We start from the raw sequence: 112,026 nt of genomic DNA on the forward strand, positions 1-112,026 counted from the left end.
CATGAATGCGCAGGAAGCCGCCATGCGCGCCAAGAGCGACGATCTGCAATCAAGCATGTCGGTGGTCGTTGCCGCCGCTGCCGCCGGCGATTTTAGCCGCCGCATCGACAAGGACTACGGCGACGAGAACCTCAACCAGTTTGCGGGCAACATCAATCATCTGCTGTCGAGCGTCGACGGTGGCGTCGGCGAAACCCGCCGCGTTATCGCAAGTCTGTCGGAAGGCGATCTGACCCAGACGATGCGGGGCAATTTCCAGGGCGCCTTCGCCGAGCTGCAGCACAACGTCAACAGCACGTTCGCGACGCTCCAGACGACCATGCGAGAGGTTCGCGAAACGGCCGAAGGGTTCCACGGCAACACCAACGAGCTGCGTTCGGCCAGTGACGATCTCTCCAAGCGCACCGAACAGCAAGCAGCCGCTCTCGAGGAGACCTCTGCGGCGCTCGACGAGATCACTGCCGTCGTCAACAACTCGACGGAACGGGCCCAGGAAGCCAGCGTCATGGTCTCCGAAGCCAAGGACGATGCCGGCAAGTCGGGTGTCGTCGTCCGCAATGCCGTCGACGCCATGGGCCGCATCGAGCAGGCTTCCCGCGAGATCAGCCAGATCATCAATGTGATCGACGAGATCGCGTTCCAGACCAACCTGCTGGCGCTGAATGCAGGTGTCGAGGCAGCACGCGCAGGCGAAGCCGGCAAGGGCTTTGCAGTCGTTGCACAGGAAGTCCGGGAGCTCGCACAGCGTTCCGCAACCGCCGCCAAGGATATCAAGGGCCTGATCACCAAATCCGGCGACGAAGTGCAGGTCGGCGTCAAGCTGGTCCAGGCCACCGGCGAAGCGCTGTCGCAGATCGAACGGCGCGTCAACGCGATCAACGACCACATCCATTCGATCGCAACAGCCGCCAAGGAACAGGCGACTGGCCTCAAGGAAGTCAACACCGCCGTCAACCAGATGGACCAGGTGACTCAGCAGAACGCCGCAATGGTGGAAGAAACCTCCGCCGCGACGCACAAGCTCTCTGGCGAAGCCGATGGCCTCGTGCGCCTTATCTCACGCTTCAAGGTGTCGAACGCGCCGGTAGCGCCTGTCGCCGTCGCTCGCCATCAGGAACATCGCGCCGTCGCCTCTCCGGCCCGCCGCGCCATGGGCACCGTCGCGCGCGCCTTCAACGGCAACGCCGCCGTTGCCGACCAAAGCTGGGAAGAGTTCTGATCCCTCCGATCCGACACGGAAACGCCGCCTCCGGGCGGCGTTTTCCGTTGCGGCGACGTGCCTCTGCTCGCGGAGATTTGAAAGCGCACTCTTATGGGCTAGTATAGAGACTTGGCATGGCGCCTGGCGCCGAGCGGACAAGAGACGATGCGAGCCCGAGATCAAGCCGACAATCTTCCTGAAAACCCCATGTCGACCTCGGAGGCCGGCGCACCCACACGCAGCGGCTCAGGCAAATTCAGCGGGCTTTCCGGCAAGCTTCTCTGGCTGACGGTCGTTTGCATCATGCTTGCTGAAGTGCTGATATTCTTTCCGTCGGTCGCCAGCATGCGCCTTCGCTGGCTGGACGAGAGATTGAACGCCGCCGCCGCCGCCGCGATCGTCATCGATGGTCTGCAGCCGGTCGAATTGCCGCGCGCTCTGCAGAAGGAAACGCTCGAGGCGACCGGGACCAAGGCCATCGTACTGCGCAAGGACGGCACCTCGCGGTTGCTGGCAACCGCGGATATGCCGACCTCCGTCGACGAGCAATACGACTTAACGGATGTGCCGGCGCTGACCGCAATCCGCGACGCCCTGGATACGCTGATTTTCGGTGGCAACCGGATGATCCGTGTTTACGGTCCCGTGCAGGATACCAACACCGGCGTCGAAGTGGTGATGAAGGACAAGTATCTGCGCAATGCGATGCTCGTCTATTCGCGCAATGTGTTTCTGCTGTCGATCCTGATTTCGCTTTTCACCGCCACGCTCGTTTTCTTTGCGATCAACCGCATTTTGATCCGCCCGATCCGCAAGCTGACGGGCAGCATGCAGCAATTTTCCGCCGACCCGGAAAACCCGGGTCACGTTTTCGTCGGTGACGGCGGGCGCGACGAGCTCGCCGTTGCCGGCAGGCATCTGACCGCCATGCAGACGGAACTGCAGAAAACGCTGAAGCAGCAGAAAAATCTTGCCGCCCTTGGTCTTGCCGTCTCCAAGATCAATCACGACATGCGAAACATTCTTGCCTCGGCGCAGTTGATGTCGGACCGGCTCGCAGATGTCGACGACCCCTTGGTCAAGCGCTTGGCGCCCAAGCTGCTGCGGACCATAGACCGCGCCGTGGGCTATACAACCGAGGTGCTGTCCTACGGCCAGGCCAGCGAATCGGCGCCGCGTCGGCGCAGGCTGCAACTTTCCGTCCTGGTCGAGGATGTTAAGGACATGCTGGCGATCGACGTGCAAAGCGGTGTCGAATTCGTCGAGCAGATCGGGCCTGAAATCGAGGTCGATGCCGACAACGAACAGCTCTTCCGCGTCATCCACAACCTCTGCCGCAACGCGGTGCAGGCTTTGACGGCGGCGACAGGGCCAGGCGATCCCGAAGTCGCCAGGCGCATCACCATATCCGCCCAGCGGGTGGGCAGTGTCGTCAGTATAACGGTCGACGATACCGGCCCCGGCATGCCTGAAAAGGCGAGGCAGAACCTCTTTGCCGCTTTCCGCGGCTCGGCACGTTCGGGCGGCACGGGGCTTGGGCTGGCGATTGCGCGTGAGCTCGTTCTTGCCCACGGCGGAACGATCGCGCTTGTGGAAAAGCCCACTGTCGGAACACAGTTTCGCATCGAAATTCCGGATCGTCCGGTTTCGCTGGAGGACTACCGCAGCCGCACCCACCTTGAAAAGTGATGTAATTTCCGCATCCCGGCGGCTCCGGCATCAATCTCGCGATTTTTTCAGAAACCCTATTGCATTCCCCCAAAGGACCCTTTAGAGAACCGCCAACCAAGCGGTACAGCCGTTTCCGGTTACGCACCCGTAGCTCAGCTGGATAGAGCACCAGACTACGAATCTGGGGGTCAGGAGTTCGAATCTCTTCGGGTGCGCCATTTTTTCTTGAAAACTTTTTGGTTGATGCGACCTCTGGGCTGAAAGCTGGTTGACGACGTCGTCATGCAAAGCCAGCATGAGCGTCGTGTCAGCATTTATTGGTGACCGGGGTTAGGTCGGGGTCGGCCGGTGCCGCCGGCACCACGGTTTGCATCCCTCCCGTTGTGCACTAAGCGCTCCAGTCTACCGGTTCGATTGGCCTGCTGCGTCTGCACTAGCCTGGCGCAATGTTGCGCGGTGATGGTGGCGCCTCGCTGTCCGCTGGGCAGGCAACGTCGTGGCGCAAGGCCGGAGGGAATGCATGCTGAGTAAGATGGTTCGGGCGCTTGCACTTGGCGCGGGGCTCGCCGCGCTTGCCGGCTGCGTCGATCATGCCAACGCGCCAATCCTCGTCCCCGTTGCACTGACCGATCCGCCGCTAAATGCGCCGGGTTTCGCCCACAATATCTGCACGAGAGACGGGAATTTCATGTACCGCGAAGCGATCAAACAGTACGAGTTGCGCGCGCAGATGGCCCGCTATCCAGTTGACGCTGCCAACGAGGAGGCGCAGGCCAGAGCGGCGGCCCACCGCCAATACCTGACCTGCATGTCCAGCCAAGGCTACCGCGCCATCTACGACCAGTAGGACCTTGCAGCCGAGCATCATCACGCGCAATCGCCTCTGATCACGAGTGTTGGAGGTCGCGTGTGATCGTGGAACTTTGCAAGCTGAAACAGCATTTTCCTTCTGTAAGTCCGGAAGGAGGGTTTATCATGCAAATGCTCCGTTTTGCTTCGACCGCCTTGCCAGCTGGTGCTCTGGCAGCTCTATCGTGCATCGTCCCAGCGCAGGCTGCGCCCGTGCAGTCCGTCCCGCTTTCGACCCCCGCGAACATTGAATTGGTGCAGTACAAGCCTCATCCCGCTTATTGGCATGGGTATCAGGGTTCTCGGACCGAACGCCCTGGAATGCGTCGTCACTCTGACGGCTATTGGTACCCGCTCGCAGCCTTTGGGGTCGATACCGGGACCACCGGCTCGATCGGCGCGCGCCCGGCAGCGGCCGTGCCGATGCATAGGCAGAGCTACTGCCAAAGCACGTTCGGCGGCACCAACGGCGATGGTAGCATGCCGTGCGACAATGGCTTCTGATCGCGGTCGCCATTCGAGAAGAAAGGCGGCTTTTTTGGTCGCCTTTCTTGCACCGGCGCCTTCAACTGTCGGTGATGCTGCCGCAATCCCGTGGGCATATCGTTTTTGCGACCCATTTAAAATGCGTGACAACAGATCGCCTTCGAAATGGATGGCGATGGTCACGATGATGCCCCCTTTGCGCAGACGGATGCAGCAGCTGTGATCGCTGTTTTCGCGATGCCATCGTCGAGATTGCATCCCTAAGGGTCGGTTTCCTCAACGACTACCGCGGGATCGCGCGCGCAGCGTGCGGTCTATCGCTGCTATGGCGATGGTTTTTGGTATCCTCCGGGGGCCTTCGGAGCGCCGTTGGCCGTTTCGCGCAGCTATCAGCGCGAGCCCTTCTGCAATAACAGTTTTGCACCGCCGAGCGATTTCCGCCCGCCGCGCTGCCCCGTTATTGACGTGGATGGTGCTGTTCCTCAAGCAGGCAGGGGCCGCTATTTCGTCGGCGGCAATATTGGCGGCTTCGTCAAATCGCGACGCGGAATGGCCGATCCTGAGCATCTCGACTTAGTGCGGGCGCATTTTGCCTGATTCCTTGATCGGGTGGTCAAAATTGCTGCAAAATGAGGCTTTTTCGGAAAATCTCGAAGTTGAGCCATGCGTTTATCGCATTGCTGCATTGCGGTAATTTCCCTATTCCTGATCGAAACAATTGGCTATTAATGACTTCGAAGGCAGCGCACTCCTCCTCCCAGCGCTCCTTCATCGGACTGGCAACACTCCTCCTCCCAGTTGTCAGTCAGGATCAAGAGCCCGGTGCACCTCCTCCCGCACCGGGCTTTTTTCATTCTCCCCTCAATGCTCGGTTGCCGATGCGCCCGACGCCGGTCTCGCCGTTGTCGAGGCACATCAGCCCCTGTACCAGGTCTGAGATTTCGTGCAGAGCCGATCGCAGGCAACCCGTCCTTCGTCACGCAGTCGCAATGGGCACTGCGCAGACGGTTGACAGTGCGGCGAGTATCGCTGTGAGTAGGCCGATTGCGATTTTCGACCCGCGCCCGGCGGAATTGCGACGCACAGTTGACGCGTCTCGGCCGGTCGGTCGAAAACAACGCGGGCTCGGTCTGCGATTGTGTCGGGGCAGGGGCTGCCCGCCCGGTAAAATTTCGGTAGGCAACAGCCGCCAATCTGATATATCAGAGTTCGAGGCGGTGGACTGGCGCAACCGCGATGGGCTATGACATGGTGGAAGAGAAGAAGCAGACGGTCGCAGTGGTCGGTGCAGGCGTGGTTGGGGCGGCGATCGCCTTTGAACTTCAGCGCCGAGGCCTGCAGGTGACCCTGATCGACAAGGGGGAACCGGGACGGGGCACCTCCTACGGCAACATGGCAAGTATCGCGCTCGACTTTGCCGCAGGCTCAGGCCCCACGACGTGGCGCAAGATTCCGGCCTGGTTGCTCGATCCCGAGGGGCCGGTCTGGCTGCGTCCCTCCTATGCAGTCAAGATGCTGCCATGGTTCCTGCGCTTTATTGCTGCCGGGAGACCGTCCAGGCTGCGTCAGATCGAGGACGCGGGCATGAGCCTCTCCCGCAACGCGCTCGCCGATTTTCGCACAATGCTGTCGGCGATCGGCGCTCCGGAGCTGATGACGGAAGAAGGTTGCCTCGCCATCTATGAGACCGAGGCCGAATTCGCGAGCGACCGCGGCCACATCGACATGATGCGGCGACACGGCTTCGACTTCGACGTGTTGAGTGGCGGCGACATTCGCGCGCTGGAACCGGCGCTTTCGCCGTCGATCTCCAAGGCTGTGCTGCTGCCCGACAACAAGTCGATCCGCAACCCCTACGACCTCGTTGTCAAGCTCGCCGATTGCGCACGCGCGCATGGAGCGAGCTTTGTATCCGGTGCCGTCCGCAACATCGAACGGAGCGGCGATGGCACTGCGGTCGTGCTCCTTCAAAGCGGGCAACGGATTGCCGCCAATCGCGTGATTCTCGCGGCCGGCGTACACACCCGCGTCCTAGCCGAAAAGCTTGGTGAGCCCATTCCGATGGAGACCGAGCGTGGCTACCACACGCAGATCATGAAGCCCGGCGTTTCCATGCGCTACGCGGTGATCTGGCCGCATCGCGCCTTCATGATTACACCCACTGCCGGCGGGATCAGGGTCGGCGGCAACGTCGAGCTCGCCGGCCTTGATGCAGCGCCGGATTTCCGGCGTCCGCGCTTACTTGTTCGCCATGCGCAGCGCGCGATACCGGGTTTGCAGGTCGAGGAGACGACGGAGTGGATGGGACATCGCCCGGCGCTTCCGGATACGATCCCGATCATCTCGCCGTCGTCGAAGATGCAAGGCGTCTGGTATGCGACCGGCCACGGACATCTCGGCCTCACCTATTCTGCGACGACAGCGCAGCTGATCGCCGATATGGTCATGGGAAAGAGACCCGCCGTCGATATGAAGCCCTTTCGCATCAACCGATACTAGCGCAATTCCAGCAAAAGTGCGCAGCGGTTTTGCGTTCGGAATTGCGTAAAAACAAAGGGATAGAGCGTTTTCGCAAATTCGAGGAAAAGCGGAATGCTCTAGGAAACCTCGCACCTGTCCTGTTTCGGAAGCGCGGAGTTCTTGCATTACGCGTCATCTATGCCTGGAGTTAGCCGATGAGATGGAAACGCACGATCCAGCTTCTGGACGTTCATGCCGAAGGTGAAATCGGAAGGGTCGCAATCGGCGGCGTTCCGAAGATCCCCGGCGATACGGTGGCCGCACAGCTGCACTGGTTGAACACCGATCCGAAAGGCCAGGAGCTGCGTCGCTTCCTTTGCCTGGAGCCGCGCGGCGCGCCGATCGGCTCCGTCAATCTTCTGCTTCCGCCGAAACACCCGGACGCAGATGCAGCCTTCATCATCCTGCAACCGGATCAGGCGCATGCGAGCTCGGGGTCGAATTCGATCTGCGTGACCACAGCCCTGCTGGAGGCGGGCATCGTAGAGATGCAAGAGCCGGAAACCATCGTCACGCTGGAAACCGCGGCCGGCCTCGTCAAGGCGACGGCAACCTGCCGCGACGGGCGCTGCGAGAAGGTGAAGCTGACCATGGTCCCGTCCTTCGTGCACGAACTGGACGTGGAAATCGACACGCCAAAATGGGGAAAGATCAAGGCTGACCTCTGCTACGGCGGTATCTTCTACGCCCTGGTCGACGTCGGCCAGATCAACCTGACGATCGAGAAGGCGAATGCCGCCGCACTCGTTCAGGCCGGTATGATCCTGAAGGAACAGATCAATCTCAGCACCAAGGTCGTGCATCCCGAGATTCCAGCGATTTCGGGTGTGGCCTATGTGATGTTCCGCGACGTCGAGGCGGACGGCACCGTGCGAACCTGCACGACCATGTGGCCCGGCCGGGCCGATCGCTCACCCTGCGGCACGGGCAATTCCGCCAATCTCGCGGCACAGCATGCTCGCGGCAAGGCGAAGGTCGGCGACGTTTTCAAGTCGCGGTCGATCATCGATTCCGAATTCGAGGTCGGGCTGCTGGCGGAGACGACGGTTGCGGGACGACCTGCTGTCATTCCGACGATCGCCGGTCGCGGCTTCACCTTCGGTCTCTCGCAGGTAGCACTCGATCCCTTCGACCCGCATCCCGGCGGCTTCGCTCTGACCGACGTCTGGGGTCCGTCCGCGGGTGAGATCTGAGGCTCAGTAGACGAACGGGTCCACCTCTCCCTTGGAGTGGGCAGGGTCTCCCGTCCGCGGATAGATCACGCCCTTGCGCAGGATGATGTTGGCGTAGAGCCGCGGTTCGCTGGTCTGGACGATGGCGTGGGCGGCGCGCACGCGGCCGTAGAAGTCCTGGCCAACGAGCGGTACCACCTTCCGATGCGGCTCGTGCCGAGCGCAGCAATCGATCATTTCCTCATGCACCGGGTCGAGCTTGTCGCGGTCTGCCTTCACCGTTGAGCGGAAGATCGCGTCCTGCACGAAATCGTCGATCGGGAATACGCTGAGAACAGCGTCGAGAACGGCGATGATTCCATGGCCGTCGAGCCTGGTCAGCCGCCGCGCATGCTCGACGCCGGGATAGTTGCCGTCGACGATGGCAATTTCGTCGCCATGGCCCATGCCGCGCAATGTCGCAAGCAATTCCGGGCTGAGCAGCGGGTTAAGTCCCTTCAGCATTCTCGACCTCCTTGAAGAGTACGTTCTGATCGGTGAGATAGCGCGCGAAGATCGGCAGGCTTGCGCCGCCGATGGCGCGCGCCTGCGAGCCGACCGCTCCTTCGATGATGTCGGGCATGACCACGCCTTGAAGATCGAGCTTGTCGGCTTGCGTAATCGTCGCCTTGACCAGCCGTTCGCGCACCCAGGCGGGAAAGCCTCCGTCGATGACTGCTGCGCTGAAGTCAATGATGGATGCGGCGGCAACGATTGCCTGGGCGAGTGCCTTTGCCGTGTCCTGTATCCATTCCTCGAGCGGCTCGCCGAAGTCGATCCAGTCATCGGCGGAATACCAGAGCGGCTGCGGATCGATCCCGCGTTCGCGCAGCATGTTTTCAAGCACGAAGATGGAAGCGACCTCCAGAAGCTGGAGGGTCTCGCCGTTCTTGCCGCGGACGGGAAGAGGGCCGATCGCGCCCGCCGTGCCAGTACGTCCGGAAAAGATAGCAGAGTTGAGTACGATGCCGCCGCCGATGAAGGAGCCGATGAAGAAGTAGACGAAGTCGGGATATGAGGGGCCGATGCCGAAGACCAGCTCAGCGCCGCAAGCGCTGGTCGCATCGTTCTGCAGAAACACGGGGTAGGAGACGCGCGCGGCGACCTCGGTCTGCAGGTCGACATCGCGCCAGACGTCCATCGCGCCCTTCGGCGATCCGACCTCCTCCTCCCAATTCCAGAGTTCGAAGGGTGCGGCGATCCCGATCCCGGCTATGCGGCTGCGCTGTTCGGCATCAAGCCTGCCTTCCAGTTCCTGGATCCCGGACGTGATGAAATCCATAAACTCCTCAGGCAGCGGATAAGCATAGATTTGTCGCTTCTGCATCCGGATGCGGCCGACGAAATCCATCAGAACGAGATCGGCGCTGCGCCGGCCCATTTTCACGCCGAAGGAGTAGACCGCATCGGGATTGAGCCGCATCGGGATGGACGGCTGGCCGACGCGTCCGCGCACTGGCTCTCCGCGGGATAGCAGTCCTTCCTTCTCGAGTGCACGCATGATGACCGAGACCGTCTGTGCCGAAAGGCCGCTACGGCGCGCGATATCGGCCTTCGACTGGGAGTCGTAGAGACGCACCAGCGACAACACCAACCGTTCGTTGTAGGCGCGCACCCTGATCTGGTTTGCGCCGCCCGCAGGACTGAGAATAGGCAGCTGGGCCGGCGCTTGAACCGGACCTCCTATGGACGACATTGGCCACTCCTCCCGTTTATCGGCCTATGCCCTATTTTCTATGAGCATGCCACAGCGAATTAATAATTCAATTGGATTTATTTATTGACAAGAGAAATTCTTTTGCTCTTAATTAGGACTGTCAACGGCAGGAAACGGCTCGGAGAGGCCATCGGCGAATCCGAATGCTGACCTCCGTGTCAGTCAATTCCGGCTTGTCATGGGGCAGGCCGGCTACACTCTGGGAGGAGTAAATGAAGAAATCCGTACTTTCTGCAGCGCTCGGCGCGCTGGCGCTCGGTGTCGCCTTCTCGGCTCCGGCAATGGCCGCGGACGTATCCGCCTGCCTCATCACCAAGACCGATACGAACCCCTTCTTCGTCAAGATGAAGGAAGGTGCGACGGCCAAGGCGAAGGAACTCGGCGTCACGCTGAAGTCGTATGCCGGCAAGATCGACGGCGATAGCGAAAGTCAGGTTGCGGCCATCGAAAGCTGCATCGCCGACGGTGCGAAGGGTATCCTGATCACGGCATCCGATACCAAGGGCATCGTGCCGACGGTCAAGAAGGCGCGCGACGCCGGCGTGCTCGTCATCGCGCTCGACACGCCGCTTGATCCGGCCGATGCCGCCGATGCGACGTTTGCCACGGACAATCTGCTCGCCGGCAAGCTGATCGGTCAGTGGGCCAAGGAAACGATGGGCGACAAGGCAAAGGATGCCAAGATCGGCTTTCTTGATCTGACGCCGTCCCAGCCGACAGTCGACGTTTTGCGCGACCAGGGCTTCATGATCGGCTTTGGCATCGACCCCAAGGACCCGAACAAGATCGGTGACGAGGACGATGCGCGCATCGTCGGCCATGACGTGACGAACGGCAACGAGGAAGGCGGCCGCAAGGCCATGGAGAATCTTCTCCAGAAGGATCCGAGCATCAATGTCATCCACACGATCAACGAGCCGGCTGCCGTTGGTGCCTATCAGGCGCTGAAGGCCGTTGGCATGGAAAAGAACGTGCTGATCGTTTCTGTTGACGGCGGTTGCCCGGGCGTTAAGTCGGTGACCGAAGGTGTCATCGGCGCGACCTCGCAGCAATACCCGCTGATGATGGCCGCTCTCGGCGTCGAGGCGATCAAGAAGTTCGCCGACAGCGGTGAGAAGCCCAAGCCCACCGAAGGCAAGTCCTTCTTCGATACCGGGGTCTCGCTCGTCACCGACAAGCCGGTTTCCGGCGTCGAGTCGATCGACACCAAGGTAGGTACCGACAAGTGCTGGGGCTAAGCCTCGCGATTTAACCAGAAGACCGGCCGGGGCTTGATCCCCGGCCGTTTTCGACGGACGATGAGCCGTTACCTGACGAACCGGCGTGCGAAGACCGGAATGAGATCGGCAGTGGCTTCCGCGCGCGGTTCGGCGCGAAAGCGGAGGAGGAAAAAGTGACCGGAGCACAGGAATTCGAACGGGTCCTTGATGGCAGCGACAAGAGCGTTGCGTCATTCGAGCACCAGAAAGTCTCACTTTTGAAGCGGGCGCAGCATTTCCTGCATTCGACACCGGCGGCCGTGCCGCTGATCGTGCTGGTGCTGGCTATCATCATTTTCGGGCTCGCGATCGGGGGACGGTTCTTTTCGTCCTACACGCTGACGCTCATCCTGCAGCAGATCGCCATCGTAGGCATTCTCGGCGCAGCACAGACGCTCGTCATCCTAACCGCCGGCATCGACCTCTCGATCGGCGTGATCATGGTCATCTCCGCTGTCATCATGGGCAATGTCGCGGTCACCTACGGAATACCGACTCCGCTCGCAGTGCTTGTCGGTTTGGTCGTCGGCGGCCTCTGCGGTCTTCTCAACGGCTTTCTCGTCGCCTACATGCGGCTGCCGCCGTTCATTGTGACGCTCGGCACCTGGAATATCGTCATGGCGACGAACTTCATCTACTCGGCAAACGAGACGATCCGCGACACCGACGTCGATGCGCAGGCGCCGCTGCTGCATTTGTTCGCGTTCAGCTTCAAGGTCGGAAGCGCCGTCCTGACACTCGGCGTCATCGCCATGGTGTTGCTGGTGTTGGTGCTGTGGTACATCCTCAATCACACGGCCTGGGGCAGGCACGTCTATGCGGTCGGCGACGACCCGGAAGCCGCAAAGCTCTCGGGCATCCAGACCAAGAAGGTGCTGCTGACCGTCTATGCGATCTCTGGCGTCATCGCCGCCTTTGCCGCCTGGGTGTCGATCGGCCGCAACGGCTCGATTTCACCCTCCTCCGCAGTGACCGACTACAACCTTCAGGCCATCACTGCGACTGTGATCGGCGGTATCTCGCTCTTCGGCGGCCGCGGTTCCATCCTCGGCACGCTATTCGGCGCGATGATCGTCGGCGTCGTATCGATGGGCCTCAATATGCTGGGGGCGGATCCGCAGTGGAAGGTCCTGCTGACCGGCGTGCTCATCATCGCCGCAGTCGCAATCGACCAGTGGATCAGAAAGGTGTCGGTGTAACAATGGCAAGCGAACCCATTCTCTTTGCGCGCGGTCTGGTCAAGCGCTACGGACGCGTCACGGCGCTGGATAACGCGGACTTCGACCTGTATCCCGGCGAAATCCTGGCTGTCATTGGCGACAATGGTGCCGGCAAGTCATCGCTGATCAAGGCAATATCGGGCGCGGTCACGCCGGATGAAGGCGAGATCAGGCTTGAGGGCAAGCAGGTCAACTTCCGCTCCCCGATGGAAGCGCGCGACGCGGGCATCGAGACCGTTTACCAGAATCTCGCACTGTCTCCGGCACTCTCGATCGCAGACAACATGTTCCTCGGTCGCGAGATCAGGAAGCCCGGCATGCTAGGCAGCGTGTTCCGGATGTTGGATCGGCCGGAAATGGAAAATCGAGCCAGAACGAAGCTGTCCGAACTCGGTCTGATGACCATCCAGAACATCAACCAGGCGGTCGAAACCCTTTCCGGCGGCCAACGTCAGGGTGTGGCGGTCGCTCGCGCTGCCGCGTTCGGCTCCAAGGTCATCATCCTCGATGAACCGACAGCCGCTCTCGGTGTGAAGGAAAGCCGCAAGGTTCTGGAACTGATCCTCGACGTGCGCTCGCGCGGCATTCCGATCGTGCTGATTTCGCACAACATGCCGCACGTCTTCGAAGTGGCGGATCGCATCCACATCCATCGGCTCGGACGCCGCCTGACGGTCATCGATCCGAAGGAATATACGATGTCGGATGCCGTCGCATTCATGACTGGCGCGAAGGCAGCGCCCACGGAGACGGTTGCTGCATGAGCGAGAGTATAAGGGAAATCGCCGGCGCGATTGTCACCCGCGCCGGCGATGCGAAGCGCTTCCTGGTGGCGATTGCCGGTCCGCCCGGTTCCGGCAAGTCTACCATGGCCGACAATCTCGCCGACGCTTTGAGGGCGAGCGGCCAGACCGCCGAAGTGCTGCCGATGGACGGCTTTCACATGGACAACGCCATCCTGATCGAGCGCGGCATGCTGGCGCGCAAGGGCATTCCGGAAAGCTTCGACGTGCGCGGCTTTCTGGATATCATCCGTGCCGTGCAGCTTGCGGACCAGGAAGTGCTGGTCCCGGTTTTCGACCGTGCGCGCGAAATCGCCATCGCGTCGGCCCGGGCGGTTTCGCCGGATCACCGCTTCATCATCGTCGAGGGAAACTATCTGCTCTTCAATCTTGGTAAGTGGGCCGAACTGGACGGTGTGTTCGACTACTCGATCATGCTCGCGCCGCCGATCGAGGTGCTAGAAGAGCGCCTGTGGGCGCGCTGGCGGGGCTACAAGCTGACCGAAGAGGCCGCGAGCGCCAAAGTTTACGGCAACGATCTTCCGAACGGGCGATTGATCCTCAGCAACCGCCGCCCAGCCGATGTGACGCTGAACATCGCTTAGCGATTGTTTTTGCCGCGCGGTTGGTGGTATCGACACCCGGAATACATCGCCCCGGAGGCCCGTCATGCAATCGATCACCATCCGCCGCCCAGATGACTGGCACCTGCACCTGCGTGACGGCGCTATGCTGGAGGGGGTCATCGGCGACACCAGCCGTGATTTCGCCCGCGCCATCATCATGCCGAACCTTGTCCCGCCTGTCGTTACCACGGCGGATGCGGAGGCCTATCGGTCGCGCATCACGGCTACGCTGCCGACAGGCGATCGGTTCCAGCCCCTGATGACGCTCTACCTGACCGAGCACACCGATCCCGACGATGTCGAGGCAGGAAAGAAAAGCGGGTTGATCACCGCGGTCAAGCTCTATCCGGCCGGCGCTACCACCAATTCGCATGGCGGCGTTCGCGATATCGAAAAGGCAATGCCGGTGCTGGAGCGTATGGCGAAAATCGGTCTTCCGCTCTGCGTTCATGGCGAGGTCACGACGCCCGAGGTCGATATCTTCGACCGGGAAGCGGTCTTCATCGAGACGGTTCTCGATCCGATGCGCAAGCGCCTGCCGGAGTTGAAGGTGACGATGGAGCATGTAACCACCAGCGACGGCATCGACTACATCAAGTCGGCCAAAGCCAACCTCGCCGGTTCGATCACCACGCATCACCTGATCATCAACCGCAACGTCATTCTCGTCGGCGGCATCCGTCCCCACTATTATTGCCTGCCGGTTGCCAAGCGCGAGAACCACCGGCTGGCCCTGCGTGCCGCAGCTACCAGTGGCGATCCCCGTTTCTTCCTCGGGACGGATTCTGCCCCGCATGTCGATCCGCTGAAGGAATGCGCCTGCGGCTGCGCCGGCATCTACACGTCGATCAACACAATGAGCTGCCTGGCCCATGTCTTCGAGCAGGATGGCGCGCTCGACAAGCTTGAAGCCTTCGTCTCCCTGAATGGGCCGGCCTGGTACGACCTTCCTGTCAACGAAGAGACAGTAACGCTAGTCAAACGAACAGATCCCGTGTCGTTTCCGGCCAGGATTGAAACAGGAGCGGGTTCCGTAACTGTTTTCGATCCAATGTTTCCGCTGCATTGGGATGTTGACCGCTAAATAATATCCTTGGATTTACAATTTATATTGTCGTGTCAACTTGACGCGGCACGGCACCATCGTCGTTACAGTTTATTTTGCTTCGAAGAAGTCATTTTTAACAAAACCGGTAAGACATTCCTCATACCCCGGCAGCTAGGCTGTGAGCCGATTGAGGGCTGCGGCAGAAGCCGCTGGGTATTGAAGCATGACGCTTGATTATAATTCCCTTTTGATCGCACTTGCGGTTTCGGCAGGTTGCCTTGCAGCAACCCTGTTCGGCAGCTGGTTCGGGCGTCGCACCGAGACCTTCCTGCTTAGCTGCGCTTTCGCACTGCTGCTGATAGTGGGCGGCATCATCGTTTATGGTTTGTACGTCGAGACGCCGGCTAGATGGCTCGGTGTTGTGGCCTATGTTCTTTTCCATTCGGGCTTTGCCATGGGGTGGGGCGCGGGATACCAGTTTCGCACCGGTCGCTTCCCGGTCCGGGTGACGGTAGTCTGCGCCATATCAGCCGTATTGCTCTCCGTTCCGCCGATGATCGCCGGCTACGATGGCGCTGCCTTCATCGCTGAAAATGGGCTGATTGCCGCCGTCCTTTTTGCTATTGCCTATCAATATTGGCTGGCGCGAGACGAGGCGCCTGCGCCGCTTACTGCAATTGTCTTTCTCTACTCCCTCACGGCCGTGTCCTTCGTGCTCTGCGCGGCAGTTCTGCTCGCCGGCGGCAAGCTTGTTCTAGGCGCAGCGCCGAGGAACTGGGCCGAGGACCTCAGCATCGCCATATGCATCGCCAGCATGACCGGTATCGGAGCCCTTACACTAGCGCTGCATCAGTGGCGTATCGCTGCCCGGCATCGGCTGGATGCGATAACCGACCCGCTCACCGGTCTTCTCAATCGCCGCGCCCTGTTCGACCGCTATGGCGCTGGCACGATGGACACAACAACCGCGATTGTGGTTTTCGACATCGACCATTTTAAAACGGTCAACGACACTTATGGGCACGGCGTCGGCGACCATGTGCTGAAAGTCTTTGCCGCGATTCTGGAGGCGAGCTGCAGAACCGGCGACACAGCCGCGCGGCTCGGCGGCGAGGAGTTTGCGCTGGTGCTGAGGGAAGTGATGCCGGGACGAGCGGAAGGGGTGGCGGAACGCATACGAAGAGCCTTGGAGGACTATGAGACACGCCTCGACGGGATCGTCGTACGATGCACAGTCAGTGCTGGCGTCGCGGTGGGACGACCGATCCCGACGCATTTCGACGCGATGTTGAGTGCTGCTGACAAGGCCCTCTACGCGGCCAAACGTACCGGCCGCAATCGTGTCGAGCTGTCCGGCCATCTCCACGCCGTCCAGGCCGAGACGGTGCGAACGGGCTCTTGATCGAACGCCTTGACTCCCATAAGGTCGGCATCGGCCGGATGCGGCCAGCCGCCCCGCGGCGCGAAAGCGCGATGGTGAATGCATCCAGATACATCCTTCACATCCCTTGCCGTTTGGCGATTGATGGCGAACGGGTCAGCAGACGCGGGCACTGATCGTCCCGTTTGCCGCCAACGGAAGGAATGTACCATGCGCGATTTTCGCGACGCCAAACTCATGGCGAAAACGCTGCGGCAGGCTCTCGCCGGGCGCGACATTGACCTCACCCACAGCGAAACCCTTGAGATCGTCGCCCGCCAGTTCGGCTTCGATCACTGGAATATCCTCTCGGCGAAGCTCGACGAGGAAGAGCCGGTGCCGCCATCAATCGCCATTCAGCCTCCGATCCCGATCTTCCGGATCTTCGACGTAGACAAGGCCAAGGAGTTCTATTGCGGCTTTCTCGGCTTCGCGCTCGACTGGGAGCATCGCTTCGGGGATCATTTTCCCCTCTATTGCCAGGTCTCTCGCAGCGGCATGTTGTTGCATCTGAGCGAGCATTCGGGTGACGCGAGCCCAGGTGCCAGAGCCTTTGTGCCTGTGACGGGGATACGCGTCTTTCAGGCCGAGCTTGCCGCAAAGCAGTACCGCTACATGAAGCCCGGCATCCGGGAAGCGCCCTGGGGGCTCGAGATGGAGGTCATCGATCCGTTCAACAACCGCGTGACCTTCTGCCAACGGCCGTGAACGCATGGGGTGGGACCGTTTGTCACCCGTCTTTTCGTCAGAGGATCGTCAGCGCACGCACAAAGGCGACGGAAGCGAGAAGCGAGGCGATCGTGCGAACATGATTCCACCAAGTCCAATCCTTCAGATAGGTCGCCCAGATTGCGGCCGCTTCGGGGCCGTTGCCGCTGACTCTCGCAAGTGCATCGTTCATCGGTACGTTGAAGATGATCGTCGAAGCGAATGACCCGAACAGGTAGAGTGCGGCGCCTGTGAGCATCCGGACGCTGGTGCCTTCGCGCCAGTCCAGGAAGGCAAGTCCGGCGATCACGAGACACAGGATCGCCGTCGGAACGAAGAGCAGCATGAAGGGCGACCGCACGATCGTCACGTTGATCGAGTTCATTGCCGCAATGCCCTGTTCGGGAGGGATGCGCGAAAACGCCGTCATCACAAAGGTCGAAAAAGCGAAGAAGATTCCGGCAACGAGGCCGCTGCCGATTGCGGCCGCTATGAGTGCGATAATGAGAACGAAGGTCATGGTCGCGCCCTCCAGACGCCCGCGGCTGCGGCTTCGCCAGCGTAAAGGCCGAAGTCCCTGGCTGGGCGGCCAAGAACCTCCGCAACGCCGTTCATGACATGCGAGTTGCGGCCATCGAGCACCTGGCTGAAGAGCTCGTCGAGCACGTCGATTGTTTCCTGCGGCAGACCAGCTGCGGCTAGACCGATCTTGAAATCGGCGATCAAAATCTGCCGGTAGGCAATTGTCCTGTCGGATGCTTTGGCGATCTCGTCGACAGCCTCCCCGAATGTGATTGAGCGAGGGCCGGTCAGCTCGTAGGTTTTTCCGACATGACGTTGATCGGTCAAGGCCGCAACAGCGGCGTCGGCAATATCGTCGGCATCGATGAACGGTTCCTTCACCTCGCCTACCGGGAGGGCAAGCTCCCCGGCCGCGATCGATTCCGCAAAGGCGCCTTCGCTGAAGTTCTGGCAGAACCAGGAGGCGCGCAGGATCGTGTAACCGATACCGGATGCCATCAGGGACTCTTCGCTGCGTTGCGCTCCTTCCTCGCCGCGACCGGACAGCAGCACGATGTGCCGCAGCCCACTGTCGAGTGCTGTGCCGGCAAGGGCGTCGATAGCCTCCGCCGCCCATCCGACTGCAATGTCTGGCTGAAACGTGACATAGGCGCTGGTACCCCCGGCGAGCGCACCGCGCCATGTTGACCGGTCCTGCCAGTCGAATGGAAGGCTGCTGGAGCGCGACACGAAGCGATGCCGGATGCCGCGCGCCTCCAGCCGCACTGCGACGCGGTTGCCGGTCTTTCCGGCGCCGCCGACAAGGATGATTTCGGGATTCTGCATCTGAGTACTCTCCCTGTGTCAAAATAAGAGAAAATCTCTCATTTGCAAAATGAGATAAACCCTCTTATTCTTGCCGTCAACTTAAAAAGGAGCGGCAAATGCCGGGGCGGGTCGCAGATCGTCGAAAAAAACAAGCGGATGCGACCGGTCAGCCGCGGCGGATCCCGAAGCAGCAACGCGGCCGCGACCGCTTCGAGAAGATTCTCTCGGTCGCAACGGAGCTCATTGAGAAGAATGGCAGTGACGCGCTGAAGATGAGCGAGATCGTCGAGAGAGCCGAATTGTCATTCGGTGCGCTCTATCAGTATTTCCCGGACAAGAGCTCGATCATCCGCACGCTGGCAGAGCGGTTCAACGAGCAGGGCAGGCGCTGCGTTGAGGCAGAGCTGGCCAACGTGGCGAGCGCCGAGATGTTGCGGCAGGCGCTCGGCAGCATCGTCGATCAGTATTATCACTTCTTCCGCAGTGAGCCTGTCATGCGTGACATCTGGCATGCAACACAGGCCGACAGGCTGCTGCAGCAGGTGGATGCCGAGGACATGGAATTCCACTCCCAAAGGCTGTTCGAGGTGCTGGTTAGGCTCTGGCCGCAGCCTATGCCGCAGGAGTTGCTGGCGATCGCCCGGCTGACAATGCAGCTGCTTGCCGCTGCCGTGCGATATTCAATTTCGCTCGGCGAGGAAGACGGACAGGCAGCAATCGCACTCTACAAGAAAATGCTGCCCGTCGACATCGGTCACCTCATGGCTGCGCCGTGATGCGCGCGCCCTAGCGTCCGAGTGGAGGGCATTGCGGCCTCTGTTCTTGGCGGAATAAAGCCTCCGGTCGGCGGCCGTGAGCATCGACTTCAAAGTTTCACTGGCGGCATCGCCGCTGAAGACACCGAAGCTGGCCGTCACGCGACCGGCAGGCAAAGGGCCGATGGTCTTTGCCTCCAGCTGTTTGCGCAGCCGATCGGCAATGGCAACGGCGCCGTCAACGTCGGTGCGCGGCAGAATTCTTTGCCGCCTATTCTTGCTGCGATGTCGTAGGGGCGAAGATTGTGTTGGATCGCTGCTCCGGCCGTCATCAGAACATGGTCGCCGACATCGTGGCCGAACTCGTCGTTGATCGATTTGAAGTGGTCGAGATCGAACACCACGACCGAGATTGGCATACGCTCGCGCGCCGCGCGGGCGATCTCCAGGGAACCGATATCTTTCAACCAGCGGCGATTGCCGAGACCGGTCAAACATCTGTCGTCGCTTGTCGCCGGAGTTGGGACAGCGTGGCATCGAGTTCGGTGATCAGCACGGAAATCCCGTTGGTCACCACGCCGACCTCGTCCTTGCGTGTGCTGCGAAGGGGTTTGACCGCTCCAGTGGAGCGATAGGCTTCGACCACGTCTGCGACCGCATGCAGCGGCTTGATCAGCGCCCATACAGCGGCAAGGCAGAATGCCGTTCCGGAAATTGTCGCGGTGAGCACCGTCAGCAGCACCGGCATGGCCTCGCTTCTGAAGCCGGTGACGAGATATAGGACCAAGGCCAGAAGTGGAACGTGCGTCGAGACAAAGCAGATCGAGAAGATCCTGAAGGTAAGCGAGGTGTTGAACTTCCGAAAAACCTTGGCGGTGTCTGGCCCATAGCGGCCTCCTTCGTGGTTTCTTTAGCGCCGCGAAAATGGTCGGGGACCCGTCACGCCAATCTAAAGTCAATCATTCGAATTTGAACGGTTTTCTCGATAGGAACCCGCAAGAGCGCCCACAATCATTGAGGGGCAATGTATTCCGCCGTTCGCGCGGAAGGCGATCGCGGCAAGCAACCTATCCCCGCAAGAAGGCAAAGTAGGACAGGTAACCGATTGCCCCGAGCGCGGCGGAGATGGCAGACGCTTGCGCAAGTGCAAGTCCGTATCCTCCACTGCCTGCGGTGAGCCCCAGCGCCACCTTGGTCACCATGTTGACGGCGACGGCGAGCAGAATGGCGCCGGCAGCGGTCGTCAAGTCTATCGTGGTGCCGGCAAGCTGTGCTGTCGACAATGTAATCGCGTCTACATCCACCAGGCCGGAGATCGCCGCCACCGCGAAAAGTGCCGAGGCTCCCAGGTAGGTGATCGCGGCTTTCGATAGCAGGCTGATGAGCCCGAGCAGAAGTGCGAAGGAAAGGACCGTCTGTATTTCGAAGGGGTTCTTCAACGCGATCTCTGGCACATCCGTTGAGGGCCCGGGCACATCTGTTGATGACCGGGGACGAGATACCCAGAGAAAGCCTAAAACGAGACATCCGGCAATGGCCGGCACAAGGCCCGCGGTCAGCGGGATGAGCAGACCCGGCGCCAATGCGCTGCCAATGACGATCACGCGCGCGAAAGACAGGGCGCCGGCAATGGCCGCTCCGGCTGCCAGGTGGCGTGACCCCTGCGGTGCCTCTCTGGAGTATCGCGCAAAGGAAAGCGTCAGCGCGGTCGATGAGACGAGACCGCCTGCGGCACCAGCGAGCAATACGCCGCGGTTCGTGCCCATCAGCCTGATGGCAACGTAGCCGGCAAAAGAGAGTGCCGCGATCGTGATGGTCAACAGCCAGAGCGAAAAGGGATTGATTGCTCCCCAAGGGTCGAGCGTATTGTCCGGCAACAGCGGCAGCACGACCACCGTCATGGCGAGCAGCATAAGGGCCGAGCGCAATTCCGGCCAGGTCAGCCACTGGACGAATCCGTGCAGGCTGTGTCGCGCAGCCAGAACCACCGTCATTGCCACGGCGCCCGCAGCAGCCGTGATAACATCGCCGACGGCGGCAAGGACGCCGAGCGCAAAGACCAAGAGTGCCGCGACGATCGACGTCACGCCGTAGTCTTTGTCTTCCTCCGCTTCGCGCCACTTGCCGGCGATGTAGACGGCGCCGACGAGCGCGGCGATCGTCGCCGGCAAGAACGGGCCCGTCACGGGCTGCAGCGTCCCGACGACTCCGCCGAGAAAGCCGGTCAGGCCGAAAGTCCTGATGCCGGCCGTGCGGCCGCCATCCCGGATATCGCGTTCCTGCCACCCCCGCTCGACGCCGACGAGCAGGCCTATTGCGAGCGCCACACCGAGGCGATGGAAGACGTTTATATGATCCATTCCGTCACGATATCCCCGCCGTGCTGCCACGCAAGTCCAACGGTTTGAAAAAGCTTAAAGATTTTCTCGCTGAACACTGGCGAGCCGCCGATCGGCGAATATTCCTCGGGCCGAAGCCGGAGCGGCGGCGCGTTGCTGCTATGTTTTTGCCCGCATTCTCGCTTCATCCCTCTCGCCGTTCTGGAATCTTTCTGCACTTGCTGCTATTGGCCCATAAATTTGACCAATGGAGAGAGCGATGATCCAGACGACATTCACCGGCCGTGCAGTCATGGCAGAACTGGTGGCGAAGATGCTCTGGGAGATCAAGGCAGTGCATTTCAATGCCGCGCAGCCCTACAAGTTTGCCTCCGGCATGGCGAGCCCGGTCTATATCGATTGCCGTAGGCTTCTCTCCTTCCCGCGCATCCGTTCCACTGTCATGGATTTCGCGGCAAGCGTCGTGCTCAGCGATGCGGGCTTCGAACAGTTCGATTGCATCGCCGGCGGCGAAACGGCCGGCATTCCCTTCGCAGCTCTTCTTTCCGATCGCCTCAGCCTGCCGATGATTTATGTCCGCAAGCAGCCGAAGGGCCACGGCCGTAATGCGCAGATCGAGGGCAACATGCCGGAGGGTTCGCGCGTTCTCGTCATCGAGGACCTGACGACGGCGGGCGGCAGCATGTTCAAGTTCATCGATGCGATCCGCGCCGCCGGCGGTGTCGTCGACCACGGTATCGCGCTCTTCTACTACGGTATATTCGATGAAGGCGCGCTTCGGTTTGCCGATGGTAAGGTAAAGCTGCACTACATCGCCACGTGGCGCGACGTGCTCGCTGTTGCCAAGGCGCAGAAGCTGTTCGACGAGAATACGCTGAACGAGGTCGAGTCTTTCCTCGATGCGCCGCTCGCCTGGTCGGGTCGCAACGGCGGCATTACATCGCTGTGACAGCGAATGCGTGACGAGGCGCTTTGCTTTTGCCACGAAATTATTTAATCGATTAGAATATCGAAATCGGTGAATGCACTGGGAGGTCGGAATGATTTTATGCTGTGGCGAAGCGCTGATTGACATGCTGCCGCGGGAGACCACTCTCGGCGAGAAGGGCTTCGCCCCCTATGCCGGCGGCGCGATCTTCAATACGGCGATTGCGCTCGGCAGACTGGGCATTTCCACGTCCTTCTTTACGGGTCTCGCCGACGATATGATGGGCGAAATCCTGCGCGAGACGCTGAAGGCGAGCAACGTCGACTTCAGCCTTTGTGCCATCGCGCCGCGCCCCTCCACGGTTGCCTTCGTCAAGCTCGTGAATGGCCAGGCGACCTATGCTTTCTACGACGAGGGCACGGCGGGCCGCATGATCACCACGGATGACCTGCCCGCGCTGCAGGACGACTGCGAAGCCCTGCATTTCGGCGCGATCAGCCTCATCCCCAGCCCATGCGGCGAAACCTACGAAGCGCTGCTCGACCGCGAAGCCGGCAAGCGCGTCATCTCGCTCGATCCGAATATCCGCCCCGGCTTCATCAGAAACAAGGAAGCCCACATGGCGCGCATCAAGCGCATGGCGGCCAAGTCCGACATCCTGAAGTTTTCTGACGAGGATCTGGAATGGTTCGGCCTCCAAGGCAGCCATGAAGACCTGGCGGCCTACTGGCTCAAGCATGGCGCCAAGCTCGTCGTGATCACCAAGGGTGCCGAAGGGGCCACGGGCTATACCGCCCGCCACCAGGTGTCGGTGCCGAGCCAGCGCGTGACCGTGGTCGACACAGTGGGGGCGGGTGACACATTCGATGCCGGCGTATTGGCCTCGCTGAAGCGCCAGGACTTGCTGACCAAGGCAAAGGTCGCGGCCCTTGACGCGGCCGCCATACGCGATGCCCTGGAACTGGGCGCCAGGGCGGCCGCCGTCACCGTCTCACGCGCCGGCGCCAACCCGCCCTTCGCCCATGAGATCGGCTTCTGATAGCCGCTCGCGGTGGCGGCCGGGGCGGCAATGAGTCGCCTCGTCCTCGCGGAATTCAAGGATATCGCCGGGCTGGCAGCCCAAGCGCCCGGCAGATATTCTCCAGCGTATCGAAACGCACGCCTTACCTTGCCGGATTTCAGCAGGGAGATGTTCTGCCCGGTGATCCCGACGCGCTCGGTCAGGTCTGATGTGACCGAGCACCAACAACAACCCCGCCGACGCCCAGCATCCTTGGTCCGACTGGGTTCGCATAGGTCACCAGGAGAACGCCCGCAGTTCGCGACACGATGCCCGAGACCACGCCGGCCATAGCGAACATGCTGCCCTGCGCGGAAGCTTGCCGCATTGTCGTGAAAAGCGATCACCCATCTGATGCCGGCCGAACAGGCCCACACAGCGTGCAGGTCGCTGACTGCGAGCGCCGCATTCGCCAGCCCGATGACGATGAGGCTCATGATCGCGATACGGGGCAACGTCATCGGTTTCGGATCGCTGAACAGCGCCTCGCCGACGTCGTGCTTGAATCCGTCGAAGTCGAACGCCAGTCTTCAGGCGCAATAGACCAACACGCCTTCCGATGACCGAGATCGCCAAGTTGGTTGCTGGTCTACCGGCGAACCTGGCATCGGGCGGAAAGATGGTGATCCTGGGGCCGTGTCGTCAGCCGACGTCGAGCCTTTCAGCCGAAGATAAGGGCCGAGAAGGCAGCCGGCATCCACGGCAAGGGCGGGCCTGGGCGTCGTTTTTACTGACGGCCGCGGGCGCGGCGTCTATCCTGCGGGCAATTCCCCTCGGCCGTTGGACGTCTGGCTCCAGACTGCGCCTGCGGATGACTTCATCCCGCTCATTCGAGGCGACGACCTGCAGGCGATGCTGTCGAGCGCCGGCGCGCCGACAGTGGCAAGTTGCGAATAAGATGCAATGGGCTGGGGGCCGGTCGTTGCTAATGTTTAGCCGATCCGGTCCAGAAATCCGAGCACTTCGCGATTGAAGGACTCGGGCCGCTGCAGCGGCGCGAAATGGCTGACGCCGGCCAGCGCAATGAACTCCGCGCCGGGAATGCTGCGAACGAGATGGTCGGCGTGCTCCGGCTTGATGAACTCGTCGCCGTCGCCCAATACGATGGCGACCGGCACGCTCAGCCGGCCGAGGTCCTGTGCGGAATAGTTGGGTTCCGTCGCCATCATCCGGCTGACATCGACCACGAAGGCTTCGAACTGATCCGGCGTTTCCGATAGGGCCGCGTAGTCCTTGCTGTGACGGCTGAAGCAGCGATCGATAACAGGCGTCGCGACGAATGGCTTGGTCCCGCTCGGGTCCATGCTGCATGCGAAGAAGAAGACGCCGGAGACTCGGTGCGGCTCCTGATCTGCGAGGATGAGGGCGGTGCAGGCGCCGTCGCTCCAGCCGACGAGGGCAGCCTCGTCGATTTCAAGCCGATCCATGACCGCGATAGCATCCGATGCCATCAACTCGTATGTGTAGGGCCGCTGGTCGCGGGTGCTGCGGCCGTGCCCGCGGCTGTCGATGACGACTACCTGGCGGCCCGATGCAACAATTGCCGGGACCTGGTATCCCCAGTTGCCGCTGTTGCCGAGGCCACCATGCAGAAGGATCACCGCCGGGCCGGATCCTGAGGTGGCGTACCATATCCGCGCGCCGTCGTTGTCCACGAAACCTTCGCTCCGCGCCGCAGGCAAAGGCATGGCGCCCTGCGCCTCGAAATTCACAAGTTCGTCGTCCGTTGTGTTCATCCGAGCTCTCCGGGGGCGATTTATAGAATGACGATCGGCCACGTCGATGTTCGACATCAACCATATAAAAATGCCGTTCTGTCGCAACCCTCGGCTCGAAGACTTGAATCGTCTCGGCAGTACCTACCCCAAAATTTCCAAGGGCAAAATCATTAGTGTTGACTATTTGATGAGTATCCGCTAATTGGTTATGCATGATAGAAGCTACCGAGATTTCCTCCGTCATGCGTGCGCTCGCCGATCCGACTCGCCGCGCTGTCTATGAGAGGATCGTCAGTGCGCGCGAGATTACCGTTGTCGAGCTCACCCGCGGAAGCGGCGTGACCCAAGGTGCCATTTCACAGCATCTCAAGTCGCTGAGGAAGGCCCGTCTCGTCGCCGAGCGCCCCGAGGGACGAAATGTCTATTACCGTGCGGAGCCCGATGGACTTGCGCCGCTGGTTGACTGGATGAGCCACTACGGCCTCTTCTGGCAGGAACGCTTCGACAGTCTGCGAACCCTATTGAAAGAGATCGATCCATGACCAAGGCAATGCTGCAATTCAACATTCAGGACATTGTCGTCGACGAGGTGTTTCCGCATGCAGTGGAGACGATCTGGAAGACCTTGACCTCCGGCGACATGATAGCACGCTTCATGATGAAGCCGACGGGATTCGAGCCCGTGGTGGGCAATCGCTTCACCTTTCAGACGAACCCGGCCGGGGAATGGGATGGGATCATTCATTGCGAAGTGACCGATGTCGCGCCGAACGAACATTTTGCCTACACCTGGAAGGGCGGGCACCCGGCAAACCTAGGATACGGCTCGCTGCTCGATACGATCGTTACGTGGTCGCTCAGCGTAGTGGAAGGCGGAACGCGCATCCGGCTCGTCCATTCCGGGTTCATCACGCCGAAGAACGATACGGCCTTCACGAACATGAGCGAAGGTTGGAAAAAGGTTGTTTCCCGCATGCGTCCCGTCGTGGATGAGCAGGGCTGAACCCTAAGATCCCAGAATATCATCGTTGTTTTCCAAAGGAGGATCACATGAGTGAACCCTATACAGGCGGCTGTGCATGCGGTGCGATCCGTTACAGGATAGCAGGCGATCCGGTGGTGATGCTTGACTGCCAATGCCGCCAATGTCAGCGCGAGAGCGGCACCGGGCACGCATCGCATCTGACCTTCCAGTGTGACAACGTTGTTGTCGAGGGGCAAGCAACGCATTGGCAAGCAATCGGTGACGGCGGAATTGCCAAGGACCGAGCCTTTTGCCCCACCTGCGGCTCGCCTGTATACATGACGTTTCCTGCCTTCCCTGATTACTTCGTCGTTCGTGCCGGCAGCTTAGACGACCCGACGCGCTACAAGCCACAGTTGATCAGCTGGGCCGCCGCCGCGCAGCCATGGGACCACGTCGATCCACAATTGCCAAAATTCGAAAAGATGCCGCCGAGTTGATCACGCGGTCGATCTGGCGCGACGAACTTAGACCGCTTGCTTTTCTGGTGAATGGCGCGGTGCGAGATGATTGTGTTTAGAGCCAGCGATGGGAACGCCGAGAGATTTGCGGAGATCGAAAAGCGTCTCAACAAGCTCGACATTGAAATTGCGTCGCCAAATCTCAAAGAGATTAAACCCGCGGAGCTTTCTGTCCTCTATCGTCAGTTGAATCTCGAACGAGAAACGCTCCGTCAGCCACGTAGCTAGTGGCTGTCGATATCACCCCCGGCGCCGAGCTGGCACCGATAGAGAATAAAAAGACTCTCGTAACGCGTGTCGCGGGTGTGGCGAGCGCTTCTGTTTTACGGATCGAGTTCAGCCCATTGTCAGGTTCGCCCAATAGGGCACGGCGGGCTGTCAATGTCAGAAAGGCTTTCCAAATGACGAGATTTCCAGGCATCGCAGTCGCTGCGCTTGCATTTGCCTCGCTTGCTGCGCCTTCCTTCGCCGCGACGACAATTAGAGTTATGGCGGAAGGGGAAGGCGGCGGACCAATGACGCTCTCACTTGATCATTCGACCGTGAAGGCGGGAGCAACGACGTTTACGGTGCACAACGAGGCGATGACCGAAGAGCACGAGATGGTGCTGGTGAAGTTGAAGTCGCCGGATCAGTCGATCCCGCTGATCAAAGCGAAGCACCGTGTAGACGAGAGCAAGCTGAAAAGTCTTGGCGAAGTCTCCGAGCTGAAGCCTGATACCGACGGCCAGTTGACGGTCAAGCTCACGCCCGGATCCTACCTTTTGCTTTGCAACATAAAGGGGCACTACGAAGCGGGCATGCATGCGGCACTGACGGTAACGCAATAGTAGCCGGCACTCGAAGCGCATCACGACGCTCCTTGCCGACTGATGCGCTTTCTGTCCTTCGCTCTGCTTCCATTGCGAGCCCATCCCCGCACGGTGTGGTGGCCGCAGGTGAATAATGAAATTCCGCGAGATCTAGAGCGGTACGCGAGGAGCGTGAATGACGAAAGATACTCCTACTGTGTTCTCGATCCCGCAACGTCTATTGCACTGGCTGACCGCAGGACTGGTCTTCTTCAACTTACTGCTGCCGGATGGCATAAACGATTGGAAGCGCAGTATCCGGCGTGCCGGCTCAGCCACAGCCGATCAGGTTTCCAGCGCAAACCTCCACGCATATGTTGGCGTCGCAATCCTGTTTCTGGTTGCGCTGCGTCTTTTGCTTCGTGTCACATCAGGTGTTCCGGCCTCGCCGACCGAGGTGCCGCCTATCTTCAGGATAGCGGCGAAACTAGCCCATGCGGCACTGTATTTCCTGCTTCTTGTTATGCCGATCACCGGCATGGCCGCTTATTATCTTGGCTACAACGTAGCAGGGGATATCCATGCCGACGTCCTGAAAGTTATCCTCTGGATCGTTATCGTCGGCCACATTCTTGGTGCACTGTTTCACCAATTCTATTGGAAAACCGACGTGCTTCGGCGCATGACCATCGGCTGACAATGTCCTGATTTGGTTACATAGACCATTCGCAAACGATCTCGTCGTGCATAAGAGAACGCTCCTGCAACGCCTGTCACAGGAGCGTCCTTGACCCCCGTTGTCTTTACTTGGCGAGCTTCGCCAGTGCCGCGACGAGGCCCTGCGTCGATGAATCATGGCCTGCAGCACTCTCCTTGCCTTCGATGACAGGCAGCAGGCCTGTCGCCAGTTCCTTGCCGAGCTCGACGCCCCACTGGTCGAAGGAATTAATACGGAAGAGCACACCTTCGACGAAGACGCGGTGTTCGTAGAGCGCGATGAGGCGGCCGAGCGCATAAGGCGTCAGCTTGTCGTAGACGAAGGTGATCGATGGGCGGTTTCCGGTGAAGACGCGATGCGGGGCGATGAAATCGGCTTGTCTGTCGTCCATCCCCTTGTCGGTCAGCTGCTTCTTGGCTTCCGCGAAAGTGCGGCCTTTCATCAGCGCTTCCGACTGGGCGATGACGTTGGCCATCAGCAGCTGGTGCTGGTGACGCAGCTCCGGTTCGAAGGCGTTCGCCGCAATCATGAACTCGGCTGGGATGACGCTCGTGCCCTGGTGGATCAGCTGGTAAAAGGCATGCTGACCGTTGGTGCCGGGTTCGCCCCAGACGACCGGGCCGGAATTGCCTTCGACCGGCGTGCCATCGATGGTCACGCCCTTGCCGTTCGATTCCATGTCGAGCTGCTGCAGATAGGCCGGGAAACGCGAGAGACGCTGGTCGTAAGGCAGGATCGCCCGGGTGGCGTAACCCAGCACGTTGCGGTGGTAGAAGCCGATCAGGCCGAGCAGCATCGGCAGGTTTTCCGTAACCGGCGCCTGACGGAAGTGATTGTCGGCAGCATGCGCGCCGTCAAGGAACTTGCCGAAATTCTCCGGCCCGACAGCGATCATCAGCGGCAGGCCGATCGCCGACCAGATCGAGTAGCGTCCGCCGACCCAATCCCAGAAGCCGAAGACCCGCTCGCTGTCGATGCCGAAGGTCGCGACCTTGTCGAGCGCGGTCGAAACCGCGGCGAAATGATGCTGCACGGCCGCTTCACCGAGTGCATTGGCGACGAATTTGCGTGCCGTCTGCGCGTTGGTCATCGTCTCGATGGTCGTGAAGGTCTTCGACGCGACGATGAAGAGTGTCGTTTCCGGCTTCACCAGCTTCAGGATATCCGCAATATGCGCGCTGTCGATATTGGAGACGAAATGCGCGCGCGGGCCGTCGTGGAAGGGCGCCAGCGCCAAGGTCGCCATGACCGGACCGAGGTCCGAGCCACCGATGCCGATATTGATGACGTCGGTGATCGCCTTGCCGGTCGCTCCCTTCAGCGTGCCGGACCGGATGCCGTCGGCGAACTTGCCCATTGCGGCCAGTACGCCGTTGACATCGGGCATCACATCCGTGCCGTCGACTAGCACGGGTGTGTTGGAACGGTTGCGCAGCGCCGTGTGCAGGACGGCGCGGTCCTCCGTGAAGTTGATCGCCTTGCCGGAGAACATCTCGTCGCGCTTGGCCTCGACGCTGCCGGTTTCGGCAAGCTTCACCAGGAGAGCAAGAACCTCGTCATTCACGGCCGTCTTGGAATAGTCCATCAGCAGATCGTCGAGCGACGCGGTAAAGCGGGAGAAGCGCTGCGGATCGGCCGCAAAGGCGGCGCGGATGTCGGTTGCCTCGGTGGCGGCCGCAGTGCTCTTCAGTTGTTCGACGATGGCATTCATGGGAGGCTCCTTTGCAGGGCGAGAGGGTCGCGGAAACTATTCGCTTTGTAGGGTGCAAATCAAGTTCGGCTACCTGCTGAAACGCAAAAAAGCCATCCGCGGCGGCGGATGGCTTTTTTGCTGAGAGCATCGAAATCTAGCTGCGCAGATCCTTTCGCAGGATCTTGCCGACCGGCGATTTGGGCAGTTCGGGACGGAATTCGATGAAGCGCGGGCGCTTGTAGTTGGTCAGGTTCGCAGCGCAATGGGCTTTTACGTCAGTCTCCGTCAGCGCGGGATCCTTCCTGACGACGAAAAGCTTCACGGCCTCGCCGGAGTGCCCGTCGGATACCCCGATCGCCGCGGATTCCAGGATGCCCGGGTGCATGGCAGCCACCTCCTCGATTTCGTTCGGGTAGACGTTGAAGCCGGAAACTAGGATCATATCCTTCTTGCGGTCGACGATCTTGGTGTAGCCGCGCGCATCCATGAAGCCCATGTCGCCCGTGCGGAAATAGCCGTCCGGCGTCATGGCGCGGGCTGTTTCCTCCGGCTTGTTCCAATAGCCAGCCATCACCTGCGGCCCGTGAATGCAGATTTCGCCGATTTCGCCGAGCGGCAATGATTTACCGTCCTCGTCTCGGATGTCGAGGTCGGTGGAAGGGATCGGCAGGCCGATTGAGCCGGTGAACTCGGGCGAATCGAACCGGTTGGCCGTCGCAACTGGCGATGTCTCGGACAGCCCGTAACCCTCGGTAATGTGAGACCCCGTCACTTTCAGCCAGCGCTCGGCGACCGGCCGCTGCACGGCCATGCCGCCGCCGAGCGAGATGACCAGCGCCGTAAAATCGACCTTGGCAAACTCTGCATTGTTCATCAGGGCGTTGAAGAGCGTGTTGAGGCCGGGGAAGACGTGCACGTTGGACTTGGCGAATTCCCTGACCAGGGCCGGAATATCGCGCGGATTGGCGACAAGAATGTTGTGTGCCCCAAGCGACATGCCCATCAGCGAATTCACCGTCAACGCGAAGATGTGGTAGAGGGGCAGGGCGCAGAGGAAGTTCAGCACGTCGGGCCGCGGCCTGCTCTCGAAGGCCGATTTCAGCCAGAGTTCTAGCTGAAGCTTGTTCGACAGCAGGTTCCGGTGGGTGAGGGCCGCGCCCTTGGCAACCCCTGTCGTACCGCCGGTATACTGCAGAAAGGCGATGTCGTTGCCGGTGAGAGCGGCCGGCTTGAACGCCTTAGCGGCCCCTTCGCCCAGCACCTGCCTGAAGGTCTTGTGCTCGGGGATGGACCACGAGGGAACGAGCTTTCTCACCTTGCGAACCAGCAGGTTTACGATGAGGCCCTTGGCCCCCAGCATCTCGCCGAGCGAAGTGACCACGACATGGCGCACGTCCGTCTTAACGAGCACCTGCTCGACCGTGCGCGCGAAATTTTCGAGCACGAAGATCGCCTTCGCGCCTGAGTCCCGCAGCTGGTGCTCCAGCTCGCGCGGCGTGTAGAGCGGGTTGACGTTCACGACGACCAGGCCGGCGCGCAGGATGCCGTAAACGGTAACGGGGTTCTGCAGCACGTTCGGCATCATCACGGCGACGCGGTCGCCCTTCTTCAAGCCTGCACTCTGCAGCCACGCCGCGATCCTGCGCGTTTGGCTTTCCAGTTCCCGATATGTCAATCGCTTTCCCATGCTGGAGAATGCGACGCGGTCGGCATATCGCGCGCAGGATTTGTCGAGCAGTTCCGCCAATGATGCGTATTCGAGAGGCGGAAGCTCCGCCGGGACGATCTCGGGATAGGTGGCAAGCCAAGGCTTTCCCGGCTTGGCGCCGCCTGGATGGGCGGGAATGCTGTTCATCGTGTCTCTCCCCTCGCTGCCGACCGGTGCCACCGGCAAGCCGATTGGACGATCCTCCATCTTCCAATGCGGCAGCTTATGTCATTGCCTGAATGGTTCAAGCCGAGATTAGAATTACACTAACCTTGACGTAAACGTCAATATTATTGGTGAGGATTGCGGCACCGGAAATTTGGAACCTTGAGTGTCGCGCGACGTTTTGAAACTGTAGAGCACGCACGAGGAAGCCGAGCAAACGGAGGTGCACAATGCTGCTTCAGGACGCCGACAAGAACCGCAGAAACCCCAATGTAAAGGACACGCCGACGTTGATCGCCAGCGATCGCGTCGAAGGTACGCGTGTTTATGGTGCCGATGGCAAGCACATCGGTTCGATCGAACGGCTTATCCTCGGCAAGCAAGATGGCCGCGTCGCATACGCCGTCTTGAGCTTCGGTGGTTTCATGGGCATCGGCCACGATCACTACCCGCTGCCGTGGGAAAAGTTGAGCTTTGATACCCAGCTGGACGGCTATCGCATCGACCTGACGAAGGAGCAGATCGAAGGTGCGCCGAGCTACGCGGATGATGACGACAACTGGTACAATGACAATGGCCGCCGGTTATACGATTACTACGGCATCCCGCCCTATTGGATGTAACGTCGTCCGCAGCCACATTGAACGACCACACTCCTGCGCCACGCCGATTGTAAGTTTCTTGGCGCGCGACGCGGGAGTGCGACTTGGATTGGCCGTCGACGACGAGGCCTTTGCAGGTTCAGTGTCCACCGAGGAGATCGTTGGCCGACCGGAGCACCTTTCCAAAAGCGATGTCCATCTCGGAAATGGTCTTCGATGTCTTGACCTTGAAGATGTGGCTTTCGCCCGGCAGCAGCGTCACCAGCATCGAATCCACTACGGCATCCGGCTCGATACGATCGGCCATCAGGCAGAGATCCTTCAGGAAGCTCTCGGCGGTAACGGTGACCTCGCAGCCATCGGCTGTGGGAGTAACCTTGATGGCTGCCCTTGGCTTCGGCAGCCTCAGGTCGATATCCTCGACAAAGTAGTGAAACGCGCGCCTGTCGAGCATCTGCACGACGACGACTTCGTCATGCGCAGCAGCGGGCGTCGCGATATCGTCGGGAAGCGGAAACGCCTTTGCCTCGAAGCGATCGCAGAGATGCCGCCAGAAATCGAATTCGGCGAGAAGCGTGCCGTCGAGCTTCATCCGTTTTCCGCTGATCTTTGCTCGCCAGAACAGCGTTCGCTCATTCACCGCGACCGCAGCCAATCCTCCCGCGCGCGGCTGGATTGTCAGAAGCCGCGGATCGAAGGCTTGCTGCATGGCATACCACAGCGGCTTGCGCCGCCCGGCGGAATCGAGTGCCGCCCATGATGTGACCGGCCAGCAGTCGTTGAACTGCCAGACGATCGCGCCCTTGCAGACGGCGCGATGCGAGCGCATGTGCTCGACCGCAAAGCGGATCGCACGCGCCTGATTGAGCTGCGTGGCAAAGTGCCAGTCGTCCATCGTCTGCGGTACCGGCAGATGGCCGGCGAGCCCGCGGACCAGCTTGTCGTTGCCCTGCGTTGCCTTTTGATGATGGAACACGCCATTCGAAACAGGCGTCAGCGGCGCATCGTGCACGCTCTCTTCCAGTGTTGCCCAATTGGGCGGTGCCTGCCAGCCGAATTCCGAGCAGAAGCGGGGGATGTAGCTGCGGTAGACCTCATAGCCGACGTCGTTCCACACATCCCATATGTGCTTGCACCCATGGGCATCGGCGTTCGGCTCGATATCCATGCTGCCGGAATAGGGGCTGCCGGGATAATAGGGCCTGTCCGGATCGAGCTCGGCGCAGAGCTTCGGGAGGATGTCGAGGTAGTAGCCGAGCCCCCAGCTCTCGCCATGCTTGATAACGGGCCGCCAGCCCCATTCGTCAAAGCCCCAGATGTTCTCGTTGTTGCCGTTCCAGACTATCAGCGATGGATGGGGCATCAATCGCACTACATTGTCGCGCACCTCAGCCGCGACCTCGCCGCGAAGCGGCTCTTCCTCGGGATAGGAGGCGCAGGCAAAGAGAAAGTCCTGCCATACGAGCATGCCGGCGCGGTCGCAGGCCTCGTAGAATTCATCGCGCTCGAAGATGCCGCCGCCCCAGACGCGCAGCATGTTCACGTTCGCCGCTTTCGCCTCTTCGATGCGGGACGCGTAGCGTTCCGGCGTCACGCGCGACGGGAAGCAATCATCCGGAATCCAGTTGGCCCCGCAGATGAACAGCGGCACCTCATTGACGACGAAAGTGAAGGCCGAGCCGTGTTCATCCGCTGACGTGTCCAACCGGACGGACCGGAAGCCGATCTCTTTCGAATAGGAATCGAGTAAGTCATCGCTTGCGCCGTCGGTTAGTTCGACATGTAGCGGATAGAGCGGTTGTGCGCCGAGATGATGCGGCCACCAGATCTGTGGCGAAGGCACCCGCATATCGAAGCTGATCTCGTCGGCGTCCGGCGGTATGGTGAGGACAATCTCTTCGCCAGCAATGGCTGCGGTGAGCGTACAGGGTGCAGGCTCGCCGTGTCGCGCCAATGTCGCCCGGATCGTCACCAGCCCATCGCCGCCCGCCAGGATCGCAGAAACCCGCATCTCCGCCAACCTTGCCTGGCCCCAGCTTTCCAGCCGCACGGGTTTCCAGACGCCTGAGGTCACCAGCGTCGGCCCCCAGTCCCAGCCGAAGTTGCAGGACATCTTGCGCATCAGATTGCCTGGCCCCGGATAATTGTTCGGCCGGTAGCCATATTGCTTCTCCATCTCCGCTCCATAGGCATAGGCGGAGCGGAACGAAATGCTGAGTTCGTTCTCGCCCGCCTTCAGCTGCTTCGAAACGTCGAAGCGGTAGGTACGGTGCATGTTGAAGGTCCGGCCGATCTCTTCGCCGTTGAGCGAGATTGTCGCGATCGTATCAAGCCCGTCAAAGACCAGCTCGTGGACCCTGCCGCTATCGGGCGCTGCATCGAACCTGCAGCGATAGGTCCAGTCTTCGCGACCGATCCAGTCGTTGGTGATCTCGTTGACATCGACGTACGGATCGGGGATCAGCCTGTTCGCCAGAAGGTCGAGGTGGACGCAGCCGGGGACGGCGGCGGGAATGCTCGTGGGGAGATCCGGTCTTCCTGCAACGTTGCAGGAAAGGGTCCAGCCGGGGTTCAGTTCGGTCTTCTCAATCATTGTATGCTCTTAGAGGTAACGGCCGTGGCGCTGCATAATTTCGATCTTGTAGCCGTCCGGATCGGCGATGAAAAAGAACAGCGCCAGGAGTTTGCCATCGCGATTTAGTTCGACCAGCTTCCCCGGGTTGAGACCCGCTTCTGTCAGGCTCTTGTGCTCGACAGCGACCTCGTCCACTGAAACGGCCAAATGGCCATAGCCGTCGCCGAGGTTGTAGGGCTCGACGCGACCCTTGTTGACCGTCAGCTCCAGCTCGAAGCCGGTTTCGCGGTTGCTGAGATAAATCAGCGTAAAGGTATCGAAATCAATGCGATCGGCGACCTTGAGGCCGAAAACCTTGTCGTAGAACTCGACGGAGCGCGCCTCGTCGAGAACGCGGATCATGGAGTGAATCATCTTGGCCAAGGCTGCCTCCCGTTGCCGATATCAGGGCAACCTTGGTAGCCGCAGGGTCACGCCGGGCGCAAGCCCATTCTTTGTGTAATCGTGCGTTCGACCAGACCCATTGCGTCGTAGATCAGCACCGCCATCAGGCCGACAATCAGGCCGCCCTGCAGGATGAAGGCTGTGTTGTCGGAAATCAGGCCGGCGATGATGACCTCCCCGAGCCCCTTTGCCGCAACCGTCGACCCGATCGTCGCCGTGCCGATGTTGATCACGGTCGCGACCTTCACGCCCTCAATGATTAGCGGCAGTGCCAGCGGCAGCTCGACCCTAAACAGCCGCTGCGTGGGGTTCATTCCCATTCCATCCGCCGCATCGAGCACCGTATGCGATACCTGATTGAGACCGGCGACCGTGTTCTCGAAGATCGGCAACAGGCCGTAGAGGAACAGCGCTATAAGCGTCGGCCCGGCGCCGAAGCCGATGGCGGGCACCGCAAGCGCAAGCACCGCGACCGGCGGAAAAGTCTGGCCGGCATTGGCGATGGCACGCGACAGCGGCAGGAAGTCGGCGCCGCTTTTCCGCGTTACGAAGATTCCCCCGAGGATCGCAAGCGCCGCACTCGCCACGATCGAGACGAGCACCAGCTCGAAATGTCCGGCGGCGAGCGAGGGCAGGCTATTTTGCGCATAGACGGCGGGTGCATTGTTGTTCGTCAGCGGCACCAGCAGGAACGACAGCCATTCCGTCCTGAACAACAGGATCAGCAGCAGCGCCAGCGCCGCGACGCGGAAGAGATTGGCGGTGACCAGCTTCATCCCTTTCGGCCCAATTCAAGCAGTCGCGACATGGAGATAGAGCCGACCGGGGCCATCCTGGTGCCTTCCTGGACGGCCGCTTCGTCAATGCCTTGCCAGATCATCTCCGCCAGCGCATCGCGCAGGCTGAGCGATTGCTCCAGGCTGTGGGACAGGCCGGCTTTGGGGGGCGCCATGCTGGCTTTCAACGGTAGCAGCGACATGCGCTTCAGCGCGCGGTCGGATGTGCCAGTCAGCTGTTGCACGAAGGGGTCGGCGGGCTCGGTCAGGATTTCCTCCGGTGTCGAATATTGCAGCAGCCTACCGCTTCTCATCACCGCAATCCGGTCGCCGAGGTGGAAAGCTTCGTCCATGTCGTGCGTGACGAGAATGACTGTCGTGCCGAACTGCTTCTGGATCGCCAGCAGATCGTCCTGCGCCTTGCCGCGAATGACAGGGTCGAGCGCGCCGAACGGCTCGTCCATGATCAGCACCTCAGGCTCGGCTGCAAGTGCGCGCGCCACACCGACGCGCTGCTGCTCGCCGCCGGAGAGTTGATGCGGATATTTCCCGGTGAAGATCGCCGGATCGAGGTTGAAAAGCCCGAGCAGTTCCTGGACGCGATTGTCGACCCGCGACCTGTCCCAGCCAAGAAGCTGCGGCACCGTCGCAATGTTCTGCCCCACCGTTCGATGCGGGAACAGGCCGTTGCCCTGAATGACATAGCCGATGTTGCGGCGTAGCTCGGTGGCCGGCACGTCAGCGACATTCCGGCCATCGACGAAGATCTCCCCTTCGGTGATCGGCACCAGGCGGTTGATCATGCGGATAAGGGTCGACTTTCCAGATCCGGATGTGCCGACGATGACAGTGATCGCCCCTTTCTCGACTGACATCGAGACGTTGTCGACCACGGGCGTTGTGCCGTAGCGCTTGGTGGCGTTTCTGATTTCGATCATGGTCATGCTGCGGGTCCCCGAATGCTGTCGGCGACCGCATCGAGGATGACGGCCGAGGAGAAGGCGAAGAAAACGGTCGGTACTGCGCCGAGCAGAACGAGGTCCATGGCCGTCTGGCCAAGCCCCTGGAAAATAAAGACCCCGAAGCCGCCGCCGCCGATCAGCGCGGCCACTGTAACAAGCCCGATCGCCTGCACGAGCACGATGCGGATGCCGGTGAGAATGACGGGTAGGGCAAGCGGCAGGTCGATGCCCGCGAGGACCTGCCGGGGGGTAAGACCCATGCCGGCTGCCGCGTCCCGCACTGCGGGATCGACGCCTTCCAGCCCGACGACGGTGTTGGCAACGATCGGCAGCAACGAATAGAGCACCAGCGCGATCAGCGCCGGCGCGGCGCCGATGCCGCGAATGCCGAGCGCAGCGGCCAGCGGAACATGGACCGCCAGGTAGCCGAGCGGCAGCATCAGGATGCCGAAGAGCGCCAGGCTCGGGATTGTCTGGATGAGGCTCAATCCCTGGAGCAGGGCCGTCCGGAGCTTCGGCACCCAGAAACAGACGATGCCAAGCGGCAGGCCGATTACGGAGGCGATCGCGAGCGACCCGAACGCCAGTTGCAGATGGACGAGCGCCTGCGCCCAGAACTGATCGGCGCGCGTGGAAAACTCCTTCATGATCGAAAGGCTGTCAAGCAGGCCTGACCAAAGGAAGGTGCCGAGCAAGACCGCATAGAGCGCGAGCGTGGCAATGCGCATCCATGGTGCAAGCCGAATCTTCACCAGCGCATCTGAGATGACGAGGCCGATCACGGCAAATAGCACCCAGAACCCGCCGCCCGGCGTCATGCGCGCGACAATGCTGTTCTCAGGCGTAAACGCGGATGCGACAAGACCGATTGCTGCGATCAGTGCCGCAAGACAGAGCGTTGCGATCGTCAGCCTGATATGCACGTTTTGCAGGAACAAGACCGCCAAAGCGGTCGATATCAGGAGCAGGGCGAGAGCAATCGCGGAAGGCTGGTTCAGAATCTGCGTCAGCAGCATCGGCTTGCCTGCCGCGATACGGTTTGCCTTGACATAAATGAAGGGCAGAAGCGTTGTAGCGGCGACGCCGGCAACAACAAGCACCACCCCAAGCCGGTCCAACTTCCGGACCGCCGATGTTTCTTTCATCGATCCATCCCAGTATGGAAAGAAAGGTTGCTCCGCCTCGGAAAGGCGGAGCGCCCGTTGGCTACTTCAGGAAGCCCTTTTCCTTGAGGTAGGCTTCGGCTACGGATTTGGCCGGCTCGCCATCGACCTGGATTTTTCCGTTCAGCTTGCGCAGTTCGTCTGCCGTCAGGCTTTTGAAAATGGGGGCGAGCACCTCCTCGATTTTCGGATTGGCTTTCAGCACCTCCTCGCGAATGATGGGCGTCGGGGCATAGACCTGCTGTACGTTCTTGTCGTCTTCGAGAACGGTGAGCTCGGCGGCCTGGATCGCTCCGTCGGTGCCATAGACCATGGCGGTGTTGGCGCCGTTCGTCTGGTCGGCCGCCGCCTTGATGGTCGCAGACGTATCGCCGCCCGACAGCACGATTTCCTGGTCCGGCTTCAGGGTGAAGCCATAGGTCGTCTGGAAGGCGGGAAGCGCGCCGGCAGAGTTAACGAATTCTGACGAAGCAACGAGCTTGGCGGCGCCGCCGCCGGAAACCCACTTGCCGAAATCGGACATGGTCTTGAGCTTGTTCGGCGCGGCGACATCGTTGCGAACGGCGATCGCCCAGGTGTTGTTGGCCGGCGATGGCGTCAGCCAGACAATCTTGTTGGCATCATAGTCAAGCTTCTTCGCCAGGTCGTAGCCTTGCTGAAGGTTCTTCCAGGCGGCATCCTCGGACTGGTTGAAGAAGAAGCCGGCATTGCCGGTATATTCCGGATAGATATCGATTTCCCCGGCCGTGATCGCCTTGCGAACGACCGGCGTCGCGCCAAGCGCGATACGGTCCTGTGTCTTGATGCCGTTCGCGTTGAGCGCCAGCGCAATGACGTTGCCGAGCAGCGTGCCTTCGGTATCGATCTTCGACGAAACAACCACGTCTGCGGCCTGAGCTACGCCCGCCACAAATGCTGAGAGCGTGACGGCGAGTGCAAGTTTTTTAAGCATGGATAATCCCCTTAATCGTTGAAACGCACGGAAACCTGTAGTGGGGGTTGCCGCGGATAAGATCGCTGGCGAAAAAAGCCATAGCCGCCATCAGCCGGCAAGGTATTGCTTACCAGAAATAGCGTGCCCGACAGAAAAATCGATGCGAGCGCTAAAATAGTCCGCGTGGTGCGGCAGACGCTACCGATCCCATAGCAAGTCGGCGTCGCTATCTGTCGCACAAAGCAACTGAATTTGCCTCGAACCAAGGTCATCATCAAGTCATCTCCTGCCGCCTCACGGATGCCGGGGTTCTGGCGCAATAATTCGCACAACAGGACGCTCACATCGGCTGCCGTTGTACTGGTCGGAATACAGATGTTCAGGCAAACGGAATTGCCAAAATGGGCCGAGTTGACCATTGCCTTGGGTGCCGGGACCGCATCTGCCAAATTGCGGCGAGCGAGGTATTCGTCTCTCCTCCACTTGTCGAGCCATCCTGCAACATAGCCGACGACAAACTGGCGAGAGCCGCCGCAGTCGGAAAAAAGCAGATGGCCAGTGCAGAACGCCATTGGTATTTTTGCCGAAGCCGTTGCCAGCAAGGTGGCATAAAATGCCTGGCATCACGTCATCAGTCTCCTCTGGGAGGACGCCGTGGAGAGTTGCCATCGAATGTGTTGGAAATTGGTTTAACGTGTCAATCCCATCGTCACAATCATAAATAGTGGAAAACGGGAAGCGCGGTGGCCCGCCCGCCCACAATTTCTGGACCTACTTAGGCTCGGCCTGCCGAAAGCGGCAACCTCCGAAGGAAATCACCCACGCTTGCCCTTCTGATTGACTCTTGTCAGAGGAGCCGCTTACGTTGCATTCCTCCGACTGGCGAGAGTGATTGGCAGCGCGCAGCCACGCGAAAACAGGGTGGAGGGCTTTATTGTGTGGGAGTATGCCACAGGTCTATCTGGAGTTCTTCTGGTCGCACCACGGCTTCTCGTTGCCGTCTTCCTGGGTTGCCTGGTTGGCATCGAACGTCAATGGCGGCAGCGGCACACGGGCCTGACGACGCATGCCCTGGTCTCCCTGGGTGCAGCCATCTACACGTCGCTTCCAGCGCTCCTGCACGATATTCCGGATGTCAGAATGGGAGGGCAGGTGGTAACTGGCATCGGCTTTCTCGGTGCTGGCCTCATCATGCGGGACGGGACGAATGTCCGGGGCCTCAGCACCGCCGCAACAGTGTGGGCAACCGGCGCAATCGGCGTTCTTGCCGGTTATGCGATGTTGCTCGAAGCGGTGGAGGCAACGGTTCTGATCATCGCAATCAATGTCGGCCTTCCCCGCCTTGGGATCTACATCAGCGCGCTCGCGCCCGGGCACGAGACCGTCGAGCGTTTTTACGTCATCGGGCTGAAATGCGCGGCACGCGATGAAGCGACGGTGCGCACACAGCTTCTTCAGGCCTTGAGCGCCAGCAAGCTTCGCCTTCATTCCATGGAGAGCCACGCCGTCAACGACACCAGCTTGGCGGAGGTGGAGGCTATCGTTTTCAGCACACGCGAGGAGGACGAACTGATCGAGCAGGTTATCGGCAAACTCAGCCTCGCTCCCCACATCTTCTCCAGCAGCTGGACGTCGACGGCCCCGCCGGAGTGAGCATCCCTCGATCGACGCCTGCCAAAATTGGTTCCGCGGATTAAAGAGGCGAGGGTGGAACGCCGGTCGCCGCGGGCATAGCATTGGCGTAAGACGCAGCAGACAGGCAAGGAGATTCGGGTGTGACGATCGTGTTGGAAGTGTGCGTAGACAGTCGGCGGGGGCTCGCGGCCGCAGTCGAGGGCGGGGCGGACCGAATCGAACTCTGCTCGGCGTTGGAAGTTGGCGGTCTCACCCCTGTCGCGGGTCTCATGAAGGCTGCGGCAGTGGCACCCATCCGGGTCTACGCGATGATCCGTCCGCATGCGGGACCATTTGTTTTCGACGCCGCGGACGAAGCGGCGATGATGGCTGATATCGACGCGGCGCGAGCTTTCGGCCTTGCAGGCGTCGTCATCGGCGCCAACCGCGCGGACGGGACGCTTGACCTGCCGTTGTTGCATCGGCTGAAGGGCCACGCCGCCGGTATGGGCTCGACCCTCCACCGCGCCTTCGATCTGGTTCCAGATCCGGATGTAGCGCTGCAGCAGGCAATCGAACTCGGCTGCGAACGCATCCTGACGTCGGGCTGCGTTCCGAAGGCGATCGACGGGCTCGAGACGCTGGCGCGCCTGTCGAAGGCGGCGGCGGGGCGAATTTCCATCATGCCGGGCAGCGGTGTGCGCCCGAGCAACGTCTCGGAAATCCTGCGCGCGACAGGCGCGGGCGAGGTTCACGGCTCGTGCAGCTCTCCGGTCGCAAGTGTGGATCCGCGCGCGGTTGCCTTCGGTTTTGAGGCCGCGTCCGCCAATAGAACGGATGCATCAGTTGTCCGCCTGATGCGGCAGACGATCGACGCAGCCTAGAGTAATTCCGCACGAGTGTGTGGCGCTTTGCGTGCGGAATGCGCAAACGAAATGCCCTAGTTTGCGACCCTGATGACGGCCTTGATCAGCCCGCTTTTCTCGTGCGTCCAGCGTGCGAGATCACGAGGCGCATCGGCGAGTCTGGTGCGATGGGTGATCAGCTTGTCGACCGGCACGAGGCCGTTGGCGATCGAGGCCGCGACATGCTCGAAATCGACGCGCGTCGCATTGCGGCTACCGATCAGCATCATTTCGCGCTTGTGGAACTCAGGGTCGGAGAAGCGGATGTCGTCCTTGACGACGCTGACAAGAACCAGTGCGCCGCCATGGGCAACGAAGCTGAAAGCTTTTTCCATCGAGGTGCCGTAGCCCGTAGCATCAAAAACGACGTTGAAGCCGTCGCCTTGCGTCGTCGCCTTGACCGCCTCGGTGGTGTCGTTGTTTGCAACGATGCCGGATACGAAGCCGAAGCGTTGCGCGGCCATGTCGAGGCGTTCTGCGCTGGTGTCGAGCAGGGTGACCTCGTGCCCGGCGATACGCGAAAAAATCGCGGCCCCCAGGCCGATCGGGCCGGCGCCGATGACGAGCGCGCGCGAACCTGCCGGCGCCAGCGAGCGGCGCACGGCATGCGCCCCGATTGCCAGGAACTCGACGGTTGCGGCAGCCTCAAGGGTCAGTCCGTTCGCCGCATAGAGATTTCCGGCAGGAGCGGTGATTTCCTCGCAAAAGGCACCGTCGGTATGGACGCCGAGCACCTTGATGTTGGTGCAGCAGTTCGGCTTATCCTGCCTGCAGGCAACGCAGGTTCCGCAGGAAAGATACGGATTGACGACAACGGGCGTGCCCACTGCCAGAGCAACGCCATCCCCAGCTTCGACGACGGTCGCGGATATCTCATGGCCCATGACGCGCGGATATTCGAGAAACGGATGCTTGCCTTCGAAGATGTGGTAGTCCGTGCCGCAAATGCCGACATGGCTGACGGCAAGCCTTACCCAGCCGGGCGCCGGCGTACCTGGGGAGGGGCGCTCGACGACTTCGAGGACGCCTGGTTGTTGGCAAAGCACGGCTTTCATGAGAGGTCTCGCAATCTTTAAAGGGATAAAGTCGGTCTTGCGGACCGGCTTTATATGTCGTCCCGCCTAGGAGCTGCGGCGGCGGCGCAACTGGTCGAAATAAACGATCACGATAATCAGCAGGCCGGTGATGATGCGCTGCCAGAACGAGTTGACGTTGAGGAGGTTCGCGCCGTTGTTGATAGTTGCAAGGATGAAGGCGCCGATCAGCGGGCCGTGAACCGAGCCGACTGCGCCGAAGAGGCTGGTACCGCCAATGACCGACGATGCGATCGCCTGCAACTCCCATCCGTCCGCCTGTGTCGCGTTGCCGATCGCGATACGCGAAGCAAGCAGCACTCCGACAAAGGCTGCGAACGTCGCGGACAGGATATAGGCCATGTAGATGATGGCGCTGACCCTGACGCCGGAGAGGCGCGCTGCTTCGCTGTTGGAACCGACAGCAAAGAGATAGCGGCCCCAGCGGCTCAGATGCAGCAGGACGTAGGAGGGTATGGCCACAAGAATCACCATCCAGAACAAGCTGGGAACCCCGAGGAAATCGGCGCGCGAGAAGTTGGAGAAGGCCTCATTGGTGATGTTGATCGACGAGCCGTTCGTGATGAGAAGGCCGAAACCGCGCAACGCCGTCAGTGTCGCGAGCGTGATGATGAACGGTGGCAGCCCCATATGCACGATGCCGAAGCCGTGGAAGGCGCCGATCGCCACGCCGAAGGCCAGCGTCACCAAAATTGCCGCCCACACCGGGAAACCCGCCTGCAGCAGAAGGGCGACGATGACACCGGCGAAACCGACGATGGCGCCGACCGAAAGATCGATGCCGGCCGTGATGATGACGAACGTCTCGCCAAGGGCCAGGATCGCCGTCATCGAGCCCTGGCGCAGCAGGTTGCTGATGTTGAGCGGCGTCCAGAAGCTGGTGGTAGCTAGCCCGAGGGCCACCCAGAGCCCAACCAGCAGGCCGATCAGAGTCAGCCCGAAGAGAATGTTCACTTTCCTGCGTTGCGGCGGCGCGGGGATTTCGGTGGGGGTTACGGTCATTGTCTCTCTCCCTCTTATTCCTAACTCAGACGCCGATCGCTTCGCTGAGGACTTGTTCATGTGACGCCGCATGGAATCCGTGGCTCGCCACGAGCTTGCCGGTCCGGAAGACGTGCAGTTCATCTGCCAGCTCGTAGACTTCGGGTAGGTAGGAAGAAATCAGGATGATGCCGGCTCCCTGCTTCAGAAGCCTCGCAAACAGTCGGTAGATTTCCGCCTTGGTGCCAACGTCGACGCCGACGGTCGGCTCGTCGAAGATGAAGAGCCGCGCGCCATGGCTCAGCCATTTGCCGATGACGACCTTCTGCTGGTTGCCGCCGGACATGGCCGATACCAGCACGCGCCGGCTCGGTGTTTTGATCGACAGGTCGCGGATCTGCTGATCCGCATTTTTCGCCTCGTCGGCCAGGCTGATGACCGGCCCCTTGCTGAGGCGCTGGAATACCGGCAGATTGATATTGAGGCCGATCGGCAAGTTGAGGCAAAGCCCCTGGTCGCGGCGGCTCTCGGGCGCAAGCGCAATGCCGAGTTCCATCGCCGTGCGTTCGTTCTTGATGTTGACCTTCTTGCCCATCCAGTGGATTTCGCCCGATGTGGTCTTCTCGCGCCCATAGAGACCCAAGGCGAATTCGCTGCGGCCAGCGCCGATCAGCCCATAGAGGCCTACGATCTGGCCGGCCTTGACGGAAAGCGACACATCCTCAAACCCAGGGCCGGAGAGCCCGCGGACCTCGACGATGTTTTCGCCGATCTCGATGCTTTCCTTGTGGTAGATCTGTTCGATCGAGCGGTTGATCATCAACGCGATCAATTCGTTATCGTTCGTCTCGCTGATCAGGCGGGTGCCGACGTGGGTTCCGTCGCGCAGCACCGAAACGCGGTCGGCAAGCTCGAAAACCTCTTCCATACGATGGCTTATGTAGACGATAGTGACGCCTTCACTCTGCAGGCGGCGGATCAGGCGGAACAGCTGCGCCGATTCCTGGCGCGTCAGATAGGCCGTCGGTTCGTCGAAAATCAGAAACTGGGTGCCGCGCATCGCGGCGCGCGCGGTGGCGACAAGCTGCTGCTGTCCAATCGTGAGTTCGCTGAGGAGCACGGCGGCCGGCAGGCCGAAACCGAGATCGTCGAGGACGGCCTGAGCCATCTTCACCATCTGCTTTTTGCGCATCAGGCCGAACGTGTTGACCTCATCGCCGAGAAACAGGTTGGCGGCAACCGTCAGATGCGGGCACAGCACGACTTCCTGGTGGACCGCGTTAATACCGCGCGCGATCGCCTCGTTCGGCGTCGCCAGCGCAACCGGATGGCCGCACCACACAACCTCGCCGGCGGTTCTGTTGATGACGCCGGTCAGCAGCTTGATGAGCGTCGACTTGCCGGCGCCGTTCTCACCGACGATCGCATGGATCTCTCCGGCCAGAAACGTGATCGTCGCCGGCTTCAGCGCCTGCACGTAGCCGTAGTTCTTCTGCAATCCCTTGAGTTCGAGGATGGGCGTCCCGGCCGGCACGCGGTCTGCCTCTTTCAGCGTGGCGCTGTCATCGTGGCGATGACTGATTTCTTCCAGGCTCATGGACGTCTCCTCCTCGCGAATTCCTGTCTCTCCACCAGGCATCCCCGCTCGCAGGCAGACGATGTCACTGGTGAAGAAGGGCCGCGCGTGATTTCTTACGCGCGGCCCGATCGAAGATTACTTGATCTTCGGGTTCAGAAGTGCGTCGATCTTAGGCTCGCTCATGTTGGCCTTCGTGACGAGGTTGGCCCCGGTATCGACATTGGCTTCGACCTTCTCGCCCTTGGATACGGCAAGTGCGGTCTTCACGCCGTCGTAACCCATGCGGTAGGGATCCTGCACCACGAGGCCGGCAAGTGCGCCGTCCTTGAGGAAGCCGACGGTCTTGTCGTCGCTGTCGAAGCCGATGACCTTGACCTTGTCGCCGAGCTTGTTTTCAGCGATCGCCTGCCCGACGCCCTGTGCCATGATCAGGTTGGACGCGAAGACGCCAACGATGTTCGGGTTGGCAGTGATCAGGTCGGTCATGATGTTCAGGCCGGTTGTTGCCTGGCCGTCAGCATATTTGTCGGCGACGACTTTCAGGCCCGGATACTTGGTCTTGACCTGGTCGAGGAAGCCTTCGCGGCGCTGCTCGAGCGAACCGGCGCCTGGCGTATTCGTGATGATCACGACGTCGCCTTCGTCCTTGCCGGTCATTGCCTTGATCGCGGCAGCGAGGCCGTCAGCAGCAATGCGGCCACCCTGCGTGTTGTCGGTCGTCAGGAACGACTTGAACGCCTTGGAGTCGGCGCCGGAATCGATGCCAATGATCGGAACGGACTTGGCGGCTTCATCGATCGGCTTGCCAAGTGCCTTGAACTCGGTCGGCGAGATAACGATTGCGGCCGGCTTGCCGGCTACGGCGTTTTCAAGAATGCTGATCTGGCCGTTGACATCGGTTTCAGCCTGCGCGCCGAGTTCCGGCACGTTGACGCCGAGATCCTTAGCGGCGGCGCGAGCGCCGGCGAGAACGATCTGCCAGTAGAAGGATGTGGTGTCCTTGACGATGATCGGGATCGTGACGTCGGCCGCAAAGGACGGCATCGGCATCGCCGTTGCTATCACGGCAGCGCCCGCAAGAGCGGCAAAGGCTCGGCGGGACAGGATAGAATTTATGCGCATGTAGGTTCTCCTCTCAGGTGCGTTCTCCTCCTGAAAATCTCTCGCGAACGCGAACGAGAGATTTTTATCGATAAAAAACATTTGCAATTCGGAAGCTAGCTGAGGCTCATTCCAATTGCAAGCCCAAGCGTTAAAGCCCTTTGATCCAGCCGTTCCTGTGCAAATTCGTCCGCTCACGCCAATGGCGGCGCGGTCAATTGTTGGGGCTCGGCAAAGCAATCCCGCAAGCCGAACTCAGACCTTCTTTTCTCCTCGGATTCCTCCTGGATCCGGAGACAAAAGCAGTTATACCTATCGCAATGAAACATTGGTTCCGTTAAAATGTCAATACGGAATGTTTGTTCTATTTGGTCGCTGTGCTAGCCGGTGAACACCTCGTGTGGGTGCACCACGCCCTTCTTCAAGATCAGATTGCCGTAGAGCCGAAACTCCGTGGTCGCTACAATGTAGGCCGCCTTTCGTGATCGCTCGTAAAAGGCGAAACGCTCCAAGGAAGCAATCGTAAAGTCGCCGGCGCGCGTCGATACGATGGCCTGGAACTCCGAGCATACGTCCGGCACCGCCCGCGGATCGCCGACGACCTCCATGCGCCATGCTGTCTCCGGCACGAATGTGTCGAGCGGCATGTGGGTGAGGATCGCTTCGGCCATATCGGTCGCGCTCACGCCATCGGCACGGATCGTCTCGGGCCCCAATGTGCTTGAAGGGAAGTTGGCGTCTGCAATAACGATTTCGTCTCCGTGACCCATGCGAGCGATGGCGCGAAGCAGGTCGGGATTGAGAACGGGGTGGATTCCTTTGAGCATTCTCTGTTCCTTCAGACGCGCACGGCTTCTTCGCCAAGCGGCGGTGCCACAAGCGTGCAGTTGTCGAATTCGGGGTAGATTGCCTGCGGCACCAATGGCGTGAACAGCTCCATGTTGCGCTTCAGGCTCGATGCTTTCGCGGTGCCGATCAGAACGGAAGCGACCATCGGCTCGCGCAGCGGAAATTGCAGGGCGGGTGCAGCCAGCGGTACGCCGTATTTCTCGGCAATCGTCTCCATGCAGCCAACCCGTGCAAGCACGTCGTCGGTCGCAGGCATATAGTCGAAGTTCGATCCCGGTACTGCGCCGGTCGCGAGAATGCCGGAGTTGAAGACGCCGCCGACAACAAGGGACGTGCCCCTCTGCCGGCAGAGGGGCAGCAGTTGGGCAACCGCGGTCCGGTCGAGCAGGGTGTAGCGGCCGGCCATCAAAATGCAGTCGATATCGGCGTGTCGCATGACGTCGAGACAAACAGGCACTTCGTTGACGCCTAGCCCGAAGGCCTTGATCGCGCCCGACGATTTGAGCTCTTCCAGCGCCTTGATACCGCCATCGAGAAACTGCCTTAGATAGACCGCGTTTTTCGCTGCGCCATGTGTGTAACCGCCGATGTCATGCACAAAAAGAATGTCGATGCGGTTCAGTCCAAGGCGCGCATAGCTGAACTCGACCGAGCGCATGATTCCGTCATAGGAGTAGTCGTAATCCGCGTCGAAGCAGAGCGGGTCGACATAGCTGTAGTCGGGTACCGTGCCCGTTGGCACCGGCCGCAACAGCCGTCCGACCTTGGTAGACAGCACCCATTCCGCCTCTGGCTTGTCGCGCAGAAAATCACCGACGCGCCGTTCGGCAAGGCCGAGCCCGTACCAGGGAGCGACGTCGAAATAACGGATGCCGCTGTCCCATGTGGCATCAAGCGTTTCCATCGCCTGCTCACGTGGGCAGGCACGGTATAGGCCGCCAAGCGCCGCTGCGCCGAAGCTCACTTCGGTCACAGCCAACTCTGTCTTGCCGATCCTCCTCGTCTTCATCATTCCTCCTCTGAAGACTTGATATTGCTATGATCTAGAGCGTTGCGCCGAGATGCCACGGCACGAACTCGTTATCACCGTAGCCGAACTCCTCGCTCTTGGTCTTTTTGCCCGAGGCGGTATCGATGATAAGATCGAAGATCTCGCGGCCCTTGCCGCTGATCGTCGCATCTCCGGTGGCGATCGTGCCGCAGTCGATGTCCATGTCCTCTTCCATCGAGGCATAGAGCGCCGAATTGCTGGAGAGCTTAATCGATGGTGCCGGGCGACAGCCGAAGCAGCTGCCGCGGCCGGTGGTGAACGCGATCATGTTGGCGCCGCCGGCGACCTGCCCGGTGGCAGAAACCGGATCGTAGCCGGGCGTGTCCATGAAAACGAGACCGGGAGCGGTGACCCGCTCGGCATAGCCGTAGACGGCGTTAAGCGGCGAGCGTCCGCCCTTGGCAACCGCGCCGAGCGACTTTTCCAAAATGGTGGTCAACCCGCCGCGCTTGTTGCCGGGCGATGGGTTGTTGTCGAGCGAAGCGCCGTGCATCGCCACGTATTTTTCCCACCAAGCGATCTTGTCGTCGAGCTTCCTGGCCACGTCGTCGCTGACGGCGCGGCTGCGCAGCAGGTGCTCAGCGCCATAGATTTCGGAGGTTTCCGAGAGGATTGAGGTGCCGCCGGCTGCAGCAAGCAGGTCGGCCGCGATACCGAGTGCCGGATTGGCGGTGATGCCCGAAAAGCCATCCGAGCCGCCGCATTGCAGGCCGATGATGATTTCGCCAATCGAGATCGGCACGCGCCGCTCGCGGCCGACATCGTCGGCGATCTCGCGAAGCATGCCCATGGCGCGCTCGACGGCACGGCGCGATCCACCTGCGTCCTGGATGTTGAAATGGCGCTTGGAATTGCCCGCCCCGCTCTGGCCGTAGAGCGTCAGTTGGTTGACCTCGCAGCCGAGTCCTATCATCAGCACGCCGCCGAAATTGACATGCCTGGTGTAGCCGGCAAGCGTACGGTGCAGCACGGCCATGCCGTCGCCGGTCGAACTCATGCCGCAGCCCTGGTCGTGGACGATCGGCACAAAGCCGTCGATGCCTTCGTAAAGCGGCAGGAGCGTGCGGTTTGCCGTCTCTGCAATCGCGCGACAGACCGTGGTGGAACAGTTCACGCTGGCAATGATGCCGATATAGTTGCGCGTCGCCGCACGCCCGTCGGCGCGGCGGTAGCCCAGGAAGGTGCGCGCCCTGTCAGCGGCGCTTGCTTCTTCGGGGGCCGCGTTCGCGGTCGCCGCAAGGCGGTCGTTTTCGAAATGCAGGTTGTGGCTGTGCACGTGGTCGCCGGCCTTGACGTCCGCTGTCGTGCGCCCGATCGCCTGGCCGTATTTGACGACAGGCTGCCCCAATGCGATATCGGTGAGGGCGATCTTGTGGCCGGGTTCGATCTTATCGCGGGTCTGGATGCCTGCGACATCGGAGCCGGGCGCGATCGCTGCCGTTGCAACCGCAACATTGTCGCCGGCCGACAGGATGATCCAGGGGTCATTCGTCAATAGTCTTCTCCCTAAGGAAACACACGCTACATCTGCGAATGCGCATTGATTTTGTTTTTTATCTACAATAAACATTTCCAAGTCAACGGGATTATTGATCCTGTGGACGAGGGAGGCAAACAGCCGCACGCGATCCAGACTAATATAAGGATTGCTGAAAGGTAAGCTTCTGCCATGCTCCGAAGCCCGCAACTTGCGGACCGCGGCCCATGCAGCAGGGCGAGAGGGCAGGGTGCGTATGGCAAGACAGAACACGGTCTTCAAGGAGGCCTACAATCGCTATGCCTCGGTGTTACGGGCTGATGAGGCATTGCCTTCGGAACCGGAAATCGCCGCCCAGCTCGGCATCAGTCGCAGCACTGCGCGGGCGATCCTGACTCGCCTCAGCGATGAAGGGATCATTCGCTGGAACAAGCGGCAGAAGGTCGTGCTGCGCAAGCCGATAGAGGAGGATTTCTTCCCTCCAGAGGAAACAGATTCGCTCCACAACATTATCGAACGCACCTTCATGCTGCGCATCCTGTCTGACGATGCGGCGCCCGGTATGCAGATAAACGAGCTGGAACTTGCCCGCGAAATCGGAACGGGCACCACGAGCGTACGTGAATTTCTCATTCGCTTCTCTCGCTTTGGTCTGATCGAAAAGCGGCCCAACAGCCATTGGATCCTGAAAGGGTTCACCCGCGAATTCGCGCTGGAGCTGGCCGATGTGCGCGAGATGTTCGAGCTTCACTCGGCGACGCAATTCGGCAAACTGCCGCCCGGTAACGACGCCTGGCGCGCGCTTGCCGAGATCAAGGCAGAGCACCTGGTGATGCTGCAGGATCTCGACAGGCGCTACAAGCAATTCTCCGCCCTCGACGAGCGCTTCCACCTGCTCATCCACGGAGCGGCCAAGAACCGGTTCATCGCCGATTTCTACGATGCGATCGCCATCGTCTTTCATTATCACTATCAGTGGAACAAGGCATTTGCCCGCCAGCGCAACGAGCGCGCCATTCACGAGCATCTCGATTACATCGCCGCTCTCGAATCCCGCGATCCGGCGGCGATCGAGTTCTCCTGCCGCCTGCACCTGCGTTCGGCGCGCCAGACCCTGCTGCAGTCGCTGCCGCAGAGTGCGGCGGAAACAGCCGACGCTGGCAACCTATAGAAAGATCACCTCCGCCCGCGAGCGGCCGAGTACTATTCGGTCGCCTGCGGCTTCGGCGCGCTCTTGATGCTCTTCGCCTTCTCCCGGAGCCACTGGAAGACCACGTAGAGCACCGGGATTAGGAAGATGCCGACCAGAGCTGCCCCGAGCATGCCGCCGAAGACAGCGGTTCCGACGCCGCGGCGGCTCAGCATGCCTGCACCTTCTGCTATGACAAGCGGCACGAGGCCGGCGATGAAGGCGAAGCTCGTCATCATCACGGCACGGAACCGTTCCTTGGCACCCTCCACCGCGGCCTCGGAGATGCCGAGTCCATGCTTGCGCCGCTCCATCGCGAACTCGACGATTAGAATACCGTTCTTCGCTGCAAGGGCGATCAGCACGACAAGACCGATCTGCGCGTAGAGATTGTTGTCGAGCCCGGCGATCTTCAGCGCCAGCATCGCACCGGCGATGCCGGCGGTGACCGACAGCAACACCGCGACGGGGATGGTCCAGCTCTCGTAGAGCCCCACGAGGAACAGATAAGCGAAGAGGACGGCAAGGCCGAGGATGACCGTCGTCTTGCCGCTTGCCTCGATCTCCTGCAGCGCGGTTCCGGTCCATTCGTAGCTGTAGCCGGGCGGCAGCGTTTTCGCCGACACTTCCTCCATCGCGGCGATCGCCTCGCCGGAACTGCGACCGGGCGCCGGACCGCCGTTGATCGTGGCGCTGGAGTAGTTGTTGAACCGGACGATCTGCTGCGGTCCGAGGATCAGGCGCACCTGCGCAAAGGCTTTGAGCGGAACCATCTGGCCGCTGCTGTTGCGCACGTTGATGTTGTAGATGTCGTCGATCCGCGCGCGGGCGGAAGCCTCACCCTGGACCGTCACCTGCCACGTTCGACCGAACAGGTTGAAGTCGTTGACATACGTGCTGCCGAGTACCGCCTGGAGCGCACTGAACACATCAGCGACCTGGATGCCGAGTGTCTGGACCTTCTCACGGGCGATATCGAGATAGAGCTGAGGCGTATTGGCACTGAAGGTGGTATAGACCCGGCTCAGAGCCGGATTCTGGTTGGCCGCGAAGATAAGGCCTCGCGCCGCTTGGGCAATTTCCGTAGCGCTTCCGCCGCTCAGGCTGAGAAGCTGGAACTCGAAACCGCTGCCGGTCCCAAGCCCGATGATCGGCGGCAGGTTGTAGACGATGACATTGGCGTCACGGACCGACTGAAGCTCGTCGCTCAGCTTGTTGATCAGGCCGTTGGCGGAGAGCTCGGCCGTCGTTCGGTCGGCAAAGGGCTTCAGCGTCATCACGAGCAAGGCCGCGTTCGACTTCACCTGCCCGTCGAGCAGGCTGTAGCCCACAACCGACATGACGCCCTGAACGCCCTCGGTATTGCCGATGATCGCCTCGACGCGCTTGGCGGTCGCATCCGTACGGTTGAGCGAGGCGCCTTCCGGCAGAATGATTTCGCCGAAGATGGCCCCCTGGTCCTCGGATGGCAGGAAGCCTGTTGGCGTTGTCTTGAACAGCCAGCCGGTCGCCGCGACGAGCGCTGCCAGAAGGACAAGTCCGAGAACAGCAAAGCGCACCAGCCGCCTGACGATCGACGCGTAGCCGTCGCGTGCATGGTCGATGCCCTTCAAAACATAGTGGATAGGCCCCCACCTCGGACCGTGATGAGGCTTGAGCAACACGGCGCATAGCGCAGGCGACAGGCTGAGCGCGTTGACGGCGGAAATCACCATCGACACAGATACCGCGACGGCAAATTGGCGGAAGAGTTCCCCTGATATGCCGGGGATGAAGGCCACCGGCACGAACACCGACAGGAGCACCAGCGTGATCGCGACGATCGGTGCAGTGATCTCCCCCATGGCGCGGCGCGCCGCTTCCGCCGGCGTGGCCGTCGGATCCTTCTCGAGATGTGCCTCGACGGCTTCCACCACGACGATGGCATCGTCGACGACGATCCCGATGGCGAGCACCAGTGCCAGCAGCGAGACCGTATTGGCCGAAAACCCCAACGCCATCATCACCGCGAACGTGCCGATCAACGACACCGGCACGGCGATCAGCGGAATGAGCGTCGCGCGCACGCTACCGAGGAAAAGGAATACGACGATGACGACGAGGACGAAGGCTTCCAGCAGGGTTTTGACGACCTCGTGGATACTCTCCTCCACGAACTTCGTCGTGTCGTAGGTGGTCTCGTAGTTCACTCCCTCCGGGAAGGCCGGCGATAGTTTCTGCATGAGCTGGTTGATGGCTTCGGCAGTTGCGATGGCATTGCCGCCCGGCGATTGATAGATGCCGAGCACCGCAGCCGGGGTGCCATCCTGCCGGCCGATCTGTTCGGCACCCTTCGGCGCCAGTTCGACACGGGCGACGTCGCGAATTCGCACGAAGGAGCCATCAGGCTCAGCCCTCAGCACGACGTTTCCGAACTCCTCGACGGTGGTGAGCCGTCCTTTGGTCTGGATTGTGAGCTGGAACTGTTGGTCCGGTAATGCCGGCTGCGACCCGATACGGCCGATGGCCGCCTGGATGTTCTGGCCCTTCAGTGCGTTGACGACGTCGCCAGGAGTCATCGAAAAACTGGTGAGGCGCTCCGGGGTGATCCATACGCGCATGCTGTAGTCCCAGGGCGTTAGCAGTGTCACGTCGCCGACCCCCTTTATCCGTTTCAGGCCGTCGATGATGTTGATCGTCGCGTAGTTCGACAGAAACAGCTGGTCGTGCTCTCCCTTGGTGGATGTCAGCGCGATCAGCTGCATCAGGGCCGAGGACTTCTTCTTGACGCTGATCCCTTGCGAGCGCGCCTCCTGCGGCAATTGCGCCTCGGCAAGGTTGACGCGGTTCTGCACGTTGACCGTGTTGATATCGGGATTGGTCCCGACGGTGAAGCTGACCGTCAGCGTATAGCTGCCGTCATTGCCGCTGGTGGACTTCATGTAGATCATGTTGTCGACACCGACGACGCGGGATTCGATCGGCTGGGCGATCGATTGTTGGACTACCTCCGCGCTGGCGCCCGGATAGCTCACCGACACCGAAACCTGCGGCGGTACGATATCGGGAAACTGCGCGATCGGAATGAGCTTGAGCGCGACGAGGCCGGCAATGGTGATGACGAGCGAGATGACGACCGCAAGCCGGGGCCGATCGATGAAAATCCCCGACAGCATGGCTTACGACCCCGATTTGACTTCGACCGGTGCGACGACCTGTCCCGGACGAACCTTCTGTATCCCTTCGGTGACAACCAGTTCGCCTGCCGCTAGGCCCTTGGTCACGGTAGCGTCAGCCCCCTCCATCCGTCCCGGCTCGATGTAACGCACCTCGATCTTGTTTTCCTTGGTCACGACAAGAGCAAAAGGACCAGCCTGGTCGATCTGGATCGCCGACTGAGGCACGACCAACGCTGCTTCAGAAGTGCTGTCCTGAACGATGACGTTTACGAGCTGGCCGTCGATCAGTATGCGCTGCGCATTGGGAAAAGTCGCCCGGATGGGGACGGAGTCCGTGCCCTGATTGACGGTCACGTCGACAAAATCGATCTTGCCGGGCTCGGGATACCGTGTTCCATCCGCAAGCTCCACGAGCACGACGGCTGCGTTCACCTTGTCGCCGAGTTTTCCAGTGTTGCCCAATTTTTCGCGGACGGCGAGAATTTCGCGCTGAGACACCGAGAAGGTCACATAAATGGGATCCTGGCTGACGACCGTTGCTAGCGCGTTGCTCGAAGGCCCGATGAAATTTCCAACAGAGTACTGAGAGCGACCGACGCGTCCAGCTATCGGCGTACGGATATCTGTATAGCCGAGGTTGAGTTTGGCCTGTGTCAGCGCCGCATTGAGCTGGTCGAGCTGTCCCGTCGCTTGCTGCTGCTTTGCGCGTGCGAGATCCAGCTGCGATTGCGGCGCGGCGCTCTTGGCAACCAGATCGGTCTGTCGCTTGACCTCTATGTCGGCCAGTGACAGGAGGGCCCGTGCGGCCTCCAGATTTCCCTGGGCCTGGGCGACGGCTGCCTCGTATTGACCCTTCTCCATAACGAAGAGAAGTTCGCCGGCCGTCACGTCCTGTCCTTCGACGAACAGTTTCTTCTCCAGGAAACCGTCGACGCGTGCGCGTAACTCCACCTTGTCTATCGCTTCGACACGCCCCGTGAAGGAAATCGAGGGCCGAATGTCCTTCTCGACCACTGCCGTGACAGTCACGCTGGGAGGCGCTACCGCAGGCTTGCCTGCATCCTGGCCTGCCGCGTCGAAAGTGGATGCAATCGTGGCGATCGCCATTCCTGCCAAAGCCAGGCGCGGACCGGTGCGGTTTCTCATTACCCCTCCAAATCAAGACTTTAGCAAAGGCTGCTTTAGCTTCTTCCTCCGTACGGCAACTGTCAATCTGCAGGAGCCCGGTTTTCTACATATGCGGGAGCGTGGCGGCGAGCGGCACCGTAGCCGCGAAACGTCGAGCGGCGATCGTGCCGCCATGGTATGCTAGACTTGCGTATCAAGATCGAGCGAGAGGGAATGATGAAGCTCATCGTCGGATTTTTCATGACCAAACCAGGCAAGCGCGAGGAGTACATTGCCGCCGCGCGAAATCATCTGGAAAAGAGCCGGCTCGATCCGGACTGCCTGTACATCGAGCTGGTACCCATGCCGGAGCATTCTGATAAGATCCTACTGGCGGAAGCATTCACGAGCGAAGAAGCTCACCGCCGGCATGAAGACACCGACCACATGCGCAAACTCTGGGCTGTCGGCCCCGCTCTTCTGTCGCATGTTGTCATAGACAACGTCATCTCCGCCCAGGTGCAGCACATCGACGAACGTTTTGATTGAAGAGGGGCGAGCACTCGATGCAGCTGGAAAATGGTCGGGAATCGGTCTGATGCGTCACTCCGCTGGCGCGATCTTGGAAATCTCTTCGCCGGCAAAAACGATGACGTATCCGCCAACCAAGGCGGCGTCATTCGCCCACCGGCGGAGCTGCGACAGATAGGGTTCTTGCCTCCACGCGTCAGGATGGGTCGGGTCGACCAGGATGGTGATCTGCTGTCCCTGCGCGTAGATCATCATATGCGAGTGCGATGGATGCCATTCCTCGGACAGGCCGTCGCTGATCATCCAGAGGCAGAGAAAATCCCTGCAGAGCTGTGGCCGATTCTGATAGATCGCGCAGCCACGCCCCTCGATGCAGTTGCTGCACTGCACGTTCGCCGGCTTCGAAAACGCATCGATCTCGGGAAGCCGGCAACAGAGGGTGCAGCTTCCGCAAGATCGGCCGGCAACAATGGCATAACGTGAGTCCATGGGCCGCTTGTATCATCTGAATCGCGGAAAACGCGAGAGGGTGGTGCCCTGCGGCAGCGTCAGAAAACAAATAATGAGGGTAGATCGTTCGATTACTGCAGCAACCTGCCTGCAGTGTCTGGGCGGCTCCCGGCGCGTCGTCATGTGCAAAGGTCCCGCCTTCGAGGGTCGCAATCCGTCTCGTCACTGGCCTGTTGAATTTCTAACGGCTCCGATCCCGCCGGCTTCTCCATGCGTCGTCTTTGCAGACGCGTTACCGGCGAGCGGCCCAGTTGAGGCCGCGGCGCAGAATGAGCGGCATATGGGGGTGGTCGAATTCCGCAGCAATGTGGCCGAGCGCTGAATAGAAGACGCGGCCGGCGCCGAAATGACGCTTGAAGACGACTGGCATGGTGACGTTTTGTGCCGCCGGGTCATGTTCGCCAGTGAAGGTCGTGGTAGCGAGGATTTCGACCGAAGGGTCGTAATGGAGATAATATTGCTCCGAGCGATAGTCGAAATCCGCAATGCCCTCCATGACCGGGTCGTCCTGACGGGTGATCGCGACGCGGAAGTCGATGACATTGCCGGGATGCGCGACCCATGTCACGCCCGAGACATAGCGGAAGGGAGCGCTTTCCTTGAACGAGGTGGCAAGCGCGCCATGGTGGCCGCCCAGGCCGAGGCCGCCGCGTACGGCCTCGACAAGCGCATCCGCCTGGGCCTTTTCAAGGGTTTCGCCGGTGATGACAGGCACAAGCAGATCTGCTTCTGCAAGCATCGGGGAACCGAGGATACCGAGATCGTTGGTGATCTCCGTCCGGAAGCCATCTTCCACCAGAAGGTCGCCGACGATGCCTGCACATTGCTCCGGCTCATGGCCCTGCCATCCGCCCCAAACGATGATCGCCTTACGCATGGTGCTCCCCTATGCCGGATCGCCTGTATTGTCGGCAGAGCCCGCAACACGCGGGCTCCTTGTCGGTCAGTGCCATGCTCGACGACCCTCAGCTCCGGATCGTGGCCTTCCCTTCCTTGACCAGCCGGGCTGCTGCATCAGCGGGTGTCGTCTGCTCGAATGCCAGCTCGTCGGCAATCGGGCGGAACACACGCTGGTCGAACTCGGTCGATCCCAATGGCGCAGGGGCGGGATAGTCGCCAACCTGATCCTTCAGAAGGTTGACGTATCTGACCGTAGCCTGCTCCGTCGAGTTGAGGTTCGGCAATATGGCCTCGCGCACCGCCGGCGACATCGGAACGCCGCGCTCGACGCCAAGGATCTTGCCGGCCTCCGGATCATTGACGAAGAAGTCGATGAACTTTCCGGCGGCTTCGCCGTTCTTCGTCGTCGCGCCAACGCTCCAGATGAGTGCTGGGCGATAATAATGCCCCGAGGGACCGCCCTTCTTCTCGCGCGGCAACATGGTGATGGCCAGCTTGCTCTTCGAGATCAGCTGGTAGCCGACGAGCTGGTTGGAATAGGCCATGCCCATCGCCGACTTGCCGAGCGCCAGCGCGTTGGTGTCGATCGTGTTCTGGTCCAGCGTCTGGACATCGGCCCCCACTGTCCCACCCTTCTTGCGCAGCTCCTCCCAGAAGCTGTACCACTCGTTGGCATCCTCGACGTCGAAACCGAGCGTGCCGTTGTCGTAGAGGCTCTTTCCACGCTGGCGCAGCCAGGCATCGAACACATAGGTGTAGCGGGCGCCGTAAGGGCCACCCCAATAGTTGTCCTTGCCGCCAGCCTTTGTCAGTTCCACGGCCAGCTTGGCATATTCGTCCCAGGTCAGATCAGGCGTGGGGAGCGGAATGCCGGCCTTCTCGAAGGCCGTCTGATCGAAGAACAGCGCGAAGGAATTGAGGCCGAGCCCGATGCCGTAGAGCTTTCCGTCAACGGTCGTCAGCTTCAGCACGTCCTTGCCGAAAGCATCGACCTTAAGCGTCGAGGGCACGAATTCGTCGAGCGGCAGGCACGCGCCGCGCTTGGAATAGTCAGAGATCGTTCCCGGCTCGAGCTGGAAGACATCGGCGATCGAGCGGCCCGCCATCTGTGTCGCGAGTTTCGTCCAGTAGCCGTCCCCGCTGAGTGATTCGCCGATGATCGTCACGCCTGGTGTCTTGCTTTGATAAAGCTTTGCGACATCCAACGTGCGCTTTGCGCGGTCGTTCGAGCCCCACCACATGGCACGGAGTTGTGCGTCTTCGGCGAAGGCAGGCATGGTGCTTGCCGCGCCGAATGCGAGGCCGGTTGCAACGCCGGCCGAACCCATCAGAAATGAACGTCGATTGATCTGCATGATGATCCTCCTTTTGCATGCCCTTGGCGTCCTCCAACGTCTTTCGGGCACTTTCAGGTGCCAGACTACGCAAATGATTCATTTTTGCAATAGAATATCTTTCTCTTGCAAATTTGCGTAATTTGCATAACAGTTGCTCTATGAGAGAAATCAAACCGAAGCGGCCGCGCCAGGCCGATATTGCAGCCACCGCGGGCGTCTCCGTAGCGACCGTGTCTCGCGTTCTGGCCAATGAGCCGGGCATTAGCGTGATCGTTCGTGAGCACATTCTGCGCGTTGCTGCTGAACATGGCTATCAGGCGAAAACCACGTCAGAACCGGCACTCGGCGGCCTTGCACTCATCGCCAGCGACGGCATGACAGGAGGGCTTAGCGTCTTTTACGAATCGATCGTCGAGGGCTTGCGTGCGGGTGCCCTGGATGGCGCAATGCCCTTCGAGGTCAGGCTTGTTCGAGAGGATCGCGCAACGCCAGACGTCATTCGCGACTATATGTCGACCGCCAAGGCGGAAGGACTGTTCCTCGTCGGCATCGATCCGAGCCCTGCTTTGCGGCGATGGATCGAGGCAGAAAGAATCCCCGTGGTCCTTGTCAACGGCACCGACCCTCAGCTTCGCCTCGATGGCGTTTCGCCGGCGAATTTCTTCGGTGCCCTTCAGGCCGTCGATCGGCTACTTGCGGCGGGGCATCGCAAGATCCTGCATTTTACCGGCTCACATCGCCATACCATTCGCGAGCGCGTCAGGGGCTTTGACGCGGCGGTCGCAGCCGTGGAGGGTGCCGACAGCCGGATCGTTCCCATGAGTTTTCAAGGGAGTGCCAGCCGAGAAGCGCATGAGCTGGCAGCCGCCATACTCGCCGAGGACGCGGGTTTCACCGCTGCCTTCTGCATGAACGACTTCATTGCGGTCGGCGTGCTCGAGGCCGTGACCGAGGCGGGGCTCGGTGTGCCAGAGGACTTCGCGATCGTCGGCTTCGACGATTTGCCCTGTGCCCTGATGACGGATCCGCCGCTTTCCACCATGCGGGTCGATCGCGCCGCGCTTGGCCGCGAGGCAATTGGCCTGATGCTCGCCCGTTTCCGGGACCGGGCGGCACCTGCACGCCACGTATGCCATGCGGTCGTCCCCGTCGCCGGGGGCACCGTGCCAATGCCGAAAACCGATGAGTGATACAGATGACCTATGATCCGGCCAGCGCCAATCCGCTAGCAGGCAATCCGCTTGAAACGCGCGAAGACATGAGTCGCGCCCTCCTCGACCTCTTCAATCCGCTGCTTCCCTACTTTTCCGAAGGCAATGCCCGCGTTCGGCTGGACGGCGCGGGTGCCCATTTCGATCGGGCGGCCGCCGACCTCGAAGGTTTTGCCCGTCCGCTCTGGGGGCTGGCGCCCCTGGGTGCCGGAGGGGGCGACTTTGCCCACTGGCAGCGTTTTGCCGAGGGCCTCGCCAACGGAACTGATCCCGATCACCCGGAATATTGGGGCACGGTCAACGGCCGCGACCAGCGCATGGTCGAGCTGGCGGCGCTCGGTTTTGCGCTCGCGCTCGTTCCGGACAAGATCTGGGCGCCGCTTGGCGACAGGGCGCGCGGAAACGTAATCAACTATCTCAAGCACGCGCGGCAGTTCGACTATGCCGACAACAACTGGAAATTCTTCCGCATCTTCGTCGATATCGCCCTCGATCGCGTCGGTGCCGAATTCGACCGCAGCCTGACAAGACAGTATCTCGAAGAGCTTGAGGGATTCTATGTCGGCGATGGCTGGTATCGCGACGGCAACGTGCGCCGAGTCGACCACTACATTCCCTTCGCCATGCATTTCTATGGGCTGATCTACTCCAAACTCGTCGATGACGACTACGCCAGGCGCTATCGCGAGCGCGCCGTTCTGTTTGCCAAGGATTTCCGCAACTGGTTCGCGGCGGATGGTGCCACGATCCCTTTCGGCAGAAGCCTGACCTACCGGTTTGCCTGTGCCGGTTTCTGGTCGGCGCTCGCTTTTGCCGACCTGGAAGCGCTCCCTTGGGGAGAGGTGAAGCATCTTTGCCTCCATCATCTGCGCTGGTGGAGGGATAAGCCGATGACCAATCGGGAGGGCATCCTGTCGATTGGCTTCGGATATCCAAACCTGCTGATGTCGGAGAGCTACAACTCGGCGGGTTCGCCCTATTGGGCGTTCAAGGCCTTCCTGCCGCTGGCCATTCCGGATGATCACCCCTTCTGGACCGTGAAGGAAAACGCTCCGGCCCTGCGGGACGGCGTCGCATCGCAGCGCCATCCAGGCATGGTTCTGATGCGAGCCGGCGGCGACGTCGTGGCGCTCTCGTCGGGGCAGGAGAATCTTCAGATGCGGTTTGGCACGGAGAAATACGCCAAATTCGCATATTCGGCGCGATACGGCTTCAGCGTCGAAGCCGATGAGCGCAGTTTCGCCGGCGGGGTCTTTGATTCCGCACTCGCCTTCAGCGATGACGGATTGCATTACCGCGTGCGCGAGACGAACACCGAGGCGAAACTCGCGGGCGATATCCTTTATTCCAGGTGGTCGCCTTTCAAGGATGTATCCGTCGAGACGTGGCTGGTTCCAGCCGCGCCGTGGCACATCCGCGTCCACCGAATCAATTCGCCGCGTGTCCTGCAGACCGCCGAAGGGGGCTTCGCGATCGCCAAACGCGATTTCGACCTCGATACGTTCGCCGCCGAGGAGGGGGGCGCTCACGCGATCGGAGAAGCAGATTTCTCCGGCATTGCCGATCTTGGCTCCAGCGTGAAGCGCATGGGGCTGGCCCAGAAAGCGTTGCCGAACACTAACATAATCGTCGCAAAGACGCTGGTGCCGCAACTACGCGGCGAGATCCCCGCGGGTGAAACAATCCTGCTGACGGCTGTGCTGGCAATCGACGATCCGGCGGCCGTTTCCGGCGCATGGACGAAGTGCCCGGCAGCACCAGCTATCTCCGCGCTTGAAGCCAAGGTGGCCAAAGAGGGCGTCACCGTCAGCGCTATAGAAGCGCCGGGACAGATGCCATGAACCGTCCGGGCATAGTGCTTGCCATGAAGCCGGGCCGGACCGAGCACGTCCTGCCGGATCGTCTGCTTGATCGTCTGGACGCCTTGGGCCGTTTGCTGGACCGTGAGCCTTTGCAGACCTTTGAAGACGAGCGCGCCAGGCGGCTCCTGCCCGAGACGGAGATCCTGATCACCGGCTGGGGTGCTCCTTATGTCGGTCGCGACGTGCTTTCGGCCGCCGGAGGTCTGAAGATCGTCGCCCATGCTGCGGGAACGGTGAAAGGCATCATCGGAGACGAGGTGTTCGAGGCCGGCATTGCCGTCAGTCATGCGGCCGAAGCCAATTCCGTGCCGGTTGCCGAGTTTGCGCTCGCTGCCATTCTCTTTGCCGGCAAACAGGTCTTCCGGTTCCGCGAGTTCTACACTTCAGATCGCAATCGGGACCGAACCTATTCGATGCAGCGGCTCGCAATCGGCAATTACGGCCGGACCGTCGGCATCGTCGGTGCTTCCCGCATAGGCCGCCGCGTCATCGAGCTGCTGAAGCCGTTCGATTTTAAGGTCCTGCTCTTCGACCCCACCCTGAGCACAACGGAATGCGCGGCGATCGGCGTGGAGAAAGCGGATCTTGATACGCTCATGCGCAACGCGGACATCGTATCGCTGCACGCGCCGTCTTTGCCCTCGACACGCCATATGATCGATGCCCAGAAACTGGCACTGATGAAGGACGGAGCAACGCTCATCAATACTGCGCGGGGCGCCATCATCGACGAGGTGGCGCTCCTGTTGACGCTTTCCACCGGCCGGATCGACGCGATCATCGACGTGACGGATCCGGAGATACCCGACCCGCCATCTGCTTTTTACGATCTGCCGAACGTCTTTCTGACCCCGCACATCGCAGGCGCAGTCGGCCTCGAACGCACGCGGCTGGGTGAAATGGCAATAGATGAGATCGAGCGCTTGCTGAAGGGCCAGCCGCTCAAATACGGCCTCAAGCTCGCCGACTTGGAAAAAATGGCTTGATTTGGCGTTGCCGGCAATGACCGCCTTGGTCTGGCCCACGGTATCGGGGCCCCAATGTCTACAACTAGAAGGGTCCGCGTCGCCCCCGGCACTGTGTGCGCAATGCACTGGCATGCGATTGTTTCCGCGTGATAGATTGCTGTTTGCGGCGCAAACGCCTGGCAAGGAGAAGCATAGATGAGCAGATTTCGGGTATTTGTAGCAGCAGGAGCGCTGATCAGTCTTTCGGCACTCACGTCCGCGTGCGCGACCCCCCCGAATTCAATGGGCTCGGCATCAGGCTATCAGCCGGGCGATTCGATGAACCTGGCATGTGCGGATGGATTCCGACCCAACGACGGCCGTTCGTGCAGTTATTGAGTACCGCGGCAAGCGGCGTCTGATGAATACCTTTTCGTGAAGACCTTGCCCTTACATAGCTTCGGCTTTCGCGCGGGGCTCTGACCCTGCGAGGGGAACATGGTTCCGCTTGCAGGACTCGAACCTGCGACCCCATCCTTGCGAAGGGTGTGCTCCAGTCAACGACATCAATAAGTTAAGTTTTTTGCGTGTACATAAACAGTGAAATTTAGTGCTTTGGCGATTATCCAATCTACGGCGAAGACTGTACGCCGCGATCCGAACCCACACCGTGCCCTGAGACTGCTTCCTATCACCTGACTTTCCATCCAGCCGGCATGGGCATAGGCTCCGGTGAGTTTCCCTGAGTCTCCCGGAGTTCGAGTTCCATGCGTGACCTGCACATGCCCGGCCGTTCCGTCGTCATGGGCCGGCACGGCGCCGCCGCCACCTCGCACTTTCTTTCCACGCTCACGGCCATCGAGATCCTTCGCCGCGGCGGCAACGCCGCTGACGCTGCTATCGCCGCCTGCGCCGTGCAATGCGTGGTCGAGCCGGGCTCGACCGGTATTGGCGGCGACAATTTCGTTCTCTTCGCCCCCGCTGGTACCGACACTGCGAAGGGCGGCAAGGTCTATGGCCTGAACGGCTCGGGCCGCGCGCCCAAGGGCCTCACCGTCGAGCATCTGCTGACGCAGGGACTGAAAGAAATCGGGCTGACTTCGGTGCATGCCGTCACCATCCCCGGCGCGATCGATTCTTGGTGCAAGCTGAACCAGCGTTTCGGCTCCATGCCGCTGGCTGAGCTGCTGCAGCCCGCCATTCGCCACGCCGAGGAAGGCTTTGCAGTGACCGAGCGTGTCGCCACCGATTGGAGCCGCAACGAAGACAAGCTGAAGGCGGACGCCAATTCCGCGCGCATGTGGTTGAAAGACGGCGGCCGCGCCCCGAAGGCCGGTGAGGTTTTCCACCAACCCGAGCATGCGAAAGTCTTCCACGCGATCGCTGCTGAAGGTCGCGACGGCTTTTATACAGGCTGGGTTGCCGACGACATGGTGGCCCACTTGCGTAGCTTGGGGGGCATGCACGCGCTGGAGGATTTCGCCACGCAAGAGGCATTCTGGGTCGAGCCGATTTCGACGACCTATCGCGGTATCGAGCTGCTGGAGGTCCCGCCGAACGGCGTCGGCATCACGACATTGCTGATGCTCAACATCCTGAGCGGCTTTGACTTGAGCATATACGATCCGGTCGGCGTCGAACGTTTCCATATCGAAGCCGAGGCGACCAAGCTCGCCTTCCAGGCGCGCGACATGTATGTGGCCGACCCCGCCTTTGCCGATGTGCCGGTGCATAAGCTGCTCTCGGCCGCCTTCGCCGACGAGTTGCGCGCCCGCATAGATCTGAAGAAAGCCATGCCGGCGCTAGGCCCGGCCGGCGACACCACCTGTCGCGAAACGGTTTATATCAGTGTGGTCGACCAGCAGGGCAATGCCTGCTCCTTCATCAACTCGCTGTTCTGGCCCTTTGGCACCGGCCTGAGCAGCCCGAAGACCGGGGTGCTGTTGCAGAACCGTGGTGCCGGCTTCCGCGTCGATCCCGCGCATCCCAATTGTGTGGCACCATGGAAGCGCCCGCTGCATACCATCATCCCGGCGATGGCCATGAAGAACGGCAATCCCTGGCTCTGCTTCGGCGTGATGGGTGGCGGCTTCCAACCGGTCGGCCAAAGCCATGTACTGACCAATATCCTCGACTTTGGCATGAATGTGCAGGAAGCCATCGACTGTGCCCGCGGCTTCCACCAGATGGGCAGCTTCGAGGCAGAGCGTAGCATCCGCGAGGATGTGCTGAACGGCCTCGCGACTTTAGGCCACGAGATCAAGATAGCCGAGATGCCCCATGGCGGTGGCCAGGCGATCATGATCGACGCGACCAACGGCGTACTGCAGGCCGGCTCGGACCCGCGCAAGGACGGCTGCGCGCTTGCTTACTGAAGCACCGGGGCACGATCGCGATAGCCAGGGCGGTTCTGAGTGTAGCTCTGGTTTGCCTAGGCACATCGAGTCGTCAGGGATTTGAGGCTGCTCACCGTCGTATGAGCGTTGTCAGGTTCAAACGTGCGATCCAATGTTAGGGCAAACCAAGCGGATGTTGAGGGGTAGGAGTCATCAAAACTGCTATCCACTTGGTTAGCACATCGACAAACCATGGGACGAATAAACAAAAGCGCTTGGTGCATAGCATCCGTGCAAAGCGCCAGACCGACGCGTCTGTTGGTGACGGCAAGCGTGGGTGAACGAGCTGTGGAGTCAGCGGCCGCTGAACGGCGTGCCGAAACAGCCCGGGCGGTGGCGCTTGGCGATGGCACGGCGGGAGTGCCGCTCTACTGCTGGGTGCAACTCGAGGACGGAAAGGCGCTAGTCTCCTTCGACGACGCCGAAACGCTCGCCGCCGCATCACGGGCGCGCAGGGGGTCTACAGCGTTTCGCCGGCGCAAACCCGTCTTTCGCGCCTGATCGTTGATGGCCAGGACCCTCGCCTTGGTCTCCGATCAGCTCGGGGTCAGCGTCAACACGTTGCCCACCCAATACAGCGCATCCTCGTTAAGACTGGCATTCGCGCCGCCCTGGTCCGCGTGCTCCTGAGCGCCGAGACCAGGGGCCGGGTCATCGGAACCAATGCGTTAGCTGTGCTGGCGGCGACCACAGCTGCTGTGGCATCTGGCAGCAAATAATTGGAATGCCCAAGCATATTTTCAGAGTTCACTGAGGTAACGCCACGCTCCAGCAGCATTTCATCAACAAAGGACTAAGCGCAGCGTAAACCTGAAATACAGCCAGACAGAATTCGAGATGATCTGTTACAAAAAAAACGGTGGCGCTTGTAGCTGACAGCAGAACTATTCATACGACCGTCTCGTTTCTAAATTTACTGATGCCGCGTTTATGTGACAACACCCATAGTATGCTTCGGGTTGGGTAGAAAGACTGCGTTGCATAGGCCAGAAATGTAGATAGGTTGCATTCTATTCAGCTGACGACCGCCATAATTGTCAGCAACTTGGCAAAATCTGTCCCTGTTGTGCTGGACCAAAAGAATGGAAATTCAGCAATGCGTCATCTGGCTCCCCTTAAAGATATTGTCACCATTGCGCGCGCGGGTTCCATCCGTAAGGCATCCGAGATCCTGTGCATAAGTTCGACCGCCTTGAACCGAAGGCTTTTAGCGATGGAAGAGGATTTTGGCGTCCTGATTTTCGAACGCCTGCCAAGGGGCCTTCGGCTCTCCTCATCGGGTGAGCTCATTCTTCAGCACATGCAAAACCAGCTTTCAGAGCATGAGCATCTGTGTTCTCAGATCGTTGATCTTTCTGGCCTGCGGCGCGGGCATGTTTCTATTGCTTGTAGCCAAGCGCTTCTTCCCCACTTCCTGCCGCAACAGATATCGAGCTACAGGAAGGCCCATCCCGACGTGACTTTCAGCGTTCACCTTCGCGACAGGGAGGCGGCGGAGATCGCCCTGCAAGGCCATTCCGCCGATCTTGCTATTGTCCTGGAGCCAGTGAATCTAAGCGTGTTCCACAATGTTCTATCTGTGCACCAGCCCATTTGGTGTCTGATGCGTGAGACCCATCCCCTGGCAAAGAACGAGATGATCCGCCTAAGTGACTGCTCGCAATATCCGGTTGCGTTACCAGAATCCAATTATGGTGTCCGGTACCTAATCGACCGAGCACTCATGCGAGGTTCTTTCGCCATTAACATGGTCATCGAAGCCGACAGCTTCGAGTTTCTTCGGGGTCTAGCGTTATACGAAGACCTGCTCACGTTTCACATTCCGATCAGCCTGCCGGTGCGACCAAGTGAAGGCCTTGTCTATCGACCCTTGGACCCACGTGATGTGGAAGCCGGGCGACTATCCGTAGGTTACCTGCGCGGGCGCAATCCTCCGGTAGCCGTGGTTAGATTTATGGAACAAATTTGTGGCGATCTAACCGATCGATTTGGCCTCTGACTTTATCTTGGTGGAGGCAAGCAGCGAATATAATTGACAGGCTCAGTTGGGCTGGTGGTTGTCCCTGTTAGTCGTTTGCGGATGATCGTCGCCGGCGGCGCCACAAATCCAGTTGCTTCAGTCTTTCTGGTTTTTCCTACTTGAGCTATGACGACCGAACTCATCGATTGCGAAATGTTCTCGCAATAGCGTGTAGTCTCCGTGTCAACTATTTGATTCGCAAAGGATTGGACAACACCGAAAATAAATATCGTGCTGAATGCAAGCGGGATTGCAACTAATGATTTCCGGGGTGGCAAGGCTATAACAAGCATAATATTCCCCTGTGGTATTTTTTTACTTAAGAGTGCTGCTTTCTGTGCAGTTGGCATCATAAAAGCCGGCATGCTCAGATCTTGAGGTGAGGCGTTGAAATTGTCGCCTGATATGTTTGCATCAGCGCGGTGCGGAAAACGCACTGCAACGTAAGTGCGTAGGCAACCCCACGTAGCGTGGTGTCTCGATTTCGCTCATTTTCTGCGTGAATCATGCGGGAGTCCTATGAGTGACGATGTGAATCATGTCCGGACGTTCGAAGTTCTGACGGCGGAGCCGGTTCGGAAGCGGCGAAAGCCGAAGTTTCGGTCCAATGCGGAAAAGGCCCGGACCCGTGAAGAGTCGCTGGTCCTTGGCGCGGATGTATGTGCAGTCGCCCGAGCATATGGCGTGGACCCCTCCCAGCTTTTTGGCTGGCGTCGAGCAGCTCTTACGTCAGGTGCTGTGCGGCGACTTGGAAAAGCTCGCTCGTATTGACCGGCCAATCGTTGCGATCGATCGCCAAGGAAACCCCACGCTGTCGCGCGCCAAGGCCGGCGAGTACCGGCTACCGACCGCCGAGATATTCCAACGCGTCGAACGGGTTTGGAAAGCTGCCGGCGACCCTGTCGTGAAATAGCGTCGCCGTTGACGAAATGATCCATCCATAAGAAGATTCGTATACTTCGGGGAACGGAGCTGAACGTCTGTGGACGGACGCGAACGAAGTTGGCATTACGTCCCGTCGGTCGTCATGTAGTACAAAGACGGGGAACGGAAGGGCACCGTTTCCCGCTCGGAAAGCGCCCCCGGCTTAGCTGAATTGGAAGCCAGGCTTGAGGCAATGAGCAGAAGGCGGCGTTTGTGGCCGAGATCAAGGTCCTCGATCCCGAGGCAGTCCGCGAGCAGCTTCCACGGCTCTAGAGGAAGATCGATCAACTCCTGGACGCGCGTCACCGACCTTTTTAGGGGCCGTGATCCATCATGGTGTTGTCGAACTGCTTCGGGACTGGGGAGAAGCCAATCTTCGCGGGAGAGCTGTCCAAGCAGTCGCAGTGCGCGAGGGGTTCCAGAACGAGATTGAACTACGAGCCGACACATAGCGGCGGATGCCTGGAATTGCCGGCAGAGAAGTTTCGAGGTCAACATTGCCCACTGGAAGCCGAGGCGAAGGCCGCGCATGAATGGCTTGTCGAATACTGGCGTTCAAGGCTGGGGAGAGGCGAGATCGCCGCAGAATAGTCCTGCGGTGGTCTGAAGCACCAGCCACTGCACCCAGGGCGAGAGAGGTCGGAGAGTCGCGTGTTGCGAACACGACGGCCCGATTGGGAGTTGTGGCGCGGGGTTTCACAAACGGGACATCATCAACCTGCCTTGATGATGTCAGGAGCGTCCTCGGATCAACAAAAAGACTCCGGCGAGGCTATACGCTGGGGTCTTTTGTTTAACTTCGACAAGTTTCGAGATCGATGCTTTTTGAAGCCGGAATCGATTCCGTCTTCCTTATTTAGAACGTTCCTATATGTTCGCGGCCGATGTCGGTCGTGGTGATTGGATGGAAGGTCTCGTTCCGTGTCCGGCATCGGGGGTAGCCAATCCGCCAGAGTAGTGCCGAAAGAATTTGACGACCGCTTGCACTTGGACATTTTTTCCAGCGCTGAGTTTTCGAGTTATCATGGGTGGTCGCGCAGATCACCCATAGAACAATTCAGCCTGCACACGAAAAGGGATATCAATGAGAAACTTCGTGACACTTATCGCGGCGATGTCAGTATCGCTTTCGTCTGCGATGACAGCCTACGCGCAAGCGCCCGTTCCCAAGGCAAGTGATGTGCTTGTCAAATATGGGGAGGTTGAGGACTGGACCGTCTATACAAATCAAACCCGCGGAGATTGCCTGATCGTGCGGGATTTTGGTCTCGGTTCGGTGCAAATGGGCGTTACCGCAAATCAGGACGTGGGGTATCTTGGCGTATTCTCGAAGCTTGATATCGGCCTTCAGAACGGGACCAGTTCGGAAGTCTTCGTCTCCATGGGAGGCCATCTCTATGGTGGTGTTGCCACCAGCACCCACGGTGAACTCAAGGGCGGATATTCGGGAGGCTACATTTTGACAGACAGCCCGGAGTTCAAGCGCGACGTAGCGAAGAAATATGAAATGATCGTGTTTCCTGAAACCAAGGGAACCTTTGTCGTCGATCTGAAGGGAACCTACAAGGCAATGGCACTGGGCCGCAAGTGCCTCAAGCATTGACAGCCTGCGCCTAGAGGCCACTTCGATGTTTACGAACAGTTCGCGTGAGGTCTGTGATCTTGAGGTCGCCCGTGACTGGTCTCGCGCATCGTGTGCATTCGGGTGGAGTTTTCTTTTGGTGGCCTAATTTGTGAATGGCGGTGACCTCGGTCACTACCGTCCCTTTTCTTGGACGCTGGTGGATCCACCGCATTCGCGGTGGTCCGTCAAATAAACGAAGGCCAGCTAAGCAGGCGGCGACGGACTGCAGAAACCGTCGCCGCCTTGAGTCGAAGTAGCCGGTGCGCTCAAAGCCGCCCGATCCCTCGATGACGCGCCCTATGACTGTTGGGGCGAGGTCGATAGATCAGGCGGCGGGCTCGCCGACTATCCTTGGATCATGAACAATGAAACGGCGGTACGATGCCATTTCTGCTTTGTTGATAGAGTGAGGCATGGGCAATGCCGTCCTGCAACCGGTCACGACCGAACGATTGGATTATTGGAGAAATAGCGCGGGGCGCTAAGCAAAGACTGTAGAAAATTGGTGCCGCTTGCAGGACTCGAACCTGCGACCCCATCATTACGAATGATGTGCTCTACCACCTGAGCTAAAGCGGCCAATCTGGGACGAACGATGCGGCCCGCGATTTGCATGGCGCTGATACAGGCATTGCCTGAAGATTTCAAGCGCCCTGTCGCGTCTTTGCTAAAAAAGAGCGGCGCTGTGGAAAATCGCGAGGGCCCGCTCAGATGGCCAGCCGCGCGCGCGCCTCATAGTACTCCTTTTCTAGGCGGTCGACGAGCGTGCCGACGGGTTCGACGGCCTTTATGGCGCCGATACCCTGGCCGCTGCCCCATATGTCCTTCCAGGCCTTGGCGCCGCCGACGGCCTGCTCAAAATCCATTTTCGAAGGGTCGGCGGCCGGCAGGTTGTCTGGGTCGAGGCCGACCGCTTGGACCGAGGGCTTCAGGTAGTTGCCATGCACCCCGGTGAAATAATTGGAATAGACGATGTCGTTTGCTGCGCCCTCGACGATTGCCTGCTTGTAGGCGTCCGATGCGCGTGCCTCCTCGGTCGCGATGAAGGGCGAGCCGATATAGGCCATGTCGGCGCCCATGGCCTGGGCTGCGAGGATGGCTCCGCCATTGGCAATCGCGCCGGCAAGCAGCAGCGGTCCGTCGAACCATTCGCGGATTTCCTGCACCAGGGCAAAAGGAGAGAGTGTTCCGGCATGGCCGCCGGCGCCGGCGGCAACGGCGATCAGCCCATCCGCGCCCTTGCGGATGGCGGAATTGGCATGGCGGTTGTTGATGACGTCGTGCAAGACGATGCCGCCATAGGAATGCACCGCCGCGTTCACCTCCGGAACGGCGCCCAGCGACGAGATCACCACCGGCACCTCGTATTTGACGCAAAGCCGCAGATCGTGCTCGAGCCGCTTATTGGACATGTGGACGATCTGGTTGACGGCGAAGGGGGCGGCCGGCCGCTCCGGATGCGCCGCATTGTGGGCGGCCAGATCCTCGGTCATCTTCGCGAGCCATTCATCCAGCTGGCTCTCCGGCCGCGCGTTTAGCGCCGGAAAAGCCCCGACGATGCCGGCTTGGCATTGCGCAAGTGTCAGGGCTGGATGGGAAATGATGAAAAGTGGCGAGGCGACCACCGGCAGTCTGAGGTTTTGCGTCAGGATGGGGGGCAGGGCCATGGGACACCGTGAGGATTGACGTTTACGAAAACGTCAATCTGATAGCAGAGACTTTTGCTGAGGAAAAGGCTGCTCTATCGGTTCGGCAAATATCGGTTATTGTTGTCGATAATGAACGCGAAGCGAGGTGGGGCGCCGTTATCCCCTGCCGACACAGAGTTGAAAGTTGCGCAAGGCTTGCGGTTTCCTGCGCCACCAGATACCGCATTTGCAAATTGTTAAGCATGATGCCCAGTTCTCAAAATGAAGAATGGGGTCTCAGAACGAAGGACCGGACGTGAGCGGATTAGAAACTGCTATCAGAACGGCGCTCAGCAATGCCGATCGCGACAATCCCGAAGTCCGAGCCAAGATCTATCAGTCGGCGCGCCAGGCGCTGGAAACCGGCTTGCGCAAGCAGGACATCATCGACGCGGAAGCCGTCAAGCATCATCGCCACAGGCTGGAGATGACGATCCATATGATCGAGGCTGAGGAAAGGGAACGCCTGCATCCCCGCCAGGGACCGCCGGAAGTTTCGGTGCCGCCCGTGGTCGAAATTCCGCCGCCGGCCGCGCACCGCGTTCGCGAGGATGCGGACAGCCCGACGATCGGCGGCGAGACGCGCGCCCCTGCCGGCCCCGATCCACGCTTCGACGATGAATCCAGCCTTGCCGCCGTGCATGCGGGCAGCGCCGACCATCTGGGCGCACCGGAATCCAGCGGAACCGTCGGGGCTGACAAGAGACCGGCCAATATGGATTTCCGGCCTGAACGGGCCGCCGCTCGGCGCAGGCCGCGGAAGTTCTTCTCTCGGCTTCTCGTCTGGTGCGTGCTGCTTGCCTTCATCGGCATGGGCGCATGGTGGGCGCATACCTCCGGGCTGCTGATGACGGCTGCCGAGCGAGACACAAGCGTTGCCAATCCGCCGGCGAGCACGGCTCCGGAAGATTTCGACGGCGCCGACGAGAATGGCCAGACGGCAGCTTCGGGCAACGGCCAGACGCCGGTGACGATCGACCCTCAAAATTCGTTCTCGGCTGCCTGGATCGAGGTGTTCGCGCCCTCCGACGCGAACAAGATCATGAAAGGTGCGCAATCGAGAACGGAAAATGTCGCCGAGAGTGACGGCCCGGCCGTCCGCCTGATTTCGCAAACCGGCGACCGCGACGGCAATGTGGGCATCAGCATTCCCGCCGACGTGCTGCAGCAGCTTGCCGGAAAGTCTTCCACCATCGCGATCACGCTGCAATCGACCTCGGACGAGCCGACGCAGATTGCCGTCGAGTGCGATTTCCAGTCGCTCGGCGATTGTGCGCGCCATCGATTCACGGTGACGCGCGAGAAATCGGACGTGCTCCTGCAGGTGCGTTTCGACCAAACGCTGTCGCCGAGCTCCTCAGGCACCCTGTTGATCAACAGCGATCTGGATGGCAAGGCGAGAGGCGTCAACCTCTACGCCGTGCGTATTCTGCCGGGGCAATAGGCTATTTCAGGTAACCCGGTCCCGAGCCGATGATCTTGTCGTCCAGCTTGCCGATGGCGTCCTTGTCCTTGCCGTCGTAGTCTATTGTCTTCAGCAGGTGACGGATCAGGTTCAGCCGGGCGCGGCGCTTGTCGTTGGCATGGATGACCGTCCAGGGTGCGAACTCCGTATGCGTCTCTTTCAGCATGCGGTCGCGCTTTTCGCTGTAGTCGCCCCATTTCGTCAGCGCCGCGATGTCCATCGATGACAGCTTCCAGACTTTCAGCGGGTCGTGCCGCCGGTCGTGGAAGCGCTTCAGCTGCATTTCCCGTCCGATATCGAGATAGAACTTGAAGAAGAAGATGCCTTCGTGTGCGATCACCTTCTCGACCTGCGGGGCCTGCGCCAGAAAATCCTCGTATTGCTTCGGAGTACAGAAGCCCATGACAGGCTCGACACCCGCCCGGTTGTACCAGGAACGGTCGAATAGAACAAATTCGCCCGCTGTTGGAAACTGGGCGACGTAGCGCTGGAAATACCATTGTCCGGCCTCACGGTCGGTCGGTTTGGTGAGGGCGACGACGCGCGCGAGACGAGGGTTCATGTGGGCGGAGGAAGCGGAAATCGCGCCGCCCTTGCCAGCAGCATCGCGCCCTTCGAAGAGCGCCATCACCCGCTTGCCGGTAGCCTGCAGCCAGAATTGCACCTTGACCAACTCCACCTGCAGTTTCTCAAGGTCCTCGATGTATTCCTCTTCTTTCAGCTTCTTGTTGTAGGGAAAGCCTCCGGATTGCAGCGCGTCCTCGTCGACCCAATCAGGCAGGACGGGATCGTCGACATCGAAGACACGCCTCTTGCCGCGGATATCCAGTTCAACTGCTCTGCTTTCGACATCGTCGGCCATGGGTACCCTCCTCGGATCCTGTCGCGAGCAGGCGACCACATTTTCTTTTGAAAATCAAACGTCTTGCCGTTGGGCTGAAATCCTGTGCTTATCTCCGCGATTTATTCGATCGCTGCAGCAGCCGAAAACTTCTGTCATGAATAGGGGCTATCAGGCAAAGTTTGAAGCCAGAGAAGTACGAATCGACGTCGCGAGGGGCACTTGGAAGAGGAAACGCCATGGACACGCAGCCTGATGGCACGCATCCGTCAGGAGAGCTTCGTTCTCTTCGCAGCACTGGCGATTGCGCTGATCGCGATCAGCGCGGGGATGAACGCGTGGGGCGCATTTGGGCTGCTGCTGGTTATGGCTGTGGCCGTTCTCTGGTATTCCACGCCGGCCTCTGGAACGCCGCCGGTACCACCGGCCGTTGAGACCCAGGCGCCTGTCAGCCGAAGTCTCCTGCCTGAGGTTTCCGCCACGCTGTCGGCCCTCGACGTCCCGGTCATGGTGCTTTCGGGCGACGCGTCGGTACTGTTTCAGAACCGTGCGGCCGAAAAGGCGTTCGGCGAGGTCGTGCTCGGCGCGCATATCTCAGCTCGGCTACGCTCGCCGGGTATTCTCGACATGGTCGGCGAAACCATCGCGACCAACGCGCCGAACCAGATCGAACATTCGGAGCGCTTGCCGTCGGAGCGCGTCTATATCGTCCGTAGCTCCCCGGTTGAGCTCAGGCACGACGACAGTGCGGGCGAGCATCTGTTCGTACTATCTTTCCGCGACATTTCCGAAGTCCGTCGGATCGACCGCATGCGCTCGGATTTCGTCGCCAATGCCAGCCACGAGCTGCGCACGCCGCTAGCCTCCCTGCGCGGTTTCATCGAGACCATCCAGGGACCGGCAAAGAACGATCTGAAGGCGCAGGACCGTTTCCTCGGGATCATGTTCGACCAGACGACGCGCATGAGCCGGCTGGTTGACGATCTGCTGTCGCTGTCACGGCTGGAATTGAAGTCGCACATTGCGCCGGACGAGAAGGTGGATCTCGTCCCGTTGCTGGGTCATGTCAGGGATTCGCTGCTGCCGTTGGCCAGGGATGTCGGCGTCGAAATCGGGCTGCATGTTCCGGAGGGAAAAGCGGAGGTACTTGGCGACCGGGACGAGCTCGTTCAGGTCTTTGAAAATCTGATGGAAAACGCCTGCAAGTACGGTCAGGAAGGAAAGGCCGTCGATGTTTTCCTGAAGGCAGGTCAAGGGGAGCCCGTGGAGGTCACGGTTGTTGACCAGGGTCCAGGCATTCCGGCCGAGCATGTGCCTCGCCTGACGGAACGTTTCTATCGCGTGAATATCGAAGACAGCCGCTCGAAGAAAGGCACCGGCCTTGGCCTTGCCATCGTCAAGCACATCCTGACGCGCCACCGCGCACGGCTGATCGTTAAGTCCGAAGTGGGCAAGGGAACGAGCTTTACCGTGCGGTTCTGACATAAAAGCGTAATACGGCGGTCGCCGGTTGAAAATTTATATAATAAATTCAATCATATGATCCGTCACAAATGTTTCATCAAACTGACATAAAACCTCTAGGCATCGGGGGCTAAAGAGAGCGTGCCGCTGAAGAAGACGGCACCGCAAGGGGCCGCCCAAGGCCACACTCAGACCGCTATATGCCCGGGAGATTTGATATGAACGCTTTTAAACTTACGGTCGCCGCACTTGCTGCTTCCGCCGCTTTCGCAGGCGCGGCATTTGCTCGCGACCAGGTCCAGGTCAGTGGGTCTTCCACGGTTCTGCCTTACGCCAAGATCGTTGCTGAAACGTTCGGCGAAACCTTCAAGGACTTCAAGACGCCGGTCGTCGAATCCGGCGGCACCGGTGCCGGCCTCAAGGAATTCTGCAAGGGCGTCGGCCCTGACACCATCGACGTCGCAAACGCGTCGCGCCCGATCAATGCCAAGGAACTGGACGCCTGCAAGGCAGCCGGCGTGACGGACATCCAGGAAGTGAAGATCGGCTATGATGGCATCGTCTTCGCAACCGACTCTTCCAACCCCGACGTCGCCTACGTTCCGGCTGACATCTACAAGGCTCTGGCCGCTCAAGTCGTCGTCGACGGCAAGCTCGTCGCCAACCCTTACAAGAAGTGGTCCGAAGTCAATCCGAAGCTTCCCGCTGTTGACATCGCTGCCTATATCCCGGGCGAAAAGCACGGCACCCGCGAAGTCTTCGAAGTGAACGTTCTCGCAGCAGGCTGCAAGGCTTCGGGCGCGCTCGACGTCATCAAGGCTTCGATCACCGAGGCGGCCGCTCAGAACAAGGCTTGCGTTGCAGTCCGCAAGGACGGCGCTGCTGTGGACATCGACGGCGACTATCCGGAAACGCTGGCACGCATCGCTGCCAACAAGACGGGTGTCGGCGTATTCGGCCTGTCCTTTTACGAAAACAATGCCGACAAGCTGAAGGTTGCAACCGTCAACGGCATCGTTCCGTCGACCGAAACGATCTCGGACGGCACATACCCGGTTTCCCGCCCGCTGTTCTTCTACGTGAAGAAGGCACACCTCGGCGTCATCCCCGGTCTGAAGGAATACGTCAACTTCTTCGTTTCCGAGCAGATGATCGGCCCTGACAGCCCGCTCGTCGAATACGGTCTCGTTGCCGCTCCCGATGCAGAGCGCGAAGCGATCCGCAAGTCGGTCGAAGACGGCAAGACCATGTAATGAACTTTGCCGGCGCGACCCCAAAGTCGCGCCGGCATTGTCTTTGTCTGCGCCATTGAAGCAGCAAAGTTCGAATTCTCCATGATCGGAAGCCAGATCGGCCTGCCTGCCGTGAACGCTTTTTTGGGGCCAAGGGCCTGGGGACCTTAACGAATGAGTACATCCGTCATACTCTTGTGCCTCGTGGTGCTCGGCGCCGTTGCCTTCCTGGCAGCACGCAGCCGCGCGACTGCGCTTGCCGGGGGCAAGTCCTCGGCGCTGCATTCTCGGCCGGGCTACTACGGTGCCCATGCCGCCATTTGGGCGATCCTGCCGGGCCTGATCGTGCTCTGTGCCTGGTTGGCCATCAGCCCCTCCATTATCGAATCGTCCGTCCGTGGCGGGTTCCCGGATGACGTCAAGGCGCAGTCCGCCGCCCAGCAGAACCTAAGCTTCGGCATGGTCAGCGCGATTGCGCGCGGCCTGCCTCTGCTCACCCAGGAAGATATTGGGGCCGGTGTAAGCGATCCGGCCGGTCTTCAGGCGAAGCTGGCTGCAAACGGTGTTCCGCTCGCGGGCGAACCCAAGCCCTATATGATCGAAGCCGCCCAGAAGCTGAATGTCGAGAGCGGTGCAAGCCGTGCCGTCATCACGGCGGTTGTTCTCGTCCTGGCCGTTGCCGGCGGTTTCTATGCGCTTCGCAAGGTCGCGCCCCGCTTTCGGGCCCGCAATAGCGTGGAGCGCGTCATGCTCTGGGGTCTCGTGCTGGCATCCTCGATCGCAATCCTGACAACCATCGGCATCGTTCTGTCGATGCTGTCGGAGGCGGCGCACTTCTTCGCCGCGGTTCCAGCCGCCGACTTCTTCTTCGGCACCGTCTGGGATCCGCGCTTTGCCGGCGCAGGTAGCTCCTCTTTCGGTCAATTCGGCCTGATTCCTCTGCTTCTCGGCACGCTCTACATCGGCTTCGTGGCCATGTTGGTCGCCGTTCCGGTCGGCCTGTTCGCGGCGATCTACATGGCGGAGTATGCCGCCCCGAAGGTTCGCTCGGTTGCCAAGCCGCTTCTTGAGGTGCTGGCCGGGATCCCGACCATCGTTTACGGCTTCTTCGCGCTGATCACCGTCGGTCCCTTCCTGCGTGATCTGTCGTCCCAGGTGAATGGTCTTCTGACCGGCGATTATACCAACTTCATTCAGGCGCAGAGCGTTCTGACTGCAGGCATCGTCATGGGCATCATGCTGATCCCGTACGTCTCCTCTCTCTCGGACGACATTATAACAGCCGTGCCCGGCGCGCTCCGCGACGGTTCGCTTGGCCTGGGCGCCACGCGTTCCGAGACAATCAAGAAGGTCGTCCTGCCGGCGGCGCTCCCCGGCATCGTCGGCGCGCTGCTGATGACCGCATCGCGCGCCATCGGCGAGACAATGATCGTCGTGCTCGCTGCCGGTGTCGCAGCGCGTATCCAGATCAACCCGTTCGAGCCGATGACAACGGTGACGGTCAAGATCGTCAACCAGCTGACAGGCGACCTCGAGTTCACTTCACCGCAGACGCTTGTGGCTTTCGCGCTCGGCATCACGCTGTTCTTCATCACGCTTTGCCTCAACATCTACGCGCTCTACATCGTGCGCAAATACCGGGAGCAGTACGAATGACGAATATTGTTTCTCCGGTTCAGGGCGTGGTCGTTTCCAAGGCCCCGGCCCGCCGCGATATTGGCATCAAGCGCCGCTACGCCGCGGAACGCCGGTTCCAGGCCTATGGCATCGCTGCCATTTCCTTCGGCCTGATTTTCCTTGCGATCCTTCTGACCACCATCGTCGGCAAAGGCTACACCGCCTTCCAGCAGACGGCGATCACGCTGCCGATCGAGTTCAGCGAGAAGACGCTCGATCCGAACAACAAGCGCGCCACCGATCCGTCGGTGCTGGTTGCCGCCAACTACCCGGTTCTGATCCGCGACGCGATGATCAAGATGCTGGGTGTCAACGCCGCCAGCCGTCCCGAAGTGCGCGACGCAACGGCAATGATATCCAAGGGCGCTCCGGTCGTGCTGCGCGACATGGTCGTCGCCGACCCGTCGCTCATCGGCAAGACTGTCGACGTCACCCTGCTCGCCGACGCCAACATCGACTCTGCCAACAAGGGCCAGATCGATCTCAAGGTCGACGAGAAGAACCGCAAGGTAAACGACCGGCAGGTTGGCTGGATGAACCAGCTCGCATCCAGCGGCGCCCTGCACAAGGAATTCAACACGGGTCTCTTCGTCAATGGCAACTCCAGCCGTCCTGAGGCCGCCGGCCTCGGCGTCGCGCTCATCGGCTCGCTCTACCTGATGCTGATCGTTCTCGTCCTCGCGCTGCCGATCGGCGTTGCCGCTTCGATCTACCTCGAAGAGTTCGCGCCGAAGAACAAACTCACGGACCTGATCGAGGTCAACATCAACAACCTCGCCGCCGTTCCATCGATAGTCTACGGTCTCCTCGGTCTTGCGGTCTTCATCAACTTCGCAGGCCTGCCGCGTTCGGCATCGCTGGTCGGCGGTCTGGTGTTGACCCTGATGACGCTGCCGACGATCATCATCGCAACCCGCGCAGCGCTTCGGGCCGTACCGCCGTCCATCCGGGCCGCAGCCCTCGGACTCGGTGCCTCGAAGATGCAGATGGTGTTCCACCACGTCCTGCCGCTTGCCATGCCCGGTATCCTGACCGGCACCATCATCGGTCTGGCGCACGCGCTCGGCGAAACCGCGCCGCTGCTCCTCATTGGGATGGTCGCCTTTGTGGCCAATGCTCCGACCACCCCGCTCGACCCTTCCACGGCTCTGCCGGTGCAGGTCTACATGTGGGCCAACGAAGCCGAGCGCGCCTTCACCGAGCGCACTTCAGGCGCCATCATCGTCCTGCTCCTGTTCCTGATCGTCATGAACTTTGGAGCCATCCTCTTGCGTCGTCGCTTTGAGCGCCGCTGGTAAACGGAGTAAACATCATGAACATGTTGACGGAAGCAGCAGTTGAGAAGGCGCTTGATCAGAAGATGAATACCATTCCGTATAAGATGATCGGCCAGGACGTCTCGGTTTACTACGGCGACAAGCGCGCGCTTTTCGACGTCAAGCTGAACATCCGCGAAAACACCGTGACGGCTCTCATCGGCCCGTCCGGCTGCGGCAAGTCCACCTTCCTGCGCAGCCTGAACCGCATGAACGACACGATCGACAATTGCCGCGTCACCGGCAAGATCACACTCGACGGCGACGATATCTACGATCCGGATATCGACGTCGTCGAACTGCGCGCCCGCGTCGGCATGGTGTTCCAGAAGCCAAACCCGTTCCCGAAGACGATCTACGAAAATGTCGCCTACGGCCCGCGCATTCACGGTCTCGCCAAGGCCAAGTCCGACATGGACCAGATCGTCGAACAGAGCCTCCAGCGCGCCGGCCTCTGGAACGAGGTGAAGGACCGCGTGCATGAATCGGGAACCGGCCTGTCCGGTGGCCAGCAGCAGCGTCTGTGCATCGCCCGCGCTATCGCAGTCAGCCCGGAGGTCATTCTGATGGACGAGCCCTGCTCGGCGCTGGACCCGATCGCAACCGCAAAGGTCGAGGAACTCATCCACGAACTGCGCGAGAGCTACACGATCGTCATCGTCACGCACTCGATGCAGCAGGCGGCCCGCGTTTCGCAGCGCACCGCCATGTTCCACCTCGGCAACCTCGTTGAGGAAAACGATACCGACAAGATGTTCACCAACCCGGACGACCCGCGCACCCAGGATTATATCATGGGCCGCTTCGGTTGATCGCCGGCGTCGGAAACCCTCAGGACATTCAAGGATAAGCCCTATGGCATCGACACATATCTACTCCGCCTATGACGACGACCTGAAATTCCTGTCCCGCCGTATTTCGGAAATGGGCGGCCTCGCCGAGCAGATGGTGTCGGACGCCGTCCGCGCGCTGGTCAACGGCGATACGTCGCTTGCACAGAAAGTCATCTCCGACGACGTGATCCTCGATCACGCGGAGCGTGAGATCGGGGACAAGGCGATCATCACTATCGCCCGTCGCCAGCCGATGGCTGCCGACCTTCGCGAGATCATGGGCTCGATCCGTATCGCGGCCGACCTGGAGCGCGTTGGCGATCTTGGAAAGAACACGGCCAAGCGCGTCATTGCCGTTCAGAGCAGCGGCGTTCCGCGCAAGCTTGCCCGTGGCCTCGAACACCTCTCCGAACTGGCGCTCGTCCAGCTCAAGGAAGTGCTCGACGTCTACACCAGCCGCGCCGCCGACAAGGCGAAATCGATCCGCGAGCGCGACGAGGAAATCGACGCGATGTACACCTCGCTCTTCCGCGAGATGCTGACCTACATGATGGAAGATCCGCGCAACATCACCAGCTGCACGCATCTCCTTTTCTGCGCCAAGAACATCGAGCGCATCGGCGACCACGCCACCAACATTGCCGAAACCATCTACTACATGGCGACCGGCGCCCAGCCGGAAGGCGAACGTCCGAAGGACGACACCGCCAACACCGTTGGTGCTGTCACGGAATAACCGTTCCGGAACCGCATCCCCAGGAGACCGAAACGAATGATCCCAAGAGTTGCAGTTGTTGAAGACGAAGAGGCGCTCAGCGTGCTTCTTCGCTATAACCTCGAGGCCGAAGGCTTCGAGGTCGATACCATTCTGCGCGGAGATGAGGCCGAGATCAGGCTTCAGGAGCGAACGCCCGATCTTCTGATCCTCGATTGGATGCTGCCCGGCGTTTCTGGCATCGAGCTTTGCCGGCGGCTGCGTCAGCGGCCGGAAACCGAACGTCTGCCGATTATCATGCTGACGGCCCGCGGCGAGGAGAATGAGCGCGTTCGCGGCCTCTCGACCGGCGCCGACGATTACGTCGTCAAGCCGTTCTCGACACCGGAGCTCGTTGCTCGCGTCAAGGCGATGCTGCGCCGCGCAAAGCCCGAGGTTCTGTCGTCTCTGCTGAAATGCGGCGATATCGAACTCGACCGCGAAACGCACCGTGTCCATCGTAAGAGCCGCGAAGTCCGCCTGGGCCCGACCGAGTTCCGCCTTCTGGAATTCCTGATGGCTTCGCCTGGTCGCGTTTTCTCGCGTTCGCAGCTTCTGGACGGCGTCTGGGGCCATGACATCTACGTGGACGAACGCACCGTCGATGTCCACGTCGGCCGCCTGCGCAAGGCGTTGAACTTCTCCAATATGCAGGATGTCATCCGCACCGTTCGCGGTGCCGGGTACTCCATGGAAGTCTGAGCTGTTTCAGTGCCACAACAAACGAAAAACGGGCCCGCGAAGGCCCGTTTCTGTTTGTTTATCCGGCTTCCGGATCAGGCGACGCGGTTGGCTGCCCTGCGGCGCTCGTTGACCGGTTGGTAGGCCATGCGCTGGTGGTAGGTGCAGTAGGGCGAGGAGTCCGGGGACTCGCAGCCGCAGAAGTGGAAATCGTCCTTCAGTGGATCGCCGACCGGCCACTTGCAGGTGCGCTCGGTCAGTTCCGTCAGGCCGAGGCGCCGCGAGATCGGCAGGACGACATTTGAAGAAGGACGGTAGCTCACCTCCTCGATCGCATCGATTTCGATGTCTTCCTTCAGCAACGTCGCGCCCTGCTGGCGAGTGACGGTGCGGGTGGCGATCCGGGATGCGTAGTTCGGAGCGCGCGGCGCCGATGTGGCGCGCTTGGGTGTTCTCGCGGTTGCCGCAGTGCCGCCAGCCTTGGCGCGGCCCGGCAGGCACAGCCGATGGACCTTGCCGATTACAGCATTGCGGCTGACTCCGCCAAGCTGTGCTGCGATCTGGCTGGCGCTAAGGCCTTCGGCCCAAAGCTTTTTCAGTTTTTCAACGCGCTCGTCTGTCCAGTTCATGCCCCTGTCTCCGCCTTAATTGCGTTGGTGTAGGCAGAATCCTTCACCGCTGCCTCGGACGCATCCGAAGCAACAAACGCTTGCTCGATGTTGGTGACTAGTTCCGCCGCATGCAGTCTAGTAATTGAGTTTTAACCTAGTGTGAGGCCGACTCCGTGACAAGAGTCGGTTGAATCCCGAAGAATCGAATCTCAAGTTTTCCCCAACTTGCTGGGCGTGAGAGTCATTTCTGCAACATTAGCTGTTGATAGGTCAGGGTGACCCGAATGGCAGCTTGACGCATGCAGTAAAAGCTCAGTTTTGTTGACATCGCAGTGCGAAAAGTAAATAGTGCTGCTCGCCGCCGAAAGGCGGCATTTTTAATTTTTCGGACCCGCTTCTTAGCCGGAGTCCGGTTGCTCGTTTGCCAATGACAGGAGATCGCGCCATGGCTGAAGCCGCGCCGCTTTATGATACCTACTCTCGTGCCCCGTTGCGGTTCGAGCGAGGAGAGGGCGTGTGGCTGATTACCGAAACTGGCGAACGATATCTCGATTTCGGTGCGGGCGTCGCCGTGACCTCCGTCGGCCATGGCCACCCGCATGTCGTCGGCGCTCTGAAGGAACAGGCCGACAAGGTCTGGCACCTCTCCAATATCTATGAGATCGCCGGCCAGGAAACGCTGGCCAAGCGTTTGACCAGTGCAACCTTCGCGGAAAAGGTGTTCTTCACAAACTCTGGCGCCGAAGCGCTCGAATGCGCGATCAAGACCGCGCGCCGCTACCAATATTCGAAGGGTCATCCCGAGCGGTTCCATATCATCACCTTCGAAGGCGCGTTCCACGGCCGCACGCTGGCGACGATCGCCGCCGGCGGACAGGAAAAGTATCTCGAAGGCTTCGGTCCCAAGGCGCCTGGCTTCGATCAGGTTCCGTTCGGCGATGTCGAAGCCGTTCGTGCGGCCATCACCAACGAAACGGCGGCTATCCTTATCGAGCCCGTTCAGGGCGAGGGCGGTGTCCGTCCGGCGACCAACGAGTTCATGAGGGCGTTGCGCCAGCTCTGCGACGAGAACGGCCTGCTGCTCGTCCTCGACGAGGTCCAGACCGGCGTCGGCCGCACCGGCAAGCTGTTTGCCCACGAGTGGTCCGGCATTGCGCCTGACATCATGGCGGTTGCCAAGGGTATCGGCGGCGGCTTCCCTCTCGGCGCCTGCCTTGCCACGGCCGAGGCAGCCTCGGGCATGAAGGCCGGCACTCACGGTTCGACTTATGGCGGCAACCCGCTCGCCATGGCTGTCGGAAATGCCGTGCTCGACGTCGTTCTCGAAGACGGCTTCCTCCAGCACGTGAATGACGTTTCCCTCGTTTTCCGCCAGGGTCTGGCGTCGCTCAAGGACCGCTTTCCCGATGTGATCGAGGATGTGCGCGGCGAAGGCCTTCTGCTCGGCGTCAAGGCAGCCGTGCCATCGACGGAGTTGCTGCAGGCGATTCGTGCCGCTCATCTTCTGGCGATCCCGGCGGGCGACAATGTCATCCGCCTGCTCCCGCCTCTCGTCGTCACCGCGGACGAAGCCCGCGAAGGGCTCGTCCGACTTGAGCGCGCCGCCGAGAGCGTGCGCGCTTCCAAGATCAAGAAGACGGCTTGAACGGATTAAGGTGCCCAGCCGGACGGCGGGCTTGATAGGTAAAGACACATGGCTTCCCCCAAACACTTCCTCGATCTCTCTGCAGTCACGGCATCCGACCTCAGAGTCATCATGAACGACGCCATTTCACGCAAGCAGGCATTCAAGGCCGGTCAGGGCGACAAGCCGCTCGCCGGCAAGATGCTGGCGATGATCTTCGAAAAGCCCTCGACCCGCACGCGTGTTTCCTTCGATGTCGGCATGCGTCAGCTCGGCGGCGAGACGCTGTTCCTGTCGGGCACGGAAATGCAGCTCGGACGCGCCGAGACGATCGGCGACACGGCCAAGGTCCTGTCGCGCTATGTCGATGCGATCATGATCCGCACCACCGAGCATTCGCGGCTGCTGGAGCTTGCCGAGCACGCAACCGTTCCTGTGATCAATGCGCTGACGGACGACACCCATCCGTGCCAGATCATGGCCGATATCATGACCTTCGAGGAGCATCGTGGCCCTATCAAGGGCAAGACGGTTGCCTGGACGGGCGATGGTAACAACGTGCTGCATTCGCTGATCGAAGGGGCTGCCCGTTTCGGTTATCGCATGAACATGGCGGTGCCTCTTGGTTCCGAGCCAAAGGATCACTATCTGAACTGGGCCCGCAATGAGGGCGCCGAAATCATGCTTGGTCATGATGCCGATCGTGCGGTCGCCGGCGTCGATTGCGTGGTGACCGATACCTGGGTCTCCATGAATCAGGAGCATCGGGCCCGGGGTCACAACGTCTTCCAGCCTTATCAGGTCAATTCGGCTTTGATGGCACAGGCCGGCAAGGATGCATTGTTCATGCATTGCCTGCCTGCCCATCGTGGTGAGGAAGTAACGGACGAGGTGATCGACGGCCCGCAATCCGTGGTCTTCGATGAAGCGGAAAACCGTCTTCATGCGCAGAAGTCGATTCTTGCTTGGTGCCTGGGCGCGATCTGAACCATAATGGACGCCACATTTGGCCGGAAGGGCCTGTGGCCGCGCGAGCGGATGGACCACCTGTCTGCCGCTCTGACGACTAGGAGAAGACCATGGCAGAAGCAGCAGCCGCCCTCGGCGAGTTCGATTTCGCCGGCGACGATCATGTCGTTCCCTTTCAGGTCGAAGGTCTCGACGTGCGTGGGCGCGCCGTGCAGCTCGGCCCGATGCTCGATGCAATCCTCGAGCGCCACAGCTATCCCGCCCCGGTCGCCCGGCTGCTGGCCGAGGTCATAGCGCTCACGGTTCTGCTCGGGACGTCGCTGAAATTCGAAGGCAAATTCACCGTTCAGACCAAGGGCGATGGCCCCGTCGACCTGCTCGTCGCCGATTTCGCGACGCCGGAGAATGTGCGTGCCTACGCACGCTTCGATCAGGCCTTGCTGGACAAGGCTGTCGCCGCCGGTGAGACCGAGCCGGAACAGCTGCTCGGCAAGGGCATGCTCGCCTTCACCATCGATCAGGGCAAGTACAGCCAGCCGTATCAGGGCATCGTTGCGCTCGACGGCGCGACCCTCGAAGACATCGCCGGCACCTACTTCCGCCAGTCGGAACAGATCCCGACGCGCGTCCGCCTGGCCGCGGCCGAGCTGTTTGACCGGGACGAAACGGGCAAGCCGCGCCACCGCTGGCGGGCAGGGGGCCTGATCGCTCAGTTCCTGCCTGAGGCGCCGGAGCGCATGCGCCAGCCCGATCTTCACGGTGGAGATGGCGATACGAGTGCGAACCATCACACCGATGACGACGCTTGGGCCGAGGCGCGTTCGCTCGTCGAGACGATCGATGCAGACGAGTTGACTGATCCGTTGGTCGGCACCGAGCGCCTGCTCTTCCGGCTGTTTCATGAACGTGGCGTGCGCGTCTACGAGCCTCGCGCGGTCTTTGATCGCTGTTCCTGTTCGCGGGAGAAGATCAAGGGCGTCCTCAGGGGCTTTTCGGCCGAGGAAATTGACGCAAGCCAGGAGGAGGGACAGGTGGCCGTCACCTGCGAATTCTGCTCCACGACCTATCGTTTCGAGGTCGAAGAACTGACCCAGGCGGCAGAATGATCAGTTAAGCACTCTGAGCAGTCCGGGCGAGTCCAGGGAGAAGGCGGGTATCTCGACATCGAAGAACTCGCCTTCGGCGGTCTCCATCTGGTAGTGGCCGAACATCAGGCCTGATGGCGTATCGAGAGGGCAGCCGGAAGAGTATTCGTAGGTATCGCCCGGTTCCAGCCGCGGCTGCTCGCCGACCACCCCGGCACCCGTCACCTCGTCCACCACGCCATTCTGGTCGGTAATGTTCCAGTAACGGTTCACAAGACGGACGGTGAGATCGGAATTGTTGCTGATGACGATCCGGTAGCCCCAGACATAGCGATCATCCTCCGGGTCGGATTGCTCCTCCAGGTAAAAGGGCTCGACGATAACTTCAATGTCTCGTGTCAGGGCGCGGTACATGCCTACACCTTAGTCAAAATACGTTACTGGTATCTTATAAGAGGCTCGGCACGTCAATAAACCCGGTGGCCATCGTCCGTTAAATGCCCGTAATGGCGACCTTTTCGCGTGTTAAGGGTAATTCCTTGCCAGTCTGGCGCGAGTGGCGGTGGTGCTGCCGCTTATTGAGGCTGGTCGGATCAAATGCGATCCGATCAGCCTCAGCGCTTTTTTACGCCTGGACCCTGGTAAGTGCCTGGGCAAAATCCTCGATCAGATCGTCGGTGTCCTCGATGCCGGCGGAGAGACGAACGGTGCCCGGCGAAATGCCGAGTTCGGCGCGCGCTTCGTCCGTTAGGTTCTTGTGCGTCGTCGTCGCCGGATGCGTGATCAGGCTCTTGGCGTCGCCGAGATTGTTGGAGATCCTGACGATCTCAAGCGCATTCTGCAGCGCAAAGGCTGCTTCCTTGCCGCCCTTCAGCTCGATGGCAACAAGCGTCGAGCCCCCCTTCATCTGCTTGGCGACAATATCGGCCTGCGGATGGTCCTTGCGGCCAGGATAGATGACCTTGGCGACCTGCTTCTGGTCGGCAAGGAAATCCGCGATCCTGGCGGCATTCTCTGTCTGCTGCTTGACGCGCAGCGGCAACGTCTCGAGGCCCTTCAGCAGAGTCCATGCCGTAAACGGCGACATTGCCGGGCCGGTATGGCGGTAATAGTCCTGCAGATGCTCCGTCACCCATTCCCTGTCGGAAAGGATCACGCCGCCGAGGCTGCGTCCCTGACCGTCGATGTGCTTCGTGGCGGAGTAGACAACGATATGGGCACCCAGTTCCAGCGGCTTCTGGAAGATCGGCGTCGCAAACACGTTATCGACGACAACAGTGGCGCCGATCTGGTTGGCGAGCTTGGCGACGCCCGCGATATCGACCACTTCGAGCGTCGGGTTGGTCGGGCTTTCCAGGAAGAACACCTTGGTATTGGGGCGGATCGCCTTTTCCCAGTTTTCCAGGGAACGTCCGTCGACCAGCGTGAATTCGATGCCGTACCTCGGCGCCAGCGTCTCCACCACCCAGCGGCAGGAGCCGAACAGGGCGCGGGCGGCGACGATATGGTCGCCGGCCCTCACCTGGCAAAGAATAGCCGCAGCGACGGCGGCCATCCCCGAGGCCGTGGCGCGGGCTTCCTCGGCGCCTTCCATCGCGCACATGCGCTTTTCGAACATGTCGTTGGTGGGGCTTCCATAGCGGGCATAGATGTAGCCCTCGGTCTCGCCCTTGAAGCGCGCTTCGGCGGCTTCCGCAGTATCGTAGACGAAACCTTGGGTTAGGTAGATTGCCTCGGAGGTTTCGCCGTATTGCGAGCGGATCGTTCCGCCGTGGACGAGTTGGGTTGCCGGGCGCCAGGTCTTGCTCATGCCATCACCACTTTCAAACACAAAAAAACCGGCCGCGAATGCAGACCGGTTTAACCCCGGTCTATTTAGCCACTTGTTTAACGTGGCTGCAAGCCGACCGGCCAAATCACCACGGGATAAAGCTGCAATACTGCCGTTCCGTGCTTGCGTCAATTCCTCGAGTTTGGTTTTCTCTGCGGCAAAATATGGATGTGGCAAGATGGCTCGCGAAACAGGAATTTTGGCAGACCGCGCGATATCAGCGCTGTTTGATACGGGGCGTCTCATCGCCGAGCGCGAGATGGATCAGGATCAGATCCAGCCGGCGAGCCTGGATCTGCGGCTTGGCGCCAAGGCGTTTCGCGTTCGTGCGAGCTTCATGCCGGGACCGTCGCACCTCGTTTCCGACAAACTGGACCGCCTGAGCCTTCACGTCGTCGATCTCAGTGAAGGTGCGGTGCTGGAGACAGGCTGCGTCTACATCGTGCCGCTGATGGAGAAACTGGATCTGCCCGCCGACATGTCGGCCTCCGCAAACCCCAAGAGTTCGACCGGCCGCCTCGATATCTTCACCCGCGTCATCACCGACTACGCGCAGGAGTTCGACAAGATTCCCGCCGGCTATTCGGGGCCGCTCTATCTCGAGATCAGCCCGCGCACCTTCCCGATCGTCGTTCGTCGTGGTTCGCGCCTGTCGCAGATCCGCTTCCGCGTCGGCCATGCTCTGCTGGGCGAACCTGAATTGCTGGCGCTGCACGATGCCGAAACGCTTGTCGCGAGCAAAGTGCCGAACGTGTCGGGTGGGGCCATTGCGCTATCGATAGACCTCGCAGGCGACAAGGACGGCCTGATCGGCTACCGCGGCAAGCATCACACGGCCGTCGTCGATGTCGACAAAAAGGCGCAGCACGATATCTACGATTTCTGGGAGCCGCTTTTCAGCCGCGGGCGCAACGAACTCATCCTCGATCCGGATGAGTTCTATATCCTCGTCTCGCGCGAAGCTGTGCACGTACCCCCCCACTACGCTGCCGAAATGACGCCTTTCGATCCGCTGGTCGGCGAGTTCCGCGTTCACTACGCCGGCTTCTTCGACCCCGGCTTCGGCCACGCGCCGGCCGGCGGCCGCGGCAGCCGCGCCGTTCTCGAAGTGCGCAGCCACGAAGTGCCCTTCATCCTCGAGGATGGCCAGATCGTCGGCCGTCTCGTCTACGAACACATGCAGGAGCATCCATCGAGCCTATACGGCTCCGGCCTGGGATCGAACTATCAGGCACAGGGCTTGAAGCTCTCGAAACACTTCCGCTTATGACAGCGAGCCGCGCCGCTTGACATCGGGCCCCTTCTGTTGGAAATCTCGCTCTGACGCGGGTGTAGCTCAATGGTAGAGCAGCAGCTTCCCAAGCTGAATACGAGGGTTCGATTCCCTTCACCCGCTCCAGAAATCTTTTCAATAACTTATATAGAGTTTCGAACTGGGGAACAAACCGTGGTTTTACGGCGCCTGTTCGTACTTCGTGCTTTTTGAGTATATCTTTTCCTGCTTGCAAGCTTTGTTGACTCTTATTTTTCAATTTTGACCGGCAGCAATGACCTACGCGATCAGCTTGGATCCTGTTCGACTTTACTGCACGCTGCCCGTCGCGCCCATCAGGCGCGAGTTCGCGCGTGTCGGTGCGAGCGCACCGCGGGTGTGCGTCCGCTACACCGATGCCGGCAATTCGCCGCGAGATGTGCTGATCGAGCGATACGGGCCGCGGTTTACCCTGGTCCTCGAGGGAACTGCGCCGCAGACGGTGGCGTTTGCCCGATGATCTATGCGATGTGCCTGGATGGGCCGGCGCAACTGCCCACCAAGGCACTCAAGGTCTACCTGCTGCGAGGAAGGCGACATGAGTTGCCCGGTCCCGGCCGCGAACTGACATCCGCAGCCGATCTTCGCGCAAGAATGATGCATGGCGGCGAATCTCGAACGCACCCCGCTCGCCGTTTACTTCATTTCGCCTGCTTGACGATCCGCTAACAGATATGGTTAATTTTTAACTATTCTTCGGTACATGGAACTGAGGCGGCATGTCGACCGTTATCAGGCTCACGAGGAGGAATAGCGCAATGCTCCTGAAAATTTTCACTGCGAAACGCGACATCGGCGACGCCAGAGATACCGGTACCTATGCGGATGGCTATCACATGCCTGAAATGGAGATCGCTGCGTACAAACGCGATGACAGCCGGTCCTCCTACGAGCGTGACTATGGTCGTGGCCGGAAAGTCGAGGAAGTTCCTCTGGGGTTTGCCTAAGCGACGTTTTTTCAAGCAAATCGGATTGGCATATGTCGATATGAAAATGGGCGGCCTTGAGCCGCCCATTTCGTTGTTGTGAATGGCCTTCCGCCGAATCAGAACTCGGTCCAGTCTGCCTCCTGGTTTGCATTGGAAGACGCGTTGCTTCCTCCGCTGAAAGCACTTGCAAGCTGTTGTCCAAGTGCCCGTGCGGGCGAAGTGGTGGCGCGCGATACGCCAGGGGTCGCAATCCGGACCGGGGCCTTGCGCGTGACGACAGGCTTCCCGACGGATCGGGACGAGACTGCCTGCACGGAGCCGGTCTGCATCGGTGCTGAGGTGGACGCCATGCCGCCGGTCCCGGTCAGCTTGAATTGACCAAGCAGATTGTTGAGGGCGGCGGCCTCTGTCGCGAGCTTGTGGCTTGCGGCAGTGCTTTCCTCGACCATGGCCGCATTCTTCTGCGTTCCCTGATCCATCGTGTTGACGGCTGTATTGATCTCCTGCAGGCCCGTCGATTGTTCGCGCGCGGCCTCCGCGATCGCATGGACGTGCTGGTTGATCTTCTGAACTTCCTGGACGATCGCGTCGAGCTGGTTTCCGGTTTCGCCAACCAGCGAAACACCGGCTTCCACATGCCCTCCAGAGGTGGTGATCAGCGACTTGATCTCCTTGGCTGCGTTGGCCGAGCGCTGCGCGAGCTCGCGCACTTCCTGAGCGACGACGGCAAAACCCTTGCCGGCCTCGCCGGCGCGCGCGGCCTCGACTCCGGCATTGAGAGCCAGAAGATTGGTCTGGAAGGCGATGTCGTCGATCACTCCGATGATGTTGCCGATCTCGACGGAAGACTGTTCGATCTGATGCATCGCACTCACGGCCTTGCGCACCACCTCGCCTGATTTCTCGGCGCCGGCACGGGTCCTTGCGACCAGCGATCGTGCTTCCTCCGCACGCTTGGCGGCGTCCTTGACCGTTGTCGTGATCTGTTCCAGGGCGGCAGCCGTCTCCTCGACGGAGGCTGCCTGCTGCTCGGTGCGCTTCGATAGTTCGTCGGCGCAAGAGCGGATCTCGCTTGCGCCGGCGGTAATGGCTTGAGCGTTGGAACCAACCGCCTGCATCGTCTCATTGAGCTTGAAGACGGAGTTGTTGAAGTCCTGACGCAAGGCGTCGAGCTCACCGACAAATGGCGTATTGATCTGCGAGACAAGATCGCCCGCTGCCAGCCTGCGGAGGCCGTCACCGAGTGCGCTGACGGTGCGCGAAACGTCGGCGGCTTCCGTAGCGCGCTGCGCTTCGCGCTCCCGGCGTTCGCTGTCGCTAAGATTGCGGTTTTTCTCCGCATCGCTTTCCAGCCGAACACGGTCGATGGCGTTGTCGCGGAAGACTGCGACAGTTCCGGCCATCTGGCCTATTTCGTCGCGGCGGTCCAGACCGTCGATCGCACTTGCCGTCTCGCCTTGGGCGAGGTGCATCATGCGCTCGCGCAGTCGTGCCAGCGGTGAGGTAATGCCTGCCTGCGCTATCCAGATGCTGAGACCGATCGACCCGAGCACGGCAATGCTGATCAGCGCGATAGAGAGATTGATCCTTGCATTGACCTTGGCCGAAAGAGCATCGCCGCCATCGTTGAGCAGGTCCATCAACGTGTCGTTGTTGGCGATCATCTTCGCTGTGACGACGGAGAGCTTGGTGTTCAGGTCTTCGACCGCGTTGTGCACGCCGGCAGCGTCCTTGGCCTTGGCAAGGTCCAAGACTTTCCTGGTCAGCGCGTCCATTTCATCGATACCGGCGATGATCTCCGATATGGCGGCCTTCCGGCTCGGAACAAGTTCGGCCGCCTTTTCCAGTCGCTCTCGCGCTTGCGGCATCTTGCTCGGCTGAGACAGGGCTGCTTCGAAGGCAGGCGTATCGGGCGTCAGCTCGGCGATCACCGTTGCTTGCAGAACTGCGGCGGTGGCGGAGGCGCTCGCTCGGGACGACAACATCGCCGCGAGCGCTTCACGGTCGATGAAGTCGTTATAAGCACCATCGGCGCCGTGGAATTCATTAACGATGTAGAGGAGGCTACTAATGGCGATCACCCCGAGGAGTGCCACGACGGATATGATCTTGGTCCGGATTCTTAGGTGTTTCAACATGGCTGTTTCCATCTGCGGCCCGGCATGTTGCCTGCCGGCCGCACTTGCTTTTCGAGAGACGGGAATGACGCGGTCTAAGGCATTGGTAAGATGCCTTGACAGGCTCGACACGCGCATCATGCATTCGGCGAAGGGGACCGACGTCGTCGAGGCCAAATAGAATCGATATTGCTTAATGCCGACCTAATGCATACCCGGTACGGCCTCGGTACCTGCCATTTGTCCTCGGGAAAAATTTGCGCACCGGTATCTGAGCCGGTAAACCCGCATGCCGAGATCCGCGTCCTCGGTCACATTGTAAGGGATCCCAGCCGCTGCAGGCTTTGAACTCGGCGACACGGAGTGGTTGGACGTGCCACCCAGCGCTATGGCAGCCGGTGTTTCGCCAGCATCGGCAGCAGCATGCGCAACAGCGCGGCATATTGCAAAGGCAGCGCTGATCCACGATTCCATGGTGCTTGAATGCAGACCACGTGCGCGCTCGAGACGAATTTTGCCTGGGCCGCGCGTAGCTGATCCGGATGAGGTCGATCCCGTGTCGTAGATGACGACGAATTCGCCGCCGTGCAGCGTTTCAGTGCGCGCGTCGATGAGCTGAGTGTCGAGCTTCCTGTCGTCGTTTGCGAGTGCGGCGTCGATGGCGTGAAGGAAGGGAAGCCGAAGGACTCGCGCCAGGCTGCAATAGTACCTCTCGGGATCGACCCAACCGTTCGCAATGAGTTCGCGCTCGATAGTCGTGCCGTTGCGGCGGGCAGCAAGGGCGGCCTGCGAGATGGTCGGCTTGTCCATGCCGAGCGCGACCAGAGCGGTGACCTTCGCCTGCTAAGAATCACCGGCGGTCCGCGCGGTCGCAGCCGCCGCACGTGGCGACAGGGAATACTCGGCAGATTGTTCGCGTGGCGCCTGGTAGCTGTCTTCTGATCCCGCGCGGCGCATATTCCCCGATACGCATGACTCTGATACACCGTCGTTCTAATGGCAGCGCATGCTAACCCCGAGGGCAGATATACCGATGCAATTTAAACGCGCATCCTTCAATCGCAAGGGGTTTAGCCGCTTTTGGCCGTTTCTTGCATTGTTTCTATTGCCGTTCCCGCTGCTGGCGCAGCAGTCCGCGCCGTCCTTGCCGCTGCTGTTCGACGCCAGGGAGCGGCTGGCCAAGCCGGACCTATCGACACTGGTGCGTCTTCGCTTCCTGACATCCGTCGATTTTCCGCCATTCAATTTTATGGATCAGAACGGAAAGCTCTCGGGCTTCAACGTCGATCTTGCCCGCGAAATCTGCGCCGAGCTGGAGATAGCCGACAAGTGCCAGATCCAAGCGCTGCCGTTCGTTGATCTCAAGGATGCGCTTGCCGCCTCACAGGGAGACGCGGTGATTGCCGGCGTCGCCGTGGGTGAGGAGTTACGCAGGCAGTTTGCCTTTTCACGTCCCTATCTGATGCTGCCCGCACGCTTCGCCCGCAATCTCAAGACGCCGCTTAAGGGAGACGGTGCTGCAGGGCTTGCGGACCGCCCGGTGGGAGTGGTCAAGGCGACGGCGCATGAGGCGATGCTTGCTGCCTATTTTCCGCATATGAAGGCCGTGCCGTTCGACAGCAAGGAGGCGCTGCTCGCGGCGCTCAGGGACGGCAAGGTCGATGCGGCCTTTGCGGACGCGCTGCAACTTTCTTTCTGGGTGTCATCTCAGGCTTCGGCGAAATGCTGTGCGCTTCTGGACGGTCCCTATATGTCCGAGCACTTCCTGGGCGAGGGCATGACGATCATGTTGCGTCAGAAGGACGACGTTCTTAGGTCCGCCTTCGATCACGCGCTCGCCGCGCTGTCGCGCAACGGTCGCCTGCAGGAGATCTACCTGCGCTATTTCCCCTATGGTCTCTACTAGATACAGTTGTCCGAACAGCCGGGGCAGGTGCGCTAGCCCTTTCGGAAACGGGCGATCGCGCTGCGCTCGATCGCAGCACAGGTCAGCTTGTCGAGGCTGAGCCGGTCACGCAGCAGGCTGAGGAGACGCAGTTCCTCTGCCTTCACCGAAAGGTCGGCGGAAGCAACCTCGACCGCGAGCGCGTAAGCCGTATCGTAGAGGCGCGGGGGCAAGGTGTCCTTCACGGTCTCCAAGACGACATCCAGCCCCTCGGGGCCGGAAAGGAGCGCAGCGCAATCGCGCGCAACGGAGATCAGCTTGTCTTCGTCGAAATCGCGGAAGACGGGCAGAAAGCTGATCAATTGGCCGATGCGCTCCAGTTCGCGGTCATTCATGGTGCTGTCGACCGCGGATGCGATGACCATCACGTAAATCAGTGCGTCGTGGGCGGAAAGCGGCTTGTTCATGTCTCGACGGTTCCTCTCAGATGAGCCCAGAGTTTAGGAATTGACCGAGCGTATTACAAGGGATCGGGAGGGCCGGTCTGCAGCGGGTCCTCCTCAATCGTGATCGCTGCGCCCTTGCGGGGGTCGCCGCCGTTCAGCCCCTTCTTTTCCTGCCTTGCCTTTGCGCCGGCGTCAGCTAGAGCCGACCCGTCCGCTGCCTCGGCCCAACCGTTTTCGACCAGCCATCGCGACACGTCCTGTGTGCCGATCTTGCAGGAAGCGGAAACGGTGCCTTGCCAATCGGCGCTGTCGAGCTCGCAGTTGACGGTCCGCAGCCTCAGGAAAAGCCGAAAGTTGGTCTTGGCCAGCATGCCGCACGGCCATTCCGCACCATCCGCGTCGGTGCAGATCTTGTCGGCCGGCGTCGGGCTGATACCGGCAAGCCGCAGACGTTTGTCGCCGAACGCAAGAATGCCGGCGCTCTCGGCGACAGGGCGGGGAAGATCGATACCCTTCTCGCCCTCTGCTTTCGGCTTCTCGGGCTCCGGCGCTGCGACGCGCTCGAGGGGCTTGCCATCCACCACCGCAGGATAGAACTGGCTGACGTCATCCACCGTCCGCGCATTCATGCTTGCCTCCGGATCCGCCGCGGGCCGTGCGGCCGTGGCGATCTTCGCGCTGCCAGTCTCCGGCGTCGATTCGGCAGACTCGGTTGCGTTCATCGCGCCGCCAAGTCGTTGCCCGCCGGCAGCAATGAGGCCGACAACGATCGTGATCCCTGCAAAAGCCGTCACAAGTGCCGCAGGACGCATGGAAGATTTTCCTATTGGCTTGCCCAGATGATACGGGCGATCCAGTCGACGTCGGAAAGCTCCAGGGTTCGGTTCGGGTGTTCCGGGTTCAGCGACATTAGCTCGATGGTGCGCGGGCTCTGGCGTAAAAGCACCTTGGCCATGACCTCGCCTTCGCAAGTTTTGACGACGACGCGGTCGTTGCGGCGGACCTGAGCGCCGGGCTCGACGATGAGAACGTCGCCATCGCGGTAGAGTGGCATCATGCTTTCGCCCTGCACTTCGAGTGCATAGACGCCGGCCTTCTGGGAAGGCGCCGCCGGAAATTCCACGACGTCCCAGCCTTGTCCGGCCGGGAACCCGCCGTCGTCGAAGAAGCCGCCTGCGCCTGCCTGTGCAAAATCCAGCAACGGTATGGAACTGCCCTGCGGCGGAAAGGCGCCCTCGGGGAGGGTGGAGAAGCTGCTTGCAGGACGCATGAAGGCCATGAACTCTTCCATGGTGGACGTGGTTGCGTCCAGCACCTTGGCGATTGATTCCGTCGAGGGCCAGCGAAGCCGCCCGTCGGCCGACAGCCGCTTGGATTTGTTGAACGAAGTGGGGTCAAGGCCCGCTCGTCGGGCAAGACCTGATGGCGTCAGCGCATGACGCTCGGCAAGCCGGTCGATTGCTCCCCAGATCTGCTCGTGTGAAAGCATGTTTCCCGATTCCGTCCGCCCGCGTGCGCGGGCCTCTTCAATCGGCTAAAATTTTAACGGCAGGCGACGCAGGAGTAAAGAGAGGAGAGGAATAAAATCCTTTTCATCAGGTTCACGCAACCAGTGCCATGTTGATCTTGCCGAGCTGGATCACTGCCTGCGTACGGCTGTCGACATCGAGCTTCAGCAGGATGGCGGAAACATGTGCCTTGATGGTCGCCTCCGATACGCTGAGTTCATAGGCGATCTGTTTGTTGAGCAGCCCCTCGGCGAGCATCGTTAGAACCCGGCTCTGCTGCGGGGTCAGGGTATGCAGTCGATGGATAAGCCTGGCGACGTCGGGATCCTGCTCCTGGCCGTCGCGATAATTCTCAGGCGTGGCAATATCGCCGGCGAGCACGGTTTGGATGCCACGGCGGATGTCGTCGATGCCGGAGGACTTCGAGATGAAGCCGGAGGCGCCAAGCTCCAAGGCGCGGCGGATTGTCGTCGTGTCATCGCTGGCGGAAACGATGACGATCGGCAGGCCGATGAACTCGGACCGCAAGGCCATCAGTCCGGAAAAGCCGCTGACCCCAGGCATGGCGAGATCAAGCAGCATCAAGTCCGCCTCCGGGTGGTCGCCTGCGGCCTTCCGCGCGGCGGCGAAGTCGCCCGCCTCGACGATTTCCTGGTGGCCGTCCATGCCGACGACGGCTTGGCACAGCGCGTCGCGAAACAGCGGATGATCGTCGGCAATAATGATTGTCTGTTCATGCATCGAAAACCCCCTCCCAAGAGCTCGATCACCTCCTCACGCACCGCGAACTTCCGCAAGGCATGCCTCCGTCTCGCAGAGAGTATAACAAATCATGTCTTTTGAGGAAGGGCGTTACGCTGGTCTTCGCTCTGGAATTCCTTGACTATCCCCATGAAGCTCCGCATCCAGCGCTCCATGATGCCGATCGAGCGGTCGATTTCGGCGTCTGACGGCAGCGCCTTGTTGACGATGCTCTTGTTCTCAAGCGCCGTCACCCTGGCCGATAGCCGGTCGAGTTCGTCTTCATAGGCGGCGCGTTCGTCCGCGGCCATCCGGCAGACGAGCGAGCCCTCTTTCTCCTCGCAAAGCGACATGGCGCCGGTCTGTCGGTCGAGCCGCACGAAATGATCGCCGCTGCGCTCGAGCTGGAAGCGGGAGGCATCCTGTTCCGCGGCATGCGCGGCAAGCGGCAGGAAAATGGCGAGAACGCCGATTGCGATCGTCTTCATTGGTTCCTCCGGAAATAGCGATGGCCAGCGTATTTTTCGCGTCAGGGCGTGGACATCGTCCTCTCTTTGCGGCAAAGCCCGGGAAAGACCCGAATTCATGAGGCCATCATGACCCTGACACCCACGCTTTACAAGATCGTGACGGAAACGCTCTGGCAGGATGCCAGACAGGCTGGCCTGTTTCGAGGCGCTCCCATCGATCTGAAGGACGGCTTCGTTCACTTCTCGACGGCGGCCCAGGTCAGGCAGACCGCCTCTCTTCACTTTACGGGCCAGGCAGGACTGCTTCTGGTTGCGGTCGATGCTGCAAAGCTTGGCGACAAGCTCGTCTTCGAACCCTCTCGTGGCGGCGATCTCTTCCCGCACCTTTACGCGGACCTGCCGTTGTCAGCCGTGCTTTGGGAAAAGCCGCTGCCGTTGGATGGCGCAGGCCAACATATCTTTCCGGAACTTCAGCCATGATCGATCTTTTCAAGAGTGCCGCCCGCAAGGGCCTCTTCCTCTTCGATCCCGAGACAGCTCACGGCATGTCGATCGCGGCGCTGAAGTCCGGCCTCGTGCCTGCCTGCGGCGTCCAATCCGATCCGCGCCTGCGTCAGAGCGTTGCCGGTCTCGACTTCGTCAATCCGCTTGGCATGGCTGCCGGTTACGACAAGAATGCCGAGGTGCCGCAGGCGCTGTTGAAGATCGGTTTCGGCTTTACCGAAATCGGCACGGTGACGCCGAAGCCGCAATCGGGAAATCCCCGGCCGCGCATCTTTCGCCTAGTCGAGGACGAAGGCGTCATCAATCGCCTCGGCTTCAATAACGAGGGCCATGACGCGGCTTTTGCGCGCCTCTCCGGTGGTCGCGTCAGCGGCATCGTCGGCGTCAACATCGGCGCCAACAAGGACAGCGAAGACCGCATCGACGACTATGTGAAGGGTATTCGCCGCTTCTATTCCGTGGCGCGTTATTTCACGGCCAACATCTCGTCGCCGAACACGCCTGGCCTGCGCGATCTGCAGGCACGCGAAAGTCTGTCGGCTCTTCTGTCAGCTGTTCTAGCAGCCCGCGACGAGGAAGCCGCAAGGTCGGGCAGGAAAATCCCGGTCTTCCTGAAGATCGCCCCCGATCTTACGGAGGAGGGGATGGACGATATCGCCGCCGAGGCGCTTTCACATGCTCTGGACGGCTTGATTGTCTCCAACACCACGCTTTCCCGTGAGGGTCTGAAGGACCAGCGACAGGCAAGGGAAGCGGGCGGTCTCTCCGGCAGGCCGCTCTTCGAAAAGTCGACGGCAGTACTGGCGAGAATCCGCAAACGCGTCGGCCCGGCATTGCCGATCATCGGCGTCGGCGGGGTATCCTCGGCGGAAACGGCGCTGGAGAAGATCAAGGCGGGGGCTGACCTCGTCCAGCTCTATTCCTGCATGGTCTATGAAGGTCCGGGCCTGCCGGGCGAGATCGTCCGGGGCCTGTCGAAGTTGCTTGACCGCGAGAAGGTCGCTTCCATTCGCGACTTGCGCGACAGCCGGGCGGATTACTGGGCAGCGCGGAACGTCTGATCGGCGCGCGGCTTCACCAGCACCGCCAGGAAGAAGCCGCGGAAGAGCAGAAAGCCGTTCATCGCCAGCCATAGGCCGTGATTGCCGAAAAACGGCACACAGACGACAAGCGCCGCGAGGTAACCGGCAAACGACATGAGCATGCGGTTGCGCATGTCGGTCGACCAGGTCGCGCCGATGAAGACGCCGACCATCAGGAAGGCGAGCGCGCCGGTCAGACCGGTGATGGCCGCCCAAGGGAGGTAGGTCTCCGCCGCCTGCCGCACCTCGGGCGATGTGGTCAACACTGAAATCAGCCAGGGGCCGGCCAGCAGGAAGAATACCGAGATGACGCCGGCGAGCCCGAACGACCAGAGTATCGTCAATTTCAGTCCTCGGTCGAAGGCCGGCCGGTAGCGTGCGCCGATCGCCCGCCCCGTAATCTGCTCGGCGGCATTGGCGAGCCCGTCGAGGTAATAACCCGAAAGCAGGAAGAAGTTCATCAGCACGGCATTGGCTGCCAGGGTAACCGCGCCGAAGCTGGTGCCGATCCGTGTCATCAGCGTGAAGGCGCCCAGCAGCACGAAGGTGCGGATCAGGATATCGCGGTTGAGCGCGAAGAGTTCGGCCAGCTGGTGGCGGGACAGGATCTCCGCACGCTTCGGCCGGTGGGCCCGGTCGAAGCCGTGCAGGACGATGACCAACCCCACCAATGCGCCGGCGGTCTCGCCCACCATCGTGCCCCACGCGACGCCGGCGACGCCCCGGTCTAACCAGAGACCGAGGAAGATCGCAAGCACGATGTTGATGCCATTGATGATCGTTTGCAGCAGCAGGCCGATTGTGCCCTGACCGCGGCCGAGCACGAAGCCGAGGATGGCGTAGTTGGCAAGCGCTGCCGGCCCGGCGAGCATGCGGATCGAGAAATAGGTGGTGGTCGCCTCGGCAACGGCCGCTTCCGGCCCCATCAGCTTGAGACCCGCCGCCAATAGCAGCGGCGAAAGACAGAGAAGTGCCAGGCCGCAACCAAGCGCCGATATCAGCGCCCGCCAAAAGACGCTCTGCTGGGCGCGATGGTCGTGTCGTCCATAGGCCTGTGCGGTCAGCCCTGTCGTCGAGGCGCGCAGGAAATTGAAGCTGCCGAGGATGAGATCGAAGAGCATGGCGCCGATCGCCAGCCCCGCCAGCGCATCGGGCTCGCCCATATGCCCGACGACGCCAGTGCCCACGAGACCAAGCAACGGCGTCGTTATGAATCCCAGCGTCATGGGAATGGCGATCGAGAGCACCAGGCGGTGCGTTACATCGAATGCAAGTCTGTTTTCGCTGCCCCGGACGTCCATCTCTGCCTCGGAAAAAGAGAGGCAGAATCGCCTCAGTTGGAAAGCACCATTGCCCAGTACGGCACGTTTTTGGAGTCAGGATTATGCGCCACGGCGACGCCGAGGCCGGTATAACGGCCCAGCATGTTCTCGAGGTGGTGGGGCGAGTTGATCCAGGCCGTCACCACTGCTGGAACCGACTGCTGGCCGGCAGCAATGTTCTCGGCAGCCGGCAGCTGTACGCCGCTCGCCTTGACGCGTGGGCCGAAGCCGTCGGCAATCCCCATCACATGCTTCATCTTGCCGGCGGACGCCATGCGCTTGGCCTGGAATAGGGCTGCAGTCGTTGCCGCCGGATCGACGGAAAGCGGTGGCAGACCGTTCTTGGCGCGAAGCTGGTTGACGAGCGGCAGGGCCGCTGCAGTCTGGTCGTCGCCGTTGGAGGGGATAGAGGACTGCTTGGGCGCGGTCGCGCAGCTGGCGACGCCCGCCGCCAGAGCAAGACCGGAGAGCCGCAGAATGCCGCGGCGGGAAAAGTCGAATGAGGTCATGTTACCGCCGATAGCTGAAGAGACGGATGAGGAGGAAGATCGGAATGACGACGGTAGCGCCGAGTAAAAGATAGTCGCCGACGCGGCCGAGCGCGGAGAAGCCGCGATGCCAGACTTCCAGAACGAAATTGCGGACGCCAAAGACGAAGTCGAGCGGCGCCCAGCCGAAGATGGCCATGATGAACCCGACGATCAGCGACACGACCAAAAGCTTGATCAATGTACGGCCGAGCGAGTCGCCCAGAAACTTGTTCACCTGTTCGGACATGCGCCATCTCCTGTTTATCCCTGAAATACGGGCGCGAATCATTGCTCGCAAGCCTTTTTCAGAGCTGGCGCCTCTGCCTCTGAAATAGGACTTGAGTTTTTTTGTGGCCGTCGCCAAATGCAGGCCGTCCCAAGAGGTCCCCATCATGCAGCCCAACCAGCTCACATCAGGCGATGTTATCGCCGACCGCCGCGCCGATTATGCTAAAATGCTAGACGAAGGCGGCGAGAGCAACGCGGCGGCCGAGCTGATGGAGCAGGCGCTGGAACTTGCGCCCGCATGGGCCGCCGGCTGGTACCGCATGGCCACCTATCGGGAGAAGGCCGGCAACACGGCAGGGGCCATCGAGGCCTACCGACGGACGCTCGATCTCGGGCCGGACGACATTTTTGGCGCCGAGCTAAAGCTCGCGCTTCTCGGCGATATCGCGACCCCCGACCAGCCGCCGAGCAGCTATGTCGAGCGCCTCTTCGACGACTATGCCGATCGTTTCGAAACGTCGCTGGTCGAAAAGCTCGATTATAGCGTGCCCCGGAAACTGGCGAGCCTTGTTGCGTCGACGGGCCGCCGCTACCGGTGCGGCGTCGATCTCGGCTGCGGCACCGGCCTGCTCGGACCCGAAATCCGCGATCGCGTGGATTGCCTCGAAGGCTTCGACCTGTCGCAGAACATGCTGGCCAAGGCGGGCGAAAAGCACGTCTATGATCACCTCGCGCAGGCCGACCTGTCGCTCGCGCCGAAGGCGACCGGCCTCTTCGCGGAGGGGGCCGAGCACCGCGCCGATCTGGTCACGGCAGCCGATGTGCTGATGTACCTCGGCAATCTGGAAAGCGTTTTCGACGCCGTTGTCGCCTTGTCTGTTCCCGAGGCCGATTTTGCCTTTTCGGTAGAGGATGCAGGCGAGCGGGAGGACTTCCACCTCGCGCCATCCCTGCGCTATGCGCACTCCGAACTCTACGTCCGCGGGCTTTGCTCCCGTCACGGCCTCGAGGTCTTGGAGATGACACGGACGGCCATTCGCAAAGATGGCGCCGATGTGATATCAGGCATTCTGTTCCTTGCCCGCAAGGCGGCATGAGCGAACAATTCTTGCGAAGATATAATAGGTCAGCATTGCTTACGTATTTCGCTTGAAAGGACGCGAAAGCGCCTGATAATCCTTCTGCCGAATGGAAGTTGGCGCTCGCGAGAGCGCAAAGCAAGCCCGGCATCATTCATAATTCACATTGCCTCCCGCTCGGGTTGGTCCGCGCGTACTGTAACTTGCCTGCCGTTGGAGATTGGCGACATGACACAGCTCATCAATGCGCTTGGTTTCTGGAATACAAGCGCGACCCGCCACACCCCCATCGAGGATGTGCAGGGCATTTTTTCCGGCAGCCTCGTCGCCGCACTCGGATTTTATGTGCTGGCAAGCGCCGGGCTGCTCACCGGCAGCACGGCGGGCGTCGCCTTTCTCCTGCATTATGCGTTCGGCGTGAACTTCGGTCTTGCCTTCTTCCTGCTCAACCTGCCGTTCTTCTACCTGTCGTGGAGGCGCCTCGGCATCTCTTTCACGGTGAAGACGTTCATAGCCATCGGCCTGACGTCGCTGCTCACCAGCCTGCAGCCGAAGGTCATGAACATCGCCACCATTCACCCGGCCTGGGCGGCACTTCTCGGCGGACTGCTGCTCGGCTTTGGGCTGCTTGCGCTCTACCGCCACCGCGCCAGCCTTGGCGGCGTCGGCATTCTCGGTATCTACATGCAGGAGCGCTTCGGCATTCGCGCCGGTCTCGTGCAGATGGCGATCGATCTCTGCGTTCTCGCCGCAGCCTTCTTCGTCACCACGCCCCCGGTGGTCTTCTACTCGGTTCTCGGCGCGATTGTGCTGAACCTCTTCCTGGCGATCAATCACAGGGCCGATCGCTACGTCGCTCTTTGAGAGCAGGCGGGCGTGAGCTCGCCAAGTTCCCGAACCTGACCGAATAGATCCGGTCGCGGCCGAGAAGGTGCGCGATCAACGACGCGTGGTCGAAAAGTCCCTTCATCGCCTTGTGGCGAAGATCGAGGCCGCCGCTCATGACGCCGAAGGCGGGCATCAGCATGCGGGCGCCATCGGTCGCGAAACACGGGCGACGGACGGATTTTTCGCGGCGGCGGACGGTGGCGGACGGATGCAGGTGACCGGCGATCTCGCCGGTCTGCAGACCGCTCTTGGGCGCGTGGCAGAAGGTCAGGCCGCCATAGCACATTTCGTCGACAGATGAGCCCGGCAGGTTCACCGTTCCGTCAGGATCGTGGTTACCGTTGATCCAGATCCATTCGCGGCCACGCGCCATGTCCGATATCAGCGTCCGAAATGTCTCTGGCAGATGCGCCGAGCCGATGCGGTCGTGGAAATTGTCGCCCAGCGAGACCACCAGTTTCGGATTATAGCGGGAGATAACAGCTGACAGAACGGTCAGCGTCGCGAGCGTATCGTAAGGCGGCAGCATCATGCCGCGCCGGGCGAAAGCGGCACCTTTCTCGAGGTGCAGATCGGACACGACGAGGATGCCGGCGTCGGGCAGATAGAGCGAGCCAAGCGGATCGCAGGCGGCCGCGACCCCGTGGACAGACGTTTCAACGCCGGGCATCGCGGCCACTCCGTTCAATTCACGCGCAAGCGCCAGGCGGTTCATCAATTTCTCTAATCCAATCCTATCTGAGCGCTTCGGCAATCAGATCGTCTGCGGCTTCGGCCAGAACGGCGTCATGAGCCTCGCCGTGAACGGGCTCCTTGCCGATCTCCAGCATCACCGGCACGGCGAGCGGCGATATATGATCGAGCGCGCGGTGGGTGATGTGCCCCTTGATTCGTCTCAGCATATCCCCAAGCCGGCCAATGTCCAAAAGGCCGCTTGCCGCATCCTGCCGCGTCGCCTGCAGCAGAATATGGTCTGGCTCGTGGGTTCTAAGCACGTCGTAGATCAGGTCTGCCGATGCCGTGACCTGCCGTCCGCTCTTTTCTTTCCCCGGATGACGTCGCTCGATCAAGCCTGCAATCACGGCACAATTGCGGAAGGTACGCTTCAGCAGGAAGGATTCGTCGAGCCAGGCTTCCAGATCGTCGCCGAGCATGTCCTCGTCGAACAGATCGGCAAGGCCGAGGCGGCCGTTGCGAATCATCACGCCCATGTCTTCGAAGCCCCAGATGCCGAGCGAGTAGTCGGTGGCGACGAAGCCGAGCGGCTTGGTCCCGGCCCGCTCCAGCCGGCGGGTGAGAAGCATGCCCAGCGTCTGGTGGGCAAGGCGCCCCTCGAAGGGATAGGCCACCATGTAACAGCGGCTGCCGCGCGGAAAGGTCTCGATCAGCAACTCGTCGCGCTTCGGCAGCATCGACTTCTCTTTCTGGATCGCAAGCCAGTCGCGCACCTGATCCGGCAGGTGATGCCAGCGGTCGGGATCGGCCAACATCAAGCGCACCTGATCGGCAAGATAGGTGGAGAGCGGAAACTTGCCGCCGGCGTAGGAGGGAATTTTCGGATCCAGCGAATAGGCCTGGCTGACGAGGCATTCGCTCTCGCGGATGCCTTCGAAACGGAGCACCTTGCCTGAGAAAATAAATGTATCGCCGGGAGAAAGCTGCTCGAGGAAATACTCTTCGACCTTGCCGAGCGTTGCGCCGCCCCTGCCGATCCTGCCGGCCTCGCCGCGCTTGACCATGCGGATGTTCAGCATCGGACTTTCGACGATGGTCCCGAGATTCAGACGGTATTGCTGTGCGACCTGCGGATTGGAGACGCGCCAGCGTCCCTCCTTGGTCTTGCGGATACGCGCGTATCGTTCGTAAGTGCGCAGTGCATAGCCCCCGGTGGCGACGAAATCGACGATCCGCTCGAAGGTCTCCCAATCGAGATCCGAATAGGGCGAAGCGCTGATGACCTCGTCGTAAAGCTCGAGCATGTCGAAGGGCTCGGCGCAGGCCATGCCGAGCACATGCTGCGCGAGGACATCGAGTGCCCCTCTGCCGACAGGCGGCGTATCCTGCGCGCCGATGTAGTTCGCGTCGAGTGCTGCCTGGCATTCCATCACCTCGAAGCGATTGGCGGGAACAAGGATGGCCTTCGAAGGCTCGTCCATGCGGTGATTGGCGCGACCGATGCGCTGGGCAAGGCGGGAGGCGCCCTTCGGCGCGCCCACATGGATGACGAGGTCGACGTCGCCCCAGTCGATGCCAAGGTCGAGCGTCGAAGTGGCGACGACGGCGCGCAGGCGATTGGCGGCCATCGCAGCCTCGACCTTGCGGCGCTGGGCGACATCGAGCGAGCCGTGATGGAGCGCGATCGGCAGGTTTTCCTCGTTGACGGTCCAGAGTTCCTGGAACAGCATTTCCGCCTGGCTTCGCGTATTGACGAAGAGCAGCGTCGTCTGGTGTTCGGTCAGCTGCCTGTAGACATCTGGGATAGCATATTTGGCCGAATGCCCGGACCACGGGATGCGCTCCTCGGTCGACAGGATGGAGATCTCGGGCTTGGCGCCGCCATCGACGATGACGAGGCCGGCATGATGCTCTTCTTCCTCCTTCTGCGCCACCAGCCATTTCTGCAGATCCATCGGCTCGGCTACGGTCGCGGAAAGGCCGATGGTCTGAAGGTTGGGAGCAAGACGGCGCAGGCGTGCCAGCCCTAGTGACAGCATATGGCCGCGTTTGGAGGTGACCAGCGAATGCAACTCGTCGAGGACGATATATCTCAGGTCCTTGAAGAAGCGCTCCGCCTCGCGGTTGGCGAGCAGTAGCGCCACCTGCTCGGGCGTCGTCAGCAGAATGTCGGGTGGGTTCAGCTTTTGCCGTTGGCGCTTTGCAGTCGGCGTATCGCCGGTCCGGTTCTCCACGGTCACTGGCAGGCCCATCTCCTCGACAGGCTTCATCAGGTTGCGCTCGATATCGACAGCGAGCGCCTTCAGCGGCGAGACGTAGAGCGTGTGGATACCTGTAAATGCCGAACCCGGAGGGATCTTGCCGCGGCGGGTAAGATCGATCAGCGAGGGCAGGAAGCCGGCCAGCGTCTTGCCGGCGCCAGTGGGGGCGATCAGGAGTGTGCTTTCGCCTGCTCGGGCGCGGCCGAGCAACTCCACCTGATGCGCACGCGGGCTCCAGCCCTTGGCCGCAAACCAGCGCAGGAAAGGCGGGGGGAGGGTTTCTGCGCTGGTGGCGGAATCGATCTGGCTCACGCGAGTGAATCTAGCGCAAATGCGAGGAATTTGAAGCCCGGGGCGGGCGCTGGCCAATAAGTCAGTCCATCCGCCACGCGCCAATGGTGTGGTCGCTCGGGCCCGGAGCCACGGAACATACCGGTGTACTGCCCGCGACCGTCAATAGTGGCGACCTCGCCGAGCAGATGCACGTGATGCGTCGTTGTGGTCATCGTATCGTGGCCAAGGCCACCGGATCCGATCGCCGCGAGAATGGCTGTGCAGGGATCGGACCACGCTCCGGCGTCACCACCACCCAGTCCTCCGGATGAAGGCCGGGACCCGGGCGGGATCGTTGGAAACGATCGCCGCGTTGAAGGCTCTTTCGACTTCCTCCAGCCTTTCAACGGCCTCGGCATTCATGTTCGATGGTCTGCGACGCATCCAGCGATGACCGAAGGGATCAACCGGAGAGCCTCCGACGGTATCGGGAGGCGCTTGCCCGAGGAGAGATCGTCCCGCCGCTTGATATGGAGGCGCTGCTCGACATGATCTACGGACCGATCTTGTTCCGGCTGCTGGTCGGGCCCGCTCTCGCCGGAGTTCGGCGATGCGATGGTCAAGACCGAATTGCGGCCGTCGCGCCGCCAAGGGCGTGAGCCCTCGCATCGCGATGGCCCGCCGACGTTCCGCCGATGAGATGGGTCGGTTCTACAGGAAGCGCTGCGGGTGGAAAGGCACAGGATCGGCAAAGGGCATGCCGCCGCACATCTGTTCGGACAGCAGTCGGCCGCAGGCGGGGCCGAGTGTCAGTCCGTGATGCGCATGGCCGAAGTTGAACCACAGGCCGCGATGGCGCGGGGCCCGGCCGATCACCGGCCGCATGTCGGGCAGACAGGGTCGAAGGCCGAGCCACGGCGTCTGCTCGACCGGCTCGCCGAGCGGGAACAACCGGCGCGCATAATCCTCGTCGCGGCGGATCTGGATCATGTTGGCAGGCGCCTTGGGATCGGCGAATTCAATGCCCGTTGTCAGCCGGACACCCCGAGCCATCGGGGCCAGCACGTAGCCGGCTTCTTCATCCACGACGGAATGGGAGAGAGGCTGGCCGTCGTCCTGTGCGTAATGGCGGTGGTAGCCGCGCTTGATCGCCAGCGGCAGCGGGTAGCCGAACTTGCGGAAAATCAAGCCGGACTGCGGACCGAGCGCGACAACGACCTCGCGGGCATGGATCGTTTCGCCTGTCCGCGTCTTGAGCGACCAGCCGTTGCTCTCTTGGCGCAGTCCACTTGCGTCGGCGTTGAGCACCGTGCCTCCGCCGCGGACGAAAAGGTCGGCATAGGCCTTGGTAAGCGCCTGCGGATCGGAGACGGTCTTCGGATCGAGCCAATGGATGCCACCGGTGATCTTCACGGTGCCGGTAGCGAAGGCAGGCTCGAGAGCCGCGAATTCCTGTCCGGAGAGAACGCGCATCGAAAGGCCGAAGCCAGACAGACCCGCCGCTTCTGCACACGCGGCCGCGAAGCGGCGTTCATCCTTGTAGAACGAGACCCACCCGCGCGAACGAATGAGGTGAGACGCGCCCGCACGCTCGATCAGCTTGTCATGTTCGGAAACGCTTGCCTCGACCAGCGGCAGCAGGGCACGGGTCGCCTTCTGCAGATTGGCGGGTGAAGAGTGCCACCAGTACCTTGCAAGCCACGGGGCGATGCGCGGCAGATAGGCCGGGTTGTAGCGGACATCCGACGAGCGGTTCATCGCATATTTCAGCAATGCGCCGAGTTGGCGCGGAAACGCATAGGGAATGACCGAAGAGCGCTCGATCAGCCCGGCATTGCCGAAGCTGGTGCCGCCGCCCGGCGCGCCCCGATCGGCCACCACCACCGAACGGCCGCGATCCTGCAGATGAAGGGCGGCACTGACGCCGACGATACCGGCGCCGAGAACGAGAATGTCTGTTTTCATGGGAGAGCTTAATGGTCAAAGGTGCGGAGGCATTGCTCCTCCGCACGATACGAGATGGGTCGGTCAATAGATATCGAAGGGGAAATACTTCTTGGTGATCTCCTGGTAGGTGCCGTTGGCCACCAGCGCGTCGATCGCCTTGTTGAAGCGTTCCTTGAGTTCCGGTTCGCCCTGGCGCAGGCCGATGCCGGCCTGGGTTTCCGTACCCGGAACATCGCCGAGCAGCTTGCAGCAATCCTTGCCGGCCTTGTTCAGCCAGTCTACGACCACGAACTTGTCGGAGATCAGCGCGTCCATTCTGCCGTTCTGCAGATCGGCGACAGCTTCGTCCTGTGTCGGGTACATCTTGGCTTCCGCACCGCCCTTGGCGTAGACGTCGTTGAGGTAGTCGGCCTGCGTGGTGGACGCCTGGGCGCCGACGACCTTGCCCTTCATGTCGTCTACGCTGACGCCCTTGAGCGCGCTGTCCTTGGGGACCGCAACCGCGAGCGGGGTCGTGTAATACTTGTTGGTGAAGTCGATCTGCTTCTTGCGCTCTTCGGTGATGCTCATCGAGGCGATGATCGCGTCGTATTTCTTGGCGAGCAGGCCCGGGATGATGCCGTCCCAATCCTGTGCCACGATCGTGCATTTCGCCTTCATCTCCTTGCAGAGAGCGTTGGCCATGTCGACGTCTAGCCCCTTCAGGCTCCCGTCCGATTCAACATAGTTGAAGGGAGGATAAGCACCCTCTGTGGCAATACGGATGGCGTCCTCGGCCGACGCCAGGTGCGTCGTGGCAAGCAGCGTAGCCGCTGCGAGGAAAACTGTCTTTTTCATTGCTGTTCCCTTTTTGGAATTTGTTTTCGCATTGCGCCGCGACTTTAGCGAATCCATCCCGCATCACAACCCCGCGGAGATCCTTCGAATGCGTAATATAAGGCGATCGAACCGGGTCAGCCACCGCCAGAAGAGGAATAGGCTTGACAAGGTCGCCTATCGTGGATAAATTTTATCCACGAATTGAGGAGACGGTTCCATGAGATTTGGCGACGGTGTCGAACAGGCCATTCATAGCGTTGCGATGCTGTCGGGTCTTTCCGAGGGTGGCGTGCTCTCTGCAGCGGCACTGGCCGAGTTTCACGGCGTGTCCACGAGCTATCTGCTAAAACACCTGCAGGCGCTTTCGGGTGCCGGCATTCTCGCCACAGTGCCAGGTCCCAAGGGGGGCTATCGGCTGGCAAGGACGCCGGATGAGATCACGCTGCTCGACATCGTGCTCGCCGTCGAAGGGCCGGCACCGGCGTTTCGCTGCAACGAAATCCGGCAGCGGGGGCCGAACCCCGCGCCGGACCGCTTCTTCGCCAAGCCCTGCAATATCGCGTCCGCCATGCATAGGGCCGAGCGCGTCTATCGCGCCGAACTTGCAAAAACCACCATTGCCGATGTTGGCGCCGAACTCGCAACGATCGACGACGGGACGATCGCAGCACGAAGCTGCGCCTTCCTGGATATTCACGAACGCAGAACGGCTCGCTGAGCCACAACAACAGGAGACTACCCATGCAACAGCGTTTCAACTTCGCAAAGGCATCGCCCGCATCCTACAAGGCCGTGGCCGCACTGGAAGAATTCGTCCAGACTTCCGGCCTTGATCGGCGCTTCATCCACCTGATCAAGCTGCGCGCATCGCAGATCAATGGCTGCGCCTACTGCGTGGACATGCACGTCAGGGAAGCCCGCCACGACGGCCTCTCCGAGCAATGGATCAACCTGATGTGCGTTTGGCGTGAATCGCCTGTGTACGATGATCGCGAGCGTGCTCTGCTCGGTTGGGTCGACGCGGTGACGAAGATTGCGGAAACCGGTGCGCCGGATGCCGACTTTGAGGCGCTCAAGGCCAACTTCAGCGAAGAGGAGATCACCAAGATTACCGTCGCGATTGGCACCATCAACATCTGGAACCGGCTGGCCGTGGGCTTCCGCTCGCAGCATCCGCTCGACAAGCCCGCGCAGGCAGCCTAAGCGCCACAAAGCGCATCTCTCCAGGTCGATCAGCCACCGAGAGCCAGCTGGCGAGCAAAGCCGCCAGCGACCGTTGTGGAACCGCTAGGTTCAGTTGCAGCTCTGCAACTGCTGCTGATAGGACGCCGCCATGTTGGCGAACTTTTGCGCCGTTTTCTGCAACTGCGCATTCGAGCGCCAGTCGCCGCGCATATAGCCCTTCGGACCGGAGTAATAGGCGAGATAGAGGCTGTAGGCGTCATTCAGCTGAATGCCCGTGATCTGACCGTTCTGGTAATGATACCAGCCGATGAAATCGATCGCGTCTGAAAAGTTGGTGCGCCGCGCGGCCCAGTTTCCAGTCGCGGACTGATAGTGGTCCCAGGTGCCGTCGAGCGCCTGCGAATACCCATAGGCAGTCGATTGCCGCGTCCAGGGAATGAATCCGAAGAGTTTGGTGCGCGGCGGCCGCGCATTCGGCTGGAAGCCGGACTCCGTGTACATCGTCGCCATCAGGATGGGCACGGGAACGCCGAATTTCTTCTCGGTGCGTTCGGCTGCACGCTGCCAGTTGGTGAACACGCCGTCGCGCTGCTCGAAGACGGCGCAGATGTTGCGGGTCTGACCGGGCGCCGTGGCGCAGCCGGCAACCAACGCCAGAAGCCCAAGGACGAGGAGAGTACGGATACGCATTACAAGAAACCTCTCGTTTCCGAGAGATGACTAAACCGTAAATCTTAATGGCCGGTTTTTAGACAAAGGCGAACTTGTGTATATAGTGCGGCAAGAGTCAGGCCGACCGTATGAAGGGTGCTGTCGGCGTGCCGCGTTCCCCCTGTCAGGCCGCTCCCTGATTGGCTCGCAGCGCAGGATAACCGCACTTTTTCTGGGTCACGGACGAATCGAGCAGCCTGAATGCCTGTGCTGCCTTTGTCACCGGTGCTCGGGTGCATGACCGAGGCCTATCTCGATGTCGTTGCCAGCAACAAGAAATCCTCCTGATCATTCCTTGCGGAAGACGACGCTGGCGCCCCAGCCGGTCACGAGCGCCAGGAACACGGCAAACATGCCATAGGCGATCGGCTGCTCATGCGCCGCATCGGTGATCGTCTGCTCGATCCCCGTCTTGATGACACGCAGCGGCACCGATTTCTCGGTAACGAAGGTGCCGCTCTTGAAGAGATAGGCTCGTACGATATGGACGCCGTTCGGAATATTCGCCGGCAGCCGCAGGCTTGCCTTGAAGAGGTTGGAGCTGACGAACCGTACGCCGCTCGGATCCCGGTCGTAGAGGCCGCCTCTTTCCTGCAGTCTGCGGAAGGCCTCCCGGAATTCGCCGAGATTGCTGGCATTACCGACGAAGCCGACAGGCGTCAGCGGAATGTGGTCGATGCCGATCCCCTGATCGGTGAGGTCGAGAGGCGTGGTCAAATCGTCGAGCATCCGCGAACTTGACATTGAATAGGAGTGCGGCACGGCCTCGAAGGTCATCGATCGCGTATTGATCCAGATCCCGAATACGCGTTCCTTCTTGCGCACCGTCGCATCCTCGCGCGGTCCTTCCAGCACAACGATGACGTCATATTGCCCAATGGCGAGCAGCAGGCTGTCGGTATTGGTCACTGCGCCGAAGACCGTCAGATCCGCGCCATGGAAATCGGAGGTGATCGCGATCTCGCTGGTAGACGTGCCGATCTCGAGTCCTTCGCCGGTGGTCTGCGACGCCGGACCGGGGAGCATCATCTGTGCACCGGCAGCACCAGGAAGCAGCATGAGGGGAAGGAGCAGGGCGAGCAGGATGGCGCGCATCAGTTGCCTCCCATGACCACGGAATAGATATCCGAGGGAGTCACCACCAGCGCAACGGCCAAGCGAAGGCCGACTGCGAGAACCAGAAGCCCGAGCAGCGCACGCAGCTGCTCGCCGCGCAGCTTCTGCCCGACGCGAACGCCGTACTGGGCGCCGATCACGCCGGCGAGCATGAGGATGAAGGCAAGCACGATGTCGACCGAAAAGTTGGTGGCCGCCTGTACGACCGTCGTATAGGCCGTCACGAAGATGATCTGGAACAGCGACGTTCCGACAACGACGTTCGTTGGAATGCGCAGGAGGTAGATCATCGCCGGCACCATGATGAAGCCGCCGCCGACGCCCATGACCGATGTCAGGATGCCGATCCCGAAACCGAGCGCGACGATCGGAATGACGCTGAGGAAGATCTTCGATTTCTTGAACCGCATCTTCAGCGGCAGGCGGTGCACCCAGTGGTGATGGCCGGGCTTGCGCGCTGCCGGCGGGACGTTCCTTGACGCGCGGCGCATCGCGTTCACGCTTTCGAGCAGCATCAGGCCGCCGACGGTGCCGAGGAACACGACGTAAAGCAGCGAAATGAAGAGGTCGAGCTGACCCAGGCGTCGCAGCAGCGAAAAGATCCAGATCCCCACTGTGGCGCCTGAAAGGCCGCCGACAAGCAGCACAGACCCGAGTTTCACGTCGAGCGTGCCGCGCCGGAAGTGGGTGATGGCGC

At 60.7% G+C, this 112,026-nt stretch carries 107 protein-coding genes, 3 tRNA genes, 4 pseudogenes and 1 riboswitch (2 of these 115 cut by a window edge); of the genes and pseudogenes, 61 read left to right on the top strand and 53 right to left on the bottom strand.

Features of this window, described 5'->3' with window-relative positions; all coding sequences use genetic code 11:
* From AC1D2R_RS01970 to AC1D2R_RS02010, 9 genes and pseudogenes are all read left to right on the top strand, one after another.
* Window positions 1-1,219, top strand: partial view of a methyl-accepting chemotaxis protein gene (locus tag AC1D2R_RS01970; protein ID WP_477964217.1) — the 3' portion only. The gene continues 779 nt to the left of window position 1, outside the view; the window shows 1,219 of its 1,998 coding nt (coding positions 780-1,998); its start codon lies beyond the left edge, outside the window; the stop codon is at window positions 1,217-1,219.
* Between the two features lie 147 nt (window positions 1,220-1,366).
* Entirely contained in the window at window positions 1,367-2,890 is a 1,524-nt protein-coding gene (locus tag AC1D2R_RS01975; protein ID WP_477964219.1) for an ATP-binding protein, read from the top strand.
* 123 nt (window positions 2,891-3,013) lie between these two features.
* Window positions 3,014-3,090: transfer RNA gene (locus AC1D2R_RS01980), tRNA-Arg, on the top strand.
* Between the two features lie 302 nt (window positions 3,091-3,392).
* Window positions 3,393-3,719: a hypothetical protein gene (locus AC1D2R_RS01985; protein WP_477964221.1), complete on the top strand. Its 327-nt coding sequence runs from the start codon at window positions 3,393-3,395 to the stop codon at window positions 3,717-3,719.
* Window positions 3,720-3,847: 128 nt separating this feature from the next.
* Window positions 3,848-4,225, top strand: coding sequence for a surface protein (locus AC1D2R_RS01990; RefSeq protein WP_477964223.1), 378 nt, complete (start codon window positions 3,848-3,850; stop codon window positions 4,223-4,225).
* Window positions 4,226-4,576: 351 nt separating this feature from the next.
* On the top strand, window positions 4,577-4,804 hold the full coding sequence (locus tag AC1D2R_RS01995) for a hypothetical protein (RefSeq protein ID WP_477964225.1): 228 nt from the start codon (window positions 4,577-4,579) through the stop codon (window positions 4,802-4,804).
* A 383-nt stretch (window positions 4,805-5,187) separates the two neighbouring features.
* Window positions 5,188-5,386 (top strand): annotated as a pseudogene (locus tag AC1D2R_RS02000) (hypothetical protein); the annotation flags it as partial.
* 69 nt (window positions 5,387-5,455) lie between these two features.
* Window positions 5,456-6,706 (top strand): NAD(P)/FAD-dependent oxidoreductase, encoded by a 1,251-nt coding sequence (locus AC1D2R_RS02005; protein WP_477964639.1) that lies wholly within the window; start codon window positions 5,456-5,458, stop codon window positions 6,704-6,706.
* Between the two features lie 176 nt (window positions 6,707-6,882).
* Window positions 6,883-7,920, top strand: a complete 1,038-nt coding sequence (locus AC1D2R_RS02010; RefSeq protein ID WP_477964227.1) for a 4-hydroxyproline epimerase — start codon at window positions 6,883-6,885, stop codon at window positions 7,918-7,920.
* 3 nt (window positions 7,921-7,923) lie between these two features.
* On the opposite strand, the gene AC1D2R_RS02015 is transcribed toward AC1D2R_RS02010, so the two are convergent.
* Window positions 7,924-8,403 (bottom strand): RbsD/FucU family protein, encoded by a 480-nt coding sequence (locus tag AC1D2R_RS02015; RefSeq protein ID WP_477964229.1) that lies wholly within the window; start codon window positions 8,401-8,403, stop codon window positions 7,924-7,926.
* A complete protein-coding gene (locus AC1D2R_RS02020) occupies window positions 8,387-9,634 on the bottom strand; it encodes an ROK family transcriptional regulator (protein ID WP_477964231.1) in 1,248 nt (415 codons plus the stop codon). The genes AC1D2R_RS02015 and AC1D2R_RS02020 overlap by 17 nt, the downstream gene beginning before the upstream one ends.
* Window positions 9,635-9,867: 233 nt before the next feature.
* On the opposite strand from AC1D2R_RS02020, the gene AC1D2R_RS02025 reads away from it, so the two are divergent.
* The 7 genes from AC1D2R_RS02025 to AC1D2R_RS02055 all read left to right on the top strand — a co-directional run bounded on the left by AC1D2R_RS02025 (window position 9,868) and on the right by AC1D2R_RS02055 (window position 16,718).
* Window positions 9,868-10,893: a substrate-binding domain-containing protein gene (locus AC1D2R_RS02025; RefSeq protein WP_477964233.1), complete on the top strand. Its 1,026-nt coding sequence runs from the start codon at window positions 9,868-9,870 to the stop codon at window positions 10,891-10,893.
* Between the two features lie 155 nt (window positions 10,894-11,048).
* Window positions 11,049-12,113: an ABC transporter permease gene (locus AC1D2R_RS02030; protein WP_477964235.1), complete on the top strand. Its 1,065-nt coding sequence runs from the start codon at window positions 11,049-11,051 to the stop codon at window positions 12,111-12,113.
* A 2-nt stretch (window positions 12,114-12,115) separates the two neighbouring features.
* Complete coding sequence (locus AC1D2R_RS02035) at window positions 12,116-12,898, top strand: ATP-binding cassette domain-containing protein (RefSeq protein WP_477964237.1); 783 nt, start codon at window positions 12,116-12,118, stop codon at window positions 12,896-12,898.
* Window positions 12,895-13,521: a nucleoside triphosphate hydrolase gene (locus AC1D2R_RS02040; protein WP_477964239.1), complete on the top strand. Its 627-nt coding sequence runs from the start codon at window positions 12,895-12,897 to the stop codon at window positions 13,519-13,521. The genes AC1D2R_RS02035 and AC1D2R_RS02040 overlap by 4 nt, the downstream gene beginning before the upstream one ends.
* 64 nt (window positions 13,522-13,585) lie before the next feature.
* Window positions 13,586-14,626 (top strand): dihydroorotase, encoded by a 1,041-nt coding sequence (pyrC, locus tag AC1D2R_RS02045; protein ID WP_477964241.1) that lies wholly within the window; start codon window positions 13,586-13,588, stop codon window positions 14,624-14,626.
* 187 nt (window positions 14,627-14,813) lie between these two features.
* Window positions 14,814-15,992 (top strand): GGDEF domain-containing protein, encoded by a 1,179-nt coding sequence (locus AC1D2R_RS02050; RefSeq protein WP_477964243.1) that lies wholly within the window; start codon window positions 14,814-14,816, stop codon window positions 15,990-15,992.
* Window positions 15,993-16,181: 189 nt separating this feature from the next.
* Window positions 16,182-16,718 carry a glyoxalase superfamily protein gene (locus AC1D2R_RS02055; RefSeq protein ID WP_477964245.1) on the top strand — a complete coding sequence of 179 codons (537 nt, stop codon included), beginning with the start codon at window positions 16,182-16,184 and terminating at the stop codon, window positions 16,716-16,718.
* 37 nt (window positions 16,719-16,755) lie between these two features.
* Here AC1D2R_RS02055 and AC1D2R_RS02060 read toward each other — a convergent pair whose 3' ends face one another.
* Both AC1D2R_RS02060 and AC1D2R_RS02065 read right to left on the bottom strand, forming a co-directional pair.
* Window positions 16,756-17,238, bottom strand: a complete 483-nt coding sequence (locus AC1D2R_RS02060) for an anthrone oxygenase family protein (protein ID WP_477964247.1) — start codon at window positions 17,236-17,238, stop codon at window positions 16,756-16,758.
* Window positions 17,235-18,065 carry a Rossmann-fold NAD(P)-binding domain-containing protein gene (locus AC1D2R_RS02065; protein WP_477964249.1) on the bottom strand — a complete coding sequence of 277 codons (831 nt, stop codon included), beginning with the start codon at window positions 18,063-18,065 and terminating at the stop codon, window positions 17,235-17,237. Before AC1D2R_RS02065 ends, AC1D2R_RS02060 begins: the two co-directional genes overlap by 4 nt.
* A gap of 98 nt (window positions 18,066-18,163) precedes the next feature.
* Between AC1D2R_RS02065 and AC1D2R_RS02070 the strand changes: the two genes are divergently transcribed.
* Window positions 18,164-18,823 (top strand): TetR/AcrR family transcriptional regulator, encoded by a 660-nt coding sequence (locus tag AC1D2R_RS02070; RefSeq protein ID WP_477964251.1) that lies wholly within the window; start codon window positions 18,164-18,166, stop codon window positions 18,821-18,823.
* Here AC1D2R_RS02070 and AC1D2R_RS02075 read toward each other — a convergent pair.
* The 3 genes and pseudogenes from AC1D2R_RS02075 to AC1D2R_RS02085 all read right to left on the bottom strand — a co-directional run bounded on the left by AC1D2R_RS02075 (window position 18,728) and on the right by AC1D2R_RS02085 (window position 21,162).
* Window positions 18,728-19,296: pseudogene (locus AC1D2R_RS02075) on the bottom strand (GGDEF domain-containing protein). The gene AC1D2R_RS02070 and the pseudogene AC1D2R_RS02075 sit on opposite strands and share 96 nt — an antisense overlap.
* Entirely contained in the window at window positions 19,293-19,550 is a 258-nt protein-coding gene (locus AC1D2R_RS02080; RefSeq protein WP_477964253.1) for a hypothetical protein, read from the bottom strand. Before AC1D2R_RS02080 ends, AC1D2R_RS02075 begins: the two are co-directional and overlap by 4 nt.
* 319 nt (window positions 19,551-19,869) lie before the next feature.
* Window positions 19,870-21,162: an MgtC/SapB family protein gene (locus AC1D2R_RS02085; protein ID WP_477964255.1), complete on the bottom strand. Its 1,293-nt coding sequence runs from the start codon at window positions 21,160-21,162 to the stop codon at window positions 19,870-19,872.
* 238 nt (window positions 21,163-21,400) lie between these two features.
* Here AC1D2R_RS02085 and AC1D2R_RS02090 point away from each other — a divergent pair, with 238 nt between their 5' ends.
* A complete protein-coding gene (locus tag AC1D2R_RS02090; RefSeq protein ID WP_477964257.1) occupies window positions 21,401-22,090 on the top strand; it encodes an orotate phosphoribosyltransferase in 690 nt (229 codons plus the stop codon).
* Window positions 22,091-22,181: 91 nt separating this feature from the next.
* Window positions 22,182-23,108, top strand: coding sequence for a carbohydrate kinase family protein (locus AC1D2R_RS02095; RefSeq protein ID WP_477964259.1), 927 nt, complete (start codon window positions 22,182-22,184; stop codon window positions 23,106-23,108).
* Window positions 23,109-24,061: 953 nt separating this feature from the next.
* Here AC1D2R_RS02095 and AC1D2R_RS02100 read toward each other — a convergent pair.
* Window positions 24,062-24,865, bottom strand: coding sequence for an alpha/beta fold hydrolase (locus tag AC1D2R_RS02100; RefSeq protein ID WP_477964261.1), 804 nt, complete (start codon window positions 24,863-24,865; stop codon window positions 24,062-24,064).
* Between the two features lie 194 nt (window positions 24,866-25,059).
* Here AC1D2R_RS02100 and AC1D2R_RS02105 point away from each other — a divergent pair, with 194 nt between their 5' ends.
* The 5 genes from AC1D2R_RS02105 (at window position 25,060) to AC1D2R_RS02125 (ending at window position 27,820) form a co-directional block, all read left to right on the top strand.
* Window positions 25,060-25,389, top strand: coding sequence for an ArsR/SmtB family transcription factor (locus AC1D2R_RS02105; protein ID WP_477964263.1), 330 nt, complete (start codon window positions 25,060-25,062; stop codon window positions 25,387-25,389).
* Window positions 25,386-25,850 (top strand): SRPBCC family protein, encoded by a 465-nt coding sequence (locus AC1D2R_RS02110; RefSeq protein WP_477964265.1) that lies wholly within the window; start codon window positions 25,386-25,388, stop codon window positions 25,848-25,850. Before AC1D2R_RS02105 ends, AC1D2R_RS02110 begins: the two co-directional genes overlap by 4 nt.
* 47 nt (window positions 25,851-25,897) lie before the next feature.
* Window positions 25,898-26,311, top strand: a complete 414-nt coding sequence (locus AC1D2R_RS02115) for a GFA family protein (RefSeq protein ID WP_477964267.1) — start codon at window positions 25,898-25,900, stop codon at window positions 26,309-26,311.
* 422 nt (window positions 26,312-26,733) lie between these two features.
* On the top strand, window positions 26,734-27,162 hold the full coding sequence (locus AC1D2R_RS02120) for a plastocyanin/azurin family copper-binding protein (protein ID WP_477964269.1): 429 nt from the start codon (window positions 26,734-26,736) through the stop codon (window positions 27,160-27,162).
* A 157-nt stretch (window positions 27,163-27,319) separates the two neighbouring features.
* On the top strand, window positions 27,320-27,820 hold the full coding sequence (locus AC1D2R_RS02125) for a cytochrome b (RefSeq protein WP_477964271.1): 501 nt from the start codon (window positions 27,320-27,322) through the stop codon (window positions 27,818-27,820).
* A gap of 106 nt (window positions 27,821-27,926) precedes the next feature.
* Here the strand turns inward: AC1D2R_RS02125 and pgi are convergent, their stop codons facing one another.
* Together pgi and AC1D2R_RS02135 are read right to left on the bottom strand one after the other, a co-directional pair.
* Window positions 27,927-29,552, bottom strand: coding sequence for a glucose-6-phosphate isomerase (gene pgi, locus AC1D2R_RS02130; RefSeq protein ID WP_477964273.1), 1,626 nt, complete (start codon window positions 29,550-29,552; stop codon window positions 27,927-27,929).
* A 136-nt stretch (window positions 29,553-29,688) separates the two neighbouring features.
* Window positions 29,689-31,389: a long-chain-fatty-acid--CoA ligase gene (locus AC1D2R_RS02135; protein ID WP_477964275.1), complete on the bottom strand. Its 1,701-nt coding sequence runs from the start codon at window positions 31,387-31,389 to the stop codon at window positions 29,689-29,691.
* Window positions 31,390-31,637: 248 nt separating this feature from the next.
* Between AC1D2R_RS02135 and AC1D2R_RS02140 the strand changes: the two genes are divergently transcribed.
* Window positions 31,638-32,030, top strand: a complete 393-nt coding sequence (locus AC1D2R_RS02140; RefSeq protein WP_477964277.1) for a PRC-barrel domain-containing protein — start codon at window positions 31,638-31,640, stop codon at window positions 32,028-32,030.
* 118 nt (window positions 32,031-32,148) lie between these two features.
* Here AC1D2R_RS02140 and AC1D2R_RS02145 read toward each other — a convergent pair whose 3' ends face one another.
* The 7 genes from AC1D2R_RS02145 to AC1D2R_RS02175 form a co-directional block, all read right to left on the bottom strand.
* Window positions 32,149-34,602: a glycoside hydrolase family 2 protein gene (locus AC1D2R_RS02145; protein ID WP_477964279.1), complete on the bottom strand. Its 2,454-nt coding sequence runs from the start codon at window positions 34,600-34,602 to the stop codon at window positions 32,149-32,151.
* Window positions 34,603-34,611: 9 nt separating this feature from the next.
* Window positions 34,612-35,007, bottom strand: coding sequence for a VOC family protein (locus AC1D2R_RS02150; protein WP_477964281.1), 396 nt, complete (start codon window positions 35,005-35,007; stop codon window positions 34,612-34,614).
* A 47-nt stretch (window positions 35,008-35,054) separates the two neighbouring features.
* Window positions 35,055-35,804, bottom strand: a complete 750-nt coding sequence (locus AC1D2R_RS02155; protein WP_477964283.1) for an ABC transporter permease — start codon at window positions 35,802-35,804, stop codon at window positions 35,055-35,057.
* Window positions 35,801-36,748: an ABC transporter ATP-binding protein gene (locus AC1D2R_RS02160; protein WP_477964285.1), complete on the bottom strand. Its 948-nt coding sequence runs from the start codon at window positions 36,746-36,748 to the stop codon at window positions 35,801-35,803. Before AC1D2R_RS02160 ends, AC1D2R_RS02155 begins: the two co-directional genes overlap by 4 nt.
* The gene (locus tag AC1D2R_RS02165) at window positions 36,745-37,911 is read right to left on the bottom strand and encodes an ABC transporter permease (RefSeq protein WP_477964287.1); all 1,167 of its coding nucleotides are present in this window, start codon (window positions 37,909-37,911) and stop codon (window positions 36,745-36,747) included. The genes AC1D2R_RS02160 and AC1D2R_RS02165 overlap by 4 nt, the downstream gene beginning before the upstream one ends.
* A 61-nt stretch (window positions 37,912-37,972) precedes the next feature.
* Window positions 37,973-38,881 (bottom strand): glycine betaine ABC transporter substrate-binding protein OsmF, encoded by a 909-nt coding sequence (gene osmF / locus AC1D2R_RS02170; RefSeq protein WP_477964289.1) that lies wholly within the window; start codon window positions 38,879-38,881, stop codon window positions 37,973-37,975.
* Window positions 38,882-38,892: 11 nt separating this feature from the next.
* Window positions 38,893-39,435, bottom strand: coding sequence for a hypothetical protein (locus AC1D2R_RS02175; protein ID WP_477964291.1), 543 nt, complete (start codon window positions 39,433-39,435; stop codon window positions 38,893-38,895).
* A 364-nt stretch (window positions 39,436-39,799) separates the two neighbouring features.
* On the opposite strand from AC1D2R_RS02175, the gene AC1D2R_RS02180 reads away from it, so the two are divergent.
* Both AC1D2R_RS02180 and AC1D2R_RS02185 read left to right on the top strand, forming a co-directional pair.
* Window positions 39,800-40,516 carry an MgtC/SapB family protein gene (locus AC1D2R_RS02180; RefSeq protein ID WP_477964293.1) on the top strand — a complete coding sequence of 239 codons (717 nt, stop codon included), beginning with the start codon at window positions 39,800-39,802 and terminating at the stop codon, window positions 40,514-40,516.
* Between the two features lie 122 nt (window positions 40,517-40,638).
* On the top strand, window positions 40,639-41,361 hold the full coding sequence (locus AC1D2R_RS02185) for a copper homeostasis protein CutC (protein ID WP_477964295.1): 723 nt from the start codon (window positions 40,639-40,641) through the stop codon (window positions 41,359-41,361).
* A 56-nt stretch (window positions 41,362-41,417) separates the two neighbouring features.
* Here the strand turns inward: AC1D2R_RS02185 and AC1D2R_RS02190 are convergent, their stop codons facing one another.
* From AC1D2R_RS02190 to AC1D2R_RS02220, 7 genes are all read right to left on the bottom strand, one after another.
* The gene (locus AC1D2R_RS02190) at window positions 41,418-42,437 is read right to left on the bottom strand and encodes a zinc-binding alcohol dehydrogenase family protein (RefSeq protein ID WP_477964296.1); all 1,020 of its coding nucleotides are present in this window, start codon (window positions 42,435-42,437) and stop codon (window positions 41,418-41,420) included.
* A 66-nt stretch (window positions 42,438-42,503) separates the two neighbouring features.
* The gene (locus AC1D2R_RS02195) at window positions 42,504-43,478 is read right to left on the bottom strand and encodes an ABC transporter permease (protein WP_477964298.1); all 975 of its coding nucleotides are present in this window, start codon (window positions 43,476-43,478) and stop codon (window positions 42,504-42,506) included.
* Window positions 43,479-43,503: 25 nt separating this feature from the next.
* Window positions 43,504-45,054, bottom strand: coding sequence for a sugar ABC transporter ATP-binding protein (locus tag AC1D2R_RS02200; protein WP_477964300.1), 1,551 nt, complete (start codon window positions 45,052-45,054; stop codon window positions 43,504-43,506).
* Window positions 45,055-45,171: 117 nt separating this feature from the next.
* Window positions 45,172-46,158 (bottom strand): substrate-binding domain-containing protein, encoded by a 987-nt coding sequence (locus AC1D2R_RS02205; RefSeq protein WP_477964302.1) that lies wholly within the window; start codon window positions 46,156-46,158, stop codon window positions 45,172-45,174.
* Window positions 46,159-46,517: 359 nt separating this feature from the next.
* Window positions 46,518-46,964 (bottom strand): RbsD/FucU family protein, encoded by a 447-nt coding sequence (locus tag AC1D2R_RS02210; RefSeq protein ID WP_477964304.1) that lies wholly within the window; start codon window positions 46,962-46,964, stop codon window positions 46,518-46,520.
* 11 nt (window positions 46,965-46,975) lie between these two features.
* Complete coding sequence (locus AC1D2R_RS02215) at window positions 46,976-47,995, bottom strand: aldo/keto reductase (RefSeq protein WP_477964306.1); 1,020 nt, start codon at window positions 47,993-47,995, stop codon at window positions 46,976-46,978.
* A 34-nt stretch (window positions 47,996-48,029) separates the two neighbouring features.
* Window positions 48,030-49,532, bottom strand: a complete 1,503-nt coding sequence (locus AC1D2R_RS02220) for a UxaA family hydrolase (protein WP_477964308.1) — start codon at window positions 49,530-49,532, stop codon at window positions 48,030-48,032.
* Window positions 49,533-49,770: 238 nt separating this feature from the next.
* Between AC1D2R_RS02220 and AC1D2R_RS02225 the strand changes: the two genes are divergently transcribed.
* Complete coding sequence (locus tag AC1D2R_RS02225) at window positions 49,771-50,685, top strand: GntR family transcriptional regulator (protein ID WP_477964310.1); 915 nt, start codon at window positions 49,771-49,773, stop codon at window positions 50,683-50,685.
* A gap of 32 nt (window positions 50,686-50,717) precedes the next feature.
* Here AC1D2R_RS02225 and AC1D2R_RS02230 read toward each other — a convergent pair whose 3' ends face one another.
* Together AC1D2R_RS02230 and AC1D2R_RS02235 are read right to left on the bottom strand one after the other, a co-directional pair.
* Window positions 50,718-53,858: an efflux RND transporter permease subunit gene (locus AC1D2R_RS02230; protein WP_477964312.1), complete on the bottom strand. Its 3,141-nt coding sequence runs from the start codon at window positions 53,856-53,858 to the stop codon at window positions 50,718-50,720.
* A gap of 3 nt (window positions 53,859-53,861) precedes the next feature.
* The gene (locus AC1D2R_RS02235; RefSeq protein ID WP_477964313.1) at window positions 53,862-55,007 is read right to left on the bottom strand and encodes an efflux RND transporter periplasmic adaptor subunit; all 1,146 of its coding nucleotides are present in this window, start codon (window positions 55,005-55,007) and stop codon (window positions 53,862-53,864) included.
* A 198-nt stretch (window positions 55,008-55,205) separates the two neighbouring features.
* Here AC1D2R_RS02235 and AC1D2R_RS02240 point away from each other — a divergent pair, with 198 nt between their 5' ends.
* On the top strand, window positions 55,206-55,517 hold the full coding sequence (locus tag AC1D2R_RS02240; RefSeq protein ID WP_477964315.1) for a putative quinol monooxygenase: 312 nt from the start codon (window positions 55,206-55,208) through the stop codon (window positions 55,515-55,517).
* 54 nt (window positions 55,518-55,571) lie between these two features.
* Here the strand turns inward: AC1D2R_RS02240 and AC1D2R_RS02245 are convergent, their stop codons facing one another.
* From AC1D2R_RS02245 to AC1D2R_RS02255, 3 genes are all read right to left on the bottom strand, one after another.
* Complete coding sequence (locus AC1D2R_RS02245; RefSeq protein ID WP_477964317.1) at window positions 55,572-55,988, bottom strand: hypothetical protein; 417 nt, start codon at window positions 55,986-55,988, stop codon at window positions 55,572-55,574.
* 253 nt (window positions 55,989-56,241) lie between these two features.
* A complete protein-coding gene (locus tag AC1D2R_RS02250; RefSeq protein WP_477964319.1) occupies window positions 56,242-56,886 on the bottom strand; it encodes a ThuA domain-containing protein in 645 nt (214 codons plus the stop codon).
* 88 nt (window positions 56,887-56,974) lie between these two features.
* Window positions 56,975-58,264, bottom strand: a complete 1,290-nt coding sequence (locus AC1D2R_RS02255; RefSeq protein ID WP_477964321.1) for an ABC transporter substrate-binding protein — start codon at window positions 58,262-58,264, stop codon at window positions 56,975-56,977.
* Between the two features lie 140 nt (window positions 58,265-58,404).
* On the opposite strand from AC1D2R_RS02255, the gene AC1D2R_RS02260 reads away from it, so the two are divergent.
* From AC1D2R_RS02260 to AC1D2R_RS02290, 7 genes and pseudogenes are all read left to right on the top strand, one after another.
* Window positions 58,405-59,436, top strand: coding sequence for a LacI family DNA-binding transcriptional regulator (locus AC1D2R_RS02260; protein WP_477964323.1), 1,032 nt, complete (start codon window positions 58,405-58,407; stop codon window positions 59,434-59,436).
* Between the two features lie 5 nt (window positions 59,437-59,441).
* A complete protein-coding gene (locus AC1D2R_RS02265; RefSeq protein ID WP_477964325.1) occupies window positions 59,442-61,298 on the top strand; it encodes a DUF2264 domain-containing protein in 1,857 nt (618 codons plus the stop codon).
* A complete protein-coding gene (locus AC1D2R_RS02270; protein ID WP_477964327.1) occupies window positions 61,295-62,305 on the top strand; it encodes a hydroxyacid dehydrogenase in 1,011 nt (336 codons plus the stop codon). The genes AC1D2R_RS02265 and AC1D2R_RS02270 overlap by 4 nt, the downstream gene beginning before the upstream one ends.
* A gap of 177 nt (window positions 62,306-62,482) precedes the next feature.
* The gene (locus tag AC1D2R_RS02275) at window positions 62,483-62,665 is read left to right on the top strand and encodes a hypothetical protein (protein WP_477964329.1); all 183 of its coding nucleotides are present in this window, start codon (window positions 62,483-62,485) and stop codon (window positions 62,663-62,665) included.
* Window positions 62,666-63,033: 368 nt separating this feature from the next.
* Entirely contained in the window at window positions 63,034-64,641 is a 1,608-nt protein-coding gene (gene ggt, locus AC1D2R_RS02280) for a gamma-glutamyltransferase (protein ID WP_477964331.1), read from the top strand.
* 304 nt (window positions 64,642-64,945) lie between these two features.
* A pseudogene (locus AC1D2R_RS02285) lies at window positions 64,946-65,312 on the top strand (helix-turn-helix transcriptional regulator); the annotation flags it as partial.
* A 446-nt stretch (window positions 65,313-65,758) separates the two neighbouring features.
* Window positions 65,759-66,661: a LysR family transcriptional regulator gene (locus AC1D2R_RS02290; protein ID WP_477964333.1), complete on the top strand. Its 903-nt coding sequence runs from the start codon at window positions 65,759-65,761 to the stop codon at window positions 66,659-66,661.
* 2 nt (window positions 66,662-66,663) lie between these two features.
* On the opposite strand, the gene AC1D2R_RS02295 is transcribed toward AC1D2R_RS02290, so the two are convergent.
* Window positions 66,664-67,047, bottom strand: a complete 384-nt coding sequence (locus AC1D2R_RS02295; RefSeq protein WP_477964335.1) for a hypothetical protein — start codon at window positions 67,045-67,047, stop codon at window positions 66,664-66,666.
* Window positions 67,048-67,328: 281 nt separating this feature from the next.
* Here AC1D2R_RS02295 and AC1D2R_RS02300 point away from each other — a divergent pair, with 281 nt between their 5' ends.
* The gene (locus AC1D2R_RS02300; protein ID WP_477964337.1) at window positions 67,329-67,595 is read left to right on the top strand and encodes a hypothetical protein; all 267 of its coding nucleotides are present in this window, start codon (window positions 67,329-67,331) and stop codon (window positions 67,593-67,595) included.
* 1,095 nt (window positions 67,596-68,690) lie between these two features.
* Window positions 68,691-69,209 carry a hypothetical protein gene (locus AC1D2R_RS02305; RefSeq protein WP_477964339.1) on the top strand — a complete coding sequence of 173 codons (519 nt, stop codon included), beginning with the start codon at window positions 68,691-68,693 and terminating at the stop codon, window positions 69,207-69,209.
* Between the two features lie 524 nt (window positions 69,210-69,733).
* Here the strand turns inward: AC1D2R_RS02305 and AC1D2R_RS02310 are convergent.
* Window positions 69,734-69,809 (bottom strand) — tRNA-Thr (locus AC1D2R_RS02310).
* Window positions 69,810-69,937: 128 nt separating this feature from the next.
* Window positions 69,938-70,897, bottom strand: a complete 960-nt coding sequence (locus AC1D2R_RS02315) for an NAD(P)H-dependent flavin oxidoreductase (RefSeq protein WP_477964341.1) — start codon at window positions 70,895-70,897, stop codon at window positions 69,938-69,940.
* 277 nt (window positions 70,898-71,174) lie between these two features.
* Here AC1D2R_RS02315 and AC1D2R_RS02320 point away from each other — a divergent pair, with 277 nt between their 5' ends.
* Window positions 71,175-72,362, top strand: coding sequence for a hypothetical protein (locus AC1D2R_RS02320; RefSeq protein WP_477964343.1), 1,188 nt, complete (start codon window positions 71,175-71,177; stop codon window positions 72,360-72,362).
* A 1-nt stretch (window position 72,363) separates the two neighbouring features.
* Here AC1D2R_RS02320 and ppk2 read toward each other — a convergent pair whose 3' ends face one another.
* The gene (gene ppk2 / locus AC1D2R_RS02325; RefSeq protein ID WP_477964345.1) at window positions 72,364-73,245 is read right to left on the bottom strand and encodes a polyphosphate kinase 2; all 882 of its coding nucleotides are present in this window, start codon (window positions 73,243-73,245) and stop codon (window positions 72,364-72,366) included.
* 234 nt (window positions 73,246-73,479) lie between these two features.
* Here ppk2 and phoR point away from each other — a divergent pair, with 234 nt between their 5' ends.
* The 7 genes from phoR (at window position 73,480) to phoB (ending at window position 81,202) form a co-directional block, all read left to right on the top strand.
* Window positions 73,480-74,706 carry a phosphate regulon sensor histidine kinase PhoR gene (phoR, locus tag AC1D2R_RS02330; protein WP_477964347.1) on the top strand — a complete coding sequence of 409 codons (1,227 nt, stop codon included), beginning with the start codon at window positions 73,480-73,482 and terminating at the stop codon, window positions 74,704-74,706.
* Window positions 74,707-74,906: 200 nt separating this feature from the next.
* The gene (locus AC1D2R_RS02335) at window positions 74,907-75,941 is read left to right on the top strand and encodes a substrate-binding domain-containing protein (protein WP_477964349.1); all 1,035 of its coding nucleotides are present in this window, start codon (window positions 74,907-74,909) and stop codon (window positions 75,939-75,941) included.
* A 153-nt stretch (window positions 75,942-76,094) separates the two neighbouring features.
* A complete protein-coding gene (gene pstC, locus AC1D2R_RS02340) occupies window positions 76,095-77,576 on the top strand; it encodes a phosphate ABC transporter permease subunit PstC (protein WP_477964351.1) in 1,482 nt (493 codons plus the stop codon).
* The gene (gene pstA / locus AC1D2R_RS02345; RefSeq protein ID WP_477964353.1) at window positions 77,573-78,895 is read left to right on the top strand and encodes a phosphate ABC transporter permease PstA; all 1,323 of its coding nucleotides are present in this window, start codon (window positions 77,573-77,575) and stop codon (window positions 78,893-78,895) included. The genes pstC and pstA overlap by 4 nt, the downstream gene beginning before the upstream one ends.
* Before the next feature lie 14 nt (window positions 78,896-78,909).
* Window positions 78,910-79,725: a phosphate ABC transporter ATP-binding protein PstB gene (gene pstB, locus AC1D2R_RS02350; RefSeq protein WP_037060696.1), complete on the top strand. Its 816-nt coding sequence runs from the start codon at window positions 78,910-78,912 to the stop codon at window positions 79,723-79,725.
* A 43-nt stretch (window positions 79,726-79,768) separates the two neighbouring features.
* Window positions 79,769-80,482 (top strand): phosphate signaling complex protein PhoU, encoded by a 714-nt coding sequence (phoU, locus tag AC1D2R_RS02355; protein WP_057466335.1) that lies wholly within the window; start codon window positions 79,769-79,771, stop codon window positions 80,480-80,482.
* Window positions 80,483-80,518: 36 nt separating this feature from the next.
* Entirely contained in the window at window positions 80,519-81,202 is a 684-nt protein-coding gene (gene phoB / locus AC1D2R_RS02360) for a phosphate regulon transcriptional regulator PhoB (RefSeq protein WP_477964355.1), read from the top strand.
* A gap of 74 nt (window positions 81,203-81,276) precedes the next feature.
* Here the strand turns inward: phoB and AC1D2R_RS02365 are convergent, their stop codons facing one another.
* The gene (locus tag AC1D2R_RS02365; RefSeq protein WP_477964357.1) at window positions 81,277-81,810 is read right to left on the bottom strand and encodes a GcrA family cell cycle regulator; all 534 of its coding nucleotides are present in this window, start codon (window positions 81,808-81,810) and stop codon (window positions 81,277-81,279) included.
* A gap of 427 nt (window positions 81,811-82,237) precedes the next feature.
* Between AC1D2R_RS02365 and AC1D2R_RS02370 the strand changes: the two genes are divergently transcribed.
* The 3 genes from AC1D2R_RS02370 to AC1D2R_RS02380 all read left to right on the top strand — a co-directional run bounded on the left by AC1D2R_RS02370 (window position 82,238) and on the right by AC1D2R_RS02380 (window position 85,491).
* Window positions 82,238-83,437, top strand: coding sequence for an acetylornithine transaminase (locus tag AC1D2R_RS02370; RefSeq protein WP_477964359.1), 1,200 nt, complete (start codon window positions 82,238-82,240; stop codon window positions 83,435-83,437).
* Between the two features lie 48 nt (window positions 83,438-83,485).
* Entirely contained in the window at window positions 83,486-84,403 is a 918-nt protein-coding gene (gene argF, locus AC1D2R_RS02375; protein WP_477964361.1) for an ornithine carbamoyltransferase, read from the top strand.
* A gap of 92 nt (window positions 84,404-84,495) precedes the next feature.
* Entirely contained in the window at window positions 84,496-85,491 is a 996-nt protein-coding gene (locus tag AC1D2R_RS02380; protein ID WP_477964363.1) for an Hsp33 family molecular chaperone, read from the top strand.
* On the opposite strand, the gene apaG is transcribed toward AC1D2R_RS02380, so the two are convergent.
* Together apaG and AC1D2R_RS02390 are read right to left on the bottom strand one after the other, a co-directional pair.
* Window positions 85,492-85,884, bottom strand: coding sequence for a Co2+/Mg2+ efflux protein ApaG (apaG, locus tag AC1D2R_RS02385; RefSeq protein WP_037060708.1), 393 nt, complete (start codon window positions 85,882-85,884; stop codon window positions 85,492-85,494). It abuts the gene before it with no gap.
* Between the two features lie 211 nt (window positions 85,885-86,095).
* Window positions 86,096-87,280, bottom strand: a complete 1,185-nt coding sequence (locus AC1D2R_RS02390; RefSeq protein ID WP_477964366.1) for an O-succinylhomoserine sulfhydrylase — start codon at window positions 87,278-87,280, stop codon at window positions 86,096-86,098.
* Between the two features lie 44 nt (window positions 87,281-87,324).
* A riboswitch (SAM riboswitch) is annotated at window positions 87,325-87,403 on the bottom strand.
* A gap of 76 nt (window positions 87,404-87,479) precedes the next feature.
* Between AC1D2R_RS02390 and AC1D2R_RS02395 the strand changes: the two genes are divergently transcribed.
* The 4 genes from AC1D2R_RS02395 to AC1D2R_RS02410 all read left to right on the top strand — a co-directional run bounded on the left by AC1D2R_RS02395 (window position 87,480) and on the right by AC1D2R_RS02410 (window position 89,560).
* Window positions 87,480-88,571, top strand: coding sequence for a 2'-deoxycytidine 5'-triphosphate deaminase (locus AC1D2R_RS02395; RefSeq protein ID WP_477964368.1), 1,092 nt, complete (start codon window positions 87,480-87,482; stop codon window positions 88,569-88,571).
* A 55-nt stretch (window positions 88,572-88,626) separates the two neighbouring features.
* Window positions 88,627-88,700, top strand: a tRNA-Gly gene (locus tag AC1D2R_RS02400).
* 148 nt (window positions 88,701-88,848) lie between these two features.
* Window positions 88,849-89,073, top strand: a complete 225-nt coding sequence (locus tag AC1D2R_RS02405) for a hypothetical protein (RefSeq protein WP_477964370.1) — start codon at window positions 88,849-88,851, stop codon at window positions 89,071-89,073.
* Window positions 89,074-89,371: 298 nt separating this feature from the next.
* A complete protein-coding gene (locus tag AC1D2R_RS02410; RefSeq protein WP_477964372.1) occupies window positions 89,372-89,560 on the top strand; it encodes a hypothetical protein in 189 nt (62 codons plus the stop codon).
* 98 nt (window positions 89,561-89,658) lie between these two features.
* Here AC1D2R_RS02410 and AC1D2R_RS02415 read toward each other — a convergent pair whose 3' ends face one another.
* Window positions 89,659-91,680: a methyl-accepting chemotaxis protein gene (locus AC1D2R_RS02415; protein ID WP_477964374.1), complete on the bottom strand. Its 2,022-nt coding sequence runs from the start codon at window positions 91,678-91,680 to the stop codon at window positions 89,659-89,661.
* A 183-nt stretch (window positions 91,681-91,863) separates the two neighbouring features.
* A complete protein-coding gene (locus tag AC1D2R_RS02420) occupies window positions 91,864-92,469 on the bottom strand; it encodes a hypothetical protein (RefSeq protein ID WP_477964376.1) in 606 nt (201 codons plus the stop codon).
* A gap of 223 nt (window positions 92,470-92,692) precedes the next feature.
* Here AC1D2R_RS02420 and AC1D2R_RS02425 point away from each other — a divergent pair, with 223 nt between their 5' ends.
* A complete protein-coding gene (locus tag AC1D2R_RS02425) occupies window positions 92,693-93,565 on the top strand; it encodes a transporter substrate-binding domain-containing protein (RefSeq protein ID WP_477964378.1) in 873 nt (290 codons plus the stop codon).
* A gap of 32 nt (window positions 93,566-93,597) precedes the next feature.
* On the opposite strand, the gene AC1D2R_RS02430 is transcribed toward AC1D2R_RS02425, so the two are convergent.
* The 5 genes from AC1D2R_RS02430 to AC1D2R_RS02450 all read right to left on the bottom strand — a co-directional run bounded on the left by AC1D2R_RS02430 (window position 93,598) and on the right by AC1D2R_RS02450 (window position 96,727).
* Window positions 93,598-94,011, bottom strand: a complete 414-nt coding sequence (locus AC1D2R_RS02430) for a tellurite resistance TerB family protein (protein ID WP_477964380.1) — start codon at window positions 94,009-94,011, stop codon at window positions 93,598-93,600.
* A 53-nt stretch (window positions 94,012-94,064) separates the two neighbouring features.
* Window positions 94,065-94,802 carry a thermonuclease family protein gene (locus AC1D2R_RS02435; protein WP_477964382.1) on the bottom strand — a complete coding sequence of 246 codons (738 nt, stop codon included), beginning with the start codon at window positions 94,800-94,802 and terminating at the stop codon, window positions 94,065-94,067.
* Between the two features lie 11 nt (window positions 94,803-94,813).
* A complete protein-coding gene (locus AC1D2R_RS02440; protein ID WP_477964384.1) occupies window positions 94,814-95,479 on the bottom strand; it encodes a S24 family peptidase in 666 nt (221 codons plus the stop codon).
* Between the two features lie 112 nt (window positions 95,480-95,591).
* Window positions 95,592-96,239 carry a response regulator gene (locus tag AC1D2R_RS02445; RefSeq protein ID WP_477964386.1) on the bottom strand — a complete coding sequence of 216 codons (648 nt, stop codon included), beginning with the start codon at window positions 96,237-96,239 and terminating at the stop codon, window positions 95,592-95,594.
* Window positions 96,240-96,328: 89 nt separating this feature from the next.
* Window positions 96,329-96,727, bottom strand: a complete 399-nt coding sequence (locus tag AC1D2R_RS02450) for a hypothetical protein (protein ID WP_477964388.1) — start codon at window positions 96,725-96,727, stop codon at window positions 96,329-96,331.
* 108 nt (window positions 96,728-96,835) lie between these two features.
* On the opposite strand from AC1D2R_RS02450, the gene AC1D2R_RS02455 reads away from it, so the two are divergent.
* The gene (locus AC1D2R_RS02455; RefSeq protein WP_477964390.1) at window positions 96,836-97,189 is read left to right on the top strand and encodes a DUF952 domain-containing protein; all 354 of its coding nucleotides are present in this window, start codon (window positions 96,836-96,838) and stop codon (window positions 97,187-97,189) included.
* On the top strand, window positions 97,186-98,274 hold the full coding sequence (locus tag AC1D2R_RS02460; protein WP_477964392.1) for a quinone-dependent dihydroorotate dehydrogenase: 1,089 nt from the start codon (window positions 97,186-97,188) through the stop codon (window positions 98,272-98,274). Before AC1D2R_RS02455 ends, AC1D2R_RS02460 begins: the two co-directional genes overlap by 4 nt.
* Here AC1D2R_RS02460 and AC1D2R_RS02465 read toward each other — a convergent pair.
* The 3 genes from AC1D2R_RS02465 to AC1D2R_RS02475 are packed head-to-tail and all read right to left on the bottom strand — an operon-like array spanning window position 98,250 to window position 100,394.
* Window positions 98,250-99,596 carry an MATE family efflux transporter gene (locus tag AC1D2R_RS02465; RefSeq protein ID WP_477964394.1) on the bottom strand — a complete coding sequence of 449 codons (1,347 nt, stop codon included), beginning with the start codon at window positions 99,594-99,596 and terminating at the stop codon, window positions 98,250-98,252. The genes AC1D2R_RS02460 and AC1D2R_RS02465 overlap by 25 nt on opposite strands.
* Window positions 99,597-99,628: 32 nt before the next feature.
* Window positions 99,629-100,126 carry a CAP domain-containing protein gene (locus tag AC1D2R_RS02470; RefSeq protein WP_477964396.1) on the bottom strand — a complete coding sequence of 166 codons (498 nt, stop codon included), beginning with the start codon at window positions 100,124-100,126 and terminating at the stop codon, window positions 99,629-99,631.
* 1 nt (window position 100,127) lies between these two features.
* Window positions 100,128-100,394, bottom strand: a complete 267-nt coding sequence (locus AC1D2R_RS02475; protein WP_477964398.1) for a DUF6460 domain-containing protein — start codon at window positions 100,392-100,394, stop codon at window positions 100,128-100,130.
* 145 nt (window positions 100,395-100,539) lie between these two features.
* Here AC1D2R_RS02475 and AC1D2R_RS02480 point away from each other — a divergent pair, with 145 nt between their 5' ends.
* Window positions 100,540-101,472, top strand: coding sequence for a class I SAM-dependent methyltransferase (locus AC1D2R_RS02480; protein WP_477964400.1), 933 nt, complete (start codon window positions 100,540-100,542; stop codon window positions 101,470-101,472).
* A 210-nt stretch (window positions 101,473-101,682) separates the two neighbouring features.
* A complete protein-coding gene (locus AC1D2R_RS02485; RefSeq protein WP_477964402.1) occupies window positions 101,683-102,318 on the top strand; it encodes a YitT family protein in 636 nt (211 codons plus the stop codon).
* Here the strand turns inward: AC1D2R_RS02485 and pdeM are convergent.
* Window positions 102,284-103,057, bottom strand: coding sequence for a ligase-associated DNA damage response endonuclease PdeM (gene pdeM, locus AC1D2R_RS02490; protein WP_477964404.1), 774 nt, complete (start codon window positions 103,055-103,057; stop codon window positions 102,284-102,286). The genes AC1D2R_RS02485 and pdeM overlap by 35 nt on opposite strands.
* 19 nt (window positions 103,058-103,076) lie before the next feature.
* Window positions 103,077-105,590, bottom strand: a complete 2,514-nt coding sequence (locus AC1D2R_RS02495) for a ligase-associated DNA damage response DEXH box helicase (RefSeq protein WP_477964406.1) — start codon at window positions 105,588-105,590, stop codon at window positions 103,077-103,079.
* A gap of 452 nt (window positions 105,591-106,042) precedes the next feature.
* Between AC1D2R_RS02495 and AC1D2R_RS02500 the strand changes: the two are divergent.
* A pseudogene (locus AC1D2R_RS02500) lies at window positions 106,043-106,250 on the top strand (TetR-like C-terminal domain-containing protein); the annotation flags it as partial.
* Window positions 106,251-106,262: 12 nt separating this feature from the next.
* Here the strand turns inward: AC1D2R_RS02500 and AC1D2R_RS02505 are convergent.
* Both AC1D2R_RS02505 and AC1D2R_RS02510 read right to left on the bottom strand, forming a co-directional pair.
* The gene (locus AC1D2R_RS02505; RefSeq protein WP_477964408.1) at window positions 106,263-107,516 is read right to left on the bottom strand and encodes an NAD(P)/FAD-dependent oxidoreductase; all 1,254 of its coding nucleotides are present in this window, start codon (window positions 107,514-107,516) and stop codon (window positions 106,263-106,265) included.
* A gap of 63 nt (window positions 107,517-107,579) precedes the next feature.
* Window positions 107,580-108,335: an ABC transporter substrate-binding protein gene (locus AC1D2R_RS02510; protein ID WP_477964410.1), complete on the bottom strand. Its 756-nt coding sequence runs from the start codon at window positions 108,333-108,335 to the stop codon at window positions 107,580-107,582.
* Window positions 108,336-108,534: 199 nt separating this feature from the next.
* On the opposite strand from AC1D2R_RS02510, the gene AC1D2R_RS02515 reads away from it, so the two are divergent.
* On the top strand, window positions 108,535-109,035 hold the full coding sequence (locus AC1D2R_RS02515; protein WP_477964412.1) for an RrF2 family transcriptional regulator: 501 nt from the start codon (window positions 108,535-108,537) through the stop codon (window positions 109,033-109,035).
* Window positions 109,036-109,058: 23 nt separating this feature from the next.
* Entirely contained in the window at window positions 109,059-109,520 is a 462-nt protein-coding gene (locus tag AC1D2R_RS02520) for a carboxymuconolactone decarboxylase family protein (RefSeq protein ID WP_477964414.1), read from the top strand.
* A gap of 90 nt (window positions 109,521-109,610) precedes the next feature.
* Here the strand turns inward: AC1D2R_RS02520 and AC1D2R_RS02525 are convergent, their stop codons facing one another.
* From AC1D2R_RS02525 to AC1D2R_RS02535, 3 genes are all read right to left on the bottom strand, one after another.
* A complete protein-coding gene (locus AC1D2R_RS02525; RefSeq protein ID WP_477964416.1) occupies window positions 109,611-110,192 on the bottom strand; it encodes a transglycosylase SLT domain-containing protein in 582 nt (193 codons plus the stop codon).
* A 309-nt stretch (window positions 110,193-110,501) separates the two neighbouring features.
* Complete coding sequence (locus tag AC1D2R_RS02530) at window positions 110,502-111,308, bottom strand: TIGR02186 family protein (RefSeq protein ID WP_477964418.1); 807 nt, start codon at window positions 111,306-111,308, stop codon at window positions 110,502-110,504.
* Window positions 111,308-112,026, bottom strand: partial view of a sulfite exporter TauE/SafE family protein gene (locus tag AC1D2R_RS02535; protein ID WP_477964420.1) — the 3' portion only. Its footprint extends 202 nt past the window's final position; only the last 719 of its 921 coding nucleotides appear in the window; its start codon lies beyond the right edge, outside the window; its stop codon occupies window positions 111,308-111,310. Before AC1D2R_RS02535 ends, AC1D2R_RS02530 begins: the two co-directional genes overlap by 1 nt.

It is taken from the genome of Rhizobium sp. P1_C7, assembly GCF_056406295.1.

Bases quoted from the DNA above. Each gene is read 5' to 3' on its own strand.
- AC1D2R_RS02450 (WP_477964388.1), bottom strand. From the start codon at position 96,727: ATGAAGACGATCGCAATCGGCGTTCTCGCCATTTTCCTGCCGCTTGCC.
- AC1D2R_RS02370 (WP_477964359.1), top strand. From the start codon at position 82,238: ATGGCTGAAGCCGCGCCGCTTTATGATACCTACTCTCGTGCCCCGTTG.
- AC1D2R_RS02485 (WP_477964402.1), top strand. From the start codon at position 101,683: ATGACACAGCTCATCAATGCGCTTGGTTTCTGGAATACAAGCGCGACC.
- AC1D2R_RS02235 (WP_477964313.1), bottom strand. From the start codon at position 55,007: ATGAGAAACCGCACCGGTCCGCGCCTGGCTTTGGCAGGAATGGCGATC.
- AC1D2R_RS02020 (WP_477964231.1), bottom strand. From the start codon at position 9,634: ATGTCGTCCATAGGAGGTCCGGTTCAAGCGCCGGCCCAGCTGCCTATT.
- AC1D2R_RS02120 (WP_477964269.1), top strand. From the start codon at position 26,734: ATGACGAGATTTCCAGGCATCGCAGTCGCTGCGCTTGCATTTGCCTCG.
- AC1D2R_RS02040 (WP_477964239.1), top strand. From the start codon at position 12,895: ATGAGCGAGAGTATAAGGGAAATCGCCGGCGCGATTGTCACCCGCGCC.
- AC1D2R_RS02465 (WP_477964394.1), bottom strand. From the start codon at position 99,596: ATGGACGTCCGGGGCAGCGAAAACAGACTTGCATTCGATGTAACGCAC.
- AC1D2R_RS02230 (WP_477964312.1), bottom strand. From the start codon at position 53,858: ATGCTGTCGGGGATTTTCATCGATCGGCCCCGGCTTGCGGTCGTCATC.
- AC1D2R_RS02015 (WP_477964229.1), bottom strand. From the start codon at position 8,403: ATGCTGAAGGGACTTAACCCGCTGCTCAGCCCGGAATTGCTTGCGACA.
- AC1D2R_RS02410 (WP_477964372.1), top strand. From the start codon at position 89,372: ATGCTCCTGAAAATTTTCACTGCGAAACGCGACATCGGCGACGCCAGA.
- AC1D2R_RS02005 (WP_477964639.1), top strand. From the start codon at position 5,456: ATGGTGGAAGAGAAGAAGCAGACGGTCGCAGTGGTCGGTGCAGGCGTG.
- AC1D2R_RS02175 (WP_477964291.1), bottom strand. From the start codon at position 39,435: ATGGCGTTCTGCACTGGCCATCTGCTTTTTTCCGACTGCGGCGGCTCT.
- AC1D2R_RS02205 (WP_477964302.1), bottom strand. From the start codon at position 46,158: ATGCGCATAAATTCTATCCTGTCCCGCCGAGCCTTTGCCGCTCTTGCG.
- AC1D2R_RS02525 (WP_477964416.1), bottom strand. From the start codon at position 110,192: ATGCGTATCCGTACTCTCCTCGTCCTTGGGCTTCTGGCGTTGGTTGCC.
- AC1D2R_RS02470 (WP_477964396.1), bottom strand. From the start codon at position 100,126: ATGACCTCATTCGACTTTTCCCGCCGCGGCATTCTGCGGCTCTCCGGT.
- AC1D2R_RS01985 (WP_477964221.1), top strand. From the start codon at position 3,393: ATGCTGAGTAAGATGGTTCGGGCGCTTGCACTTGGCGCGGGGCTCGCC.
- AC1D2R_RS02475 (WP_477964398.1), bottom strand. From the start codon at position 100,394: ATGTCCGAACAGGTGAACAAGTTTCTGGGCGACTCGCTCGGCCGTACA.
- pstB (WP_037060696.1), top strand. From the start codon at position 78,910: ATGAACATGTTGACGGAAGCAGCAGTTGAGAAGGCGCTTGATCAGAAG.
- AC1D2R_RS02455 (WP_477964390.1), top strand. From the start codon at position 96,836: ATGACCCTGACACCCACGCTTTACAAGATCGTGACGGAAACGCTCTGG.
- AC1D2R_RS02520 (WP_477964414.1), top strand. From the start codon at position 109,059: ATGCAACAGCGTTTCAACTTCGCAAAGGCATCGCCCGCATCCTACAAG.
- AC1D2R_RS01975 (WP_477964219.1), top strand. From the start codon at position 1,367: ATGCGAGCCCGAGATCAAGCCGACAATCTTCCTGAAAACCCCATGTCG.
- AC1D2R_RS02530 (WP_477964418.1), bottom strand. From the start codon at position 111,308: ATGCGCGCCATCCTGCTCGCCCTGCTCCTTCCCCTCATGCTGCTTCCT.
- AC1D2R_RS01990 (WP_477964223.1), top strand. From the start codon at position 3,848: ATGCAAATGCTCCGTTTTGCTTCGACCGCCTTGCCAGCTGGTGCTCTG.
- AC1D2R_RS02140 (WP_477964277.1), top strand. From the start codon at position 31,638: ATGCTGCTTCAGGACGCCGACAAGAACCGCAGAAACCCCAATGTAAAG.
- phoR (WP_477964347.1), top strand. From the start codon at position 73,480: ATGGCACGCATCCGTCAGGAGAGCTTCGTTCTCTTCGCAGCACTGGCG.
- AC1D2R_RS02405 (WP_477964370.1), top strand. From the start codon at position 88,849: ATGACCTACGCGATCAGCTTGGATCCTGTTCGACTTTACTGCACGCTG.
- AC1D2R_RS02515 (WP_477964412.1), top strand. From the start codon at position 108,535: ATGAGATTTGGCGACGGTGTCGAACAGGCCATTCATAGCGTTGCGATG.
- AC1D2R_RS02115 (WP_477964267.1), top strand. From the start codon at position 25,898: ATGAGTGAACCCTATACAGGCGGCTGTGCATGCGGTGCGATCCGTTAC.
- AC1D2R_RS02265 (WP_477964325.1), top strand. From the start codon at position 59,442: ATGACCTATGATCCGGCCAGCGCCAATCCGCTAGCAGGCAATCCGCTT.
- AC1D2R_RS02100 (WP_477964261.1), bottom strand. From the start codon at position 24,865: ATGAACACAACGGACGACGAACTTGTGAATTTCGAGGCGCAGGGCGCC.
- AC1D2R_RS02380 (WP_477964363.1), top strand. From the start codon at position 84,496: ATGGCAGAAGCAGCAGCCGCCCTCGGCGAGTTCGATTTCGCCGGCGAC.
- AC1D2R_RS02125 (WP_477964271.1), top strand. From the start codon at position 27,320: ATGACGAAAGATACTCCTACTGTGTTCTCGATCCCGCAACGTCTATTG.
- AC1D2R_RS02390 (WP_477964366.1), bottom strand. From the start codon at position 87,280: ATGAGCAAGACCTGGCGCCCGGCAACCCAACTCGTCCACGGCGGAACG.
- AC1D2R_RS02010 (WP_477964227.1), top strand. From the start codon at position 6,883: ATGAGATGGAAACGCACGATCCAGCTTCTGGACGTTCATGCCGAAGGT.
- AC1D2R_RS02505 (WP_477964408.1), bottom strand. From the start codon at position 107,516: ATGAAAACAGACATTCTCGTTCTCGGCGCCGGTATCGTCGGCGTCAGT.
- AC1D2R_RS02155 (WP_477964283.1), bottom strand. From the start codon at position 35,804: ATGAAGCTGGTCACCGCCAATCTCTTCCGCGTCGCGGCGCTGGCGCTG.
- AC1D2R_RS02195 (WP_477964298.1), bottom strand. From the start codon at position 43,478: ATGACCGTAACCCCCACCGAAATCCCCGCGCCGCCGCAACGCAGGAAA.
- AC1D2R_RS02050 (WP_477964243.1), top strand. From the start codon at position 14,814: ATGACGCTTGATTATAATTCCCTTTTGATCGCACTTGCGGTTTCGGCA.
- AC1D2R_RS02110 (WP_477964265.1), top strand. From the start codon at position 25,386: ATGACCAAGGCAATGCTGCAATTCAACATTCAGGACATTGTCGTCGAC.
- AC1D2R_RS02395 (WP_477964368.1), top strand. From the start codon at position 87,480: ATGGCTCGCGAAACAGGAATTTTGGCAGACCGCGCGATATCAGCGCTG.
- AC1D2R_RS02095 (WP_477964259.1), top strand. From the start codon at position 22,182: ATGATTTTATGCTGTGGCGAAGCGCTGATTGACATGCTGCCGCGGGAG.
- AC1D2R_RS02200 (WP_477964300.1), bottom strand. From the start codon at position 45,054: ATGAGCCTGGAAGAAATCAGTCATCGCCACGATGACAGCGCCACGCTG.
- AC1D2R_RS02080 (WP_477964253.1), bottom strand. From the start codon at position 19,550: ATGCCGGTGCTGCTGACGGTGCTCACCGCGACAATTTCCGGAACGGCA.
- pstA (WP_477964353.1), top strand. From the start codon at position 77,573: ATGACGAATATTGTTTCTCCGGTTCAGGGCGTGGTCGTTTCCAAGGCC.
- argF (WP_477964361.1), top strand. From the start codon at position 83,486: ATGGCTTCCCCCAAACACTTCCTCGATCTCTCTGCAGTCACGGCATCC.
- AC1D2R_RS02165 (WP_477964287.1), bottom strand. From the start codon at position 37,911: ATGAAAGAAACATCGGCGGTCCGGAAGTTGGACCGGCTTGGGGTGGTG.
- ppk2 (WP_477964345.1), bottom strand. From the start codon at position 73,245: ATGGCCGACGATGTCGAAAGCAGAGCAGTTGAACTGGATATCCGCGGC.
- AC1D2R_RS02240 (WP_477964315.1), top strand. From the start codon at position 55,206: ATGAAGCTCATCGTCGGATTTTTCATGACCAAACCAGGCAAGCGCGAG.
- AC1D2R_RS02105 (WP_477964263.1), top strand. From the start codon at position 25,060: ATGATAGAAGCTACCGAGATTTCCTCCGTCATGCGTGCGCTCGCCGAT.
- AC1D2R_RS02275 (WP_477964329.1), top strand. From the start codon at position 62,483: ATGAGCAGATTTCGGGTATTTGTAGCAGCAGGAGCGCTGATCAGTCTT.
- AC1D2R_RS02365 (WP_477964357.1), bottom strand. From the start codon at position 81,810: ATGAACTGGACAGACGAGCGCGTTGAAAAACTGAAAAAGCTTTGGGCC.
- AC1D2R_RS02435 (WP_477964382.1), bottom strand. From the start codon at position 94,802: ATGCGTCCTGCGGCACTTGTGACGGCTTTTGCAGGGATCACGATCGTT.
- AC1D2R_RS02070 (WP_477964251.1), top strand. From the start codon at position 18,164: ATGCCGGGGCGGGTCGCAGATCGTCGAAAAAAACAAGCGGATGCGACC.
- phoB (WP_477964355.1), top strand. From the start codon at position 80,519: ATGATCCCAAGAGTTGCAGTTGTTGAAGACGAAGAGGCGCTCAGCGTG.
- AC1D2R_RS02225 (WP_477964310.1), top strand. From the start codon at position 49,771: ATGGCAAGACAGAACACGGTCTTCAAGGAGGCCTACAATCGCTATGCC.
- AC1D2R_RS02250 (WP_477964319.1), bottom strand. From the start codon at position 56,886: ATGCGTAAGGCGATCATCGTTTGGGGCGGATGGCAGGGCCATGAGCCG.
- AC1D2R_RS02510 (WP_477964410.1), bottom strand. From the start codon at position 108,335: ATGAAAAAGACAGTTTTCCTCGCAGCGGCTACGCTGCTTGCCACGACG.
- AC1D2R_RS02145 (WP_477964279.1), bottom strand. From the start codon at position 34,602: ATGATTGAGAAGACCGAACTGAACCCCGGCTGGACCCTTTCCTGCAAC.
- AC1D2R_RS02055 (WP_477964245.1), top strand. From the start codon at position 16,182: ATGCGCGATTTTCGCGACGCCAAACTCATGGCGAAAACGCTGCGGCAG.
- AC1D2R_RS02335 (WP_477964349.1), top strand. From the start codon at position 74,907: ATGAACGCTTTTAAACTTACGGTCGCCGCACTTGCTGCTTCCGCCGCT.
- AC1D2R_RS02215 (WP_477964306.1), bottom strand. From the start codon at position 47,995: ATGAAGACGAGGAGGATCGGCAAGACAGAGTTGGCTGTGACCGAAGTG.
- apaG (WP_037060708.1), bottom strand. From the start codon at position 85,884: ATGTACCGCGCCCTGACACGAGACATTGAAGTTATCGTCGAGCCCTTT.
- osmF (WP_477964289.1), bottom strand. From the start codon at position 38,881: ATGCTTAAAAAACTTGCACTCGCCGTCACGCTCTCAGCATTTGTGGCG.
- AC1D2R_RS02460 (WP_477964392.1), top strand. From the start codon at position 97,186: ATGATCGATCTTTTCAAGAGTGCCGCCCGCAAGGGCCTCTTCCTCTTC.
- AC1D2R_RS02420 (WP_477964376.1), bottom strand. From the start codon at position 92,469: ATGGACAAGCCGACCATCTCGCAGGCCGCCCTTGCTGCCCGCCGCAAC.
- pstC (WP_477964351.1), top strand. From the start codon at position 76,095: ATGAGTACATCCGTCATACTCTTGTGCCTCGTGGTGCTCGGCGCCGTT.
- AC1D2R_RS02160 (WP_477964285.1), bottom strand. From the start codon at position 36,748: ATGACCATGATCGAAATCAGAAACGCCACCAAGCGCTACGGCACAACG.
- AC1D2R_RS02315 (WP_477964341.1), bottom strand. From the start codon at position 70,897: ATGGCCCTGCCCCCCATCCTGACGCAAAACCTCAGACTGCCGGTGGTC.
- AC1D2R_RS02035 (WP_477964237.1), top strand. From the start codon at position 12,116: ATGGCAAGCGAACCCATTCTCTTTGCGCGCGGTCTGGTCAAGCGCTAC.
- AC1D2R_RS02065 (WP_477964249.1), bottom strand. From the start codon at position 18,065: ATGCAGAATCCCGAAATCATCCTTGTCGGCGGCGCCGGAAAGACCGGC.
- pdeM (WP_477964404.1), bottom strand. From the start codon at position 103,057: ATGAACCGCCTGGCGCTTGCGCGTGAATTGAACGGAGTGGCCGCGATG.
- AC1D2R_RS02295 (WP_477964335.1), bottom strand. From the start codon at position 67,047: ATGCCGGCTTTTATGATGCCAACTGCACAGAAAGCAGCACTCTTAAGT.
- pyrC (WP_477964241.1), top strand. From the start codon at position 13,586: ATGCAATCGATCACCATCCGCCGCCCAGATGACTGGCACCTGCACCTG.
- pgi (WP_477964273.1), bottom strand. From the start codon at position 29,552: ATGAATGCCATCGTCGAACAACTGAAGAGCACTGCGGCCGCCACCGAG.
- AC1D2R_RS02290 (WP_477964333.1), top strand. From the start codon at position 65,759: ATGCGTCATCTGGCTCCCCTTAAAGATATTGTCACCATTGCGCGCGCG.
- AC1D2R_RS02415 (WP_477964374.1), bottom strand. From the start codon at position 91,680: ATGTTGAAACACCTAAGAATCCGGACCAAGATCATATCCGTCGTGGCA.
- AC1D2R_RS02255 (WP_477964321.1), bottom strand. From the start codon at position 58,264: ATGCAGATCAATCGACGTTCATTTCTGATGGGTTCGGCCGGCGTTGCA.
- AC1D2R_RS02430 (WP_477964380.1), bottom strand. From the start codon at position 94,011: ATGAACAAGCCGCTTTCCGCCCACGACGCACTGATTTACGTGATGGTC.
- ggt (WP_477964331.1), top strand. From the start codon at position 63,034: ATGCGTGACCTGCACATGCCCGGCCGTTCCGTCGTCATGGGCCGGCAC.
- AC1D2R_RS02445 (WP_477964386.1), bottom strand. From the start codon at position 96,239: ATGCATGAACAGACAATCATTATTGCCGACGATCATCCGCTGTTTCGC.
- AC1D2R_RS02210 (WP_477964304.1), bottom strand. From the start codon at position 46,964: ATGCTCAAAGGAATCCACCCCGTTCTCAATCCCGACCTGCTTCGCGCC.
- AC1D2R_RS02025 (WP_477964233.1), top strand. From the start codon at position 9,868: ATGAAGAAATCCGTACTTTCTGCAGCGCTCGGCGCGCTGGCGCTCGGT.
- AC1D2R_RS02060 (WP_477964247.1), bottom strand. From the start codon at position 17,238: ATGACCTTCGTTCTCATTATCGCACTCATAGCGGCCGCAATCGGCAGC.
- AC1D2R_RS02135 (WP_477964275.1), bottom strand. From the start codon at position 31,389: ATGAACAGCATTCCCGCCCATCCAGGCGGCGCCAAGCCGGGAAAGCCT.
- AC1D2R_RS02085 (WP_477964255.1), bottom strand. From the start codon at position 21,162: ATGGATCATATAAACGTCTTCCATCGCCTCGGTGTGGCGCTCGCAATA.
- AC1D2R_RS02090 (WP_477964257.1), top strand. From the start codon at position 21,401: ATGATCCAGACGACATTCACCGGCCGTGCAGTCATGGCAGAACTGGTG.
- AC1D2R_RS02270 (WP_477964327.1), top strand. From the start codon at position 61,295: ATGAACCGTCCGGGCATAGTGCTTGCCATGAAGCCGGGCCGGACCGAG.
- AC1D2R_RS02260 (WP_477964323.1), top strand. From the start codon at position 58,405: ATGAGAGAAATCAAACCGAAGCGGCCGCGCCAGGCCGATATTGCAGCC.
- AC1D2R_RS02245 (WP_477964317.1), bottom strand. From the start codon at position 55,988: ATGGACTCACGTTATGCCATTGTTGCCGGCCGATCTTGCGGAAGCTGC.
- AC1D2R_RS02480 (WP_477964400.1), top strand. From the start codon at position 100,540: ATGCAGCCCAACCAGCTCACATCAGGCGATGTTATCGCCGACCGCCGC.
- phoU (WP_057466335.1), top strand. From the start codon at position 79,769: ATGGCATCGACACATATCTACTCCGCCTATGACGACGACCTGAAATTC.
- AC1D2R_RS02190 (WP_477964296.1), bottom strand. From the start codon at position 42,437: ATGAAAGCCGTGCTTTGCCAACAACCAGGCGTCCTCGAAGTCGTCGAG.
- AC1D2R_RS02305 (WP_477964339.1), top strand. From the start codon at position 68,691: ATGAGAAACTTCGTGACACTTATCGCGGCGATGTCAGTATCGCTTTCG.
- AC1D2R_RS02425 (WP_477964378.1), top strand. From the start codon at position 92,693: ATGCAATTTAAACGCGCATCCTTCAATCGCAAGGGGTTTAGCCGCTTT.
- AC1D2R_RS02440 (WP_477964384.1), bottom strand. From the start codon at position 95,479: ATGCTTTCACACGAGCAGATCTGGGGAGCAATCGACCGGCTTGCCGAG.